Annotated in this window: 80 protein-coding genes and 4 pseudogenes; 53 read left to right on the forward strand and 31 right to left on the reverse strand. The window is 62.3% G+C overall.

All coding sequences use genetic code 11. The annotated features are described in order from the left end of the window. The first annotated feature begins 52 nt into the window (after positions 1-52). The 10 genes from BGI27_RS04135 (at position 53) to BGI27_RS04180 (ending at position 6,660) form a co-directional block, all read left to right on the forward strand. Positions 53-487 (forward strand): DUF1841 family protein, encoded by a 435-nt coding sequence (locus tag BGI27_RS04135; protein ID WP_095523641.1) that lies wholly within the window; start codon positions 53-55, stop codon positions 485-487. A 73-nt stretch (positions 488-560) separates the two neighbouring features. Then, entirely contained in the window at positions 561-812 is a 252-nt protein-coding gene (locus BGI27_RS04140; RefSeq protein ID WP_095523642.1) for a type II toxin-antitoxin system Phd/YefM family antitoxin, read from the forward strand. 391 nt (positions 813-1,203) lie between these two features. Next, positions 1,204-1,548 carry a type II toxin-antitoxin system TacA family antitoxin gene (locus BGI27_RS04145; RefSeq protein ID WP_170942956.1) on the forward strand — a complete coding sequence of 115 codons (345 nt, stop codon included), beginning with the start codon at positions 1,204-1,206 and terminating at the stop codon, positions 1,546-1,548. Further along, positions 1,499-2,020, forward strand: coding sequence for a GNAT family N-acetyltransferase (locus tag BGI27_RS04150; protein ID WP_095523644.1), 522 nt, complete (start codon positions 1,499-1,501; stop codon positions 2,018-2,020). The genes BGI27_RS04145 and BGI27_RS04150 overlap by 50 nt, the downstream gene beginning before the upstream one ends. A 41-nt stretch (positions 2,021-2,061) precedes the next feature. Beyond that, a complete protein-coding gene (locus tag BGI27_RS04155; RefSeq protein ID WP_095523645.1) occupies positions 2,062-2,622 on the forward strand; it encodes an HAD family hydrolase in 561 nt (186 codons plus the stop codon). A gap of 474 nt (positions 2,623-3,096) precedes the next feature. Next, complete coding sequence (locus BGI27_RS04160) at positions 3,097-3,528, forward strand: pilin (protein WP_095523646.1); 432 nt, start codon at positions 3,097-3,099, stop codon at positions 3,526-3,528. 109 nt (positions 3,529-3,637) lie between these two features. Next, the gene (locus BGI27_RS04165) at positions 3,638-5,008 is read left to right on the forward strand and encodes an O-antigen ligase family protein (RefSeq protein ID WP_095523647.1); all 1,371 of its coding nucleotides are present in this window, start codon (positions 3,638-3,640) and stop codon (positions 5,006-5,008) included. 202 nt (positions 5,009-5,210) lie between these two features. Next, positions 5,211-5,792: an REP-associated tyrosine transposase gene (locus BGI27_RS04170; RefSeq protein ID WP_223871594.1), complete on the forward strand. Its 582-nt coding sequence runs from the start codon at positions 5,211-5,213 to the stop codon at positions 5,790-5,792. 209 nt (positions 5,793-6,001) lie between these two features. Continuing rightward, positions 6,002-6,292, forward strand: a complete 291-nt coding sequence (locus tag BGI27_RS04175; RefSeq protein ID WP_095523648.1) for a nucleotidyltransferase family protein — start codon at positions 6,002-6,004, stop codon at positions 6,290-6,292. Continuing rightward, on the forward strand, positions 6,292-6,660 hold the full coding sequence (locus tag BGI27_RS04180) for a HepT-like ribonuclease domain-containing protein (protein ID WP_478210096.1): 369 nt from the start codon (positions 6,292-6,294) through the stop codon (positions 6,658-6,660). Before BGI27_RS04175 ends, BGI27_RS04180 begins: the two co-directional genes overlap by 1 nt. Positions 6,661-6,732: 72 nt before the next feature. On the opposite strand, the gene BGI27_RS04185 is transcribed toward BGI27_RS04180, so the two are convergent. The 11 genes from BGI27_RS04185 to BGI27_RS04235 form a co-directional block, all read right to left on the reverse strand. Next, positions 6,733-8,622: a potassium transporter Kup gene (locus BGI27_RS04185; RefSeq protein ID WP_095523650.1), complete on the reverse strand. Its 1,890-nt coding sequence runs from the start codon at positions 8,620-8,622 to the stop codon at positions 6,733-6,735. A gap of 286 nt (positions 8,623-8,908) precedes the next feature. After that, positions 8,909-10,000 carry a 3-deoxy-7-phosphoheptulonate synthase AroG gene (aroG, locus tag BGI27_RS04190; protein ID WP_095523651.1) on the reverse strand — a complete coding sequence of 364 codons (1,092 nt, stop codon included), beginning with the start codon at positions 9,998-10,000 and terminating at the stop codon, positions 8,909-8,911. 63 nt (positions 10,001-10,063) lie between these two features. After that, on the reverse strand, positions 10,064-11,029 hold the full coding sequence (locus BGI27_RS04195; RefSeq protein WP_095523652.1) for a transposase: 966 nt from the start codon (positions 11,027-11,029) through the stop codon (positions 10,064-10,066). A gap of 207 nt (positions 11,030-11,236) precedes the next feature. Then, positions 11,237-12,355: a zonular occludens toxin domain-containing protein gene (locus tag BGI27_RS04200; RefSeq protein ID WP_095523653.1), complete on the reverse strand. Its 1,119-nt coding sequence runs from the start codon at positions 12,353-12,355 to the stop codon at positions 11,237-11,239. Between the two features lie 7 nt (positions 12,356-12,362). Then, entirely contained in the window at positions 12,363-12,719 is a 357-nt protein-coding gene (locus BGI27_RS04205; RefSeq protein ID WP_095523654.1) for a DUF2523 family protein, read from the reverse strand. A gap of 1 nt (position 12,720) precedes the next feature. Further along, a complete protein-coding gene (locus tag BGI27_RS04210; RefSeq protein ID WP_095530344.1) occupies positions 12,721-13,119 on the reverse strand; it encodes a hypothetical protein in 399 nt (132 codons plus the stop codon). Further along, a complete protein-coding gene (locus BGI27_RS04215) occupies positions 13,116-14,657 on the reverse strand; it encodes a hypothetical protein (protein WP_143311229.1) in 1,542 nt (513 codons plus the stop codon). Before BGI27_RS04215 ends, BGI27_RS04210 begins: the two co-directional genes overlap by 4 nt. Positions 14,658-14,724: 67 nt before the next feature. Beyond that, positions 14,725-14,922 (reverse strand): major capsid protein, encoded by a 198-nt coding sequence (locus BGI27_RS04220; protein ID WP_095523657.1) that lies wholly within the window; start codon positions 14,920-14,922, stop codon positions 14,725-14,727. Continuing rightward, complete coding sequence (locus BGI27_RS04225; protein WP_095523658.1) at positions 14,919-15,158, reverse strand: hypothetical protein; 240 nt, start codon at positions 15,156-15,158, stop codon at positions 14,919-14,921. The genes BGI27_RS04220 and BGI27_RS04225 overlap by 4 nt, the downstream gene beginning before the upstream one ends. Further along, on the reverse strand, positions 15,158-15,490 hold the full coding sequence (locus BGI27_RS04230; protein WP_095523659.1) for a hypothetical protein: 333 nt from the start codon (positions 15,488-15,490) through the stop codon (positions 15,158-15,160). The genes BGI27_RS04225 and BGI27_RS04230 overlap by 1 nt, the downstream gene beginning before the upstream one ends. A gap of 365 nt (positions 15,491-15,855) precedes the next feature. Next, on the reverse strand, positions 15,856-16,527 hold the full coding sequence (locus BGI27_RS04235) for a replication initiation factor domain-containing protein (RefSeq protein ID WP_095523660.1): 672 nt from the start codon (positions 16,525-16,527) through the stop codon (positions 15,856-15,858). Positions 16,528-16,868: 341 nt separating this feature from the next. On the opposite strand from BGI27_RS04235, the gene BGI27_RS04240 reads away from it, so the two are divergent. After that, the gene (locus BGI27_RS04240; protein ID WP_095523661.1) at positions 16,869-17,171 is read left to right on the forward strand and encodes a DUF2726 domain-containing protein; all 303 of its coding nucleotides are present in this window, start codon (positions 16,869-16,871) and stop codon (positions 17,169-17,171) included. 245 nt (positions 17,172-17,416) lie between these two features. Here the strand turns inward: BGI27_RS04240 and BGI27_RS04245 are convergent, their stop codons facing one another. Then, on the reverse strand, positions 17,417-19,498 hold the full coding sequence (locus BGI27_RS04245; RefSeq protein WP_170942954.1) for a methyl-accepting chemotaxis protein: 2,082 nt from the start codon (positions 19,496-19,498) through the stop codon (positions 17,417-17,419). Between the two features lie 183 nt (positions 19,499-19,681). Here BGI27_RS04245 and BGI27_RS04250 point away from each other — a divergent pair, with 183 nt between their 5' ends. Both BGI27_RS04250 and BGI27_RS04255 read left to right on the forward strand, forming a co-directional pair. Then, on the forward strand, positions 19,682-20,794 hold the full coding sequence (locus BGI27_RS04250) for an ABC transporter substrate-binding protein (protein WP_170942953.1): 1,113 nt from the start codon (positions 19,682-19,684) through the stop codon (positions 20,792-20,794). Next, positions 20,794-22,740, forward strand: a complete 1,947-nt coding sequence (locus BGI27_RS04255; RefSeq protein WP_095523664.1) for a sensor histidine kinase — start codon at positions 20,794-20,796, stop codon at positions 22,738-22,740. Before BGI27_RS04250 ends, BGI27_RS04255 begins: the two co-directional genes overlap by 1 nt. A gap of 27 nt (positions 22,741-22,767) precedes the next feature. Here BGI27_RS04255 and dinB read toward each other — a convergent pair whose 3' ends face one another. From dinB to BGI27_RS04285, 6 genes are all read right to left on the reverse strand, one after another. Continuing rightward, positions 22,768-23,898 carry a DNA polymerase IV gene (gene dinB, locus BGI27_RS04260; RefSeq protein WP_095523665.1) on the reverse strand — a complete coding sequence of 377 codons (1,131 nt, stop codon included), beginning with the start codon at positions 23,896-23,898 and terminating at the stop codon, positions 22,768-22,770. Between the two features lie 12 nt (positions 23,899-23,910). After that, on the reverse strand, positions 23,911-24,648 hold the full coding sequence (locus BGI27_RS04265) for a zinc transporter ZupT (RefSeq protein ID WP_095523666.1): 738 nt from the start codon (positions 24,646-24,648) through the stop codon (positions 23,911-23,913). Next, positions 24,645-25,106, reverse strand: coding sequence for a Signal transduction histidine kinase (locus BGI27_RS04270; RefSeq protein ID WP_095523667.1), 462 nt, complete (start codon positions 25,104-25,106; stop codon positions 24,645-24,647). The genes BGI27_RS04265 and BGI27_RS04270 overlap by 4 nt, the downstream gene beginning before the upstream one ends. Positions 25,107-25,159: 53 nt before the next feature. Next, positions 25,160-26,296: a pectinesterase family protein gene (locus BGI27_RS04275; RefSeq protein ID WP_095523668.1), complete on the reverse strand. Its 1,137-nt coding sequence runs from the start codon at positions 26,294-26,296 to the stop codon at positions 25,160-25,162. An 83-nt stretch (positions 26,297-26,379) separates the two neighbouring features. Then, positions 26,380-27,573 carry an MFS transporter gene (locus BGI27_RS04280; RefSeq protein ID WP_170942952.1) on the reverse strand — a complete coding sequence of 398 codons (1,194 nt, stop codon included), beginning with the start codon at positions 27,571-27,573 and terminating at the stop codon, positions 26,380-26,382. A 109-nt stretch (positions 27,574-27,682) separates the two neighbouring features. Then, on the reverse strand, positions 27,683-28,378 hold the full coding sequence (locus BGI27_RS04285; RefSeq protein WP_095523670.1) for a Crp/Fnr family transcriptional regulator: 696 nt from the start codon (positions 28,376-28,378) through the stop codon (positions 27,683-27,685). Between the two features lie 147 nt (positions 28,379-28,525). Between BGI27_RS04285 and BGI27_RS04290 the strand changes: the two are divergent. The 4 genes and pseudogenes from BGI27_RS04290 (at position 28,526) to BGI27_RS04305 (ending at position 31,356) form a co-directional block, all read left to right on the forward strand. Then, positions 28,526-29,662, forward strand: a pseudogene (locus BGI27_RS04290) (MalY/PatB family protein). A 183-nt stretch (positions 29,663-29,845) separates the two neighbouring features. Then, on the forward strand, positions 29,846-30,400 hold the full coding sequence (locus tag BGI27_RS04295) for a PadR family transcriptional regulator (RefSeq protein WP_095523671.1): 555 nt from the start codon (positions 29,846-29,848) through the stop codon (positions 30,398-30,400). A gap of 28 nt (positions 30,401-30,428) precedes the next feature. Continuing rightward, positions 30,429-30,716 (forward strand): DUF3861 domain-containing protein, encoded by a 288-nt coding sequence (locus BGI27_RS04300; RefSeq protein WP_095523672.1) that lies wholly within the window; start codon positions 30,429-30,431, stop codon positions 30,714-30,716. 307 nt (positions 30,717-31,023) lie between these two features. Beyond that, positions 31,024-31,356, forward strand: a complete 333-nt coding sequence (locus BGI27_RS04305) for a PilZ domain-containing protein (RefSeq protein ID WP_095523673.1) — start codon at positions 31,024-31,026, stop codon at positions 31,354-31,356. A gap of 37 nt (positions 31,357-31,393) precedes the next feature. Here the strand turns inward: BGI27_RS04305 and BGI27_RS04310 are convergent, their stop codons facing one another. Both BGI27_RS04310 and BGI27_RS04315 read right to left on the reverse strand, forming a co-directional pair. Further along, positions 31,394-31,912 carry an SRPBCC family protein gene (locus tag BGI27_RS04310; RefSeq protein WP_095523674.1) on the reverse strand — a complete coding sequence of 173 codons (519 nt, stop codon included), beginning with the start codon at positions 31,910-31,912 and terminating at the stop codon, positions 31,394-31,396. Positions 31,913-32,078: 166 nt separating this feature from the next. Continuing rightward, the gene (locus BGI27_RS04315) at positions 32,079-32,969 is read right to left on the reverse strand and encodes a LysR family transcriptional regulator (RefSeq protein WP_095523675.1); all 891 of its coding nucleotides are present in this window, start codon (positions 32,967-32,969) and stop codon (positions 32,079-32,081) included. 135 nt (positions 32,970-33,104) lie between these two features. Between BGI27_RS04315 and BGI27_RS04320 the strand changes: the two genes are divergently transcribed. After that, the gene (locus BGI27_RS04320; RefSeq protein WP_095523676.1) at positions 33,105-33,818 is read left to right on the forward strand and encodes a type 1 glutamine amidotransferase domain-containing protein; all 714 of its coding nucleotides are present in this window, start codon (positions 33,105-33,107) and stop codon (positions 33,816-33,818) included. Positions 33,819-33,856: 38 nt separating this feature from the next. Then, positions 33,857-34,957 carry an NADH:flavin oxidoreductase/NADH oxidase gene (locus BGI27_RS04325; protein ID WP_095523677.1) on the forward strand — a complete coding sequence of 367 codons (1,101 nt, stop codon included), beginning with the start codon at positions 33,857-33,859 and terminating at the stop codon, positions 34,955-34,957. 52 nt (positions 34,958-35,009) lie between these two features. Here the strand turns inward: BGI27_RS04325 and BGI27_RS04330 are convergent, their stop codons facing one another. The 3 genes from BGI27_RS04330 to msrA are packed head-to-tail and all read right to left on the reverse strand — an operon-like array spanning position 35,010 to position 37,256. Continuing rightward, complete coding sequence (locus BGI27_RS04330; protein ID WP_095523678.1) at positions 35,010-35,912, reverse strand: LysR family transcriptional regulator; 903 nt, start codon at positions 35,910-35,912, stop codon at positions 35,010-35,012. Continuing rightward, positions 35,905-36,714 carry a tRNA threonylcarbamoyladenosine dehydratase gene (locus tag BGI27_RS04335; RefSeq protein WP_095523679.1) on the reverse strand — a complete coding sequence of 270 codons (810 nt, stop codon included), beginning with the start codon at positions 36,712-36,714 and terminating at the stop codon, positions 35,905-35,907. Before BGI27_RS04335 ends, BGI27_RS04330 begins: the two co-directional genes overlap by 8 nt. Beyond that, the gene (gene msrA, locus BGI27_RS04340) at positions 36,711-37,256 is read right to left on the reverse strand and encodes a peptide-methionine (S)-S-oxide reductase MsrA (protein WP_095523680.1); all 546 of its coding nucleotides are present in this window, start codon (positions 37,254-37,256) and stop codon (positions 36,711-36,713) included. Before msrA ends, BGI27_RS04335 begins: the two co-directional genes overlap by 4 nt. Positions 37,257-37,674: 418 nt before the next feature. Here msrA and BGI27_RS04345 point away from each other — a divergent pair, with 418 nt between their 5' ends. Next, entirely contained in the window at positions 37,675-38,235 is a 561-nt protein-coding gene (locus tag BGI27_RS04345) for a DMT family transporter (protein WP_170942951.1), read from the forward strand. A 3-nt stretch (positions 38,236-38,238) separates the two neighbouring features. Next, positions 38,239-38,613, forward strand: a complete 375-nt coding sequence (locus tag BGI27_RS04350) for an EamA family transporter (protein ID WP_095523682.1) — start codon at positions 38,239-38,241, stop codon at positions 38,611-38,613. Between the two features lie 40 nt (positions 38,614-38,653). On the opposite strand, the gene crcB is transcribed toward BGI27_RS04350, so the two are convergent. Next, on the reverse strand, positions 38,654-39,031 hold the full coding sequence (gene crcB / locus BGI27_RS04355) for a fluoride efflux transporter CrcB (protein WP_095523683.1): 378 nt from the start codon (positions 39,029-39,031) through the stop codon (positions 38,654-38,656). A gap of 156 nt (positions 39,032-39,187) precedes the next feature. Between crcB and BGI27_RS04360 the strand changes: the two genes are divergently transcribed. The 10 genes from BGI27_RS04360 to BGI27_RS04405 all read left to right on the forward strand — a co-directional run bounded on the left by BGI27_RS04360 (position 39,188) and on the right by BGI27_RS04405 (position 48,741). After that, the gene (locus BGI27_RS04360) at positions 39,188-40,093 is read left to right on the forward strand and encodes a LysE family transporter (RefSeq protein ID WP_095523684.1); all 906 of its coding nucleotides are present in this window, start codon (positions 39,188-39,190) and stop codon (positions 40,091-40,093) included. A gap of 49 nt (positions 40,094-40,142) precedes the next feature. Next, positions 40,143-40,400 carry a hypothetical protein gene (locus BGI27_RS04365; RefSeq protein ID WP_095523685.1) on the forward strand — a complete coding sequence of 86 codons (258 nt, stop codon included), beginning with the start codon at positions 40,143-40,145 and terminating at the stop codon, positions 40,398-40,400. 230 nt (positions 40,401-40,630) lie between these two features. Next, positions 40,631-42,625: a biofilm regulation protein phosphatase SiaA gene (siaA, locus tag BGI27_RS04370; protein ID WP_095523686.1), complete on the forward strand. Its 1,995-nt coding sequence runs from the start codon at positions 40,631-40,633 to the stop codon at positions 42,623-42,625. An 11-nt stretch (positions 42,626-42,636) separates the two neighbouring features. Next, complete coding sequence (gene siaB / locus BGI27_RS04375) at positions 42,637-43,179, forward strand: biofilm regulation protein kinase SiaB (RefSeq protein ID WP_095523687.1); 543 nt, start codon at positions 42,637-42,639, stop codon at positions 43,177-43,179. An 18-nt stretch (positions 43,180-43,197) separates the two neighbouring features. Beyond that, positions 43,198-43,581, forward strand: coding sequence for a biofilm regulation phosphoprotein SiaC (siaC, locus tag BGI27_RS04380; protein ID WP_095523688.1), 384 nt, complete (start codon positions 43,198-43,200; stop codon positions 43,579-43,581). Beyond that, positions 43,568-44,368 carry a biofilm regulation diguanylate cyclase SiaD gene (siaD, locus tag BGI27_RS04385; protein WP_095523689.1) on the forward strand — a complete coding sequence of 267 codons (801 nt, stop codon included), beginning with the start codon at positions 43,568-43,570 and terminating at the stop codon, positions 44,366-44,368. Before siaC ends, siaD begins: the two co-directional genes overlap by 14 nt. A gap of 324 nt (positions 44,369-44,692) precedes the next feature. Continuing rightward, positions 44,693-44,983, forward strand: coding sequence for a co-chaperone GroES (groES, locus tag BGI27_RS04390; protein ID WP_095523690.1), 291 nt, complete (start codon positions 44,693-44,695; stop codon positions 44,981-44,983). A gap of 156 nt (positions 44,984-45,139) precedes the next feature. Beyond that, positions 45,140-46,783 carry a chaperonin GroEL gene (gene groL / locus BGI27_RS04395; RefSeq protein WP_095523691.1) on the forward strand — a complete coding sequence of 548 codons (1,644 nt, stop codon included), beginning with the start codon at positions 45,140-45,142 and terminating at the stop codon, positions 46,781-46,783. A gap of 612 nt (positions 46,784-47,395) precedes the next feature. Beyond that, positions 47,396-47,806 carry a bacteriohemerythrin gene (locus BGI27_RS04400; protein ID WP_095523692.1) on the forward strand — a complete coding sequence of 137 codons (411 nt, stop codon included), beginning with the start codon at positions 47,396-47,398 and terminating at the stop codon, positions 47,804-47,806. A gap of 65 nt (positions 47,807-47,871) precedes the next feature. Continuing rightward, positions 47,872-48,741, forward strand: a complete 870-nt coding sequence (locus BGI27_RS04405; RefSeq protein WP_095523693.1) for a spermine/spermidine synthase domain-containing protein — start codon at positions 47,872-47,874, stop codon at positions 48,739-48,741. Here BGI27_RS04405 and hemL read toward each other — a convergent pair whose 3' ends face one another. The 3 genes from hemL to thiD are packed head-to-tail and all read right to left on the reverse strand — an operon-like array spanning position 48,742 to position 51,490. Then, positions 48,742-50,028, reverse strand: coding sequence for a glutamate-1-semialdehyde 2,1-aminomutase (gene hemL / locus BGI27_RS04410; protein ID WP_095523694.1), 1,287 nt, complete (start codon positions 50,026-50,028; stop codon positions 48,742-48,744). After that, positions 50,025-50,633 carry a thiamine phosphate synthase gene (thiE, locus tag BGI27_RS04415; protein ID WP_095523695.1) on the reverse strand — a complete coding sequence of 203 codons (609 nt, stop codon included), beginning with the start codon at positions 50,631-50,633 and terminating at the stop codon, positions 50,025-50,027. Before thiE ends, hemL begins: the two co-directional genes overlap by 4 nt. After that, positions 50,630-51,490, reverse strand: coding sequence for a bifunctional hydroxymethylpyrimidine kinase/phosphomethylpyrimidine kinase (gene thiD, locus BGI27_RS04420; RefSeq protein ID WP_223871595.1), 861 nt, complete (start codon positions 51,488-51,490; stop codon positions 50,630-50,632). Before thiD ends, thiE begins: the two co-directional genes overlap by 4 nt. A gap of 377 nt (positions 51,491-51,867) precedes the next feature. Between thiD and BGI27_RS04425 the strand changes: the two genes are divergently transcribed. From BGI27_RS04425 to BGI27_RS04485, 13 genes are all read left to right on the forward strand, one after another. Further along, positions 51,868-52,233, forward strand: coding sequence for a response regulator (locus BGI27_RS04425; RefSeq protein ID WP_223871599.1), 366 nt, complete (start codon positions 51,868-51,870; stop codon positions 52,231-52,233). 28 nt (positions 52,234-52,261) lie between these two features. Continuing rightward, a complete protein-coding gene (locus BGI27_RS04430; protein ID WP_095523697.1) occupies positions 52,262-52,627 on the forward strand; it encodes a response regulator transcription factor in 366 nt (121 codons plus the stop codon). A gap of 23 nt (positions 52,628-52,650) precedes the next feature. After that, on the forward strand, positions 52,651-53,172 hold the full coding sequence (locus BGI27_RS04435; protein ID WP_095523698.1) for a chemotaxis protein CheW: 522 nt from the start codon (positions 52,651-52,653) through the stop codon (positions 53,170-53,172). Between the two features lie 113 nt (positions 53,173-53,285). After that, on the forward strand, positions 53,286-55,430 hold the full coding sequence (locus BGI27_RS04440) for a methyl-accepting chemotaxis protein (protein ID WP_095523699.1): 2,145 nt from the start codon (positions 53,286-53,288) through the stop codon (positions 55,428-55,430). A gap of 89 nt (positions 55,431-55,519) precedes the next feature. Then, on the forward strand, positions 55,520-61,612 hold the full coding sequence (locus BGI27_RS04445; RefSeq protein ID WP_095523700.1) for a hybrid sensor histidine kinase/response regulator: 6,093 nt from the start codon (positions 55,520-55,522) through the stop codon (positions 61,610-61,612). Positions 61,613-61,773: 161 nt separating this feature from the next. Further along, positions 61,774-62,808, forward strand: coding sequence for a tRNA dihydrouridine synthase DusB (gene dusB / locus BGI27_RS04450; RefSeq protein ID WP_095523701.1), 1,035 nt, complete (start codon positions 61,774-61,776; stop codon positions 62,806-62,808). Then, positions 62,805-63,044, forward strand: coding sequence for a helix-turn-helix domain-containing protein (locus tag BGI27_RS04455; RefSeq protein ID WP_095523702.1), 240 nt, complete (start codon positions 62,805-62,807; stop codon positions 63,042-63,044). The genes dusB and BGI27_RS04455 overlap by 4 nt, the downstream gene beginning before the upstream one ends. Before the next feature lie 41 nt (positions 63,045-63,085). Continuing rightward, positions 63,086-64,681, forward strand: a complete 1,596-nt coding sequence (gene purH / locus BGI27_RS04460) for a bifunctional phosphoribosylaminoimidazolecarboxamide formyltransferase/IMP cyclohydrolase (protein WP_095523703.1) — start codon at positions 63,086-63,088, stop codon at positions 64,679-64,681. A 16-nt stretch (positions 64,682-64,697) separates the two neighbouring features. Continuing rightward, positions 64,698-65,249, forward strand: a complete 552-nt coding sequence (locus BGI27_RS04465; RefSeq protein ID WP_170942950.1) for a phospholipid:lipid A palmitoyltransferase — start codon at positions 64,698-64,700, stop codon at positions 65,247-65,249. Between the two features lie 13 nt (positions 65,250-65,262). Then, positions 65,263-66,531 (forward strand): phosphoribosylamine--glycine ligase, encoded by a 1,269-nt coding sequence (purD, locus tag BGI27_RS04470; protein WP_095523705.1) that lies wholly within the window; start codon positions 65,263-65,265, stop codon positions 66,529-66,531. A 47-nt stretch (positions 66,532-66,578) separates the two neighbouring features. Then, entirely contained in the window at positions 66,579-67,265 is a 687-nt protein-coding gene (locus BGI27_RS04475) for a hypothetical protein (RefSeq protein ID WP_095523706.1), read from the forward strand. A gap of 275 nt (positions 67,266-67,540) precedes the next feature. Beyond that, on the forward strand, positions 67,541-68,656 hold the full coding sequence (locus BGI27_RS04480) for an Eco57I restriction-modification methylase domain-containing protein (protein WP_095523717.1): 1,116 nt from the start codon (positions 67,541-67,543) through the stop codon (positions 68,654-68,656). Positions 68,657-68,720: 64 nt separating this feature from the next. Next, the gene (locus BGI27_RS04485; protein ID WP_095523707.1) at positions 68,721-69,194 is read left to right on the forward strand and encodes an acyl-CoA thioesterase; all 474 of its coding nucleotides are present in this window, start codon (positions 68,721-68,723) and stop codon (positions 69,192-69,194) included. Here BGI27_RS04485 and BGI27_RS04490 read toward each other — a convergent pair. Continuing rightward, positions 69,164-69,610 carry a CBS domain-containing protein gene (locus BGI27_RS04490; protein WP_095523708.1) on the reverse strand — a complete coding sequence of 149 codons (447 nt, stop codon included), beginning with the start codon at positions 69,608-69,610 and terminating at the stop codon, positions 69,164-69,166. The two genes, BGI27_RS04485 and BGI27_RS04490, sit on opposite strands and share 31 nt — an antisense overlap. Positions 69,611-69,784: 174 nt before the next feature. Between BGI27_RS04490 and BGI27_RS04495 the strand changes: the two genes are divergently transcribed. Next, entirely contained in the window at positions 69,785-70,420 is a 636-nt protein-coding gene (locus BGI27_RS04495; protein ID WP_095523709.1) for a PEP-CTERM sorting domain-containing protein, read from the forward strand. A gap of 31 nt (positions 70,421-70,451) precedes the next feature. Here the strand turns inward: BGI27_RS04495 and BGI27_RS04500 are convergent, their stop codons facing one another. Continuing rightward, on the reverse strand, positions 70,452-71,711 hold the full coding sequence (locus BGI27_RS04500; RefSeq protein ID WP_095523710.1) for a TIGR03862 family flavoprotein: 1,260 nt from the start codon (positions 71,709-71,711) through the stop codon (positions 70,452-70,454). A 186-nt stretch (positions 71,712-71,897) separates the two neighbouring features. On the opposite strand from BGI27_RS04500, the gene pta reads away from it, so the two are divergent. Next, entirely contained in the window at positions 71,898-73,943 is a 2,046-nt protein-coding gene (gene pta / locus BGI27_RS04505; protein WP_095523711.1) for a phosphate acetyltransferase, read from the forward strand. 52 nt (positions 73,944-73,995) lie between these two features. Here pta and ppsA read toward each other — a convergent pair. Continuing rightward, positions 73,996-76,246: pseudogene (ppsA, locus tag BGI27_RS04510) on the reverse strand (phosphoenolpyruvate synthase). A gap of 189 nt (positions 76,247-76,435) precedes the next feature. Here ppsA and ppsR point away from each other — a divergent pair. After that, a complete protein-coding gene (gene ppsR, locus BGI27_RS04515) occupies positions 76,436-77,314 on the forward strand; it encodes a posphoenolpyruvate synthetase regulatory kinase/phosphorylase PpsR (RefSeq protein WP_095523718.1) in 879 nt (292 codons plus the stop codon). Positions 77,315-77,396: 82 nt separating this feature from the next. Here the strand turns inward: ppsR and BGI27_RS04520 are convergent. Beyond that, positions 77,397-78,113 (reverse strand): annotated as a pseudogene (locus tag BGI27_RS04520) (LysR substrate-binding domain-containing protein); the annotation flags it as partial. Between the two features lie 107 nt (positions 78,114-78,220). Between BGI27_RS04520 and aroE the strand changes: the two are divergent. The 6 genes and pseudogenes from aroE to BGI27_RS04545 all read left to right on the forward strand — a co-directional run bounded on the left by aroE (position 78,221) and on the right by BGI27_RS04545 (position 81,701). Further along, a complete protein-coding gene (aroE, locus tag BGI27_RS04525) occupies positions 78,221-79,045 on the forward strand; it encodes a shikimate dehydrogenase (protein ID WP_095523712.1) in 825 nt (274 codons plus the stop codon). Between the two features lie 160 nt (positions 79,046-79,205). Next, a pseudogene (locus BGI27_RS18825) lies at positions 79,206-79,589 on the forward strand (sulfite exporter TauE/SafE family protein); the annotation flags it as partial. After that, on the forward strand, positions 79,490-79,924 hold the full coding sequence (locus BGI27_RS18830) for a TSUP family transporter (protein WP_420886916.1): 435 nt from the start codon (positions 79,490-79,492) through the stop codon (positions 79,922-79,924). The pseudogene BGI27_RS18825 and the gene BGI27_RS18830, both read left to right, overlap by 100 nt. Positions 79,925-80,066: 142 nt before the next feature. After that, positions 80,067-80,585 carry a GNAT family N-acetyltransferase gene (locus BGI27_RS18835; protein ID WP_095523713.1) on the forward strand — a complete coding sequence of 173 codons (519 nt, stop codon included), beginning with the start codon at positions 80,067-80,069 and terminating at the stop codon, positions 80,583-80,585. A gap of 39 nt (positions 80,586-80,624) precedes the next feature. Further along, a complete protein-coding gene (locus tag BGI27_RS04540) occupies positions 80,625-81,287 on the forward strand; it encodes a phage tail protein (RefSeq protein ID WP_095523714.1) in 663 nt (220 codons plus the stop codon). A 75-nt stretch (positions 81,288-81,362) separates the two neighbouring features. Then, on the forward strand, positions 81,363-81,701 hold the full coding sequence (locus tag BGI27_RS04545) for a hypothetical protein (protein WP_141239717.1): 339 nt from the start codon (positions 81,363-81,365) through the stop codon (positions 81,699-81,701). The last annotated feature ends 33 nt before the right edge of the window (positions 81,702-81,734 follow it).

The raw sequence follows: 81,734 nt of genomic DNA on the forward strand, positions 1-81,734 counted from the left end.
CCGACACCCGACACCCGACACCCGACACCCGACACCCGACACCCGACACCAAATGTTCAATCCCACCCGAGATCAAGCCCGCCTCTTCTTCATCGAAAGCTGGCGCAAACACCACGCCCGCGAACCCCTCACGGATATGGAGAGCGTGGCCGCAGAGCTGATCGCCCAACACCCGGAATACCACGCATTGCTGGAAAATCCAGAAGCCGTGCACAAGGATTTCCGCCCCGAGGATGGCCAGATCAACCCCTTCCTGCACCTCTCGCTGCACCTGGCCATCCACGAGCAGCTCTCCATCAACCAGCCGGCTGGCCTGCGCGACGCCTACGACGCCTGCCTCGCCCATCATGCCGGCAATCGCCACGCTGCCTTGCACGACATGCTCGAAGCCCTGGGCGAAACCCTGTTCAACTCCCAGCGCAATGGCCAACCGCCCGACGCCCAGGCCTACGTGGAAAATGTGATGCGGCGCGCCGGGCGGCCTTAGGGGACACGCCACCGAACGACCCGAATCGAACGACTCACCTAAAGTTCAGGCGTGCCCGCCTGGAGGAAACACCATGCAGACCTTCACCGCCAACGAAGCCAAGACCCGCTTTGGCGAATTCATCGATCTGGCCCCAAAGGAACCCGTCCGTGTGATGCGCCGGGATCGCGTGGCAGGCGTCATGGTCTCGGCCAACGATTACGAAGCCATGCGCGCTTTCTACGCTAATCGGCTGCAACACAGCCTCGTCAGCAGCGCCGAGCAGGCGCGCGCCCAGGGGCTGACGGCAGAATTGCTCACCGCGTTGCTTGCCGATGAGAGCTGAGCCGCTCGCCGTCATAGACACCAATTGCTGATCAGCGCGGCCCTAGCGGGCGACACGCCCCCGCTGAAGCCGTTACATGGCTTCTGGCCCGACAGGAACGGTTACCCGCCTGAGCGACCACTTCCGAACGGAGCGCAATGCGCACGCTACCCACCCGGGCTTGTCCCTCTTCGCACCAAGCCCGTAGCGTGCGCACTGCGCACCACGACCCGGCCCCATAGCAGACCGACAGACTGGAATCCAAACTTGCCAAGGAAGGAAAATGGTGCCAAATTGGCACCATGATTTTCAACCCCAGCAAGCCATCCGGAAAATGCGCCTGATCCGGCCATTTTCGACACGCGGGACGCATGGACGCTGCTGGCCCCATGCCCCCCTGGAGGTACCGACCATGTCCATTTCGCGCAGGAGTGCGAATCATCCCGAGAAGGGCCGGATTACGGCCAGGGTTCCTTTGAACGTACAGGAAACGATACAACGAGCAGCCGAACTGACGGGCGTCCCCGTGAACGCGTACATCGTTCAGGTGGTACATCAGCATGCGCAGGATTTCATCGACCGTCATGAGATGAAAAACATCGTCCTCTCCGAACGGGACTCGGAGTGGTTTCTGGAACAACTGGCCAAGCCGCGTTCGCCGAACGCAAAGCTGAAAAACGCCCTGGCCGCGTACCGCGAGGCTGTTGATGACGACGAAGATCCGCCCGCTCTCCCAACTGCCGAAGGCGTTGCTTGATGCGCGCGCAAGTTTCGATTGCGGCACGCCCGTGCTGAACCGGTATCTCGCCCAGAATGCCTCGCAGCACGAAGCAAGGAACATCAACCGCACGTTCTGCGGGATAAGGGACGGCGCACTGGCAGGGTTCTACTCGCTGACCAACGCAACAGTTGATGTCAGTGCGATATCGCCCGGTGTGATCAAAAAGTACAAACTGCCAACCCATCTGCTGCCCGCGGTTCGCCTGAGCCGCCTGGCAGTGGATGTGCGTTTCCAGCGCAAGGGCCTGGGGAAATGTCTGATGATCGATGCGATGTCACGAGTGATACGCGTGGCGGATCTGTCGGGCTGCATCGGCCTGGTCGTTGATGCGAAGGACGACAAAGCCGCGAAATTTTACGAAGGGTTCGGCTTTCGCCAGACGCCGGAACACGAACTGCTGCTGTTCATGCCGCTGCCGGAAATCCAGACTCTGTTTGCAACCGGCTGACCTGGGCGAATCCGACCACGCCCCCAACCCAAACACCCGCCATGCCACAGACCATCAACACCGTCATCTTCGATCTCGGCAACGTGCTCATCCCCTGGGACCCACGCTGGCTGTTCCGTCAGCTATTGCCGGACGAAGCCGCCATCGACCGCTTCCTGACCGAAGTCGACTTCCACGCCTGGAACCTCCAGCATGACGCCGGCCAGCCCTTTGCCGTCGGCATCGCCCAGGCCAGCGCCCGGCATCCGCACTACAGCCACCTCTTCCAGGCCTATTTCGACCGCTGGGACGACACCGTCGCCGAAGCCTTCCCGGAGTCCGTCGCCTGCCTGCATGCGCTGAAAGCGGCAGGGCTGCGCGTACTCGCACTCACCAACTTCTCGGCCGAAACCTTCGCCCGCGCCCGCCGCCGCTACGCCTTTCTCGCGGAGTTCGAAGGCATCGTCGTCTCCGGCGAGGAAGGCCTGATCAAACCCGACCCCGCCCTCTATCAATGCCTGTCACCCGCTACGCAGTCGACCCCGCCACAGCCCTGTTCATCGACGACAGCGCAGCCAATGTCGCCACCGCGCGCCAGCTCGATCTGCGCGCCATTCACCTGACAGACCCGGCACGCATCCGGGAGTGCTTCCGCGCGCACAACCTACCGGTATGACCAGGCTTCACCTGTAGATCCGGCTTCAGCCGGATGGGCAACAACCCGTAGGGTGCGCCGCGCGCACCATTCATCCGTCGCAGCCGTGCATCCCGGAGGATCAAGGCCCGCAAAAACGGTGCGCATGGCGCACCCTACTCACAGCACAAATCACCTCTCCACAAATCACTACGCCTCAAGGAATAAGGGTTACCCCTATTCCTTGGGCATGACCCAATCGGGCAGACACTGACCAAAATCGTCAGCCCAAAGGTCCACACTCAGGCAGTCAAGTCCGGGACAAAAGGGCTTGCAAACCGCAACAAACTGAAAAATAAGAATTTTTCGCCAACGACGAACGGCCCCCTCGCTTGGCACACCATTGGCTACATATGCAGCACACGGATTTCTTCCGTTTTTCGTATCCCCAAGGAGATTCACTATGAAGCGTGTTCAACAAGGTTTCACCCTCATCGAACTGATGATCGTCGTGGCGATCATCGGCATCCTGGCTGCCATCGCGCTGCCGGCGTATCAGGACTACACCGTACGCAGCCGCGTTTCTGAGCTGGCTGTTATGGCTTCCGGTGCCAAGACTACCGTTAGCGAAAACATTGCCAATAATGGTGGGGTACTTGCCACAGATAACTGCGTTGGGGTAAATGTATTCTCTACCCCGACAAAGAATACGGCGAGCCTCGCCTGCACAGCCGATTCAGGCGCCATCGTTGTTACTGGAACGGCCGCAGCCAAAGATGTGGTACTGACCTATACGCCCACAGCGTCAACTGAACGTGTATCTTGGACTTGTACCACTGCTCCAACGAACTTCAAGTACGTTCCTGCTGAATGCCGTAATGCTTCCGAAACCTAATGCTGCTTGAGGAAAGCACCTCGCGCACGCGACCACGCTTTCCTTTTGCTTCTGACGCCCTTCTTCGGAAGGGCGTTTGTTTTTATGTTTTCAGCAAAGCATCGTGACTATGCCTCCCCCTTTTCTTTGGATTAGCGGCCTATTGTTATTTGCCTGCGTGCACTGGAACCCTTGGGGTTGGCACTGGAATGATCTCCAGCGCTGGGCATTTATTCTTCTGACCATATTGGCATGGCTGCATCTGACCTACCTAGAAACGAAGCCTGTCGTATTCAAATTCTCTTTTTCCTCGAAAATCCTCCTGGCGCTGATCGGACTTACTGGAATAGCCAGCATCCTAAGCAGCCAATACCCTGCCTGGGCCTGGATCGAGGTTTCGGTTTTCGTGGGTATGGCCCTGATTGCGCTAGCGATACGCCAAGTCTTTTCAAACAATCCTGAAGTGATGCCTCAATATGTACTTGCACTGTGCGCATTCGTGGCTTTCATGATGGTACCTCGCCTAGGGATTTTCAGCTTCGCTCTTACCAAAGACCCGAAGAATGCGATGGATGTTTTACATAGTGGATTTTTCAATGTACGTTTTCTAGGCCAATTCCAAAGTGCAACGATTCCGATAGTCGCTGCGGGTTGCCTATTACTGACAGGCTGGAAAAAAGCGGCCTGCGCAATACTGTTATTGGGGTGGTGCTGGATCGCTGTTTATACGCACACACGAGGAACCCTATTGGCATGCTTGGCTATGTTATGTGTGGCAGCCCTTGCAAACACCTCAACAGCACGCCGCCTGGCCAGTTTTGTTTTGATTTCTTTCGCTGCAGCGTGGTTGCTTGACACTGTACTTTATGCACTTCCAAACAGCCCCTTTACGCTGGCTGGTGACACTTCAAGCCTTCGTCATCCCGCGGGGGTGACAAGCCTTGCAGGCCGGGAGATTATCTGGAGTCAAGCTTGGGCCATGTTCAAAGAAAACCCATTGCTCGGCGTCGGCCCAATGCACTTCGCCTCTCTTCATTCGAAAGCAGGGGCACACCCACACAATATCCTGTTGCAATTACTAGCAGAATGGGGGTTAATTTTCTCTTTGTGCACAATCTATTTTGGTTGGCTAATGACGCGCCAAATATTGAAAATCATACGCACCTATGATCTGTCTGCAGAAAAACTGGCTCCCATCCTTGCTCTGAGCAGCTTGCTTGCACAAGGACTGGTTGACGGGATATTCGTGGTCCCAAACACTCAAGTTTGGCTAGCTATCATGGCAGGTTGGACATGGGCCGTTTGCAATCAAACCGTCACAACAGTCACTCAGAATGCAACACAAACATGGAAACGTCATTTTGCGCTAGCCACTACGGCAATACTACTTATGTATATGGCTGTCTTCTCCTTCCTAGACTTTAATCAGGCATATAGCGCGCGTACCCAAACAAATGAGGTCTATTGGCCACGCTACTGGTCTATGGGATTCATCCCCTAAAAATCGTTTCACCATGTGGTAACCACCACCGCACATCCAACGCCCCTCCCCGCGAGGGGCGTTTTCTTTTCTACCCCCGCATTGTTCGCCCGCCCCGGCCTCAACGATCCAACGGTGCGCATGGCGCACCCTACAGCCGGTTTTCTTTGCCGGCATGGACGCTCGCTTCCCCTTCCGGACGCTGTGACGATTCCCGGATGGCATGGATGATCGTCGCTTTGGTTTCGATCCTCTCGCCATGCCCCGCTATCGCCGTTCACTCACACCTGGCGCAACTTTCTTTTTCACTGTGGTGACCCACCGCCGCCAACGGATTCTGACGGACGAGCCCGTGCGCATCGCCCTACGCGAGGCCATCGGCCATGCGCGCACACGCCTGCCGTTTCACATCGATGCCTGGGTGCTGCTGCCGGATCATCTGCACTGCATCTGGACGCTGCCGCCCGGCGATGCTGCTTTCGGCCACCGATGGGGCTGGATCAAACGTCGGGTGACACATGCATTGGCGGCACGATACGAGCGCGCGGAATGGCGCAATGCTTCCCGCATCGCACGGCGGGAATCCACGATCTGGCAACGCCGCTTCTGGGAGCACCAGATCCGTGATGATGCGGATTACGCCGCGCACATGGATTACCTGCATTTCAACCCTGTGAAGCATGGCCACGCCAAACGGGTGGCGGACTGGCCTTACTCGACCTTTCACCGCCTGGTCCTCAAAGGCGAGTACCCGGCGGACTGGGGCGGCGGCACGGATGTGGCCTTGTTCAGCGGGGATGATTGAGCCGGCTGGTGCGCGTGGCGCACCCTACGTGTGATCCAAACCCAAACCGTAGGGTGCGCCATGCGCACCGCCATTCCTCAAATCTCCACCTGCGTCCCGAACTCCACGACACGGTTCGGAATGCGGAAGAAGCCCCCTCGTTCGACGATGCTTGAAAGCAGATATCCGATTACCTACTATCTCAGCGAATCTTGAAAGGAAGGGCACGCATGCGGCCATCTGCTGTTCTCGACATGAAGCGAAATGCCGTGCGCGAAGTGGTAAGCCGCTTCCGCACCACGAATCCGCGCGTGTTCGGCTCGATACTGCGAGGTACCGATCAGGACGACAGCGACCTTGATCTGCTCGTCGATACCCTCCCGGGCGCTACGCTCCTGGATCTGGGTGATCTGCAATACGAGCTAGAATCATTGCTCGGGATTCAGGTGGATGTGTTGACGCCAGGTGATCTCCCGTCTGGATTCCGGGCAAAGGTCCTTGCCGAGGCGAAACCGGTCTGATGGAAAATCGTCTCCCTGATTACATCGATCATATCCAGCAGGCGGCAACCGATGCCCGCAGCTTTGTCGAAGGGCTGTCCAGAAACGATTTCCTGGCCGACAGGCGCACCCAGCAAGCCGTCCTCATGAGCTTGATAGTGATTGGTGAAGCCGCCACAAAAGTGATGGACGCCTACGGAGAGTTCTCCCGGATGCACACCAACGTTCCCTGGCGAAGCATGCGCAACATGCGTAACCGGATGGCTCACGGCTATTTCGATATCAACCTGGAGGTGGTGTGGGAGACCGTGCAGGAATGGTTGCCCGAGCTGCTTGAGCAACTGCCCGCCGTGCGCCAGAGCGCGGAGATGTCGCAGAAGACAGAATAGCGCTGGTGCGCACGGCGCACCTACGCGTGATCCAAACCCAAACCGTAGGGTGCGCCATGCGCACCGCCATTCTCAAATCTCCACCTGCGTCCCGAACTCCACGACACGGTTCGGCGGGATGTGGAAGAAATCCGCCGCGCTGCTGGCGTTGCGGAACATGAAGAAGAACAGGCGCTCGCGCCACATCGCCATGCCGGGCTTGCGGTGCGGCACCAGGCGTTCGCGGCCGAGGAAGAAGGTGGTCTCCATCAACGCGAAGGAAAATTTGCCCTCGCTGGAGAGCTGCTGCAGCGCAGCGGGGATGTCCGGCGCTTCCTTGAAACCGTAGCGCACCAGGATGCGGTGGAAACCGTAATCCAGCGATTCACACTCCACGCGGTCGATCTCCGGCACGGTGGGAACATCTTCGGTAACCACGGTCAGCAGCACGATGCGCTCGTGCAGCACCTTGTTGTGCAGCAGATTGTGCAGCAGGCGCGGCACGCCCTCCGGGTTGGAGGTCATGAATACGCCGGTACCGGCCACGCGATGGGGCGGCGAGTGAAACAAAGACTGGATGAAGAGATCCAGTGGCATGGTTTCGACGCGGGTGCGCTCACCGAGCAGATCCCGCCCGCGTCGCCATGTGGCCATCAGCGTGAAGATGGCCGCGCCCAAGCCGAGCGGAAACCAGCCGCCATCCAGGATCTTCACCGCACAGGCGATCACGAAGGCGAGATCGACCACGAGGAATCCCACCAGGAAAACGAAGCCTTTGCTCAGCGACCATCGCCACAGGTGACGCACCACTACGAAAGCCAGCAGCGTATCGATGAGCATGGTGAGCGTGACGGCAATGCCATAGGCCGACGCGAGGTTGCTCGATGAGCGGAAGCCCAGCACTACGGCCACCACAGCCACCAGCAGCGCCCAGTTCACGCCCGGCACATAGACCTGGCCGATCTCGTGACTGGAGGTATGGATGAAGGCGATGCGCGGGCAATAGCCCAGCTGCGTGGCCTGCCGTGTGAGCGAGAAAGCGCCCGAAATCACCGCTTGTGAGGCGATGATGGTCGCCGCCGTGGCCAGCCCGATCAGTGGATACAGCAGCCAGCCTGGTGCCAGAAGGTAGAAGGGGTTGCGCACGGCAGCCGGATCAGACAGCAGCAGCGCACCCTGCCCCAGATAATTGAGGTAGATGCAGGGCAGCACCAGGCCGAACCAGGCCAGCTTGATCGGGCGCCGGCCAAAGTGCCCCATGTCGGCATACAGGGCTTCCCCACCGGTAACGGCGAGCACCACGGAGCCCAGCGCGAGGAAGCCCAGAATGCGATGCTCGGCAAAGAAACTCAGCCCATACCAGGGATTCAGTGCCAGCAATACCCGAGGCTGTTCGACCACCTGCAGCACGCCCAGGGCGCCCAGCGTGAGGAACCAGAACACCATCACCGGGCCGAACAGCGTGCCCACCTGGCCAGTCCCCCGGCTCTGCATCCAGAACAGCGAAAGCAGCACGCCGATGGCGATGGGTACGACGAAACCATCGAACGCCGGTGTGGCGATGTGCAGCCCTTCGACGGCGGAGAGCACCGACATTGCCGGTGTGATCACGCCATCGCCGTAGAACAGCGCGGCACCGAAGAGCCCCAGGATGGTGAGCAGCCACATCTTGCGCGGCGAGCCCTGCACGGCACGGTTGGCCAGTGCGGTGAGCGCCATGATGCCGCCCTCGCCGCGGTTGTCCGCACGCATGATGAAGAGTACGTACTTGAGCGATACCACCAGCATCAGCGCCCAGAACACCAGCGAGAGGATGCCCAGCACATTGGGCATGTTCGGCGGAATGCCATGCCCGCCGAAGATTTCCTTCATCGTGTAGAGCGGGCTGGTTCCGATATCGCCATACACCACGCCCGTAGCGGCCAGCGTAAGCGCGGCCAGACGTTTACGCGAGGCTGACATGCCGCTTTCTGTGCTGCTCATGCGATCTTCCCCCGAAGGCCGCTGGCGGCGGGTTCTAAGAGTATCCGCCACGGCAAAGTGCGCGGAGCGTACGCGCCTTGATCATGTGCCGCAATAAGGGGAGAAGACCGATGGTGAGGCACAACCGGGCACGAACGGTAGGGTGCGCCGTACGCACGCGGGAGGAATGGTGCGCACGGCGCACCACCCTGCACAGGAATGCAAGCCCGTAGGTCAGGCTTCAGCCTGACTCCCATCACCCTATCCGGCTGAAGCCGGACCCACGGGCTTATACGCGTCTCCGCCCTTATTCCTCGGCGTGATTGCGCGCACGCGCAACACGCCGCTGGCGCACGCCTTCGGCGAGAAGATCGAGCAGTTGCACGCTGTCTTCCCAGCCGATGCAGGCATCAGTGATGCTCTTGCCGTATTCGAGCGGCTTGCCCGGCGCGAGATCCTGGCGGCCGGCGACGAGATGGGATTCGCACATCACGCCAAACAGGCGGTCATCACCCGCCGAGAGCTGTTCGGCCACATCGCGCGCCACATCCATCTGCAACTGATACTGCTTGCGGCTGTTCGAATGCGAGAAATCGACCATTACGCGCGAGGAAACGCTGGCCGCAGCCAGCTCCTTGCAGGCCTTGTCCACATTGGCGGCGTCATAGTTCGGCTCCTTGCCGCCACGCAGGATGAGGTGACAATCTTCATTGCCGCTGGTAGAGACGATGGCCGAATGGCCAGCCTTGGTCACCGAGAGGAAGTGGTGCGGCGAAGCTGCCGCCTTGATCGCGTCGATGGCGATGCGCACATTGCCATCGGTGCCGTTCTTGAAACCGACCGGACAGGAAAGACCGGAAGCCAGCTCGCGGTGCACCTGGCTCTCGGTGGTGCGTGCGCCAATGGCGCCCCAGGCGATCAGGTCCGCAATGTATTGCGGCGTGATCATGTCGAGGAATTCGGTGGCGGCCGGCAGCCCCATGCCATTGATCTCCCACAGCAGTTTGCGCGCGATGCGCAGGCCGTCGTTGATGCGGTAGGAGCCATCCAGCCCCGGATCGTTGATCAGCCCCTTCCAGCCGACAGTGGTGCGCGGCTTCTCGAAATACACCCGCATGACCACCAGCAGGTCGTCCTTCAGGCGATCCGCCTCCGGCTTCAGGCGGCGTGCGTATTCGAGTGCGGCGGCGGTGTCATGCACCGAACAGGGGCCGATCACCACCAGCAGGCGGTCATCCGCGCCATGCAGGATGCGGTGGATGCCATGGCGGGCAGTAAAGGCCGTCTGGGCAGAGGCTTCTGTGGCGGGAAACTCGCGCAGCACATGGGCCGGGGGGGAGAGTTCCTTGATTTCGCGGATACGGACGTCGTCGATATGCAGGTGGGTGGAGGCGGTCATGGCAGAAGACGTTTCAGCAACAAGGCCTGCATTCTAGATTCTATGTACAAGTACAAGGAAATTTTATGTCTGGGTGCGAGGTTGTCCGATGAGTGTGGGGTCAAAAGGAGTCTCGGAGTTCCACACGGCGAACGCGACGCGCAGGATCTTCCTCGCGATGATGCAGTAGATAGCGGTGCGTGGCAGTCCCCTGCTCAGCAAAGCGTCACGCATGGTACGCCAAGGCGTATTGCGGCAAGCACTGATTGCCGCCATGTATAGCAACCGCCGTTCTTCCGGATTGCCACGCTTCGATAGCTGCCGGGTGCCGACATATCTACCTGACTCCCGAGGTCGAGGGTCGAGCCCCACGGCAGCCACCAGCGCATCACTGTTCGCATAGTGGATGCGGCTCATGCGTAAGGCCAGAGTTGTGCTAACCAAGGGTCCCACACCGTGAATCCCCATCAGAAGCTTGCATTTGCGCTGCATGACGGCATCAGCAGCCATCAGATCCTGTAAGCGTTGATCGATCTGAGCAATCAGCGCTTCAAAGGCCTTCATGAGCGTAGAAAGCGCTGATAGACATGATGCGTCACCTTGAGAGAAGCTCATGGACAGACTGGCACGCTGCTTGACGACCTGATGTCTCCGCTGGATCAACGTCGTAAGCGCAAGGTGATCTTCACTCAAGGGTGCATAAGGATGGCACTGAGCGGATTCATTGTGCGTGTAACGTGCAATGCCAGCGGCATCAAAAAGGTCGGTTTTGCCTCGCACCCTCAGGCTCTTGAGATAAAACGCAACATCCTTGGGGTTGAACACATAAACCCGATGCCCTGCCGAAAAGGCCAGATCAGCCAAAGTTCGATGCAGCGTCCCCGTCGCTTCCATTCCCAATGTGCATTGCACCGGCAAATTCGCGAGCCAGCGCTTGATTGCAGCAGGTTTGTTCGGGATGCGAATGAGCGGCTGGATGTCATCAAAGGTAGCAATGACTAGTTCATCCATGCTGACATCGATTCCGATAGACAGGGGCTGAGTATTCACGCGTGCGAATCCTTATGAATAAGTTGATACAGGTATCGTTTTTTGCGTGAGCTTGCAGCTATCGGCGGTCATGCCATCCAGGCACGCCGCTGCATTCCTCATCGACGCTGACAAAAACGAAATGGGAGCATTTCTAGAATCGTCTGTCCGTTGAAACGGCAGATAGCCCGAACCGCCCTTGCCCTCGAAAATATCGCAACGTCACGTTTAAAGGCGGGGCTTGGCGGCCAAGCCACCAATGCCGAGCGCAGGCGCGGCAATGGCCAGGTCACCACTGGTGACGACGTTGCCCGAGGTCACTGGCTGATTGCTGACGGGAAAGGGCTGTTGTGTGCCCTGCCCTTGATCCCAGGCGACGAAGTAGCCACGTTCGACGATGGATTCGCAGAGGTTCTGCGGCACATCGATCCGCGTGGCCTGCTGGCTGTAGCAGCGGCATCCCTTTGACTTGAGCGTGACGCAGGCAGCGGGATACGGCGCAACGGTTGGCTTGGTCACGTCGTCGTAGATAGGCGCCGTATTGGGCAGGCCGGGAATGCGTGCCTGGTGCGCTTCGAGATACGCGAACGTCGTGAGCTTGCCCGTCACAGGGTTCTGGCCAGGTGTGGCCGGTGCGCCTGTGGCCTGGATGCTCGGGTTCTTGAACCGATCCACAGCCTGCTTTTCGTCCATCCGTGGTGCCAGCCAGCGCCAGACACCGAAGATCAGGACAGCGAGCAGAGCCGGCATCAGAAACAGGAACAGCAGCCGCCACGGCATGCGCCCTTTGACGACATGCAGCTCGGCGCTCTGGTAGAGGTCAAAGACGTTCTTCGGGTACGGAAATGGCGTCTTCTCGGAGTCATCACGGTTCTTGTCGCACTGCTCCTTGCACTTGTCCCAGGCATGCACCGTCGCGTAGTGCTTGCCGAAGGCGCGGACCATGTGGCGGTGCTTGGTCACCAGGCGCCGGATGTTGTTGTCGATCAGCATCGGGTGTTGCGTGATCAAGAAGATGCTGTAGCCGCGGTGCCGGTGCTTCTCCATCTGCGCGACGTGATCGGGCACCTGTGAGCCTGTGCCGCGAGGCCGGAAGATGTCCTGCGCTTCGTCGATCACGATGATCGCGCCGACCGGCAGCTCGAACCACTTGCGCGGGTCTTCCATCTCGATCCAGCCAGGCACCTTGCAGCCCCGGATATTGTGGAAATAGACCTGCCGTTCGTACGGTTTGCCTTGCCTCTCGGCTTCCTTCCGTTCGGCTTCGGTGAGGTCCATAACGTGATTGATGGTGTAGAGCGTCTTTGACGCGCCAGGCAGGCCAGTGTGCAGATTCAGTGTGCTCATCGCGGGCTCACTTGTTCAGTCGCTTGAGCGTGAAGGAGAGCGAGGAGAGCGAGGCGAACGCCATCCAGCCACTGATGAGGATGTTCAGCGCGTCGAACAGTCCGGCGTAGGCCGCAAACTGGATCATGACTGCGCCGAGACCTGCCGCGCTGCCACCGCCACTGCCGCCACCTGCGGACTGGACGTAGGCAACCATCTGCGTAAAGTCGGAGACGATGTAGCCGATGAGGATCTCGAAGCCCTTCACCATCGTGAAGGTGAGGCCGAGACCGACCAGGATCATGCCGATCCGCTTCGAGAAGAATTGCGTGAGTCCGGCAACGATGCCGCCCACAAGCGATGCTGCGATTACCGGGAGTGCCATGTCATGCCCTTTCTGTAACGTTGCGACTATTGCCGGAAGGCGTCAGCGCAATTCCTCTGGAATCTTCGATTCCTGCCGGAATTCTCCTGCCCCCTTCCTGACCGGTGTCCGTGTCTGTGTAGTACGTGTGAATCGTCGGCGGACGGAGCGCCAGGCGCCTGGCGCTCGCCGTGGTGAGGGCAGACCGGCAGGGCACTCGAAAAAAGGTGAACCTCTTTTTTTCGGTGTCCTGCACGTCCCCGTAAAGCCTGTCTTTCAATTCCTGATAAAGCGTCGGAATCGAAAGCCATTTACGGGGCGCCTGCGGCGTCTGCATGCGTTCCTGGACGGTTGTATGGTTCTGCTGCCAGGGTGAAGTGTTGTCTGGGCCTTGCTGGCCAGGCTGGCGGTTTTGGGTCATGTCGGCACCGTCCGCGACAGCAGATGGACCACGCCGATGTAGGCAATGATGTGCATGATCAGCCGCAGGAACTTGCCCAGTTCGCAGAGGATGGAGAGGTCGAACTTGTACTCACGGCCCTTGTAGGTGAAGCCTTTCTCCGCGATGCAGCTGCCGGAGAAGGTGAGGTAGTCCTTCCGCTTCTCCTGGAAGGTGGCCCATATATCGAGATCGCCGGAGCCATCCTTGTTGAGCGCAGCATCGATCTCGGCCTGAGTCGGCAGGTTCTGCGAGGTCTCGTCGTGAATCGCGCTCAGGTCGTTGGCTTCTTCGGCCCAGGCCCACTGGCATCTGATCTGCCAGAGCTGTGTCGCCTGGGCGCACTGGACGGCATCACCGTCACAGCTCGGCGCGGTCTGGCAGTAGGTGCCAGTGAAGCTGCCGTTCTTGCAGATCGAGAGCTGCGGCATCTGCTGGCAGAGGTTGAGCTGCTCGGAGTCGCCACGGCTGGCCCCAGTCGTGGTGGTACTGGTGCTGGAACCATCACTGCCAGTTGTGGTGGTGGTCGTGGTGCAGCTGCCGCCGCTGCAGGTGGTTTCCTGCGTTGTCGTGCCACCGCCGACGGAGTTGCCGTTGGAGTCCGTCGTGTTGCTGCCTGATCCGGTGTTGAACTCGACAGGGTCCGTGCTCTGTTCGGGAGGAACGCAGACCACAGATCCGTTGACGGTGCCGTAGCCCTGCCCGGCTTCCAGGCATTTACAGATCTCGCAGCTCGGCAGACTGGAGCCGCTGCCACTGGATGATCCGCTCGAAGAACTGGAGCCACTCGAGCTAGAGCTTCCGGAGCCAGAACTGGAACCGCTTGAAGAGCTAGAGCCACCGGAATCACCACCATTGAGATTGCCGGGAATCGGCGTTTCAGCGCCACCGCTGGAAGAGCCTTGTGGGCACGTGATCGACGATTCGGAAACCGTGCAGTATTCCAGGGCCGCGCCGGCGGAATTGACGACGCTTTTACCAGTCGTGCCCTGGCATGAGATTTTGGTCAGCAGGCAACCATTCGAGCAGAGGTAATAGTCGTTCGTGTCGCCGACGGTGCCAGAGCCGAATCGGTTGGCGGTTTTAGCGCCCTTCGGAAACCAGCCGCGAGAGGTGGCGTTGCTGACGGGGCAGGATTGTTGTGAGGACGAAGAGGAGGATGCCGCACCGCAGGACCACGCGCCCCACTGATTAGGGCCAACTGGAACCTGCCCATCAGCGCAAGACAACACAGAAAAAAGATTACCGCCAGCGCCAGCGCACGTAAAAGAAGAATCGCGATACGTGTCCGTGTATTTTTTATTTATTGAGCCACACGAACGGCCATACATGCTCTGACAAGCAGACTGACATGCCTGTTGCGCGTCGATAGTCCAAACAGCATTTTTACCAGAACCGCCAGAGCCATTAAGCCATTCAACTGCATTTGCAGGAGAGAAGAAAAATAAAATTATCAGGGCGCAAACAATATCCAGCCAGCGCCGAGCATTGCGATTAGCAGCCACAGTCCCATTTTTCATTCCCCCGCCCCCGTTAAATAAAAAGGGAGGCCGAAGCCTCCCCCGGCCTTTTTTAAATCACCGCGATTTACATCGCGCGGCGAACCCACTTGTAGGCCTTGATGGCGACCGCAACGAGCAGCACGGCGCCACCGATGAGACCGATCGGCGTCAAGGTGCCGTCGATCTCATCAACCACTGCGGACACATCGATGGCGGCTTGTGCACCGGTCGTGAGAGCCAGCGAGAACACGCCAGCCACAACTGCGAGGATTTGCTTCTTCATGCTTCAGGCTCCTTGTCTGGAGAGTTGAGAAAATTAGCGAGGGTGCGAAGCCCCCACGCCGCGCCCCAAACCAGCCAGATCACACCGCCGATCTGTGCTGCTTCAGAGATGGAGAGGTTCCACGGGCTGTTGGCCATGCTGACGGCTTCCGCGCCCGTGAAAACCACATAGGGACACTCCGCAACGCTCGCGGGCTCGCTTTGAATCGCCTGGAGGTCAGCGGAGAGGCAGAGCATCAGGCGGCAGCCTTGTTCTGTGCCGGATGCGGTTGGCCGGGCACCGGCTTGATCGGAACAATCTCGACCACGGTGATCTTCTGGTCACGCTTGCCGGTCACCAGCTCGAAATGCACCTCGGCCGAAATCGGGAATTGCATCTCCATCAGGTTCTTGACGATCTGCGAGGAAGCGCAGCGGTATTCGACGGTGCGCCAGCCTTTAGAGGTGCCACGGCTTTCGTCCAGCGGCTCTTCGATCCAGATGGCGCCGGAATCCATCTGCTTGCCGTCGATCTCGCCTGTAAAGAAGTTGGCGCCCTTGATGATGTCATTACGCTTGAAGCCACTCATGCTGCTACCTGCCTTTCTGGAGATGGTGGGCCGATCAACCGGCGACCCTCTGGAAACTCAGCCAGGGCGGACTTCTCCAGCCGGCGTGGCACACCTGGGCGAGTAATTTGGTCAAGAATTTCATCCGCGCTGATGCCTTTAAGCCGCATGACATTAACTGCCTGGCCATAGCTTTGGCGCTGGTAATAAACGAGCTGGCCGAGCGAGATTTCGCCCTCTACTTGATGGGTGCGGATACGCTCTGCGGCGGCCTCAAGAATTCGCTCAAGGCACTTGTAGGCACCGGTGAAGTACTGGTCGCGTTCGGTCAGAACCGAGAGCGGGATATCGCGATCGATGTTGCGAATCTCGACCTCGAAGCGAACTTATGGGCTGTCCGGGTCGCCCAACTGGCGGCCTTTCTCGTAGGCCCGCAGCATCTTGCCGTTGGTCCTCCGGCCAATTTCCAGTGTTCTGCCGTAGTGAGGGTTCAGCCAGTCACCGGGCGTGCTGTGGCGCGGGTTGCGGCCTCCGGCGTTGAACTCGCCGCCCTGATACCAGGCCACGGCATCTTCGATGCTGAACTCGCCCTGGAGACAATCGACGGCCAAGTCGACGCGCGTGATCACCGGCTGAATGAGGCTTTCCGCCCACTGCCTCACCGCGTGCCAGTCGGCCACCTTGGAGCAGCCCGTGCCGGACAGATCAAGGCGTGCCCTGCCCTTCTTAAAATCACCTCCCCAGTCGCAACGACCGATGAAGATCGGCGTGCCATTGACCGGGATGTAGTAGCGGACGCCGTGGTCATAACCGAGCATGCCCGCGCACTCTTCACCGAACACTGAACCGCCCAGCCAGGTCAGAAGCTGGTCATGACAGTTCAGGCCGGGATGCTCATCCGGTTCAGGAAGGAAGGTGACCGTGAGCCAATCGACCTTTGCGCCACCTTCCGGATGCTGAAAACTTTCCCCCCCTGTTAGCAGGGCGGCGGCGGCTGCGCCGCCGCTGGCGCGCTTCGCTTGCGCCGCGTACGTCGCCACCGCCGATGGCCTGCTCATGGCGGCGTAGCGCTTGCATGAAGGCAGACGGCTTGTAGGAGGTCATGGATGGACCTCCGCTGCTAACATAGCCAGTTCTACATGCGGAGCGGGTATGCCATGGTTGAATTGCTGGCCACGCTGGTTGTGTTTGGGGCCATCCTTGTAATCTTCCTGAAAGAAGAGAAACGGAAGAAGGCTGAGACTTGGAAGCCGATTCCATGGGGAACGACGACGAGACCAGCTTCTGCTAAGAAACCGGCCTACAGGGCAAAGCGGGTAATGACCGAGGTGGAGCAGAAGCTGTACCACCGGTTGCGACGCGCTCTGCCGAATCGCGTAGTCCTGGGGCACAGGTCGGGCTGTCGCGCATCATCGAATCCACCAGCGACGACATCGGAGAATTCCGTGCCATCTCGCAGAAAAGCGTGGATTACCTGGTGCTGGCGGCTGACAGTTCCGTGATCGCTGCCATCGAACTGGATGACTCCAGCCACAACAAGCGAGACCGGAAAAAGGCCGACGCCACAAAAGATGCTGCGCTGGCCAGCGCCGGTGTGCGGATGATTCGATGGCACGTCCGGAACATCCCAGACGTAGAGGCTATACAGATCGAAATCAACGGACCCGAAGAACAAACCTCTCCCCCAATCGATCAGAAATGAACAATCGAGGGGTTGTTTACGTAGGCGTGAGCTTGTATCTACCGGCGGTCATGCCATCTAAGCACGCCGCTGCATTCCTCATCGACGCTGACGCAAACGAAATGGGGATATTTCTAGAGATTGTCTGTCCGCTCAATCTTGAAGCAAGCAGATAGCCTGTATCGTCCCTCCACCTCGGCGTCCTATCTGATGAAGCCACAGGACGCGTCGAGAACATACAAGCCTGTATGGCCGGGAAGGCCGTGTCAGCTGATGCGGAAACGCTGCGCCAGCTGATGCATCTCCTCGGCAAGCGTGCTCAGCATGTTTGCCGCGTTCGAGGTCTGGCTGGCAGCGTGTGCGCCCTGTTCGGAGTCCTGGGCGATTTCTTCTACGCGCCGCGAGATCTCGTGCGTGGTGCTGGCCTGTTCGCGCAAGGCGTCGAAGATGGCCGCGACTGCTTCGGCCGAGGCGGCGACCGCCCCCTGGATCTCGGTGACCGCATCGCCTGCGCGGTGGGCCAGATCCACCCCCTCGGTGACGCGCGAGGTCGCGGCATCCATGCTGTCGGCCACGCTGCGCGTGCCTTGCTGGATCATCGCCACCATCTGCGTGATTTCCACGGTCGAGCGGCTGGTGCGTTCGGCGAGCCCGCGCACTTCGTCGGCGACCACCGCGAAGCCGCGCCCCGAATCGCCGGCGCGTGCGGCTTCGATGGCGGCATTCAACGCCAGCAGATTGGTCTGGTCTGCGATCTCGCGAATTACTTGGACGATGCTGCTGATGTGCGCGGAATGGTCTTGCAGTGAGGTGACGGCCTCCACTACCTGCTGCACGGCACTCGAGATCAGGCTGATCTCCTCTGCGGTCTGGCGGATGATCCGCCCGCCACTGTTCGCCAGTTGATCGGTCTGCTCCGACAGCGCTTTCGACTCGTTGGCACGATCCCGCATCTGGTCGACCGAAACCGACATCTGCTCAATCGCGGAGGCCATCGCGGCGGCGGCCTGCGATTGCCGCCGCGCGGCCAGCGACCCTTCACCCGACGTCTCGTTCAGTGCACGCGCCTGCGGGCCCATGGTGGCGATGCGGTCCACCAGGTCCGCCACTAGTTCGTGCAGTTTGTTGCGCATGATCGCGATCTGCGTGAGTACCTCACCGATCTCGTCATACATGCCGATCGGCAGCGGTGCGGAAAGATCGCCGCTTTCGGCAATGCCGCGCAATAGCTCGCGTGTCTTCGCCATGTTGCGCGCGAGATAGCTGATCATGGCCGCGAACATCGCGATGCCGGCCAGCAGCGACAGGGCGATGGCCACAAGCCCCAGCGTTCGCCGTTGCCTGGCTTCCGCCAGCGTTTCCAGGGCGGCGGCATCGGATTGCTGGCGCGAGGCTTCCTGCTGCGCCAGGATGAGCTGTTCCAGCGCCAGCCAGGCTGGCGTGCCGTCATGGTTCAGGGCGGCAATCGCTGCGTCGCGCTCCCCGGCCCGTGCCTGTGCCACGATGCCGGCCCGCAACTGGCGTTCAATCTCGTGCTGTGCGCGAATTTTCTCCAGCGCCTGACGTTCGCCATCGTCCTGCGTCAGTTGTCCGGCCCGGGTCAGCGCGGCCATGAACGCCGTGTCCGCCGTCTCCAGCCCGGTGGCGGACGTGGAGTTCTGCGGGTCCAGGATCACGTTGCGCAGCGCCTGCCCGGCTTGCAGCCCCTGCGCGTGCATGTCGGCATAAGCCTGCAGACGGATCTGATCGCGTTCGATGAGGTTGCGCAATTCCGTGCCGAGCACCTGCTGTCCGTATTGGGCGATGCCCGCGCCCAGCAGCATCAGCAGTGCGAATACCAGGAAGGTTGCCCAGAAACGCCAGGCCAGGCGGACGTGCCGGTTGAACGAGACCAGTCGGCCGAGACCCCCGGTGGGCAATGTCCGGCCGCCAAGCAGGTGAGGTGCCCGGCGGGCATGCAGTTGGGCGAACAAGGCCTCGGTGGTCTGGATCTCGCTGCGTGAGGCCTCCGTGCGGACCGACATGTAGCCCGAGCCATCGGGCAGGCCCGTCAGGTTGGCGCGTACCCAGTAGTGGTCGCCGTTCTTGCAACGGTTCTTGATTACGCCGGTCCAGGGACGGCCAGCCTGGATCGTGGCCCAGACGTCGCGGAACACTTCGGGAGGAACGTCCGGGTGACGCAGCAGGTTGTGCGGTTGCCCGACCAGCTCTTCCCGGGTGAAGCCGGAGATTCCGATGAAGGCATCATTGACGTGCGTGATGTGTCCCCGCGCGTCTGTCCGGCTGATGATCACCTTGCCTTTGGGGAACGGGCGTTCCTGCCCGGTCACGGGGTGGTTGATGCGCATCTTGCTCGACCATTCTTGACATCGTTTGCGTTCAAGATATGCAGCAGCCATTTGTCGGGATCACTCCGTGCCCGCAAGGACAGGCGGGGCAATAGAATGGAGTGGGCGCATGCCGCGCCGCGTGGAAGATGCCGGGGTATGTCGAGGACATGGCATGACGGAACTGATCGGATGCGGGTGGATATGCTGAAACTGTTGCGTACGTGGAGCGTTCCGGGCCTGGCGCTATGCCTTGCACTCATGGCTGGCTGCGGTCGTGAGCCGCCGTTGCGTGTCGGACTGCTGGCCGAGCTGTCGGGCAATTCGGCCGATTTGGGCGAGGCTGCGCGCAATGGCGCTGCACTCGCGCTGGATGAGGCCCAGGCCAGCAATCTGCTGGGCTCGCGCAAGGTGGTGCTGCGTGTGCGCGATACCGGCGAATACCCGGCTTCGGCGCGCGAGGCGCTGGGCGTCCTGCTGATGTCGGGTGTGGATTTCGTGGTCGGCCCCGGCACCAGCAGCATGACTGCCGCGGTGCTGCCGGCGGTGGATGAGTTCGGTGTGGTGATGATCTCGCCTTCGGCCTCGGCACTGGCGTTGTATGGCGTCGACGATTATCTGTTCCGCGTGAATTGGACTACGCGTGACAACGCTGGCCATTACGCGCGGTATTGCCACGCCCGGGGTTTCCGCCGCCTTGCCGTGGCGGTGAATGCCGACAACCGTACCTATTCGGAGAGCTGGCTGCAGGAGTTCCGCACGGCGTTCGAACCGCTGGGCGGCCGGCTGGATACGGTGCGTTTCTTCGATCTAAGGGCCGACAGCGTGTCGCCGCTGGTGGACGATCTGCTCGCTACGCCGAGCGACGCCTTGCTGTTCGTCGCCAGTGCGGCCGATACCACGCGTCTGGCGCAGCAGGTGCGCAAGCGGGATGCGCGGCGTCCGCTGATTGCTGCGGATTGGGCCGGCACGCAGCAGCTCATCGAACTGGGCGGGCGCGCCGTGGAGGGGTTGCACCTGGTGCAGAACTTCGACGTGGAGGATCGTTCCCCGCGCTTCCAGAAATTCGTCAATGCCTATCGGGACCGTTTCGGGCGGGAGCCCTCGTTCCAGAGCGTGATGGCGTATGACGCCATGTCGGTGGCTTTGCAGGCAGCGGCTCGGCAGCCGCGCGGCAGTACCTTCAAGCAGACGCTTCTGAGCATGGGGCCGTTTCATGGCTTGCAGCAGTCGCTGGATTTCGACGTCAATGGCGACATTCAGCGGGCGGCCTATTTCATGCGTGTACGTGATGGTCACTTCGTGCGGGAGCAGTGATGAAACGCGCTGACTGGCATCTGCACGGTGCCTTGATCGTGCTGCTGTGCGTGGCTTCGGCCACCAGCTTTCTGCTGGCGGGGGGGCTGCTGCTGCTCTGGCGCCTGCCCCAGATCAGTGCTGATACCCGGGCGGCACTCATCGCGGATGCACATGAAGTGGCCATGCGTGCCGAGGAGCAACTGCGCGCGCAGAACATCCAGCTTGAGCTGCTGGCCCGCATGCTGATCGAATCCCCGGCCGGGCTGCCCGACGCAGTGCTGAGCCAGGCCGTGACACGTGGCGGTTTTTCCGCGGTGTATCTCGTCAGTGCGGATGGCCGTGTGGGCCAGGCGGCGGTCTCCAGCACGCTCGGCGTGGCGCGTGCGCGCGAACTGGTCGGCAACGATCTGAGCGCCTCTCCGTTGTTTCTGCGCCTGCGCCGGGAGGCACGCTTGAGTTGGAGTGACAAATACGTCTCGCCGGTGAGCAATCGCGTGGCCGTGGGGATCGGCGTGCCGGCCGGCGATGCGGTGCTGATCGGCGAGGTGGCTCTGGCCGGCATCGCCCGCTGGGCTGAGGTCAGCGGGAGCGGCAAGCAACTGTGGATCGCCGATTCGCGTGGCGAACTGCTGGCCGACAGTGAGGATGCCGAGCGTGTCGGAGTGTTCAGCCTGGCCAACCAGCCGCTGTTCGTGCGCGTGCTGCAGCAGGGCGGGCCGCAGGTGGGGCATATGAGTCTGGAAAAGCAGGATTTCGATGCTGCCGTGGTGCGCTCATCGTTGCTCAACTGGTATTTCGTGGCACGCAGCGCGGGGGGCTGGCGCAACCCGCGCGCGCGCACCGCCTTCGAATACGCCTTCCTCGGGCTGGGGTTCTCGTTGGGGCTGGCCTTGTTGCTCGCCCCCTGGTGGGCCACCCAGATGGCGCGGCCAATTTGCCAGATCAGCGCGCGGGCCGGTGCCGTGGCGCGCGGCGACAAGGTTCAGCCCTGGCCACGCAGCGGCATCGCCGAGATTGACGAGCTTTCGAACCGGTTGGCGGCAATGGACGAGGCGATCCGCGCCCGCGAGCACGAATTGCGCGAACTCAATGCCGGGCTGGAGCTGCGCGTGCAGCAGCGCACGGAGGAGCTGGCGGGCGCCAATGCCGAGCTTTCCGGCAGTCTGCTGCGGCTGCACCAGGCCCAGGACGAGCTGGTTCGTGCCGAGAAGCTGGCCGCGCTGGGCGCGATGGTGGCCGGCCTGGCGCACGAGCTGAACACGCCGGTCGGCAACAGCTTGATGGCCACCTCGACGCTGCGCGATGCGCTGCTTGCTTTCCGCGAATGCGTGACGCGCGGCGTGCGCCGTTCCGAGCTGAATGAATTCCTCGCCGCGGCGGATACAGGTACCGACATCGCACTGCGCAATCTGCAGCGCGCGGCCGAGCTGGTCAGCAGCTTCAAGCAGGTGGCGGCGGATCAGGCCAGCTCGCAGCACCGTGCCTTCATGCTCGACGAAATGGTGGCCGAGGTCGCTCTCACGGTACGCCCGCTGCTGCGCAAGCATGGTGTGGTGCTGGAGATCGATGTGCCGGCGCAGATCCGCATGGAGAGCTATCCGGGGCCGCTCGGCCAGGTGCTCACGAATCTGCTGGTGAATACCACCATGCATGCCTTTGCCGGCCGGGAAGGCGGGCTGGTGGTGGTGAGCGCGCTTCCAGCCGAGGCCGGGAGGGTGTGCATCGAGGTTCGCGACGATGGCGTGGGCATTGCCGCCGAGTTGTTGCCACGCATCTTCGACCCCTTCGTCACCACGCGTCTGGGCAGTGGAGGTACCGGGCTGGGCTTGCACATCGTGCACAACATCGTGGTGCAGGTGCTGGGTGGCAGCGTTGGCGTACAGAGCACGCCGGGCGAGGGCACGGTCTTCGTGCTGGAGCTGCCGACCACCGTGCAGGCGTCACCGCAGGCCGACATGCCCTGATACGGCCGATTGCGTCGGCCGACCGTATCAGTCCAGCGCCAGTTCCGGTTGCATGGGCTCGGCCAGTGGGCTCAGGTGGCTGGCGCGCACGCCCAGCAGGCGAAGGCGCTGCTCGAGCGGTACGCGCTTGAGGCATTCGCCTGCGGCGCGCCGGATCATGCGCGCATCCGTGGTGGCTTCAGCCAGCGTGATGTCGCGCGTCACGCTGCTGAAATCCGCGTAGCGCAGCTTGATGCCGATGGTGCACGCCATCACCCCCTTGCGCACCAGGTCCGCCGCCACGCGCTCGCACAGCGCGGTAAACAGCTGGCCGAGTTCGGTGCGGTCGTTGCGGGCATGCAGGTCACGCGCGAAGGTGGTTTCGCGGCTCACGGACTTGGGCTCGCTGTGGGTGACCACCGGGTGCTCGTCCAGGCCGTGCGCGGCGGCATGCAGCCAGCGGCCGTAGTGCTGGCCGAAATGGCCGCACAGCCAGTGTTCGTCGGCCGCCGCCAGTTCGCCGATGCTGCGGATTCCCAGTGTGGCGAGCTTCTGGTCGGCCTTGGGGCCGATTCCGTTGATCTTGCGTACCGGCAGCGGCCAGATGCGTGTGGGCAGGTCGTCCATGCCCAGCAGCGTCAGTCCGTCAGGCTTGTCGAGGTCGGAGCCGATCTTGGCCAGCAACTTGTTGGGCGCGATGGCGATGGAACAGCGCAGCCCGGTGGCCGCCGCAACGGAGTCCTTCAGCCGGCGTGCGAGGCTGGCGCTGTCTTCTTCGTGCGTGCTGAGGTCGAGGTAGATCTCGTCGATGCCGCGATCCTCGATCTGGGGAACGATTTCCCGCACAGCTGCCTTGAACAGCCGCGAATAATGCCGGTAGGCGTCGAAGTCGACAGGCAGCAGCAAGGCATCAGGGGCGAGCTGGGCGGCTTTCATGAGACCCATCGCGGAGCCCACCCCGAGCGCGCGTGCTTCGTAGGTGGCGGTGGTGATCACGCCACGGCCGGCATAGTCGCGCAGGCGGGCGCAGCGCAGGCTGCCGTCCGCCTGGCGTTGCGGTGCCGGCACGCTGCGCCCGCCGATCACCAAGGGCTGGCCGCGCAGCTCCGGATAGCGCAGCAGTTCGACCGACGCGTAGAACGCGTCCATGTCGAGATGGGCTATGCGCCTGTCACTCATGTGCCGGAACGGTCAGACGAACAGCAGCAGGCTGACCGCCATGACCGCCATTCCCGCGATCAGGCCGCCGATGGCGATGTGGTGCTCGCCATATTCCTCGGCCGTGGGCAACAGTTCGTCGAGCGAGACGTAGACCATGATGCCGGCCACGGCAGCGAAGATGACGCCGAAGGTGGCGTCGCTGAACAAGGTGCGCAATACCAGATAGCCGATCAGCGCGCCCACGGGTTCGGCCAGTCCGGACAGGGCCGACAGCCAGAAGGCCTTGCGCCGGCTGCCGGTGGCGTAGTGGATGGGCACCGAGACCACCATGCCTTCCGGGATGTTGTGGATGGCGATCGCCAGTGCGGAAAACAGCCCCATGCGCATCAGCCGCCCTTGTGCATGCGGCGGCAGCTCGCGACCAGGCTGGTCCGCCCGCGGGATGTTGCCGATCTCGTGCGGATTCTCGTAGGAGGGAATCAGCCTGTCGATCAGGGCAATCAGGGCGATGCCCGCGAAGAAGGCCAGCACGGTGTAGCTGTAGCCGAGCTTGTCGCCGAAGGCGAGGCTCAGCGAGTCGCGCGCCTTGACGAGGATCTCGACGAAGGAGACGTAGATCATCACGCCGGCGGAGAAGCCCAGCGAGCCGGCCAGAAAGCGCGGATTGAAGTTGCGCGAGAGCAGCTCCATGGCGCTGCCGATGGCTGTCGACAGCCCAGCGAACAGCGTTAAGCCGAAGGCGATGAGGAAGTTGCCGTGCTCGATCATGGTGTCCGCTGAGCGGGCAGGCCGTTGCGTTCGATGCGGTCCTCCAGCTCGCCGATGGCCGCAGCCAGCGAATTGCCGGTTTCCTCGATGCGCTTGTGCAGCTCGGCCCGTGCCTCGGCATCGCGTTGCGCGAGCATCACGAGTTCGGAAGCCAGGTAGCTGCGCAGTTCGGTGAAGCGTGAGGCTTCGGCCTGGTCGGCCAGCTCGCGGCTCGCACGGGTGTCGCGGATCTGGCGGCGGGTTTCCAGCAACACGCCGGTCTGCAGGTAGAGGATGAACACCAGGAAGGCCGCCGAAACCAGCAGCAGCAAGCCCAGCATGATCAGGCCCAGTGGTGCGTTGATGGTGGCGACGGCGAGCGAGAGCGTGGTGGGCGCCATGATGGCGATCCAGTTCAGGACGACGAACAGGCCCGCGAAAAGCAGGACGACGAGCAGGACGGCTGAACGCAGGGTCATGGCTGAAGTCTCCGCAAAAGTGGAGCTCGCATCATACCCGCGCGCCCGGGCGTTCAGGCAGCGCCGGGGCCGTGGTTGGCGTACTCCCAGAGGCGGTTGCAGTGCGGATCCGCGTCGACCTGGGCCAGTGTGTCGCAGCCGCGGAAAGGGCGCGCGCTGGTGGCCGCTGGTGCCCAGGGCGCCTCACGCCGGAAATGCGCATCGATGAAGGATTCGCGGATCAGCAACTGACCGTTGGCCGTGATGCCGGGGCGGTAACCCTCGCGTGCGCCCTCATCCCAGGCCCGGCCGAGGCTGGCTCCGTCAGGCGTTACGCCGGCGTCGCAGCGGAAACGGCAGTCTTGCGCCAGGAAGCCCCAGGGATGGCTTGCCGGCGTGCTGGGTGCAAAGACGATGCCGGTCGGGCGGCGCGCGCTACGCATCAGGAATTCGCACTGCTCGAACACCGCGCTGGCCGCGCCGAAGAGGAAATCCACGTCACCGGCGATGCGGCAGTCACGTGCCAGCACGCGCACGATGCGTTCGCGCGCATTGAGGAAAAGCGTGTCGTGCAGGCTGTCCAGATCCAGCCCCAGCAACTGGGTACGGTCACCGTCGACGCGCAGGGCTACGGCCTGGGCCTGGCGTGCTTCGGGTGCGGGCGGGAAATCGTTGCAGAGGCTCAGGTTGGCGATCACCAGATCCGTTGCCTGGCTCCATACCGTGGCGGTGCCGAAGGTGCCCAGTGCGTCACCTTCCGGCCGATCCGCCTGAGACTGGTACATCGCCCAGGCCGGATCTCCCGGCTGGAAGCGGCCATCGGCATTGACCCGGGCGCGATACTCGCCGATCGACACTGTCGCCACCAGATCCAGGCACAGGCGAACCTCTCCGCGCTGCTGCCCGAGGCCGATGATGCTCAGTGGCGGCGTGCCGGCCGGGATGTAGACCGCGCCCCGGTATTCGCCCGGCAGCACATGGATGGTCTGCCGTTCGCGCCGGCCGCTGGCGATGGCCGCATTGACGGCCGCCTGCACGCTGGCGTGATGCCCGGCGCCGACCAGATGGTCCGCCACAGTATGTGGCTCAAGTATCTGCGGCAGCCAGGGCTCGGTGTCAGGGCTGGCGAAACTGCCGGCAAGACGGAAATAGGCTGCGGAGGTGAAGTGTTCTGCTTCGTGGGGAGGAAGCTGGGGGCGGTCGGAGGGCAAGATGCTGCACCCGTGATTGGTAGCGGTAACACTAGCATTCAGCCACAGCCGACTCAAGCCGGGCAATGCCTGCGGGCTTCTTTCTATTCGGAGCGCTGCCGCAGCGCGGCGTCACGGCGGAAGCCACGGTCGGCCTGCCAGCTGGCGATACCGGCGACGCTGCCGATGATCACGAATACTGGCACGGCGCCGAATAGTGCCGCTATCGCGCCATACGCCGAGGGCGCGGTCAGCCCTATAGCGTTGCCCATCATCGAGCGCAGGCCTTCGCCTTCACCGGCCTTGCTGGGCGGCATGGCGCGGTAGACCAGGCTGAGGATGTTGGGTTGCCCCACGCCGCCCGCCAGCCCGAAGCAGAAGCCCAGTACGGCATGGATCGCGCCATGGCTGGCGAAGGGCAGCAGCAGGAATACCGTGGCGGTGAGACCGAAGGCCATGGTCATCATGCGCCACTCGTTGAAGCGGCGGGACAGCCAGGGCATCAGTGCGCGTACGGCGAAGGTGCCCATGGCGAAGGCGGAGAGGATCATGCCGATGGTGGTGGCGGAGAAGCCGCGTTCATGGCCCAGCACCGGCGTCATGAAGGCAAAGCCGTCGTAGGCCATGGAAACCACCATGGCCAGTAGATAGATGCGCAGCAATCCCGGATCGGAAAACACCATGCGCACCACGCTTTCGCCCTTGGCCTTTTCCTCGCGCGGCGGGCGGTTGCCGCCGGGCAGGGGAACGAAGCGGGCCAGCACCAGGCTGGCGAGCACACACACCGCCAGCACGCCGTAGGCGGCGGAGAAGTCCCAGTGGTCCAGCACGAAACCGCTCATGGCCGGTGCGCTGACCGACGACACCGAGCCACCCATCGCCAGCCAGCCGAGCATGCCGACCCGCTCACCCTCGTGCTTCACCGGCATCAGGCTCACCGCGACGTTGGCTGCGAGCATGAAGCTGGCGAAGCCGAAACCGCAGACCACGGCGGACATCAGCACCGTCGGCGCCCAGGGAAGTGCGGCGGCCAGCACCAGGCCGCCGAGCATGATCAGTTGTGCGGTATGCATCACGCGCCGTGTACCGACGCGGTCTATCCAGCGCCCCATCAGCAGTGAGAGCAGCGCGGGCAGCAGGCTGTAGCCGCTGTAGGCGATGCCGGCCATGGCCTTCGAGCCGGTGTGTTCGAGCATGAACAGGGAAGCGGTCACCCGCCCCCCGCCCATGGTGACGTTGGCGAGGATGGAAACGGCGATCAGGGCGATCACCTGGATCTGGTTACGGCTGAGTGACATAGCCGATATTGTAACCAGTTCGCACAAAGTCATCCGTCAGGGGAAATGCGGCACGAGACGGGGCGGGGCGCCATCCCGGCCGTTGCCGCCGCACGACCCCGGAAGCTGTTCAGGCCTCGAAGTCGCGCAGGTGAGCCACGTCCGGGATATGGATGGTCTTGCCGTCCAGTTGCACCAGGCCTGCGTCGGCCAGGCCGTGCAGGATGCGCGATAAGGTTTCGGGAGTGACCGACAGCCGCGAGGCGAGCACCTGTTTGCTGGTGGGCAGGTCGACCGAGAGTGAGCCCTGTGCTTCATCGGCAGCGCCGCCGGCGCTGAGCAGGAAGCCGATCAGGCGCTGCGTGGAAGAACGCAGCGCATAGCCTTCCACGTCGCGCACCAGCGAGTGCAGGCGCAAGGACATGCCGGCGAGCAGGCGGCGCGCGAAATGCGGATCATTGTCCAGCACCGAGAGCACCGCTTCGCGCCGCACGCCAAGCACCAGCGATTCGGTCAGGGCCGAGGCTGTGACCGGGAAGGGGCGGTCGAGGAACATCATCGCTTCGCCGAAGCTCATGTGTGGCGGAATGATCTCCAGCACCTTCTCGTTGCCGTTCGGGGCGCTCACCGCCAGCTTGATTTGGCCGTGCGCCACCATGAAAAAGCCGGTGCAGGGCGAATGTTGGCGGAACAATACCTCGCCGCGCGCCAAGCGGTGTTCGGTGGTATCCGCGGCGATGCGGTCCAGTTCGTGCGGCGCCAGCGCGGAGAACAGCGGCAAGCGACCAAGCAGGCCGCGCACGTCGGCTTTGGGAGGAGTCTGCATCGGGGATACCTCGTGGGTGGCGTGTCCGCATGTTAGCCGGGCGGGCGCTGGCGTGAAACTGCGCCGCCTGCAGGGTTGTCCCAACCCCGTCTGTATAGAATGCGGTTTCCAGCGTTCACTATGGCGCTCATGACAACAAGGCCTGACATGCAATCTCTGTTCGACAATCCGCCCGACCGTCTCCAGTCCGACAGCATCAAGTGGCAGCGCTATGCCGGCCGTGAGGTGTTGCCGATGTGGGTCGCCGACATGGACTTCGCCGCACCCGAGCCGGTGCTTGCCGCGTTGCGCGCGCGCATCGACCACGGTGTGTTCGGCTACGCCCACCCTTCCGCACAACTGGCGCAGACCGTGGCCGAGGCCATCGCGCGTGACCATGACTGGCAGATCGAGCCGGACTAGATCGTCTGGCTGCCCGGCGTGGTCCCCGGCTTCAATCTCGCCTGCCGTCTGGCCGGTGAGCCCGGCGCCGGTGTACTCACCTTCCCGCCCATCTACCCGCCCATGCTCACGGCACCGGGCAATGCTTCGCGGGGGCTGTTGCGCAGCGCGCTCAAGCTCGTCGGCAGCCGCTGGGAATACGATTGGGACGGGCTGGACGCCCTGCACAAGGAGGATGCCCGCCTGCTGCTTCTGTGCAATCCGCACAACCCTGTCGGCCGTGCCTGGACGCGCGATGAACTCACGCGCATGGCCTGGCAGGCGGAAAAGCACGACTGGCTGATCTGTTCCGATGACATCCACTGCGGTCTGGTCATCGACCCCGCCGCGCGTTACACACCGATCGCCGCGTTGGATGAAGCCGTGGCCCAGCGCACCATCACGCTGATGGCGCCTTCCAAGACCTGGAACATCCCTGCCCTCGGCTGCGCCTTCGCGGTGATTCCCAACGCCCACCTGCGTCGGCAGTATCAGATCCTCGCGCGTGGCCTGATGGCCGATGTGAACGTGCTCGGCCTCACCGCCTGCGAGGCGGCCTATCGTGACGGTGGCCCCTGGCGTGCAGCGTTGCTCGACTACCTGCATGGCAACGCCCAGCGCCTGCATGCTGCAGTCAATGCCATTCCGGGTCTGCATATGACGCCGGTGGAAGCCACCTACCTCGCCTGGATCGACTGCCGTGCACTGGATCTGCCCAGTCCGCAGAAGCATTTCGAGGCCCACGGCCTGGGCCTTTCGGATGGCCGCGATTTCGGCCTGGAGGGCTTCGTGCGCCTGAATTTCGGCTGCAGCCGCGGCCTGCTGGACGAAGCCATCGTCAGGCTGCAGGCGGCATTGACCTGATACAGCCGGTGGCCCGTACGCGCACGGTGTGGCAGTACCTCGCCGCGCGCGAATGGATGCATGTGTCACCCATGAGGGATACGTAAAGATATATCTTTTCTCTTGGCTGTCACCAGTAAAAGATATATCTTTTTCGTGGGCCATCCATTCTGGATGAGCTCAAGACCCCCTTGGGAGATTGACATGCGAGACATGCACAAGGGCCATGGCGGCCCACACCACGACAGACACCATCACCACGGCAAGGCCGGCATCGAGAAGGAATTCCGGGGCGGCATGGGCCGGCGGATGTTCGAGCAAGGCCATCTCCGGCTGCTGATCCTGAGCCTGCTGGAAGAACGGGCACGCCATGGTTACGAAATCATCAAGGCCATCGAAGAGCTTGCCGGTGGCGATTACACCCCCAGCCCCGGCGTGATCTACCCGACGCTGACCTTGCTGGAGGAAACCGGCCTGGCGAGCGTGAGCGAACTTGCCGGCAAGAAGCAATACGCCATCACCCCGGATGGTGCGGCGCTGGTCGCCAGCGAAGCCGAAGCGCTTGCCCGTGTGCGTGCCCGCCTTGGCGCTGCGGAATCGGTGGCCGAGGCCCGTCGTTCCCCCGAACTGCAGCAGGCCATGCACAAGTTCAAGGCGGCGCTGCATCAACGCCTGAGCCAGGGCGAGGCGGATACAGAACTCACCCGGAAGATCGCGACCGTGATCGAACGCGCGGCACAGGACATCGGGCAGGCTTGAGCCCGGTCGCTTCACGAAAGGACAGAACATGCAGAAACATCATTACCGCGTCACCCTGGATGCCGTGGATGCCGAAGGTACAGTGCTGGCGGACAGTGCGCCGCTCCGTTTCGTGGCGCGCTGCCATGACGACATCTTCGCCATCGTCGAGCGTTCGCGTCAGCGCGGCCAACTGAGCGCTGACGATGCCGCAGCCATGGCCGTCGGCCTCAAGCTTTTCGGCGAGATCGCGCTGGAAAATCGCAAGGATCCTCTGTTCAGCCAGATCTCGCAGGATCTGGGCGCTTTCATCGGCAAGCTCAAAGGCACCCGTTGAGGAGGCGTCATGCGTTCCTTGCCTGCGGGTGTATCGACTCCCGTTCCTTCAGTCTCAGGCGGGGCGCATGCAGGCTGCCGCTCCGTGGCGATGCCGTGCATTAAGGAAAGGTGGAAATTCGTCGCCCTGTGAATGTCATGGGCCCATCCTTGATATTCCATCGTGCTGAATTCGCGCGCCGCCTGTTTTTGCCCGGATACGTGTTTGGTCAATGGCCTTCGATGTTCAGGGCACGCAGGGCTTGGCATGGAGGATAATTCCGTGTGCCTGAGCTTTCAGGCGATACATCGATGAGGCCGTGGGAGTGATGATGGAGGAGCGCGGACAATCTCTGCGCAAGGGATTTCGTACGCTGGCGACGGTGCGTGTGGCCCAGCATGTTTTTCAGGTGCGTACGCTGGAGATCAATCCGAGCGGCATAGCACTGGCCGTCGCCGCCAACCCGCCCGTTGGAATGCTGCTGGAGCTGGATCTGTCGATTCCCGTGCGCGGTGGCCCGGCCCGAGTCCACGCCAAGGGGCAGGTGACACACAGTGTGCTTTCAAGTGCAGAGGGCGGCTTTCGTGTCGGCGTGAAGTTCGTGGCGCTGGATGAAGCCGCCAGGAACGCAATCGACACCTATCTGCATCCTGCCGGCTGACCAGGCCGGCGGAATCCCTGAAAGCAGCCTTTTCTGTCTAACGGGCCCTCCTGGCCTTGCGCGCGGCGGCAATCATGCCCTTGAGCCACTGGTCGTGACCGTTGATCATCGGATTGGGCTCGGCCGAGGCCAGAGCCCGCGCCGGCTCGCCGCGCTGGGTTTCCTGTGTGAGGATGCGCAGCCTGCCGCCTGGCAGATCTTCCAGCAACCAGGCGTGATGAACATCCAGACGGTCTGCCGGCGTGCTGCCAGCCCACCCGTGCCATGCCACACGCGCCGGTTTTCCGCTGGCGGGGGCGACATGTTCGACCACTTCTGCCTCCACCGGGAAGCCAAAGGTTTCGAAGTGGAAACGTACGCCCTCCGCCAGTTCCGGGCCTTTGCCATCATGAAAGCGGACGTTGGCCGAGTTGGCGTAATAGGTCGGCCAGCGCGACGGGGTGTTCAGGAAAGGCCAGACGCCTGCCACGTCGAGACCTGCGACGATCATTTCGTTGGAGGCGAAGTTGTCGGTGAAGCCGGGGACATAGCCTTCCGGCCAGATGATTGTGTTCATTGAGTACTCCTTGTGATCCGAGGATGCCGTGGCGCTTCCGGCAGGAAGCACGTTGGCGCGTGATCACAGGATGCATATCGTCCGGATATGAATCCAATCGCGATTCCGTATTTGATGCATCACGTTTCGTGATATCTGGCATGTCGCTGCAGCGCCTGAGCGCCACTTACGGTCCGGTGCGTCGCTCTTTCAGTGCGTGCATTTTCTCGCGCAGATGCTCGGCCACGAATGCTGCGCGTGCGGAAAGGGGCCATTCCGCGCGGTGGACCAGCCACAGCGGATATGGGTCACCACTCAGCGCCACCTTGATTGCCGCAGCTTCAGCGAAGGATTGGCGGGCATGGCGGGGGATCACGGTGAAGCCGAATCCCCGGGCGACCGCATCGAGGATCAGGCCGACCTGATTGATGTAGCCGCGGCGCGGCAGGCGACGAACGCCGGGGTTGCCGGGAAAGGCGCGGCTGAACAGGCGGGTGGCCATGGCTGGGCCGTCAGGGTGCTCGATGAAGCCCAGGCGGGCGAGATCGTCCCAGGAGGTCACCATCTGCCCGGCGGGCACCACCAGTTCCAGCACTTCCTCGGCGAATTCGCTGGCCGAGAGGCGGGGGTCGTCCGGTCGCAGGGTGACGATGCCGAAGTCGTACTGCTTCTCCCGCAATGCGTCGATGATCTCCGGGTCGGGCGCGAAGCGGTGGCGGATCACCAGTCCGGGGTTTTCCGCCTGCAGCGCCAGCAATGGTGCGTGGATGGCCAGGCCGACGCTGCCGGGGGTGGTCAGGCCGACTTCGCCGCGATGCGCATCGGCATCGGCCAGGCGCACCTTCAGGCGGCGACCGGCCTGCTCCACTTCGTGGCAGTAGTCCAGGAAGGATTCACCGGCCGGCGTCAGCTCCAGCGCACGCGGATGCCGTACCAGCAGCGGGCCGAGCTGTGTCTCGAGCTCACGTACGTGCTGGCTGACCGCGGCCTGGGTGAGATTGAGGCGGATGGCTGCGCGGGTGAAGCTGCCTGTGTCGGCAAGTGCCAGGAATGTCTGGATCCATTGCGGGCTGAACACAATGAACTCTTATGGATTCGATAAGTTGCGATCAGTTTATCTTAATCGAAGCGCTCTCTAAGCTCCGTTGTCCGCACCGTTTCCCGGTGCCTGCCTTTCATTCCGCAGCACCCATTTTCCGGAAAGGATTTCCCCATGCCTCCCATGTTCAAGATTCTCGTGATACTCACCTCCCACGCCACGGCGGGTGGTAGCGGTCAGGCCACCGGATTGTGGCTGGAGGAGTTCACCACGCCCTATTACGCTTTCGTGGATGCCGGAGCACAGGTGGATGTCGCCTCGATTGCCGGGGGCAAGGTGCCTATCGATCCGAATTCGGTGGCGGCGGAAGGGAAAAATCCGGCCAGCGTTGAGCGTTTCCTGAAAGATGCTGCCACGCGTGCGAAGCTTGATGGCTCGCAAAAGATCGACACCTTGAAATCCGCAGGTTATGACGCCGTATTCATGCCGGGAGGCCACGGCACGATGTGGGATCTGCCGGCAAGCGACCGACTGGCAAAGCTGCTGACGGAAGCCTGGGGCGAGGGCAAGGTGATTGCTGCGGTCTGCCATGGACCTGCGGGGCTCGTGAATGCCAAGGATGAGAAAGGGCAGCCACTGGTGGCCGGCCGCCGTGCGGCTGCCTTCACCAATACAGAGGAAGTGGCCGCCGGCATGGACAAGACCGTGCCCTTTGCGTTGGAAACGCGCATCCGCGCGCTTGGCGCGCGTTACGAAAGCGGTCCGGACTTCCAGCCTTTCGCCGTGCGTGACGGACGTCTGGTCACCGGTCAGAATCCCGCTTCATCGGAGAAGGTTGCCGAACTGGTGCTGCAGGCTGTTCGCGAATCGGCTGCCGGCAGGCATTGAGGCGAGCATTCCGTCACCCATCACGCAAGGACTTCCGCATGTCATCCCTGTTTTCTCCCTTCACGCTCAAGGATGCCCGGCTGCGCAATCGCATCGCGGTGCCACCGATGTGCCAGTACAGCGCTACCGACGGCTTGGTGAACGACTGGCATCTTTCGCATTACGCCAGTCTGGCCCGTGGTGGTGCCGCATTGGTGATCGTCGAGGCAACCGCCGTCTCGCCCGAAGGGCGCATCACGCCCGCATGCCTGGGGCTGTGGTCGGATGAACAGGCCGCCGGCCTGGCGCGTATCGCGGCAGCCATCAGGGCTGCCGGCGCGGTTCCCGGCATCCAGATCGGCCATGCCGGCCGCAAAGCCAGTGCAAACAGTCCCTGGGAAGGTGACGATCATATCCCCGCGGATGACCCGCGCGGATGGGAAACCCTCTCTCCCTCGGCCATCGCCTTTGGTGCCAACCTGCCGCGCATGCCGACGGAAATGGGCACGGATGACATTGCCCGCGTTACCCGTGATTTCGCCGCCGCCACACGGCGCGCTCGCGAGGCCGGCTTTGAATGGCTGGAGCTGCATTTCGCACACGGTTATCTCGCCCAGAGCTTCTTCTCGCCGCATGCCAACCAGCGGTGCGACGGTTATGGCGGCGATCATGCAGGTCGTGCCCGCTTCCTGCTCGAAACGCTGGCGGCAGTACGCGCCGAATGGCCCGAGCGCCTGCCGCTCACGGCGCGTTTCGGTGTCATCGAGTATGACGGGCGAGACGAGGAAACCTTGGCCGACTCCATCGAGCTGGTACGCGAATTCAGGGCCGGTGGGCTGGATCTGCTCAACGTCAGCGTCAATTTCTGCATTCCCACGGCGAAGGTACCCTGGGGCCCGGCCTTCCTGGCGCCGATCGCCGAGCGGGTGAAGCGCGAGGCTGGTCTGCCGGTGGCATCCTCCTGGGGGATCGAACGCGCGGCCGACGCCGAGCGTGTGGTGGCCGACGGGCAGATGGATCTGGTCATGATCGGCCGTGCGATGCTGGCCAATCCGCACTATCCCTATGCGCTGGCCAAAAAGCTCGGCCTGGACCCTTCCTGGGTGCTGCCGGCGCCGTATGCGCATTGGTTGGAGCGTTATCGCCTGGAGGCGGACTGAGCGGCGATTCGCGCAGGTGCTCGGCCGTGTCTGCGCATGGCCGACGTGCCGGTCATGCGGTGCCGCAACTTGCCACCAGCAATTCACGCAGCCAACGTTGGCCGGGGCTGCCGTGATTGCGTTCATGCCAGACCAGCATCTTGGTGAAGCCTGGGATCTCGACGGGAGGATCGAACAGACGTAGCCCCGGCACGTCTGCCACCAGGCGTTCGGGCAGCACAGCCACCAGATCGCTCTGGCGCAGGATTTCCGGCAGCACCAGAAAACTCTGCACGGACAGGCTTACCCGCCGTGTACGGCCGGCTCTGGCCAGTGCCTCGTCGGTCACGCCGCTGAAGCTGCCGCCGTTGTAGGAAACGAGTGCATGTTCCAGCGCACAGAAGCGATCCAGGCTCAATGCCGGTTCGCCGGCAGCCGGATGATCCATGCGCATCACGCAGACGTAGCGCTCATCGAACAGGCGGCGCGCATGCAGATCGGCCGGCGTGCTTTCTGGCGTCAATAGCGCGAAATCCAGCTCGCCGTGCTCCAGTTGCGTCTGGACTTGCACTTCCCGTACCGGCAGCAATGCCACCCGTATCCCCGGCGCCCGTTGCTTGAGTGCTGAGAGGAAGGGTAAGGCCACCGCACTCAGGGCGTAGTCGGTCGCTGCGATGCGGAGCGTAAGGTCGGCGGTGAGTGGATCGAACTCCACCGGCTGCAGCAGCACATCGAGTTCGGCAAGGATCCGTCTGAGCGCGGGTGCCAGCGCCAACGCCCGTTGTGTCGGCACGATGCCGCGCTGGCTGCGGACGAAAAGCGGATCGTCGAAACCGTCGCGCAAGCGTGTGAGCATGCCGCTCATGGCGGGTTGGGTGACGTTCAGGCGTTCGGCCGCGCGCGTTACGCTGTGCGTGTCGAGCAGCGCATCCAGCGCCTTGAGCAGATTCAGGTTCAGCGTACGCAGGTCACGCATCCGGGTTGGCGAACTGGCGCAGGGCGACGGCAGCCGCGAAGAAGCCGAAGCTCGCGGTGACGCACACGCCCGAGCCGTAGCCTGCGCAGGAAAGCCCTTGCGGTGCGTCGTCCGTGGTGCAGGCGGCAGGGCGCTGCAGTGGTTCGGTGGAGTAGATCGTCGGAATGCCGAATTTGCGTTTCTTGTCCTTGGGAAAGCCGTGCGTCTTGCGCAACTGGGCGCGTACTTTGGCAAGCAGCGGGTCCTGCTCGGTCCGGGAGAGATCGTCGCAACGGATGCGTGTGGGGTCCTGCTTGCCGCCGGCGCCGCCTGCCATGACCAGCGGCATGCCGTGTGCCGCGCACCAGGCGGCCATGGCGATCTTCACGCGCACCTGGTCGATGGCGTCCACGATCAGATCATGACCAGGCAGCAGGGATGCGAGGTTTTCCGGTGTCGCGAAATCTTCCACCACGCGGACCTGACAGGCCGGATTGATGGCGAGGATGCGATCACGCATGGCGTCCACTTTGGCCATGCCCCAGGCCGGATCCAGCGCATGGATCTGCCGGTTGGCATTGGATTCGTTGACCATGTCCAGATCGATCAGCGTGAGCCGGCCGATGGCGCTGCGTGCCAACGCCTCGGCGACCCAGGATCCCACGCCGCCGATGCCGACCACGCAGATGTTGGCCGCGGCGAAGCGGGCGGCGGCAGGTTCGCCGTAAAGACGGCCGACACCGCCGAAGCGGCGGGTCAGATCCGGCTCGCTCGTGGCTGCCGAGGCTAAAGGTGTCGCCGCCGGGGGATTGGATGAATTCATGGAAACGTCTGGCGCAGGTGCACGAAGGTCTTGCGGAACTTGATGAGTTTTGGGGCGATCACATAGGCGCAATAGCCCTGGCCGGGATTGTGCCGGAAATAGTCCTGATGCTCCTCACCGGCATCGAAGAACGGACCCGCCGTTTCCAGAGTGGTGACGATGGGCCTGGGGAAGGATGAGGCCCGTTCGGTGAGCAGTGCCCGGGCGGCGGCATGTTGGCTATCGTCAAAGTAGAAGATCGCGGAGCGGTACTGGGTGCCGACATCGTTGCCCTGACGGTTGAGCTGAGTGGGGTCGTGGATCACGAAGAAGACTTCGAGCAGTTGGCGATAGCTGATCACGGCGGGGTCGAATTCGATCAATACGACTTCGGCATGGCCGGTATTCCCCTGGCAGACGGCTTCGTAGCTGACGTGGTCAGAGAACTTTCCTCCCATGAAGCCACTACGCACGGAATGTACGCCTCGTAGCTCGCGAAAGGCGGCGTCGAGACACCAGAAGCAGCCTCCTGCAAGGCTTGCACGTTGAATGGCGATCTCCATAAGAGGCTCCTCTGAGTATGCTGTTCAAATTTGCAAGAATCGTCCGGAAGTACGAATCCCGGCAAACAAAGGTCAAATTGCTGTTTTTGTAAGACAAGAGACCTTACAATTCAGTCAATTATTTTTCGTGGTCATGCCCACGAGAGCCGCTGACGGCGGCTGATGCAGCCAGGCGCCTGGCTCCTGCCTTCGTTACGATTTTCACAGAGGTCGTAACGGTTTTGTCTCCAATCTGTCCTCCGTTGTAGCCGTCGCCTACCAGGCGACGGCTCTTTTTTTGAGAGCGGTTTGGCTGCGACGGATTGCCTCTAGGCGCAGGTGTACCGGTGTACGGACCAGGCCAGCACGTCTGCGGTGGCTCTGCCCTTCCCTCATGCTGACGCGCCAAACTCTGGACTCCTTTTTCCCGGAGTCCGCCGTGCCCGCGCTTTCCAACAGGATGCTGTACGTCTGCATCTGCCTGATCTGGGGTTCGACCTGGATGGCCATCACCTTTCAGTTCGGCACGGTGGATCCTTCCGCCTCGGTAGCCTATCGTTTCTGTCTTGCCGGGTTGATCCTGCTGGCCTGGAGCGCGTGGCGCGGCGAGGGCTGGCGCCTGCCGGTGCAGGCGTTGCGTTGGGCTGCCCTGCAAGGTGTACTGCTGTTCGGCATCAGCTATAGCCTGACCTATGAGGCGGAGCGGCATATCGCGTCAGGGCTGATGGCAGTGCTTAATTCCAGCATGTTGCTGTTCAACCTGATCGGCATGCGCATTGCCTTTGGCCGCCGGCTGGATGCCAGATCTCTTACGGGCGCCGGTCTGGGCTGTCTGGGCATCGTGCTGGTGTTCTGGCCGGAACTGGGCAGTATCGATGATCCCTCTGCCTGGCTGGGCGTGGCATTCGGGCTGGCCGCCGGCTTGTTGGCCTCAATGGGCAATCTGGTGGCCCAGCGGAACCATGAGGCGCGTCTGCCGTTGCTGGTGACCACCGGCTGAGGCATGCTTTTCGGCGCGGGGGCCGCGGTCATTGCCGTGCTGTTGCAGGGCAAGCCCCTGGCTTTCGATTTTCGTCCGACCTACATCGCTTCGCTGCTGTATCTCGCCCTGTTCGGCTCAGTGATTGCCTTTGCGGCCTATTTCACGCTGCTGGGCCGCATCGGTGCCGGGCGGGCGGGTTATGTGGCTGTGGCGGTGCCGATCCTGGCGTTGCTGCTGTCCGGGTTCTTCGAGGGTTTCGTGTGGCGGATCTGGACGGTGCTGGGTATTGCCAGCGCGGTGCTCGGCAATCTGATCATGCTGGCCGAGCCGGCAGGGCTGTACCGGTGGCGGGTGTGGCGCCGCAGCGCCCGTGGGGTTTCATCTTCAAGCGCGTGAATTTGGGCCGCTTTGCCCAGCGTTCGCAGGCAGAACCGTGTCAGCCCATGTGCGCCAGCAACCGCCAGCTGGCCAGGCCGGCCAGCGTGGCGATCAGCGAACCACCCACATGCAGGCCGATCGCCACAATGGCCATGAGCATCTGCCCATGCTGCAGCAGTTGAGTCACTTCGGCGGAGAAGGTGGTCAGACCACCGAGGAAGCCAGTGATCACGAAGAGTTTCCAGGCCGGAGAGAGCCCCGTGTACTGTGTGAAGAACGCCAGCGACAGTCCGATCAGGTAGCCGCCGACTAGGTTGGCGACGAGGGTGCCGAGCGGGATGGCGGGAAACAGATTGTTGAATGCGCATCCCAGCAGCCAGCGCGCGATTGCGCCGAGTGCGGCACCGAGGCTGATGGCGATGACGGATTGAAGCATGATGGCGTGGGTGTTTTGGGGTGGAGAACGCAAGCATAGCGCTGGTCGGTTGGCTTGCGCACGCCCTGCGGCAGAGGCTATGCGCCGGTATGATGCCGTTTCGGGCGGAGCTGCCTGCCGGCGGTCCGTATGCACGGGTCACGAGGATTTCATCGCATGAGTTTCAATACCTGGCTGGCTTTCTTTGTCGCGGCATGGGTCATCAGTCTTTCGCCCGGGCCCGGCGCGCTGTCATGCATGGCTGCTGGGCAGCGTTTCGGTTTCCGCCGTGCGTTGTGGAATCTGCTCGGATTGCAGTTGGGGCTGGTGTTCCTGATCGCATTGGTCGCGACCGGTCTGGGGGCGCTGCTGGCAACCTCGCAGCACCTGTTCGAATTCGTGAAATGGGCCGGTGTGGGCTATCTGCTCTGGCTGGGTGTGCAGCAGTGGCGGGCGCCGGCGCGGCCGCTGGTGGCCAGCGAAGCCGGGCCGGGGGATGCCCGTGCGCTGGCGCTGCGTGCTTTTCTGATCAATACCAGTAATCCGAAGGGCATTGTTTTCATGCTGGCTGTGCTGCCCCAGTTCGTCGATCCCGGGGCGCCCCAGGCCCTGCAGTACATGATCTGCGGCGCCACTCTGGTCTTCACGGACGTGGTGGTGATGTGCGGTTACACCTTGCTGGCGGCACGTGTGTTGCGTTCGTTGAGCGATCCGCGTCATCTGCGCTGGCTGAATCGTGCCTTCGGCAGCCTGTTCGTGGGGGCCGGCATGTTGCAGCGGGTTTCCGGCGTTGAGCTCCATGGTGCGATGCCTGGCATGGATTGCCTGTGTCGGCCTGCTGTTCGCCTGTTCGGCTCGGCAATCCGCGCCCGAGATACCAAGCGAGGTTTCCGTGCCGCCCACCGGCAAGCCGGACGAGGCTGCTACGCCCAGGCCGCCCGTATCGGCGGGCGGAGAACCGCGTTCGCAGCAGCCTGCCGGGATGACGCCGCAAGGTTCCACGCGTGCCCGTGCTCTGGCCCATGCCCGTGCAGGTGCGAAGGCTGGCCCCATCGAGGCCCGCTACAGCTGCAGCTTCCGTAACGAGACGGGCTATAACGGTAGCAGTCGGGCACGCATCGAGGCAGGAGAGGTGCGCGAACTGAATACGCGGATCGAGATTCCCGGGCGAGGTGAGTGCGATCTTGCCTGGGGAGACTTCCGGCAGACGCAGAAGATGCCGTCCATCGAGCTGGTGGGGAAGACGGACCGTTGCACCGCACGGATCTGGCAGCAGGGGCAGCGGCTCACGGTGTCCTATTCGAATTGCGCAGCCCGGTGCAGCGGGCGCGATACTTTCCAGTACGTGTGGCCCGTGCTGGTGGATCTGCGCAACCAGCGGTGCGACTGAAGCTGCGTGCCGTCAAAAACTTTATTGCAATGTGTGTAAGTGCCACGTTGCTGTAGCCGTTAATCACTACAATCCTGCCGCCGGGCGTGCGCGTTCCGGCGTCGGTGCCATGCTCACCACTAGGTAGCCGAGGTACTTCCCGGGGTGTCCGGCCCGGATCCGAACCGTTCCATCTCGTCCGGCTGCGGTCATGTCGTCCGCAGCGCCAGTCCAAGAAAGAGAGCAGCCCGATGGCTACCTGGGGGTTTGGCCTGCGCGCCAAATCGATGTTCGCGCTGTGCATCGCCTGTCTGTTGACCCTGCTGCCGGCGAGCATCATCGGCTGGCAGGTGATCGAAGGTGTGCGCAATCACTTCGGCGAGGCCTATGCCCGCAACTACACCCAGCTCAAGCGGGAGCAGATCGTCAGCCTCGTCTCCCGCGAGCTGATGCTGGCCCGGCGGCTGGCTGGCTCCGAGCTCACCCGTCAGTGGTTGCGTGATGAAGAAAATCTCGACAAGAAAGCCCTGATGTTCAGGGAGGCGGAGGCCTATCGGGCAGATCTGCAGAACCACGCCTATTTTATCGCCAGCGCCGCCAGTGGTAATTACTACTTCAATGGCGACGACAAACCCTACAGCAGTGCGCCGCGCTACAGGCTGGAGCATGGCAAGGACAGCGATTCATGGTTCTTCGGCACGCTGGATCAGTCGGATGACTACAACATCAACGTCAATTTCGACGTGCCTCTGCAGCTCACCATGGTCTGGTTCAATGTCAGCATCCGCGACGAGGCACGGAAGATCGGCGTGGCCGGGGCCGGGCTGAACCTGAACGGATTCCTGCAGACATTCATCAATACCGACGAGCCGGGCGTTACGCCGCTGATCATCGCCAGCAACGGCGCCATTCAGGCGCATCGCGAGGCGGCGCTGATCGCTACCAATCAGGCGGGGAACGTTGCCAGGCCCGAGCAGACCCTGCCGGGGCAGTTGGCGGACAGCAAGGACAGGGAAGCACTGCAGCGGGCGATGGCGCTGGCGGCTGAGCGCCCCGGCGAGGTTTCGACGCTATGGGGCAACCTGGATGGACGTCAGCAATTGCTGGCGCTCTCCTACATTCCCGAGCTGAAGTGGTATGTGGTGACTGCGGTAGACCTGCAGATGGCCAAGGTGCTCGACGGCGGCTGGTTGAAGAACAGCCTGCTGTTGCTGCTGGTGCTGCTCGCCATCCTGCTGGTGTTGTTCAGCCTGGCGGTTAACCGGCTGGTGCTGCGGCCCCTGGAGAAACTCCACCACTCGGCTACGGCCATTTCTCATGGCAATTTCGACGTCAATCTGCCCGAGGACAGCCGCGACGAGATTGGTGATCTGAGCCGCGCTTTCGCGGTGATGGTGAACAAGGTCCGCACCTATACCGAGGATCTGGAAAGCGAAGTGCGGGAACGGACCGAGGCGCTGGAGGCTGCGAATCGCGAAATGCGTCTGGCGCACCAAAAGATCAATGACTCCATCGATTACGCCAGTCTGATCCAGAAGGCCATCCTGCCCAGCCAGCAGATGACGCAACAGCTCGGTGAGCACCACTTCGTGCTGTGGCGGCCACGCGATGTGGTCGGCGGGGATTTCTACGTTTTCCGCGCCGATGGATCGAGCTATCTGATCGGGGTGGTGGACTGTGCCGGTCACGGCGTCCCGGGCGCGCTGATGACCATGCTCGCGCGTGCCGCCATCGACCACGCCATGACCAAGACCGGCATCGCCTCCCCAGCCGCGATACTCACCCAGACGGACCAAGCCATGCGCGCGATGTTGCAGGATTGTCCGCTGCCCCGTGCCATCGCGACCAACATGGATGCCGGTCTGGCCTATGTTGATCTGGAAAACCGGCGCATGGTCTATGCCGGCGCGAAGATCCCGCTTTACTGGAGCGACGGCGACAAGGTCGGCCATATCCAGGGCGATCGCCGCGCGATCGGTGACCGTCGCCAGGGGATCTATACGGACAAGGAAGTCGAACTGCATGCCGGCTTCACTTATTACCTCGTGACCGATGGATATCTCGATCAGGCAGGCGGGGAGCTGGGTTTCGGATTCGGTAACAGCCGCTTCGCAGAATTGCTGCGCTATGTGGCACAACGCCCCATGCAGGCACAGGCTGCCGCCCTGGAAAAAGCCCTTGGTGAATACCAGGGAAACTATTCCCAGCGTGACGACATCACGATACTATCGTTTCGTTTTGACTGAGGCGGAATCTCATGGAAGCCATTGATTTATTTGGACTTCGGGAGCTTTTCAATCGCTGCCGGATATTGCTCTGTTTCAACGGTCCCATTTCTCGCAGCCTTATCGAGGAAATCGGCAACGCACTGAGAAATTACCTCCAGGCAGATCAGGCACACCCCTCTTCCGCCATGGATGTTTTCAGCGTCTATATTGAACTCACCCAAAATATCCGTCATTACTCGACGAGCAGGAATTACGACGAATTGGCCGGTTCCGCCACCGTGGTGGTGGCCCGCGATGAGCGTGGTTTCTATGTGGTTCAGGCCGGCAACCTGGTGGAGCAGGAAGACGGCGAGCTCCTGCTCGCCAAGGTGGGCGAGCTGGCGCGGCTGGACAAAACCCAGCTCAAAGCTGCCTACAAGGAGCAATTGCGCAAGCCTCGCAGCAGCGATGCCGTGTCTGGCGCCGGGCTGGGGTTGATCGACGTGGCCCGTAAATCAGCCGAGCCGCTGGTGGCCAATCTCTCGCCCGCGAGCGATGGCCGGGCATTCTTCAGCCTGCGGGCGGTCATTTAATCTGGAATACGCTTAAGCATGAAAGAACTGAATATAAAGGGTACGCAATCCACGCCGGAAATATCGGCCAGATGGGACGACGGCGTGCTCAGCATGAGTGGCGATTCCTATCCGGAGAATTCATTCGAATTCTTCGGCGAAGTGATCGGTTGGCTTGAAGAGTACCTGCAGAAAAGCGAACAGGCGCTGCATCTCGAATTGCGCCTGATCTACATAAATACCAGTTCCGTGAAGGCGATGATGGATATCTTCGATCTTTGCGAAGAGGCCTTCGGCAGGGGGCGGGCGGTGCGGGTGAACTGGTATTACGATCCACGCAACGAACGTGTGCTGGACCTGGCTGACGAATTCAAGGAAGACTGCAGCTTCCCGTTTGAAATCACGGAAGATGCCCAGCACTAACCTGACCGGCAGCGACAGGGAATTCCTTGCGGACCTGCAGACGCTGCTGGCGGATCCTGCGCAACAGGACAACCCGATGCGTGAGCCGCTTGTCCGGCTGCTGGAGCAGTTCCTGGGGCAGCGCGAGCGCCTGGAGCGCCTGGTGCGCATTTCCGACGGCTATCACCATCTTGCCCGCGATCAGCGCCTGAGTCTGGTTGAGCAATATGACAAGCAGGTTCGCCGCCTTGAAAAGCTGGCACGGATTTCAGATCGCTATCAGAACAGTTTGCGCGAATTGAGCCTGGCGCTACGTGATGCTGCCCTGCACGACCCACTCACCGGACTCGCCAACCGCCGCTTCCTGATGGAGCGCCTGCGCGAGGAGGCCGACCGCAGCAAGCGCCTGAAGCGAGGGTTTTCTCTCGCCATCATGAATGTGGATCACTTCAAGCACATCAACGATGAATATGGTCATGAAGCGGGAGATCTGGTCCTGCAGGCAATTGCGCGTGCCATCGAATCGCAGCTGCGTGAGTATGACCAGTGCGGCCGCTGGGGTGGCGAGGAGTTCCTGATCCTGTTGCCTGAAACCCCGTTGGACCAGGCACAGGCGGTGCTGGAGCGCATTCGCGTGGCGGTGGCAGAGATCAATCGGGTCGGCGGTGAAATCAGTACCCGGCTCTCGGCCAGTTTCGGCCTGGCCGAACATCTACATGAAGAGAATTTCTCCGCGACCATCAGCCGTGCGTATCAGGCGCTGTATGCAGCCAAGGCTGCCGGACGCAATCGTGTGGAGCAGGCCTGACGCTGATATCTGGAGCAAGGTATCGCTCCTGAGCCCGGGGGGGCTCTTCGGCAAGCGTTGTTTGTAGATGGCATGCTTCCGAACCGTTCCGTCCCGCGCCCCGAAGCGCGCCCAAGGGCTGCCCGTGGCGAGAGTAACTGCCCATATATGAGATATTGGACGGCTCCGTACAGGGCCCGCCTTGAAATCACCCACTCCCGCCCCTATCATTAGCACTCGCCGGGGTAGAGTGCTAACGGCTGCCGTGCTGGCAACGTGGCCCGCCCGCTTTTTCCGGATGCTCTGCATCCTTTGATTCCAGATCAATCCCTTACAGGAGTAAACATGAAGATTCGTCCGCTGCACGACCGCGTCGTCATCAAGCGTGTTGAAGCCGAAGAAAAGACCGCCTCCGGCATCGTCCTGCCTGGCGCTGCTGCTGAAAAGCCCGACATGGGCGAAGTGGTGTCCGTCGGCACCGGCAAGCTGCTCGACGACGGCTCTGTGCGTGCCCTGCAACTGAAGGCCGGCGATAAGGTCATTTTCGGCAAGTACAGCGGCCAGACCGTGAAGGTCGATGGCGAAGAGCTGCTGGTGCTGCGCGAAGAGGACATCTTCGGCGTAATCGAAGCCTAAGACCGGCTTCGCGCTACTGCGCGAGCTGGGCTGAAGGCTCCGGTGCTCAACGTACTCCAGTACGTCTGCGCTCCTCGCCTTCATCGCAGCCCGCTCGCGACGCGCGACTCCCGACCTTCCGCATTAACAAATTCCACTCAATTTCTGGAGTAAGAAATGGCTGCTAAGCAAGTTCTGTTCGGCGACGACGCACGCGCCAAGATCGTCAACGGCGTCAACATCCTGGCCAACGCCGTCAAGGTGACCCTGGGCCCGAAGGGCCGCAACGTGGTGCTGGAGCGCTCCTTCGGTGCTCCCACCGTAACCAAGGACGGCGTTTCTGTTGCCAAGGAAATCGAACTGAAGGACAAGTTCGAGAACATGGGCGCCCAACTGGTCAAGGAAGTTGCTTCCAAGACCTCCGACAACGCCGGTGACGGCACCACCACCGCGACCGTGCTGGCCCAGGCCATCGTGCGTGAAGGCTTCAAGTACGTGGCCGCCGGGTTCAACCCTACCGATCTGAAGCGCGGCATCGACAAGGCCGTTGCTGCCATCGTCGGCGAGATCAAGAAGAACGCCAAGCCCACCACCACCTCCAAGGAAATCGCCCAGGTCGGCTCCATCTCCGCCAACAGCGATGAATCCATCGGACAGATCATCGCCGAAGCCATAGACAAGGTCGGCAAGGCCGGCGTGATCACCGTGGAAGACGGCAAGAGCCTGGACAACGAGCTGGATGTCGTCGAAGGCATGCAGTTCGACCGTGGCTACCTGTCGCCTTACTTCATCAACAACCCGGACAAGCAGATCGCCGCGCTGGATAACCCCTTCGTGCTGCTGTACGACAAGAAGATCTCCAACATCCGTGATCTGCTGCCGGTGCTGGAGCAAGTCGCCAAGGCCGGCCGTCCGCTGCTGATCATCGCCGAAGACGTCGAAGGCGAAGCCCTGGCCACCCTGGTGGTGAACAACATCCGTGGCATCCTGAAGACCGTCGCCGTCAAGGCTCCGGGCTTTGGTGACCGCCGCAAGGCCATGCTGGAAGACATTGCCATCCTGACCGGTGGCCAGGTGATCGCCGAAGAAGTTGGCCTGACGCTGGAAAAGGCCACCCTGAACGACCTCGGCCAGGCCAAGCGCATCGAAGTCGAAAAGGAAAACACCACCATCATCGATGGCATCGGCAAGGCTGACGCGATCCAGGCCCGTGTTGCCCAGATCGAAACCCAGATCGAAGCCTCGACCTCCGACTACGACAAGGAAAAGCTGCAAGAGCGCAAGGCCAAGCTGGCCGGTGGCGTGGCCGTGATCCGCGTCGGCGCCGCGACCGAAGTCGAAATGAAGGAAAAGAAGGCCCGCGTTGAAGATGCACTGCACGCCACCCGCGCTGCCGTGGAAGAAGGCGTGGTCGCTGGCGGTGGTGTGGCCCTGCTGCGTGCCCGCGCTTCCATCGGCGAGCTGAAGGGGGACACCCCCGATCAGGACGCAGGCATCAAGATCGTGCTGCGCGCGGTCGAAGAGCCGCTGCGCCAGATCGTGGCCAACGCCGGTGACGAGCCCTCCGTGGTCATCAACAAGGTGCTGGAAGGCAAGGGTAACTATGGTTACAACGCCGCCAATGGCACCTACGGTGACCTGGTCGACCTGGGCGTGCTGGATCCGGCCAAGGTGACCCGCTCCGCGCTGCAGAACGCCGCCTCCGTGGCCGCGTTGATTCTCACCACCGATGCGCTGGTGGCCGAGCTGCCGGAAGACAAGCCTGCTGCCGGCATGCCCGACATGGGCGGTATGGGTGGCATGGGCGGCATGGGCATGTAACCGGCCTGCGGATAAACCTACTGCGCGGGCCGATCTCGAAGTTCCGGTGCTCGACGTACGTTTGTACGTCTCCGCTCCTCACTTCGACCTCGACCCGCTCGCTACGGTTTCTCCGCGACCGGTGCGTGTGTGGCACCAAAGTTTCAAAGGCAAAACCCCGCTGAAGCGGGGTTTTGCCTTTCGTGCAGCCTGCGATCCAGATCTTGCTGGAAGGCTTGCACGGATACTGCCAGCCCGCGTTCCTGCTTCGGCCCCCTCGGCACGAACGACGTTTTGGCCGTGGGCGCTCCGATACGAAATCTGTTCGCACTGAGGTGTCGAAATGCGGGCGGATGCGCTACCGATCTTTGTTACCTGCCTCTGAATACTCAGTTGTCGTGGCGGTCCGTCTTTTGACGCCTTCGTGACAGTGCGGCGTCAGGCCGTGTTCCGCTTGATCGTGGTCAAGCAGGTGTTGTGTTTCGCTCAAGCCAAAGACCTTTCTTTCGATATGGATTCTGCTCCGGAGTTTTCGTCTAGTCGTTTCCGATGGGCGTGGAGTGTTCGTGTCCCCGGCGGGTTGCTCGGTTGCAGACCCGCTCCCCGGAATTTCCTCAGAAAAGAAAGAATCAGATGGCCTTCTTTGTATGGAGTGACGATCTCGCCACTGGCGATGCCCGTATCGATAACGACCACCAGCAGCTCGTGCAACTGGTCAATGACCTGTATGACGCAATGAAGGGTGGCAAGGGAAACGACGTCCTGAAAAAGACGCTGGATGAGTTGATCCGTTACACCGCCTCACATTTCCGCCGCGAGGAAAGTCTGATGGCGCAGATCACCTACGCCGATACCGCTGTGCACAAGGCCGAGCATGAGCGTTTGGTAAAGGAGGTGCTGGACCTGCAGAAGCGTTTCGAGAGCGGTTCGGCGACGCTGTCGATCACCGTATTCAATTTTCTCAGCGACTGGCTGCGCAAACACATCAAGGAATGTGATGTGAAGCTGGGCCTGGCACTCAAGCAACGCGGTCGCGCTGCCTGAGCCGCTTTGCGCACAAACCGGGAGACGGCTTGGCGGATTGCCGCGTAGCGGCCAGAATTCCGTCCATGTCCATACCGCCTCCCGGCTGGATCAGCATTCCAGCCAGTTTTCTCGGTGAATCAGGCCAGATCTGGTTACGCGAAACCGAAGACAAGAATCGCCAGCTGTTGATCAAGCAATTGCTGGATGGCATCTATCCGCACCCCTTTGTGATGGACGACGGCAAGGTGCGGCGCCTGCATTTCAGTCTGCGCCTGACGCAGAGCGAGATGCGGCTGGATGCGCCCGATGAGCTGGCCGTGGCCTATACCCGCGCGATGCTGGGTTTCCTGCTGTTTCAGCCGACGCCGAAGCATGTGGTGATCGTGGGTTTGGGCGGCGGCTCCCTGACCAAGTACTGCTATCGCAAGCTGGCACGCAGCCGGGTGACGAGCGTGGAGCTGATGGAAGGGGTGATCGCTTGTCGCGACTGGTTTCTGATTCCGCCGGATGACGATCGTCTGCACATCGTGCAGGCGGATGCTGCGGAGTATTTCGCGCGCGAGCCCGAGGGGGCGGACGCCATTCTGCTCGATGCCTATGATGAGGAGGGTGTGGCGCCGCAGCTATGCACGTTGCGGTTCTATGCCAATCTGCGCGCTCATCTGAAGCCGCGTGGCATGCTGGTGGCCAATATCTCGGGCCACAGTCTGGTGGCTGAAACGCATGTCGATCTGATCCGCAAGGCTTTCGACGGACGTATGGCGGTTGTTGACGTAATGAGTGACGGCAATCGTATCGTGTATGCCTTCAACGATCCTGCCTTTCCGCCGGATTGGGGGCGCCTGCAGCGCAAGGCGCGTGAGTTGGAGGTACAACACCCGGCCGAGTTCCAGCGCCTGCTACGCGAGATGGAGCGTAGCGCTCAGCGCGAGAAGCGCCGGGGGCGGCGCTGATCAACCCGCCAGCTGCGCGAAGGCTGCGTCGGCAGCAGTCAGCGTTGCAACGATGTCGGCTTCGGTATGTGCGGCAGAAACGAAGCCGGCCTCGAAGGCTGATGGCGCCAGGTAATGCCCGGCGTCCAGCATCAGATGGAAGAAGCGGTTGAAGCGTTCGCGATCCGAGGCCATCACGTCCGTGAAGGACTGTGGCAGAGCCTCGCTGAAGTAGAAGCCGAACATGGCGCCGACGTGCTGGGCACAGAAATCGATGCCATGCTTCGCGGCTGCGGCCGTCATGCCGCTGGCGAACTGCGCGCTACGTGCGATTAGTGCATCGTAGAAGCCGGGCGCGCGGATCAGTTTCAGCGTCGCCAGCCCTGCGGCTACGGCTACGGGGCTGCCGGAGAGCGCGCCGGCCTGGTAGACGGGGCCGAGCGGCGCGATCTTTTCCATGATCTCGCGTTTTCCCCCGAAGGCACCAACGGGCATGCCACCACCGATGATCTTGCCCAGCGTGGTGAGGTCCGGCGTGATGCCGTAGAGACCTTGCGCGCAGCCGAGGCCGACGCGGAAGCCGGTCATCACTTCGTCGAAGATCAGTACCGCGCCATGCGATGTGCATAGTTCGCGCAGACGCTGCATGTATTCTTGCGACGGGCGCACGAGATTCATGTTGCCGGCCACCGGTTCGATGATCACGCAGGCGATTTCGTCACCTCGCGTGGCAAAGCATTCCTCCAGTGCAGGAAGACTGTTGAAATCGAGCACCAGTGTGTGTTTTGCAAAGTCGGCCGGAACACCGCCGGAGGATGGGTTTCCGAAGGTCAGCAGGCCCGAGCCGGCCTTCACCAGCAAGCTATCGGCGTGACCGTGGTAACAACCTTCGAATTTCACGATTGCATCACGCCCCGTGAAGCCGCGTGCCAGACGGATTGCGCTCATCGTGGCCTCGGTGCCGGAAGAGACCAGACGCACCATTTCGATGGCGGGCAGCATCTCGATGAGCAGTTCGGCCATTTCCACTTCACGCTCGGTGGGGGCGCCGAAGGAAAGTCCGTCCGCTGCCGCTTGTTGTACCGCTTCGATGACCTCGGGGTGTGCATGGCCTAGGATGGCAGGTCCCCAGGAGCCTACGTAGTCTGTGTAGCGGGTGCCATCGGCATCCCAGACGTAAGCGCCTTGAGCGCGCGCGAGAAAGCGTGGCGTGCCGCCGACGGACCGGAAGGCTCGGACGGGGGAGTTCACGCCGCCCGGAATGCTGCGTTGGGCACGCTCGAAGAGTTCTGCGTTTTTGCTCATCATTTATACAGGGCTGCGAATTTGGCTGCCTGAACCCGTGGGTCGGCAGCCTGATAGATGTCGGTGATCACGGCGACCCAGTCTGCACCGGCTTCGATCAGCGGGGCGACATTGCTGGCGGTGATGCCGCCGATGCAGGTGACGTGCGCGCCGAGTTCATGCCTGGCACGGGAGATCAGAGCGTGCGGGGCGGCCACGGCATGTGGCTTGGTTGGCGAAGGGTACATTGCGCCAAAGGCCACGTAGGCGGCACCTGCCATGTGGGCCAGACGCGCGAGCTCGAAATCGTCATAGCAGGAAACGCTGACGGCTAGGTCCGGCGCCGTGGCGCGGATTTCGGGCAGCGCACCATCGTCGCGTCCGATATGCAGGCCATCGGCACCAACGGCCAGCGCGAGCTCGAAGTCATCGTTGACGATGAAGCTGCAGGAGAACGCCTGCGTGAGTGCGCGCAAGGCTCTGGCCTGTTCCAGGCGCAAGACGGGCGAGGCCGTCTTGTGGCGGTATTGCAGTACGCAGGCACCGCCTTCAATGGCTGCACGGCTGACCGCGAGCAGGTGTGCGGTATCGTCCCAGTCTGGCGTCACCAGATAAAGGCCCCGCTTCATGCAGACTTCCAGTCGCAGAAGTGGTTGGGCACGATGCGGCCCATGCCCAGGCGCCAACCCTGTGCCTGGGCGTGCCAGGCGTAGCGCTGAGCCAGCCCGACGGCCTCTTCCAGCGAAGAGCCCTGTGCGATGAAGGCTGCCAAGGCCGCCGCAAGAAGGTCATTGCCGCCGAGATGACTGCCGGGGAGGCGTTCCCAGCTGTCGGTACGCAACATGCCTTGCTGTCCGAAGAGGGTATTCACGATCTGTGGCGACTGGGCATGGGCGCCAGTCAGCAGTACGTGGCCGGCACCATAGGCCAGCAGCAGGCGCGCACTGTCGGCATGCCCGGCAGGATAGGCCGGTGGGGCGTCCTCCGGCTCCGCTTCGCCTTCATCCACTGAATCATCATCGGGCGCCAGGCGCGCGGCGTCCTCCGGGCCACAGATCACGATCTGGCACAGTGGCAGGATCAGCTCGCAGATTGATCCCAGCATGTCTTCTTCTGTTTCCGCGTCGCTGCCGTGCAGTGTCAGGTCGGGCGCGTACACCACAGGGATATCCGGATAGTCGGCGAGAACGTCCGCCACTTCGGCCACGTTGTCCGTGCTGGCGAATTGGCCGAGTTTGAAGCAACTGACAGGAATGTCTTCCAGCAGGGCGCGGGCCTGATCGGCCACCCAATCGCCATCGGTCGCGAAAAATGACTCGGTCCGCGAAGTGTCCTGTACGAGCAGGCCCGTGCTCACGGACAATGGATAGACCCCAAGCGCGGAAAGGGTAAGGGCATCACCGCCAAGGCCGATGGCAGACGTTGGATCGTTGCAACCGAAGCTCAGGACGGTGGACGGAGTGGTGAGCAGCCGGGGTGGGAGCATGGCGAGGCGAGCGGCAGCGGAGAAATCTGCCCGGGATACTACGGGACATTGATTTTAACCGATAAGGCTTATCGTAAATCGGCATGAGACGGGGATATCCATAGTGGCTCAGGTAAACCCGATTGGCAAAATCGGGGCACAATGGCGTTTAATGCGTGAGCTAATTACGCATTAAAGCCCTTGGCCCGGTCTTGCTGCGGTCGGTGAAACACAAGTTTGGTATATTTGCCGCCACCTACCCATAAAAGAAGGCGCTTGACCATAGGGGCTGGCTTTGCCTAGCCGGACAACAATACCGCACGGAAGGCTGGCGCGCCGGGCGGATGGAGAGGAGTTCTACGTTGGCAGAACGATCTGATGCCTCTGGCACCAAGGTGATGGTGATTGACGACAGTAATACCATTCGCCGCAGTGCAGAGATATTCCTGGCCCAGGCGGGCTACCAGGTCCTGCTGGCCGAGGATGGTTTCGATGCATTGGCCAAGATTGCCGATCATCATCCCAGTCTGATTTTCGTCGACATCATGATGCCTCGTCTGGATGGTTATCAGACCTGTGCCCTGATCAAGAAGAATCCCAAGTTGTCTGCGACCCCCGTGATCATGTTGTCATCCAAGGATGGCCTGTTCGACCGTGCGCGTGGCCGCATGGTGGGCTCCGATGAATACCTGACCAAACCCTTTACCAAAGACAGTCTGCTCAAGGTCGTGTCCGCACACTTGGCCGCGCGCGGACAAAACTGATCCGTTGAATCCCGTTTGAGGCTCCACCATGGCAATCAAGAAAATCCTCGTCGTCGATGACTCCCCCACCGAACGTTTCGCGCTGGTCGAATTCCTTTCCAAGCAAGGTTATTCAGTGGTGACTGCGGATAATGGGGAAGAGGGCGTGCTGAAGGCGAAGGCTGAATTGCCGGATCTGATCCTGATGGATGTGGTGATGCCCGTCATCAACGGTTATCAGGCCACGCGCACCATCTCCCGCGAGGAGAGCACGCGCAACATCCCCATCATCATGACTACCAGTAAGGATGCCGAAACCGACAAGATCTGGGGCATGCGTCAAGGGGCCTTCGATTACATGACCAAGCCGCTCGACCTGCAGGAGCTGCTGCGCAAGATCCAATCGATCGGCTGAAGCCGGCAAAGGGGAGGTGTCGCATGGCAAAGCGCATCAGTCTGCGGGAGTTTCAGCAGGATCTGACCAAACGCCTGGCTGAAATGAGCAGCAGCGGGCGTCGTTCCGCGCTGCTGGCGGTCACCGCTGGCGCTGAGAACTGGCTGGTGGACCTTTCCGATGCCGGCGAGATCATCGCCGCACCGGCTCTGACCGAGGTGCCGCTGACCCGCAACTGGTTCCGCGGGCTTGCCAACGTTCGCGGCAATCTCTACAGCGTGGTCGATTTGGCTGCCTTCTGCGGCGACCCCTTGCCACAGCTCACCAATGACTCGCGCATGATGCTTATCGGTGCCAAGCATGGTCTGCACACCGCGTTGCTGGTGTCGCGTGCGCTGGGGCTGCGCAATCCCGATGATTTCGAGCTCGATGAAAGCTTTGCCGATGCGCGGCCGTGGATTGGCGCTGCATTACGGGACAATCAAAACCGGCTGTGGAAGCGTCTGATCGTGCGGCCCCTGCTGGCTGATCCGCGCTTTCTCGATGCCGGTGCCGACGCGCGCTGAAGCTGCGCAGCGCCGGCGGTGTTTGTAGCACGCTGTGTTGAAACCTATGCAAGGCGGCGCCCGGGGCTGCCGCTCATAACGAAACCAACGCCCGCATCATTCGGAGCACTCGTATGGCACTCAAACTTCCTGGCTTTCTGACTCGCAGCAAGGCAAGAACCGTTGGTTCGGACCATACCGTCATGGATAGCCGCGCCACGCTGCTTGAGTCCGCCGCTCCAGGCCGCGCCAGCATCCGGCGCAAGCTCCCGCTGCTCGGGGATCGGCCGCTGACCGAACAGATGCGGATCATCGGCAGCTTCTTCGGCGTGACGCTGATTGCCGTGATCGCGCTGACCTATCTGCAGATCAACTCCGCGCGCCAGGGTACGGCCTATGTGTCCGCCACCGGGCAGATGGGTACTCTTTCCCAGATGCTTGCCAAGGCCGCGCAGCTGGCCGTGACTGGCGGACGGACCGGCTTCTCCGAACTGAAGGAAAGTCGCGAACAGTTCTCCGTGCTGCTCGAAACGATTTCGAAGGGCGGGAGTGTGGATGGCATCTTCGTGCCGGCCTCGCCTGCGGCGGTGCGCCCCCAGCTTGATGAGGTGGCGACGATCTGGGCCAAGGTCAACAAGGAAGCGCAGGACGTTGCCAATCAGCAGGTGCAGATTACCCGCCTGGGTTCTGCGGTGACCAACATCAACAGCAACAACGCCCAGTTGCTGGACTTCGCCGAACAGGTTGCGCGTGCCAAGCTGAAACGTGGTGCCAATGCACGGGACATCGAAACCGCCAACCAGGTCGTGATGCTTTCGCAGCGCATGGCCAAGAATGCCAACGCGCTGCTGGCGGCGGAATCGGTGGATCCGGAAGTGATCTTCCTGCTGGGCCGTGACCAGAACACCTTCAGTGAACTGCTGGAGCAACTGGAAGGCTCCGCAGTCGATGCGGATGCGAAACAGAAACTGGAAGACCTGAAACTCGCAGCCACCAAGCACCAGGTGGCGGTGGGGGGCATTCTGGGCAACGTGCAGCCGTTGCTGACGGCCAAGCGCTCGGGCATCACCATCTTTGAGGAATCCACCAAGCTGCTGGATGCCATCAAGGTGTTGTCCAGCGCCTACAACCAGGCCTACACGGGTATCAGCTGGTTGCTGATCGGCATCATGATCCTTGGCCCGCTGGCCTTGCTGGCACTGGCCGGTCTGGTCTGGGCCTACAACAACGACCTTTCGCTGCGCCGCGACGAGGCCGATCGCCAGCGGCAACTGGCGGAAACCGAAAAGAACGCTACGCAGCAGGCCATTCTGCGGCTGATGAACGAAATGGGCGACCTCGCTGACGGTGACCTGACCATCCGCGCCACCGTGACCGAAGACGTGACCGGTGCCATCGCCGACTCTGTGAACTACACGATTGAAGAGCTCTCCGTGCTGGTTCGCCGCATCAACGACGCGGCAGGCCGTGTGACGATTGCGACCGAGACTGCACAGCGTATCTCCGGCGAACTGCTTGACGCTTCCGAACGCCAGTCGCGCGAGATCACCCAGGCGGGCTCGCAGATCCAGGAAATGGCGCGTTCGATGACCAGCATTTCCGGCTCTGCACTGCAGACAGCCCAGGTGGCCCGTCGTTCGCTGGAGGCAGCTCGCAAGGGGGCAGATGCCGTGCAGGCATCCATCCGCGGCATGAACGAAATCCGCGAGCAGATCCAGGAAACCTCCAAGCGGATCAAGCGCCTCGGTGAATCCTCACAGGAGATCGGCGAAATCGTGGAGCTGATTTCCGATATTACCGAGCAGACCAACGTGCTGGCTTTGAACGCAGCCATTCAGGCCGCTTCTGCGGGTGAAGCCGGGCGCGGTTTCACGGTGGTTGCCGAAGAAGTGCAGCGTCTTGCGGAACGCTCCGCCGAGGCCACCAAGCAGATCGCGGCCATCGTGAAGACGATTCAGACCGACACCGGCGATGCTGTGGCGGCCATGGAAAATTCCACGCGCGGTGTGGTCGATGGAGCCAAGCTTTCCGACGCGGCCGGCCAGGCCCTGTCCGAGATCGGCGATGTGTCGGTGGAAATGGCTACGCTCGTCGAAAAGATCTCGGCCGATACGCAGCGTCAGGCCAATGTGGCGACCGAGGTATCGGAAGCCATGCGGGGCATTCTCTCGATCAACGAAGCCACCACGCGCGGCACACAGCAATCGGCCGTGTCAATCGGCCAGCTGGCCGATCTTGCGGTCGAGCTCAAGGGCTCGGTATCCGGCTTCAAGGTTTGATGACGGTCGTCCCGCATGCCACGCGCTTCCTCCTCTGCTCCGCCGGGCGGACAGGGCCGGCAACGTTGCGTCTGCACACGAGGCAATAGATGAGTCAAAACAGCGATTTCGATGTGGGTCCGCTGACCTGGGTGAAGGCCGAGATTGATGCCGCGCTGGCATCTGCCCGCGAGCGTCTGCTGACGGTGCAGGAAAACCCGGACCAACGCGAGCCCTTGCGCTTTGCCCAGAGCTTTGTGCACCAGGCCAGCGGTGCGCTTTCCGTGGTCGGCCTTGATGGTGTGACGCAATTCGCGGAAAGCATCGACAAGCTGCTTTCCGCCCTGGCGGCGGGAGACTCCCCTGCAACGCCGGAGAATCTGGCGCTGACCCTGCGTGCCACCGGCGTGCTCGGCAACTACATCAACGAAGTGGCCGCCGGGGCCCCCAATCAGCCCTTGCGTCTGTTCCCCGTCTATCAGGAACTGGCGTCTGCTCGCGGTGGCGATGCACCCTTGCCGGCGAAGTTGTTCTTTCCCGATTTGAGCGCTCGCCCGCAACTGGAGCGCGTGGCCGCCATTGCGCCAGACCGTGCAGCCCACGAGTTGCGTGTGCTGCGTGGCCGCTTTGAGAAAGGCCTGCTTGGCTGGCTGCGCAAGCCACAGGAGGCCAAAGGGCCGCAGGACATGCTCAATGCCGTCGCACGCATCGAGCAGATCCAGTCGCAACCGGCTACCCGTACCTTCTGGTGGGCTGCCATCGCCTTCTTTGAAGGGCTGGTGGCGCAGGCAATTCCGGCGGACCGTGACACCCAGCGTCTGTGCCGTCGTATTGATGCGCAGATGCGCCGATTGCTCGAAGGTTCGCAGATCATCGCCGAGCGCCTGGTGCGCGATGTGCTCTACCACGTAGGTACTGCCCGGACTGAAACCCGCCATGCGCAAGCCGTGCGGCAGGCATTCCAGCTCGATCAGATAATCCCGGGCGTAGATGCGGAGCTGTCCGACACCTTGCGGCAGCCGCATGTGCTGCGTGTGCGCGAAACACTTGATCAGAGCAAGGAAGCCTGGAACCGGTTCAGTGCCGGTGCGGCCATCGCGTTGCCGCAGTTCCAGGAACAGCTCTCCGAGCTGGTGCGCCGGACCGAACCGATGCGGCTGTCGCAGGTCACGCGTCTGCTCGAAACGCTGGCGGGTACTGTGGCCTGGCTGCGAGCCGACCCCCTGCGCCAGTCCGACGACTTGTCGATGGAGATCGCAACCAGCCTGCTGGTGGTCGAACAGGCAGTCGAGTCGCCCAATGCCGACCAGGCCATGCTGCGTCGTCAGGTGGATCTGCTATGTGGTCAATTCGATGCCCGGCGGGAAGGACAGGTCGTCGTCGAGCTGGATCTCACGCCGTTCGGCGAGGTCTCGCGGCGTGCCCAGGAGCGTCTGTTCTTCAATCAGCTGGCACGGGAAATTCTCACCAATCTCGGACAGATCGAGCAGACCCTGGATGCTTTCTTCCGCAATCCGGACCTGCGTGAAACCCTGCCGGCACTGGCTGCACCACTCAAGCAGATCGAAGGTGCCTTCGCTGTGCTCGGCGAGACGCGTGCCGTCGCGCTGGTGCAGGAGAACACCGCTCGCATCCAGGCCTTTGCCACCGAAGAAAACCTGCCGGCACCTGAAGAGTTCGATACTCTGGCCCATCAGTTGTCCGCGCTGGGCTTCTATGTTGATGCGCTCAAGAATGGCCCGGCACGCCTCGAAGACTTCATCGAGCCACGCAAGCAACAGGAAGAGGAAGAGGAAGTTCCTGCAGGGGAAACGCTGGAGTTGCAACTGCAGCGCGAAGCGGAAGAAACCCGCAATCTGGCGGCTGCACTCAAGGATGCTCCCCAGGACGAAGCCCTGCGCCAGCAACTGGTCAGCAACCTCGAATCCTTGCGCGACGATGCCCAATTGGTGGCCGATGCCGCGCTTGAGCAGCGTGCTCGTGAGGCATTGAGCAGCCTCAAGGCTGGCGGTAGCGACGTCGGCGAATTGGTCACGCGTGATGGTGGTGCGGTCGTCGAAGCGCCCCAGCCCTCCGCCGAGACCACGCGTCTGATCAGTGCCAGCAGTGAGGAACTCGACGCCGAATTGCTGGCGATCTTTCTCGAAGAAGCGCATGAAGTGCTGGCTACCATCGCGGAACATCGCAATCTGGTGGCCGCCGGTGCGCACGATTTCGATGCACTGACCACGGTGCGTCGTGGTTTCCATACGCTCAAGGGGTCCAGCCGCATGGTGGGGTTGGGCGATTTCTCCGAGGCTGCACGCCACGTCGAGATGACCTTGAACCGCTGGTTGCAACTGGAGAAGGATGCCACGCCGGAACTGATCGCCCTGCTTGACTGCGGTGTGCTGACTTTCGGTGCTTGGGTGGAACAACTGGAGGGCGGCGGCAGCCCCTGGCGAGACGCAGCCGAACTCATTGCGCAGGCGCAGCGCCTGCTGTCTTCTCTGGATGGTCCTGGAGATGACGATGGCTCGGGGCAACCCAATCCGGCAGTGGTCCTGCCCGTGGGTGACAGCGGTATGCTGGATGCGTCTCTGACCGCCACCGCCCTGGCCCCCCTGCTGGATAATCCGACGCTAGAGACCAGTTCCGAACTGGATCTGACAAGTACGCTGCTGGAACTGGACCTGGCAGCGCTTCCCTCGGGGGAGCAAGGGCATACCGAGATCGATCTGTCGGTCACCGATTTCGAAGGCGACGTATTGCGTGCCTTTTCCGAGGAGTTCGGCGAAACGAAGGCAGCCGTTGCCAGCGCCGACAACGCGCAGCGTTTCCTGCCGCCGGGTGTGAGCGTCGATGGCGATTTCGACTTCGACCTAGGGGAACTTGCCGAGGATTCTCTACCCGAGAAAGAGGGGGCGATTCCCTCTGAGGCGGATCGAGACGATGTCGAATTGACCTTGCCTGAATTGGTGGAAGAAGTTCCGGAAGAGGCTGCCGCAGCCGAGCTGGATCTGACCGAATCGCAGATTGGCGGTGTGCTTGAGGGGCTGGTGGCAGAGCGTGAAGGCAATGCCGAGTTCGATCTGACTGCCACCGATCTCGCCATCGAGCTGCAACGCGAAGAGGAAAGTGTCGATTTCCCGCAGTCCCTGGGGCTCCCACTGATCGAAGATCTGTTGCTGGACGAGCAGGCCCCGGCCGAGCAATCTGCATTAGCCGATGAAGCGCGGGAGAATCCGCAGGACGGAGCCACTGCCGGGACGCAGGAGGTCAAGGCCGATGAAATCACTATCGGCGACCAAGTCCTGTCGCGTGGGCTCTACGATCTCTATGTTGCTGAATCGCGCCAGCTGCTGGATGTCCTTCTCGATGAACACGGCCGTCTGGCCGGCAATCCGCTGCGTTACCCCTCCGTCGACTCAATCCGCGCGGCACATACGCTGGCGGGGATCTCCGGCACCGCCCGCATCGAGCCGGCCTACGCCCTGGGCAAGGCGCTCGAGCATGCGCTGCATCGGTTTGCCGATCCACAGGTTGCACCCGAGCCGGTGCAGACCGATCTGCTTGGCACTGTCATCCTGACACTGGACGGGATGCTGGGCGAAGTTCTGCTGCTGCAGATGCCTGAGGACACGCCTGACCTGATCGAACAACTGCGTGCCTTGCAACCCTCGTTGGGTGAGCAGATCCCGGTGGCTGACTTGCCTGTCGTCACCGAGGTGCCGATTGCGGCCGTTCCGACCCATGAGGAGGGAGAGCAGCCCGCCGCTACCGATTCGGGCGACGAGCGTGCTCCGGTGGAAACGCCTGAAACGCTGGAGATCGTAACGGAAGTTTCCGCACTGAATGTGGAAACCATCGTGCTGCCCGAGGCGCCAACGCCTGACAACATGGAGGCTGCGCCGGCCGACGAACTCGATGAGCAATTGCTGCCCATCTTTTTCGAGGAGGCCAATGAACTGATTGAAACCATTGCGGCCACACTGCGTGAAATGCGTGCGGCGCCCACCGAGGCTGAGCCTGCATTGGCATTGGCGCGCAGTCTGCACACGCTGAAGGGCAGCGCACGGATGGCTGGTGCGATGCGCCTGGGGCAGTACGTCCACAATCTTGAAGGCTATCTTGAGATGGCCGATGCACGTGGACAGCCGCATGGCGTGCTGGTAGATGACTTGGAAAGCGGTCTCGATCACGTGGTGGCGATGATCGAGCGTCTCAGGCATCCAGAGCAGGTTGCTGCTGCCGAATCGGCGCAAACGCCCGTGGAGCTTGATGCCGAAACTGATTCCCGGTCTGCGGATATCCCGGCCCAGGATGTCACCGCGTCTCGACCGCAGGTCGCGCCGCAGTTCCCGCTGGACGAACTGGAGGCTGCCCAGCCTGCACAGCGTGCCCCGTTGCGCGTGCGTGCCGAGCTGATCGACCGGTTCGTCAACGAGGCGGGTGAAATCTCCATCGCGCGGACCCGGATCGAAGGCGAAATGCGTGTACTGCGCCGATCCCTGCTTGATCTGACGGAAAACGTGATCCGCTTGCGCAATCAACTGCGTGAGGTCGAGATCCAGGCTGAATCGCAGATGCAATCGCGCATCGCGGCTGCCGAAGCGCAACATGCGAATTTCGATCCACTGGAATTCGACCGTTTCACGCGCTTGCAGGAACTTACGCGCATGATGGCCGAGTCGGTTGGTGACGTGACCACCATCCAGCAGAATCTGTTGCGCAATCTGGATGCAGCGGATTCTGCACTGCATGCGCAGGGGCGGTTGTCGCGCGACCTGCAGCAGGCGCTGATGGGCGTACGTATGGAGCCCTTCGAGGAGCTCGCGGATCGCCTCTATCGCATCGTTCGCCAGACCGCGAAGGAGCTTGGCAAGCGCGCCAATCTGGATATCCAGGGGGGCGCGATCGAAATCGATCGTGGTGTGCTGGACAAGATGACCGCACCGATCGAACACTTGTTGCGCAACGCCGTGGCGCACGGCATCGAACTGCCGGAGCAGCGTGCGGGCGCGGGTAAGCCCGAGTTTGGTCAGATCACCCTCAAGCTCACCCAGTTGTCCAACGAAATCGCGCTGGAACTGGCCGACGATGGGCGCGGACTCGACTACCAGCGCATCCTGGCGCGCGGTCGTGAGGCGGGCCTGCTTGGTCCCAACGAGACGCCGGGTGAAAACCGCCTGACCCAGCTGATTTTCGAGCCCGGGTTCTCCACCGCACAGCAGGTTTCCGGCATTGCCGGCCGTGGCGTCGGCATGGATGTGGTGAAGAACGAAACCTTGTCGGTCGGTGGCCGCATCGAGGTCTTCTCCGAGGCAGGCAAGGGCTCGCGTTTCATGGTCCACCTGCCGCTCACGCTGGCGGTCACCCAGGCCTTGCTGGTGCGTTCGGGCGAACGGACCTACGCCGTGCCTTCGAACATGGTCGAGCAGGCGCTGGAGCTCAAGGAAGCCGCGCTGGCCGACATTCGTGCCAGGGGTTTCGTCGAATGGAAGGACACCCAGTATCCGCTAGCCTACATGCCCCGTCTGCTGGGCAATCCGTATGCCCAGCCGGCGCAGAGCCGTTTCCACTGGGTACTGCTGGTGCGCGCGGGCAGTCAGAGGCTGGCCGTGCTGATCGACGAGCTGCGTGGCAACCAGGAAATCGTGGTCAAGAACGCCGGGCCGCAGTTCGTGCGCCTGCAAGGCTATTCGGGTGCGACCGTGCTGGCTGATGGCGAGATCTCGCTGATCCTGAACCCTGTGGCCCTGGCCGCATGGCAGAGTACGGCCACGGCGCCGCTGGACGGGAAGGCGGCCGAGCTGGATGAGCAGCCTCTGGATGCCTCGCAGACCCGTATCCCCTCCGTGATGGTGGTCGACGATTCGCTGACCGTGCGCAAGATCACCAGCCGCTTGCTGGAGCGCGAGGGTTTCCACGTAGTGACGGCCAAGGATGGTGTCGATGCGTTGGAACAACTGACAGAGTACAAGCCGGACGTGATGCTGCTCGACATCGAGATGCCGCGCATGGATGGCTTTGACCTGGCACGCAACGTACGCGCGGACGCGCGCCTGAAGGATGTGCCGATCATCATGATCACTTCGCGCATGGCGGACAAGCACCGCAATTACGCGATGGAAATCGGCGTCAATCATTATCTCGGCAAACCCTATCAGGAAGAGCAGTTGCTGGAGCTGATCACCGGCTTCATCGCGGCACAGCGCGCCTGATACGAGGTTTCGCGACACAGCAAAGGCCTGCGCAAGCAGGCCTTTCTGCTCCAAGGGGCAGGCTTGTCGTGGCGCAAGGATTGGCAGGCGTTGCGCAAAAAATGCGCACTTCATGGCCCCCGTCTAGTAGAATCGCGCCCTTCGCGAGAGTCGCCCGGCCCATGCAGATCGCCTCAATTTCCTTGAAAAACAATCTGTTTGTCGCGCCCATGGCCGGTGTGACGGATCTGCCATACCGGCGCCTGTGCCGGGCCTTCGGCGCAGGTCTGGCTGTTTCGGAGATGATCACGGCCAATACCCAGCTGTACGCCAGCACCAAGACCCGGCGACGCAGCGACCATCGGGGCGAACCGGGGCCGATCTCCGTGCAGATTGCCGGCGCCGATCCGCAGCAGATGGCTCAAGCCGCACGGCACAACGTTGCCAACGGGGCGCAGATCATCGATATCAACATGGGCTGTCCGGCCAAGAAGGTCTGCAATGTGGCGGCGGGCTCCGCCCTGATGCGCGACGAAGCGCTGGTGGCGCGGATTCTTGAGGCGGTGGTCGAGGCTGTGCCGGAAGTGCCGGTCACGCTCAAATGCCGTACCGGGTGGGACCGCGAGCACCGCAACGTATTGCGCGTCGCGCATATTGCTGAGGCAGCGGGCATCCAGGCGATTGCCGTACACGGCCGTACCCGGGCAGACCTCTACATGGGAGAGGCGGAATACGAGCATATCGCCGCCGTCAAACAGGCCGTGAAGATCCCGGTGATTGCCAATGGCGACATCGACTCACCGCGCAAGGCAGCCCGGATCCTGCAGGCTACTGGTGCCGATGGTGTGATGATCGGGCGGGCGGCACAAGGGCGGCCCTGGTTGTTTCGCGAAATTGCGCACTTTCTGGCCACTGGCGAAGAAATGCTTCCGCCGACTCTGGCCGAGGCCCTGGCAACTGCCAGAAACCATTTGCAGGAACTGCATGCTTTTTATGGTGAGTTGGCCGGCGTGCGCGTGGCGCGCAAGCATCTTGCCTGGTATGCGCGCGGGCTGGTCGGTGCGCATGCCTTTCGCCAACAGATCAATCAGATCGAGACGGCTGCCGCACAGTTGCAGGCACTCGAACACTATTTCGCCGGATTGGGCGCACCCGATGAGCGTCTGACTCCGGCTTCCGTAAATCCACACTCCGACATGGAATCGCTCGCCGCATGAAACTCAAGGAAAACGATATTGCGCTGTGCGTGACGCAGTCGCTGGAGCGCTATTTTTCCGATCTCGACGGGGAGACTCCCGCGGATCTGTATGCCATGGTGATGCGTCAGGTGGAACGCCCGCTGCTCGAATCGGTGATGACCCGTGTGGGCGGCAACCAGACCCAGGCCGCCGAGATTCTCGGCATCACCCGCAACACCTTGCGTCGCAAGCTCACGGATCACGGTCTGCTCTGAGCCTGCCTTCGTTCATCCACTCTTCCGTTCAGGTTCCCATCATGAAAGTCACCCAGGCCCTTCTCAGTGTTTCCGACAAGCGTGGCGTCGTTGAATTCGCACGCGAACTCGCCAGGCTAGGCGTCGAGTTGTTGTCGACCGGTGGTACCGCTCGCGCGCTGCGCGACGCCGGGCTCGACGTGACCGACGTGGGTGACTACACCGGCTTTCCTGAAATGCTCGATGGCCGCGTGAAGACGCTGCATCCCAAGGTGCACGGTGGCATCCTCGCGCGCCGGGATCTGAAAGAGCATCTGGACACGCTGGAGGCACATCACATCCCGCGCATCGATCTGGTGGTGGTGAATCTCTATCCCTTTCAGGCCACCGTGGCCAATGCGGATTGCAGCCTCGATGATGCCATCGAGAATATAGACATCGGTGGCCCGACCATGGTCCGCGCGGCAGCCAAGAACCACGGCAACGAAGCCGGTGGCGTGGGTATCGTGACCGATCCCGAGGATTACGCCGCCGTGGTCGAAGAGCTTCAGGCGAATGCAGGCGCACTGAGCCACAAGACACGCTTCGAACTGGCGCGCAAGGCGTTCACGCATACCGCGCGGTATGACTCCGCGATCGCCAACTGGCTGACCTCGGTGGATGCAGATCAACTTTCAGGCGCTAAGGCGCCGGTGCGTGTGGAGTATCCGAGCCGCCTGCAACTGGCCTTCGACAAGGTGCAGGATCTGCGCTACGGCGAAAACCCGCATCAGACCGCCGCCTTCTATCGCGACCTGACGGCGCCTGCTGGCGGTATCGCCAGCTACGCCCAGCTGCAGGGCAAGGAACTGTCCTATAACAACATCGCCGATTCCGATGCGGCCTGGGAGTGCGTCAAGGCTTTCGACACTTCTGCGGTGGCCTGTGTCATCGTGAAGCACGCCAATCCCTGTGGCGTGGCGCTGGGCACTACCCCGGAAGAAGCCTATCGCAAGGCTTTCTCTACCGATCCGACTTCCGCCTTCGGCGGCATCATCGCCTTCAACGCCGAGGTCGACGCGGCGACCGCACAGGCTGTTTCCGGCCAGTTCATGGAGGTCTGCATCGCGCCGTCCTACACCGCCGAGGCGCTGGAGCTGCTGGCCGCCAAGAAGAACGTGCGCGTGCTGACCTGTCCGCTGGGCCGTATCTCGCAGACCGATTACAAGCGCGTGGCCGGTGGCCTGCTGGTGCAGACCTATGACGATGCCGTGCTGACAAACGCCGATCTGAAGATCGTCACCCAGCGTGCTCCGACCCCGAAAGAACTATCCGATCTGCTGTTCGCCTGGCGCGTGGCGAAGTATGTGAAGTCCAATGCCATCGTGTATTGCCGGGACAACATGACCGTCGGTGTCGGCGCGGGGCAGATGAGCCGCGTGGATTCCGCGCGGATCGCCAAGATCAAGGCCGAGAATGCCGGGCTGAAGATCGAAGGCTGCGTGGTGGCCTCGGACGCCTTCTTCCCGTTCCGTGATGGGCTCGACGTGCTGGCTCAGGCCGGAGCTACCGCCGTGATCCAGCCTGGCGGTTCGATGCGCGATGCCGAAGTGATCGCTGCGGCCGATGAGCAGGGCATGGCCATGGTATTCACCGGTTTCCGTCATTTCCGTCACTGATGCAAGGGTTCCATCGATGAAGTTTGTCGTAGTCGTGCTGCAGATGCTGTCCTGTCTGCTGCCATTGGCCGTTTCGGCCCAGACCAAGCCGTTCTATGAAGAACTCTGGGACGATACCGTGGGTCGTACGCGCGAAACCCTCGATGAGGGAGATTGGCACTTCCTGTTGTCTGCGCGTACCTATCACATGCCGTTCGCCTATTCCAAGGAGCAGCTGGACGACCAGAACAACAATCCGCTGCCAGGCTTCGGCTTTGCACGCGGGCGCTATCTGGAGAATGGCAACTGGTCCGGCATCTATGCCTTGGGTTTCCGTGACTCCTGGAGCAAGCCCTCCTATCTGCTTGGCTACAACTACAACTGGGTGACGCAGACAGAGTACGCGCGCTTCGGTTGGGGTGCATCGATGGGGCTGATGACACGCAACGACTACTTCAACTATTTTCCTTTCCCTTACGTCCTGCCGACCTTCTCCGTCGGCAAAGGCCGCGTCACGCTGGAAGCTTCGTATGTCCCGGCCTTAAAGAGGGGAACGGGGAATGTGGCATTTTTCTGGCTGAGATTTTAGTAAAGGTAGAAGTATGAAGATTCTGGTGATTGGTTCCGGTGGACGCGAACACGCCCTGGCCTGGAAGCTCGCGCAGTCGCCGCGCGTGCAGAAGGTCATCGTCGCGCCTGGCAATGCCGGTACGGCCACTGAGCCCGGGCTCGAGAACGATCCGGCCAGCACCGTCGCCGAATGGATCGAGCTGGTGCGTCGTGAGGATGTTGCACTGACCGTGGTCGGCCCCGAAGCGCCGCTGGCCGCGGGGGTGGTCGATGCTTTCCGTGCCGAAGGGCTGCCGATCTTTGGCCCGACCAGAGCCTGCGCCCAGCTCGAATCCTCCAAGGATTTCGCCAAGCAGTTCCTGGTTCGCCACAACATTCCCACCGCGAAGTACCAGACCTTTTCGGAAGCCGACGCAGCCCACACTTACGTGGATGCCGAGGGGGCTCCCATCGTCATCAAGGCCGACGGCCTGGCCGCCGGCAAGGGCGTAGTGGTCGCCATGACGCTGGAGGAAGCGCACGCAGCCATCGACATGATGTTGGTTGGCAACAAGATGGGCGACGCGGGTGCGCGCGTGGTGATCGAGGAATTCATGCAGGGCGAGGAAGCCAGTTTCATCGTCATGGCCGATGGCCGGCATGCGCTGGCGATGGCTACCAGTCAGGATCACAAGCGTCTTAAGGATAACGACCAGGGCCCCAACACTGGCGGCATGGGAGCCTATTCACCGGCGCCGGTGGTCACGCCGCAGGTGCATGCGCGCGTGATGCGCGAGATCATCAATCCGACGCTGGCCGGCATGGCCGCGGAGGGGCATGCCTATACCGGCTTCCTCTATGCAGGGTTGATGATCGATGAAAGCGGCGCGCCGCGCGTGGTCGAATTCAATTGCCGTTTCGGCGATCCGGAAACCCAGCCCATCATGATGCGGCTGAAGACCGACCTCGTCGAACTGGTCGAAGAGGCGCTGGCCGGCAAGCTGGATGTCGCCGAAGCCGAGTGGGACCGCCGCGTGGCACTCGGCGTCGTGCTGGCCGCGGGCGGCTATCCCGAAGAGCCTCGTAAGGGTGATGCCATCCACGGGCTGGATGCGAAGCTTGAAGACACGCATGTGTTCCACGCAGGCACTGCGCTGCGCGATGGCAAGGTGGTGGCGAGCGGTGGCCGTGTGCTGTGCGTGACGGCGCTTGGCGATTCGGTGAAGACTGCGCAGGCGCGAGCCTATGAGCTGATCGGCCAGGTCGGGTTTGAGGGCATGCAGTACCGGCGGGATATCGGATTCCGCGCGATCAAGCGCTGAGCGCACCGATCTTCCCGTCGCCGGTGTTGCCGAAGCGTGGAGCGGACATGAGTCTGGAGCACGAGATCCTGGACAGGCTGTGCGAATACCTGTCGCGCTCCCTGCGTGTGGGAGGCTTGAAGCTGGCTGCTGCCAGCGGCGATGGTCGGGTGGATTCACAGGCCAGCGAGCAGGAGATTTCGAAATCCCTGCTCAACTACGCACAGGCCAACGACTGGTTCAGCCAGACGCATGGCCTCTCCATCGAAATCGCCCCTGCGCGTCATTGGTACGACTTCTGTGTGCGCGGGCCGGGTTTCTTCCTGCCAGTCAATGTGAAGGTTTCCGTCTGCAAGAGTTCGGATAACCTGTCGAGCAAGGAAGGCGTCTTCTTCGCCCTCACCGGTGTCGATCCGAAGGCCGTGACCATCAATACCTGGGAGCGGTTCTGTGAACGTCTGGCCGAGTATCGTGGCCGGGACCCGCGTGCCGACTATTACTTCCTGGTGGTTCACAAGGAACGGCAGAACGAGGTGTTCTGGACCAGTCTGAAATCCATCGGCCAGCTGGATCCGAACGGCAACAATCCGCCTTTCCACTGCCATTGGGGCAAGAACCGCGAGCGCGTCAGCCGCAGCACGCAGGAGGCCGAGGGGTATATCCTCGGTGTGCTCGGCGAGACCTTCCGCCTGCGTGCCGAAGCCTGGCGCAGTTTCCGCAAGGCCTTTCATGCGCAGACCGTGGAGGATCAGTAATGGATCCGAGACTGCCGTTGCCACTTGCCGGACCGGAGGGAGAGAGCCCCTGGGGGCCGGTTTCAGACTGGCTGCCGCCTGACCCTGAATTCAGGCCGATCCGGCGTGGCTGGTACGACGTGGCATCCGATGGCGAGTTGCATCCCGTGCGGCTGTGGTGGTCGCTGGATTGCTGGCTGGAATCCCCGGTCGCGACCGAACCGTTTCCGCGCCAGGCGTGGTCCTGGCGAGGACTGCTGGCGTCCGCTTCGCGTCGTGCGCTGGATGCGGAGAAGATGGGGCAGGTATTCACGCCGGATGCCGTGGTAGAGCAGATGCTCGCGCTCAAGCGCAATGAAGGCTGCACGCTGGAGCCCTCCTGCGGCGATGGTGCTTTTTCGAGCCGTCTCCGCAATTGCGTGGCCATCGAGCTGGATGAACGCGTCGCGCCGCCGGATGCCCGACGCCAGGATTTTTTCACCTTTCCTGAAAGCGAGCAGTTCGACACCATCATCGGCAACCCGCCCTATGTGCGTTTCCAGGACATCCTGCCGGCCACACGGGCGCTGCTGCGCATGGATCTGTTCGACCGTCGCAGCAATCTGTATCTCTTCTTCATCGAGAAGTGCGTGCGCCATCTCAAGCCTGGGGGTGAGCTGATCTTCATCGTGCCGCGGGAGTTCATCAACCTGACGGCGGCGCGCAAGCTCAATGCCTGGCTGTTCGAGCAAGGCACGATCACGGACTTCATCGAGACCGGAGACAGCAACATCTTCGGAGCCTACGTGCCCAACTGCGCCATCTTCCGTTTCGAAAAAGGGCGGTTGGAGCGGCGCATGCACGACGGGCGACGTTTCGCCTGCGTGGGCGGCCAACTGCAGTTCCTGCGTGGCGAATATTCGGTGCCGCTGGCAGATCTGTTCATGGTGCGGGTGGGGGCCGTCTCTGGCGCTGACCCCATCTTCACGCACCCGCGCGGAAATCGGGCGTTCGTCTGCTCCAAGACTGTGGATACCGGCGAGACGCGGCGCATGTATTTCGGCGTGAAAAATGCGCATCTGACGGCACACAAGGAACAGCTGCTGGCGCGCCGGGTGACGAAATTCGACGAATCCAACTGGTGGCAATGGGGCCGGCTGCATCATGTGTCGGACTCGCCGCGTATTTATGTGAACGCCAAGACGCGACGGGCGCAGCCCTTTTTCACGCATCAATGCACGGACTACGATGGTTCCGTGCTGGCACTGTTCCCGCGCCATCCTGCAATGGACATCGCGCGTGCCATCCAGCTGTTGAACACCGTTGTGGACTGGGCCGAGCTGGGTTTCGTCTGCGATGGCCGTTTCCTTTTCGCCCAGCGCAGCCTGCAGACCTGCATGCTGCCGGAAGTCTTCCGCGAACTGCTGCCGTGACGGAGGCCCTCCGGCGCGCGGCGGGCAATGGACCCTGACACCTGGACTGGCGCAAAATACGGCCATGTCTGGAATTCATGTTCAACGTTTCGTCGTGCCGGCTTCGGCCATCGACCTCAATCGCCACGTCAACAATGTCGAGTACCTGCGCTGGATGCAGGACGTAGCTATCGAACACTCCACGCAGATGGGCTGGCCGATGGAGCGCTATCTGCGCAATCGCTGCTCCTGGGTGATCCGCTCGCATTTCATCGAATACCTGCGTCCGGCACTGCGCGACGATGAACTCATGCTTCTCACCTGGGTGACGGAGATGGGCGAGCGCAGCTCCGTGCGCAAGTACCGATTCTGGCGCCCGCGGGACCGGCAGATTCTGGCCCGTGCCGAAACCAACTGGGTCTTCGTCGATGCACGCGTGGGTTTGCCACGCGACATCCTGCCGGAAGTCCGCGCGGATTTCCGGTTGGTGGCCGACGAGACCGAGATCGAGACGCTGCTGGCGGAGCTTCAGCCCGCCGAGAGATCGCCTGCGATATAGCCTTCCAACTGGCGGATGGTTTGCTGCTGGGCGTCAATCACGGCCTTCACCGCATCGCCGATGGTGACGATCCCGATCAGCTGGCCGCGTTCGACCACCGGCAGATGGCGGATACGATTGCCGGTCATGATCTCCATCACGTCATCCACGGTTTGCGAGGGCGAGATGGTCAGCAGGTTCTGCGTCATCAGCTCGCCCACGTGGGTCGCTTTGGATGCCCGGCCTTTCAGCACCAGCTTTCGAGCGTAGTCGCGCTCGGTGAAGATGCCGACCATGCGGTCAGCTTCCAGCACCAGGACGGCGCTGACGTCCTTGGCAGCCATCAGCTCCAGCGCTTCATACACGCTGGTGTCAGGGCTGACCGAGATGACGGACGGAGTTCTCTTGCCTTCGAGGATCTGGCGAACGCTGGTCATTGCTGGTCTCTCTCTGGGTGGGGTGGGTAAGATAAGCATATGCCATTCTTTTGAGAAATTTCCTGTCAGCCGTGATATTGATCACGTACGCTTCTGTTCGGCTTGGTGCACCATAAGCTCGTGTACAAGTCACGCCACGTATCGCGGGTGTGGCGCGTGAGGGAAGGCCAGACCATGCAACAAGACAATCCGGACGACAAGCGCAAGCGCCGCCGCTGGCTGCTGCTTTTGCTGCTGCTACTCAGTTTCGGGTTGGGGGCAGGTTGGTGGCAGGTACGTCGCTCCTTGCCGGCCACTGAAGTGGCCGGAAACGGTGCGCCTGAGCCTTCGAGGTTGGCGACTGCCGATGGCATCGTGCCGGATGCTGTCAATCTCGGAGAGGTTCGCCCGGATGCCGACGCCGAGGCGCGCGACCGTGACGCCGCCAAGGGTGTGCAGCGCGCACGTACTGCCGCTCGCAATGGTAACAAGCGCTCAGGGCCCGGTGCCGACGCGCTGGCGGAGGCCTTGTTGGCAGCCGATCCGGCAGGGGCTGGTATCCCGGACGGCGCTTTGCCAGGGTCGTTTGCCGAGGGCGCGCCACTGCTGGCTGCAGCTGATCCAGCAACGCCGGGTGGTTTCGCGCCCGAAGCGACTCCCGGTGCACTGACCTCGCCATGCCGTGAACCCTGGCGCCGCCAACGGTGGCTTCATTCCGGGGGCCGTGACCCAGGTTACGCGCCGGTGCCCGAACCTTCCACCTATCTGATGCTGCTGGCGGGGCTAGGTTTGCTGACTGCCGTGGCCAAGCGTCGTCGCCAGCAAGCCTGATTCAGGACTTACGAGGATAGAAAGCCCGTGCTCAGGCGCGGGCTTTGTCTTTTTTGTCCAGCCACGCCAGCAGGCCGTGTGCGGCAGCCCTGCCACTGGCAAAGCAGGCGGTCAGCAGATAGCCCCCCGTGGGGGCTTCCCAGTCCAGCATCTCGCCCGCACAGAACACCCCTGGCAGCGCATGCAACATGAGCCCTTCGTCCAGCGCCTCGATGCGTATTCCGCCGGCACTGCTGATGGCTTCGTGCAATGGGCGTGGGGCTGCCAGGCGCAAAGGCAAAGCCTTGATCGCGATGGCAAGGCGTTCAGGATTACGGTAATCGTCCGCGCCCAGGCATTCGCGCAACAGCGCGGCTTTGACTCCTTTCAGTCCCAACCGGCTTTGCAGGTGCGAAGCCAGCGAACGGGCTCCACGCGGATGGGCTGCTTCGCGCGCCACCCAGGCGGCGTCGCGGGCTGGCATCAGATCAAGCTCCAGTACGGTATCGTGTCCGGCCTCCAGACTGTCGCGTAAAGGCGCGGACAGTGCGTAGACCAGTCCACCCTCAATACCGGTGGCCGATATCAGGCATTCCCCGCTACGTGTGTGTATCTGCCCCTGAGCGTCTGTGAAGCGGGCGTGTACGTTCTTCACGGGCTCCCCTGCGCAGCGCTCGATGAAATGTGGGCTCCAGTGAATGTCGAAGCCACAGTTCGCCGGGCGCAAAGGTGCGATCTCGATACCCAGCCCGGCCAGCCGGGGCAGCCAGGCCGCGTCCGACCCCAGCTGCGGCCAGCTGCCGCCGCCCAGGGCGAGCAGAGTGGCCTCCGCCTTGAGTTGCAACGGCCCGTCAGGCGTTTCGAAACAAAGATTGTCTCCTTGCCAGCCCTGCCAGCGGTGGCGTACATGGATGCGCACGCCAAGCTGTCGGAGTCGATGCAGCCAGGCGCGCAGCAAAGGTGCCGCTTTCATCTGGGCGGGGAATACCCGTCCGGAGCTGCCGACAAAGGATTCGATGCCCAGGCCGTGCATCCAGGCCCGAATCTGGTCCGGCCCGAACTGGCCCAGCTGTGGCGCCAGCCAGCCAGCGCGCGTGCCGTAGCGCTGCAGGAAACTCGTTGAGTCTTCGCTGTGGGTAATGTTCAGCCCGCCTTTGCCCGCCATCAGGAGTTTTCGTCCGAGCGAGGGCATGGCGTCGTAGAGGTCCACATCCAGCCCTGCGCCCGCCAGGATCTCGGCGGCCATCAGGCCGGCGGGGCCGCCGCCGATGATGGCGACGCGGTTTTGTGCAGAGGGGGGCTGGACGGTCATCGGAGGCTGTTCCAAGCGAGGCGGGCGGGCATTTTAACGGTCCGTACCCGTCTGGCGCAGATCAAACAATCCGTGATAACGGGTGGAAGGAGGGCAGCGCAAGGTCTAACATATTGGCCGATTTTGACGTGTTTTGTTGCGTTGCGACAAAGCGCAATTTGAGCCCCCATCCGGTAGAAAACAATCATGCAGACCTTTTTCCTCGCTCCTACCCGCCAGAATGTCGGCCTGACTTCCGTGGCGCTGGGCGTCGTCCGTGCCCTGCAACGTCAGGGCCTGCGCGTCGGCTTTGCCAAACCTGTAACCCAGGACGATACCGCCACCGAACGTTCGGTGCACTTCGCCCGTGAGATCTGTCAGGTCTCCGCACCGAACGCGCTGACCACCGCACAAGTAGTGGCCCGCATCTCTGCCGGCCAGATCGACGAACTGCTCGAAGACATCGTCAGCCTGTGCATGGGAGCCGCCGAGAACGTCGACGTGCTGGTGATTGAAGGTCTGCACACCGATCCGAGCTTCTCCTTCACCACTCGCCTGAATGCCGACATCGCCCGCAGCCTGCAGGCTAAGATGGTGCTCGTGGCCAGCGCCCAGGATGCAGGTGTGACCGGCGAGGTCAAGCTGACCGCCAGCCAGTTCCGCGCTGCGGGCTGCAAGGTGGCCGGCACCATCTTCAACAAGGTTGCCGCCGATTTCGACGCGACCGCCGCCGCCGCTGCGCTGGACAAGCTGCCGCTGTGGGGCGTGATCCGCAACAACCCGGCGCTGCTCGCGCCGCGTACGCTGGACGTGGCCCGTCACCTGAATGCCGACGTGGTCGTCGAGGGCGAGATCGCCCAGCGCCGCGTGCTGGAAACCGTGGTGGCCGCCCGCTCTGCCGCCGAGATGATCAACCGCCTGAATCCGTGCGCGCTGGTGGTTTCTGCCGGCGATCGCGACGACGTGATGCTGGCTACTGCACTGGCAGCCTCGCGTGGCGTGCAGCTGGCCGGTCTGCTGCTCACGCATGATTCGGGGATTGACCCGCGCATCATGGAGCTCTCCGCCAAGGCGCTGGACAATGGCCTGCCTATTCTGCGCGTGAAGGGCGATACGTTCTCCACCGCTGCCGCCATCAGCCGCATCTCGCCGGCCGTGGCCGCCGATGACACCGAACGCATGGGCCAGGTGCTCGACAGTGTGGCCGAGGCGCTCAATGCAGAGGCACTGCTGGCCTCCGTGAAGATGCCGTCTTCCACCCGCATGAGCCCGCCCGCCTTCCGTTACCAACTGATCCAGAAGGCCCGTTCTGCCAACAAGCGCATCGTGCTGCCCGAGGGTGATGAGCCGCGTACCATCAAGGCTGCCGTGATCTGTGAGGAAAAGGGCATCGCACGTTGCGTGCTGCTGGGCAAGCCGGACGCCATCAAGGCCGTGGCCGCAGCGCAGGGCGTGACCCTGCCGGATTCGCTGGAGATCCTGGATCCGGACAGCATCCGTGAGCAGTACGTGCCGCCGATGGTCGAACTGCGCAAGAGCAAGGGCCTCACCGAGGGTCAGGCACGCGATCAGCTGCAGGACACCGTGGTGCTGGGCACCATGATGCTGGCGCAGAACGATGTGGACGGCCTGGTTTCCGGTGCCGTGCACACCACCGCCAGCACCGTGCGCCCCGCACTGCAACTGATCAAGACCGCACCGGGTAACTCAATCGTTTCGTCCGTGTTCTTCATGCTGATGCCGGACCAGGTGCTGGTGTATGGCGACTGCGCCATCAACCCCGATCCGAACGCTCAGGAACTGGCCGAGATCGCGCTGCAGTCCGCCGCTTCCGCACAAGCCTTCGGCATCGATCCGAAGGTCGCGATGATTTCCTACTCCACCGGCACGTCCGGCCAGGGCGCAGATGTCGAGAAGGTCAAGGAAGCCACCGCGATCGCCAAGGAAAAGGCGCCCGAGCTGGCACTGGATGGCCCGCTGCAGTACGACGCGGCTTCCGTGGCGGACGTGGCCCGCTCCAAGGCTCCGAACTCGCAGGTCGCAGGTCAGGCTACGGTCTTCGTGTTCCCTGACCTGAACACCGGCAACACCACCTACAAGGCCGTGCAGCGCAGTGCCAACGTGGTGTCCGTTGGCCCGATGCTGCAAGGTCTGCGCAAGCCGGTGAACGACCTGTCGCGCGGCGCACTGGTGGATGACATCGTGTTCACCATTGCGTTGACCGCCATCCAGGCTGACGCTCCGGCCAAGTAAGCTGGAGTAAGTGTTCGAAAAAGACACCCCGCGATGCGGGGCGTTTTCATTTTCAGCGCCCCAGTTGGCGCGCAAGCCGTTGCCAGGTGGGGATCACCGAGTCCGGATTCAGCGACAGGGTCTGGATACCTTCTTCCATCAGCCACTGCGCGAAATCCGGATGGTCGGAGGGGCCCTGGCCGCAGATTCCTACGTATTTGCCCAGCCGGTTGCAGGCCTGGATCGCGCGGCTGATCAAGGCCTTGACGGCTGGATCCCGTTCGTCGAAGGCGTTGGCCACCAGGGCTGAATCGCGATCGACGCCCAGCGTGAGCTGGGTGAGATCGTTGGAACCGATGGAAAAACCATCACAGAGCGCGAGGAAATCCTCTGCCAGCAAGGCATTTGCCGGAATCTCGCACATCAGGATCAGACGCAGTTCGTCCTCGCCGCGATGCAGCCCCTGGCGTGCGAGCAACTCCACGACGGTGCGTGCTTCGCGCACGCTGCGTACGAAGGGCAACATCAGTTGTACGTTGCGCAGGCCCATTTCCAGCCGCACCTTGCGCAGTGCGGCACATTCGAGCGCGAAGCAGCACTGGTAGGACGGCGCGATGTAGCGCGCTGCGCCCCGGAAGCCCAGCATCGGATTTTCTTCCTCGGGTTCGTACAGTTCACCGCCCAGCAGCTTGCGGTATTCGTTGGACTTGAAATCCGACAGCCGCACGATCACCGGCTTGGGCCAGAAGGCCGCCGCGATGCTGCCAACCCCCTCGGCCAGGCGCTCGGTGAAAAAGGTCTCGGGCGAGGCATAACCGGCCGCACGCTGCTGAATCTCATCCTGCAGTAGCGTCGGTAGCGTGGCGAAATCGAGTACCGCCCGAGGGTGGATGCCGATCATGTTGTTGATCACGAACTCGATCCGCGCCAGACCGACGCCAGCATTCGGCGTCGCGGCGAAGGCCATTGCACGCTCCGGGTTGCCGACGTTGAGCATGATCTTCACCGGCAGTTCAGGCAGTGGTGTTTCCTGGCGCGTACGCAGCTCCCAGGCTTGCTTGCCGGCATAGACGTGGCCGGTGTCACCTTCGGCGCAGGAGACAGTAACAAGCTGCTCTTCTGTCAGCGTTCGCGCGGCATCGCCACATCCCACCAGCGCCGGAATGCCCAGCTCGCGCGCAATGATCGCGGCATGGCAGGTGCGTCCGCCGCGCCGGGTGACGATCGCCGCGGCGCGTTTCATCACGGGCTCCCAGTTCGGATCGGTCATGTCCGTAACGAGCACGTCGCCCGGGCGTACGCGTTCCATCTCATGCGCGCCGGCCACCAGGCGTACCGGGCCGCTGGCCACTTTCTGGCCAATGGCCCGTCCGGAAAAGAGCGGGGCCGAGTCGGGTGTGATGTGGAAATCCTGGAGGGCACTGCCCGTTTCCTGCGACCGTACGGTCTCCGGGCGGGCCTGCAGGATGTAGATCTGGCCATCCAGCCCGTCTCTGGCCCATTCGATGTCCATCGGCCGGCCGTAGTGGCGCTCGATGCTGCAGGCATCACGGGCGAGCGCCAGCACTTCCGTGTCTGTCAGCGAGAACTGTGCGCGCTGCTCCGGCGCCACTTCTTCGAGGCGTGTGGAGTGGCCTGCATCCCGTCCTTCGGCATACACCGCGCAGCGCCTTGGCGCCCAGCCGGCGGCGGATCACGGCTTGCCGGCCAGCGGCAAGCATGGGCTTGTGCACCAGGAACTCGTCGGGATTCACTTCGCCCTGCACCACGGTTTCTCCCAGCCCCCAGGCCGACGTGATGAACACCACGCCACGGAAGCCGGACTCCGTATCCAGCGTGAGCATCACGCCGGCGGCGCCACGGTCCGAGCGCACCATGCGCTGCACGGCGACACAGATCGCCACGCCGGCATGGGCGAATCCCTTGTGCATGCGGTAGGCGATGGCGCGGTCGTTGTAGAGCGAGGCGAATACAGCGCGCACCGCGCGCAGCAGTGCGGCGTCGCCACTGATGTTGAGGTAGCTTTCCTGTTGCCCGGCAAAAGATGCGTCGGGAAGGTCCTCGGCTGTGGCAGAAGAGCGTACGGCCACGCTGACATGCTCGCCCAGACGTTGGTATTGCGCCAGGATTGCCGCAGCCAGGCGCACCGGCAGCGGTGTTTCCTCCACCCAGGCGCGGATGCGCGCCCCTGTGGCAGCCAAGGCTGCGAGGTCTTCGGTATTCAGATCGGCAAGGGCTTCGTCTATGCGCTGGCCCAGCGCTTCCTGTTCCAGGAATTCGCGGAAAGCCTGCGCCGTGGTGGAAAATCCGCCTGGCACGCGCACGCCGGCATTGCCGAGCTGATTGATCAACTCCTCCAGGGAGGCGCTCTTGCCGCCGACACGCCCTACATCCTGCATGCCCAGGGACTCAAAGGGGAGGAGAACCAGTTCATTGCTCATGCTGCACCTCGGTCCGCTTGCCAGGAAACTGCCTGCGCAGCATTCTAGGGAAGGCGCCTGTTGCAATGCAGCATGCGCGCCCGTCCGGTCATCGTCGCTTTCCCCTACGCATCTTTCCGGAGGTCTGCCTTGTCAGGCATACGCAGCGTCTTCTTCATCTCGGACGGTACCGGCATCACCGCCGAAACCCTGGGCCACAGCCTGCTGGCCCAGTTCCAAGAATGCCGTTTCCGGCTCGAGCGCCTGCCGTTCGTGGATTCGCAGATGCGGGCCCAGGCCTGTGTGCGCCAGATTCGCGCCGCTGCCATGCGGGACGGTGTGCGACCCATCGTCGTCAGCACGATCGTGGATGCCGCCGTGGTGGCCGCGCTGCGCGAGGCCGATGCGTTGTTCCTGGATCTTTTCGAGCAGAGCATCGGTCCGCTGGAGGCCGAGCTGGGGGTGCGAGCCAGCCACTCGGTCGGCCGTTCGCATGGCATCACGGAGTCGGCCAGTTATTTCGCGCGCATCGAAGCGATCAATTTCACGCTGGCGCATGACGATGGTCAAAGCCATGAGCGGTTGAACGAGGCGGATGTGATCCTGATCGGCGTCTCCCGCTCGGGCAAGACCCCCACCAGTCTCTATCTTGCGCTGCAGTTCGGCATCAAGGCGGCAAACTATCCCCTGATCCCGGAGGATTTCGAGCGGGACTGCCTGCCCCCCGAATTGCTGCGCCATCGTGGCAAGCTCTTCGGCCTTTCCATCAGCCCGCTGCGGCTGGCGCAGATCCGTAGTGAACGCCGCCCCGGCAGTCGCTATGCCCAGCCTGACAACTGCAATTTCGAGGTCGAGGCCGCACTGCAACTGATGCAGCGTGAGGGGGTGGCGGTGATCGACTCCACCGCGCGTTCCATCGAAGAGCTGGCGGCCCTGATCCTGCAGGCCATCCAGCCGGCGGAGCAGGGCTGACGGGGGCGCAGTCGCCCTGTGGGAGGGCGATTTCCAGAAAGGCGTCCAGGCGTGCCGAGCGGGACTGGGCTCGCCAGGCGAGCACCAAGGGCAGGCTGGCGCCGGCGTCTGCGAGTGGCACGAATCTGACGCCATCCACGCGGATCGTGGCGAGGGACGCGGGCAGCACCGCGATGCCCTGTTCGGCGGCCACCAGGCCGATCTGCGTCAGTGCCTCGCGTGCTTCCTGTACCACGCGCGGCGAGAAGCCGGCGCGGCTGCACAGTTGCTGGATGTGGCTCACGAGACTGGCGCCGCTTTGCTCCGGATAGGCGATGAAAGCTTCGTCGCTGCATTCGTGCAGGTGTGCACATTCACGTGCGGCCAGGCGGTGCCCTTCAGGCAACACCAGGTACAGCGGGTCGTGTTGCAGCAGGGCGCATTCCAGGCCCGCAGGCGGTGCGCTGCGATTGCGTACGAAGCCGACATCCAGTTCCCCGGCCAGCAAGGCTGCGAACTGGTCGGAGGTATACATCTCGCGCAGTTCACCCTGCTCGCCACGCGCGATCCGCTGCAGTTCATCCCCCAGTGCCGTACTGGCGGCGAGAATCTCACGAGCGCGTTGCAGCAGATGTTCGCCGGCCTCCGTGAGGCGCACGTTGCGCTTCGTGCGCACGAACAGACGCAGGCCCAGCTCCGCCTCCAGCGCCTGGATCTGCTGGGAGAGTGGTGGCTGGCCGATGTGCAGCCGTGCAGCCGCACGCGTGAAGTGCAGTTCCTCGGCCACGGCGACGAAATAACGCAGATGGCGCAATTCCATAAATCTGTTTCAGATATTAGTTGGAGCGGAAATATATATTGAACGCTGGGTATGGCCAATCCTAAGATGAGCGCCTTTCCGTCCATCCAGATCTCGCCGGAGCCCGCATGACCGATCGCTACGCCATCATCGGCAACCCCATCGCCCAGGCTAAATCGCCTGCCTTGCAGACTGCATTTGCGCGCCAGTGCGGGCAGGATCTGGAGTACGGCGCAATCCTCGGCGAACCGGGCGCCTTCGCGGCCGCGGTGCGCGAGTTCCAGGCCGGTGGCGGGCTGGGCATGAACATCACCATGCCCTTCAAGCTGGACGCCTTTGAATTGGCCGATGAGCTCACGCCGCGTGGTCGTGCCGCTGGCGCGATCAATATGTTCACCTTCCGCGCCGATGGCACGATTCTCGGCGACAACACCGATGGCTTCGGCATCGTGCGTGACATCACCCACAATCTCGGCGTCAGCCTTACCGACAAGCGTGTGCTGTTGCTGGGGGCCGGCGGCGCGGTGCGTGGCACCCTGCTGCCGTTGTTCGAGGAAAAGCCCGGCGAGGTGTTCATCGCCAATCGCACCGGTAGCAAGGCGACCGACCTGGTTCGGGGTTTTGCGGACCAGGCAGGCGCGATCAAGCTTGCGGGTGGTGGTTTCGCCGATATCGCCGGGCATTTCGACGTAGTCATCAACGGCTCGGCTTCGTCCATGACCGATGATCTGCCACCCTTGCCCGAGGGCGTGCTGGATGCGGCCGAACTTGCCTACGACATGGCATACCGCAAGGAGCCCACGGCGTTCGTGCGCGCCGCGCAGGCTGCCGGCGCAAAACAGGCCGCCGATGGTTTGGGCATGGTGGTGGAGCAGGGGGCCGAGTGCTTCTTCCTGTGGCGTGGCATCCGGCCGGATACCGCGCCGGTGATCACGGCATTGCGTATCGCCTGAAGTTTTGCCCCGCGCTGATGCCAGGCACGGGTTCCCCTGATTCCTTGGCCGTCGTCAGGCGGCTACGCTGCCGTCTGCTTCGCCTTCCCACTGCATCGTGTCCCACGAATTACTGATTCTGCTGCCCGTTTCCTTCATCGCCGGAGCCATCAACGCGGCGGTGGGCGGCGGCGGGCTGATCGGCATCCCCGCGCTATACAACGTGCTCACCACCTACACGCCGGCACAGATCATGGGCGTGGACAAGTTTTCCTCGGTGATGGGGCATGCGATGTCGATCCGTCAGTACGCCACGCGTATTCCGCTGCCCTGGCGTCTGATCCTGCCGACTGCCGTCACTGCCTTCCTCGGCTCCTACCTTGGCGTGCGCATGCTGGATCTGATGCCCAGCCACTGGATGCGTCCGATCATCCTCATCGTGCTGGCGGCGATGCTGGTCTACACATGGCTCAGGCCGGAATTCGGCCGCCAGGACACAAGCCGCGCGCCCACCCGCGCGGATCTTTTCAAGGGCGCAGCGCTGGGGATGGCGCTGGGCTTCTACGATGGTTTCATCGGCCCGGGCACCGGCAGCTTCCTGCTGTTCCTGTTCGTGCGTTTCTTCCACTTCGACTTCCTGCGCGCCAGTGCCTGCGCCAAGGTCGGGTCGTCAATTGCGGCACCAACGCCGCCACGCTGGTCTTCCTGGTGCCGGCGGGCCTGGTCAATTACAAGCTTGCCGTGCCGCTGGGCGTGGCTGCGATCTTGGGGGCCATCGTCGGTTCGCAGCTGGCCATGCGCGGTGGCAACAAGTGGATCCGCTGCCTGTTCCTCACGCTGGCGATCATCCTGCTGGCCAAACTGGGCTGGGAGAGCCTGCGCCCGGCCCTGGGGCTTTAAGGCCACTCGGATGCCCTTTTTGCCGGCAATGCAATCAGCTTGCCGGACTAGACTCAGTGTCTGTTCATTTATGCCGTGTGACTTGCGCCGCCAGGCCGCATGAAACCGTGCGACTCTAGAGGCGCCAGCGCTGCTGCGCGCCATGCTCTGCCCGGCTCCTTGCCTTGATCCACAAATCCGCCTGCGTCCCGTTCGGGATGAGGACGGGGATTTCCTTTTGCGTGTCCATGCCAGTACCCGGGAAGCCGAACGTGCGCTTGGCGGTTGGACTGACGAGGCATGGATCGAATTTATCGCTGAGCAGCAGGCGCGACAGCAGGCCGGCTACCTCGCGCAGTGTGCGCGTCCGGCGTTCAATCTGATCCTGTTGGGGGATGAGCCCGTCGGCCGCTTCTATCGAGATGACGGCAAACAGGAAATTCGTCTTCTCGATCTTGCCTTGTTGCCCGGACACCGGGGGCTGGGAATCGGTACCTGCCTGATACGTGATGTGCTTGCCGAGGCGCAGGCTACGAAACGTTGCGTGGGGTTGCATGTGGGCATCACCAATCCGGCACTGGCGCTGTATCTGCGCCTGGGTCTTCGCGTGGTGGACGTGCTGGGCCCGCATCTGTATCTCCGCAGTCAAGCAGGTGCTCAGCCGGAAGGGCAGCCCGGCTAGGTGCCGATATCCAACCAGCTGCCTGGTTAAGGAGACGATATGGATCCGTTCATTGGTCAGATCATTCTGTGGCCCGTACCCTGGGTTCCTGAGGGTTGGCATCTGTGCGATGGTACCGAGCTACCCATTCAGCAATATCAGGCACTGTATTCATTGATCGGTACTCGCTATGGTGGCAACGGGCAAAGCACATTCAAGCTGCCTGATCTACGCAACAAATTTGCGCAGGGAACCATGGCGATGACTCAGCCAGGGCAGAGCGGGGGGAGTGCCAGTACGCCGGTCAACCTCACCGGGCAGACCTCGCTGAGCCTAGCCAATCTGCCGGCGCATACGCATGCCGCACATTTCACCGGTTCGGCGGGCGGGAGCGCCAGTCTCGAATTCGATGTCACCATCCCAGCCAGTACGAGCGCGGCGACGGCTTCTACGCCGGGGAGCACGCTCAATCTCGCGGCGACAGCGGGCCCGTCGAGCAAAATCTTCAACGACGTCACACCCAATGCGAGCCTGAAACCTTTCAAAGTGACGACTACTGCCAGTCTGCCCACACCGACCGGTACGATCACGGTGGATCCAGCAGGGCAGGTTTCACCAACGCCATTGCCGATCAGCGTACAGGGTAATGTGGCCACCCAGCCGCCCTTCCTGACGCTGAACTACATCATTGCCTTGCAGGGTATCTATCCACCTCGTCCCTGAGCGAGTTCACCTCCCGCAGCACACCCTGTGGGAGGTGTTGTTGATCATTTCTTGATTCGTTTGGAGAAAGGCACCATGTTTTTGCGAGTCTTACGCGCCTTTGCATTTCATCTGCTCATGCTGTTGTTGCTGTCTTGGGCCGCGGGTACATGGGCGCAGACGAGCGGGACCATGACTTTTTCTGCTTCTGACGCTGACCTCGATTACTCACAGACAACGATTAATCGAATCGTGGGAGGGCAGACATTTTCGGTAGGTGGAGGAATTCAGTCTGGAGGGCTGGGGTTTGATGCTCCTGGCATATATGCGAATGAATCAGGCAACAGCGTCAAACTGACCATCACCGCGCCAAGTGGCTACCTGTTCAATCTGGTTTCTTTGCAGGCAAAGGCTGAATCGCCCCCGGTTCACTAGACACTTCGAAGCCTTAAGCTGGCAACCAAGTGG

It is taken from the genome of Candidatus Dactylopiibacterium carminicum (assembly GCF_014736495.1).
GTDB lineage: Bacteria > Pseudomonadota > Gammaproteobacteria > Burkholderiales > Rhodocyclaceae > Uliginosibacterium > Uliginosibacterium carminicum.

Excerpts from the sequence above, each read along its gene's own strand:
- BGI27_RS04335 (WP_095523679.1), bottom strand. The coding sequence starts at position 36,714 with ATGAATTCATCCAATCCCCCGGCGGCGACACCTTTAGCCTCGGCAGCC.
- BGI27_RS04445 (WP_095523700.1), top strand. The coding sequence starts at position 55,520 with ATGAGTCAAAACAGCGATTTCGATGTGGGTCCGCTGACCTGGGTGAAG.
- BGI27_RS04230 (WP_095523659.1), bottom strand. The coding sequence starts at position 15,490 with ATGAGTGGCTTCAAGCGTAATGACATCATCAAGGGCGCCAACTTCTTT.
- BGI27_RS04455 (WP_095523702.1), top strand. The coding sequence starts at position 62,805 with ATGAAACTCAAGGAAAACGATATTGCGCTGTGCGTGACGCAGTCGCTG.
- BGI27_RS04175 (WP_095523648.1), top strand. The coding sequence starts at position 6,002 with ATGCGGCCATCTGCTGTTCTCGACATGAAGCGAAATGCCGTGCGCGAA.
- BGI27_RS04180 (WP_478210096.1), top strand. The coding sequence starts at position 6,292 with ATGGAAAATCGTCTCCCTGATTACATCGATCATATCCAGCAGGCGGCA.
- aroG (WP_095523651.1), bottom strand. The coding sequence starts at position 10,000 with ATGACCGCCTCCACCCACCTGCATATCGACGACGTCCGTATCCGCGAA.
- BGI27_RS04255 (WP_095523664.1), top strand. The coding sequence starts at position 20,794 with ATGAAACGCGCTGACTGGCATCTGCACGGTGCCTTGATCGTGCTGCTG.
- BGI27_RS04270 (WP_095523667.1), bottom strand. The coding sequence starts at position 25,106 with ATGACCCTGCGTTCAGCCGTCCTGCTCGTCGTCCTGCTTTTCGCGGGC.
- BGI27_RS04480 (WP_095523717.1), top strand. The coding sequence starts at position 67,541 with ATGGGGCAGGTATTCACGCCGGATGCCGTGGTAGAGCAGATGCTCGCG.
- ppsR (WP_095523718.1), top strand. The coding sequence starts at position 76,436 with ATGCGCGCCCGTCCGGTCATCGTCGCTTTCCCCTACGCATCTTTCCGG.
- BGI27_RS04295 (WP_095523671.1), top strand. The coding sequence starts at position 29,846 with ATGCGAGACATGCACAAGGGCCATGGCGGCCCACACCACGACAGACAC.
- siaD (WP_095523689.1), top strand. The coding sequence starts at position 43,568 with ATGCCCAGCACTAACCTGACCGGCAGCGACAGGGAATTCCTTGCGGAC.
- BGI27_RS04185 (WP_095523650.1), bottom strand. The coding sequence starts at position 8,622 with ATGAGCAGCACAGAAAGCGGCATGTCAGCCTCGCGTAAACGTCTGGCC.
- BGI27_RS04305 (WP_095523673.1), top strand. The coding sequence starts at position 31,024 with ATGATGGAGGAGCGCGGACAATCTCTGCGCAAGGGATTTCGTACGCTG.
- dinB (WP_095523665.1), bottom strand. The coding sequence starts at position 23,898 with ATGAGTGACAGGCGCATAGCCCATCTCGACATGGACGCGTTCTACGCG.
- BGI27_RS04330 (WP_095523678.1), bottom strand. The coding sequence starts at position 35,912 with ATGCGTGACCTGCGTACGCTGAACCTGAATCTGCTCAAGGCGCTGGAT.
- BGI27_RS04350 (WP_095523682.1), top strand. The coding sequence starts at position 38,239 with ATGCTTTTCGGCGCGGGGGCCGCGGTCATTGCCGTGCTGTTGCAGGGC.
- BGI27_RS04485 (WP_095523707.1), top strand. The coding sequence starts at position 68,721 with ATGTCTGGAATTCATGTTCAACGTTTCGTCGTGCCGGCTTCGGCCATC.
- BGI27_RS04140 (WP_095523642.1), top strand. The coding sequence starts at position 561 with ATGCAGACCTTCACCGCCAACGAAGCCAAGACCCGCTTTGGCGAATTC.
- BGI27_RS04210 (WP_095530344.1), bottom strand. The coding sequence starts at position 13,119 with ATGACCCAAAACCGCCAGCCTGGCCAGCAAGGCCCAGACAACACTTCA.
- groES (WP_095523690.1), top strand. The coding sequence starts at position 44,693 with ATGAAGATTCGTCCGCTGCACGACCGCGTCGTCATCAAGCGTGTTGAA.
- BGI27_RS04205 (WP_095523654.1), bottom strand. The coding sequence starts at position 12,719 with ATGGCACTCCCGGTAATCGCAGCATCGCTTGTGGGCGGCATCGTTGCC.
- BGI27_RS04475 (WP_095523706.1), top strand. The coding sequence starts at position 66,579 with ATGAGTCTGGAGCACGAGATCCTGGACAGGCTGTGCGAATACCTGTCG.
- BGI27_RS04160 (WP_095523646.1), top strand. The coding sequence starts at position 3,097 with ATGAAGCGTGTTCAACAAGGTTTCACCCTCATCGAACTGATGATCGTC.
- BGI27_RS04430 (WP_095523697.1), top strand. The coding sequence starts at position 52,262 with ATGGCAATCAAGAAAATCCTCGTCGTCGATGACTCCCCCACCGAACGT.
- BGI27_RS04400 (WP_095523692.1), top strand. The coding sequence starts at position 47,396 with ATGGCCTTCTTTGTATGGAGTGACGATCTCGCCACTGGCGATGCCCGT.
- BGI27_RS18835 (WP_095523713.1), top strand. The coding sequence starts at position 80,067 with ATGCTCTGCCCGGCTCCTTGCCTTGATCCACAAATCCGCCTGCGTCCC.
- BGI27_RS04165 (WP_095523647.1), top strand. The coding sequence starts at position 3,638 with ATGCCTCCCCCTTTTCTTTGGATTAGCGGCCTATTGTTATTTGCCTGC.
- BGI27_RS04325 (WP_095523677.1), top strand. The coding sequence starts at position 33,857 with ATGTCATCCCTGTTTTCTCCCTTCACGCTCAAGGATGCCCGGCTGCGC.
- BGI27_RS04235 (WP_095523660.1), bottom strand. The coding sequence starts at position 16,527 with ATGAGCAGGCCATCGGCGGTGGCGACGTACGCGGCGCAAGCGAAGCGC.
- BGI27_RS04220 (WP_095523657.1), bottom strand. The coding sequence starts at position 14,922 with ATGAAGAAGCAAATCCTCGCAGTTGTGGCTGGCGTGTTCTCGCTGGCT.
- BGI27_RS04405 (WP_095523693.1), top strand. The coding sequence starts at position 47,872 with ATGTCCATACCGCCTCCCGGCTGGATCAGCATTCCAGCCAGTTTTCTC.
- BGI27_RS04540 (WP_095523714.1), top strand. The coding sequence starts at position 80,625 with ATGGATCCGTTCATTGGTCAGATCATTCTGTGGCCCGTACCCTGGGTT.
- BGI27_RS04155 (WP_095523645.1), top strand. The coding sequence starts at position 2,062 with ATGCCACAGACCATCAACACCGTCATCTTCGATCTCGGCAACGTGCTC.
- BGI27_RS04245 (WP_170942954.1), bottom strand. The coding sequence starts at position 19,498 with ATGCGCATCAACCACCCCGTGACCGGGCAGGAACGCCCGTTCCCCAAA.
- BGI27_RS04500 (WP_095523710.1), bottom strand. The coding sequence starts at position 71,711 with ATGACCGTCCAGCCCCCCTCTGCACAAAACCGCGTCGCCATCATCGGC.
- BGI27_RS04225 (WP_095523658.1), bottom strand. The coding sequence starts at position 15,158 with ATGCTCTGCCTCTCCGCTGACCTCCAGGCGATTCAAAGCGAGCCCGCG.
- pta (WP_095523711.1), top strand. The coding sequence starts at position 71,898 with ATGCAGACCTTTTTCCTCGCTCCTACCCGCCAGAATGTCGGCCTGACT.
- BGI27_RS04425 (WP_223871599.1), top strand. The coding sequence starts at position 51,868 with ATGGTGATTGACGACAGTAATACCATTCGCCGCAGTGCAGAGATATTC.
- BGI27_RS04170 (WP_223871594.1), top strand. The coding sequence starts at position 5,211 with ATGGATGATCGTCGCTTTGGTTTCGATCCTCTCGCCATGCCCCGCTAT.
- groL (WP_095523691.1), top strand. The coding sequence starts at position 45,140 with ATGGCTGCTAAGCAAGTTCTGTTCGGCGACGACGCACGCGCCAAGATC.
- BGI27_RS04440 (WP_095523699.1), top strand. The coding sequence starts at position 53,286 with ATGGCACTCAAACTTCCTGGCTTTCTGACTCGCAGCAAGGCAAGAACC.
- hemL (WP_095523694.1), bottom strand. The coding sequence starts at position 50,028 with ATGATGAGCAAAAACGCAGAACTCTTCGAGCGTGCCCAACGCAGCATT.
- BGI27_RS04310 (WP_095523674.1), bottom strand. The coding sequence starts at position 31,912 with ATGAACACAATCATCTGGCCGGAAGGCTATGTCCCCGGCTTCACCGAC.
- BGI27_RS04300 (WP_095523672.1), top strand. The coding sequence starts at position 30,429 with ATGCAGAAACATCATTACCGCGTCACCCTGGATGCCGTGGATGCCGAA.
- BGI27_RS04360 (WP_095523684.1), top strand. The coding sequence starts at position 39,188 with ATGAGTTTCAATACCTGGCTGGCTTTCTTTGTCGCGGCATGGGTCATC.
- BGI27_RS04145 (WP_170942956.1), top strand. The coding sequence starts at position 1,204 with ATGTCCATTTCGCGCAGGAGTGCGAATCATCCCGAGAAGGGCCGGATT.
- BGI27_RS04150 (WP_095523644.1), top strand. The coding sequence starts at position 1,499 with ATGACGACGAAGATCCGCCCGCTCTCCCAACTGCCGAAGGCGTTGCTT.
- siaC (WP_095523688.1), top strand. The coding sequence starts at position 43,198 with ATGAAAGAACTGAATATAAAGGGTACGCAATCCACGCCGGAAATATCG.
- BGI27_RS04280 (WP_170942952.1), bottom strand. The coding sequence starts at position 27,573 with ATGTCACTCAGCCGTAACCAGATCCAGGTGATCGCCCTGATCGCCGTT.
- BGI27_RS04435 (WP_095523698.1), top strand. The coding sequence starts at position 52,651 with ATGGCAAAGCGCATCAGTCTGCGGGAGTTTCAGCAGGATCTGACCAAA.
- siaA (WP_095523686.1), top strand. The coding sequence starts at position 40,631 with ATGGCTACCTGGGGGTTTGGCCTGCGCGCCAAATCGATGTTCGCGCTG.
- BGI27_RS04215 (WP_143311229.1), bottom strand. The coding sequence starts at position 14,657 with ATGAAAAATGGGACTGTGGCTGCTAATCGCAATGCTCGGCGCTGGCTG.
- BGI27_RS04200 (WP_095523653.1), bottom strand. The coding sequence starts at position 12,355 with ATGAGCACACTGAATCTGCACACTGGCCTGCCTGGCGCGTCAAAGACG.
- BGI27_RS04250 (WP_170942953.1), top strand. The coding sequence starts at position 19,682 with ATGCTGAAACTGTTGCGTACGTGGAGCGTTCCGGGCCTGGCGCTATGC.
- BGI27_RS04465 (WP_170942950.1), top strand. The coding sequence starts at position 64,698 with ATGAAGTTTGTCGTAGTCGTGCTGCAGATGCTGTCCTGTCTGCTGCCA.
- BGI27_RS04495 (WP_095523709.1), top strand. The coding sequence starts at position 69,785 with ATGCAACAAGACAATCCGGACGACAAGCGCAAGCGCCGCCGCTGGCTG.
- BGI27_RS04135 (WP_095523641.1), top strand. The coding sequence starts at position 53 with ATGTTCAATCCCACCCGAGATCAAGCCCGCCTCTTCTTCATCGAAAGC.
- purD (WP_095523705.1), top strand. The coding sequence starts at position 65,263 with ATGAAGATTCTGGTGATTGGTTCCGGTGGACGCGAACACGCCCTGGCC.
- siaB (WP_095523687.1), top strand. The coding sequence starts at position 42,637 with ATGGAAGCCATTGATTTATTTGGACTTCGGGAGCTTTTCAATCGCTGC.
- BGI27_RS04285 (WP_095523670.1), bottom strand. The coding sequence starts at position 28,378 with ATGCAGACTCCTCCCAAAGCCGACGTGCGCGGCCTGCTTGGTCGCTTG.
- thiE (WP_095523695.1), bottom strand. The coding sequence starts at position 50,633 with ATGAAGCGGGGCCTTTATCTGGTGACGCCAGACTGGGACGATACCGCA.
- purH (WP_095523703.1), top strand. The coding sequence starts at position 63,086 with ATGAAAGTCACCCAGGCCCTTCTCAGTGTTTCCGACAAGCGTGGCGTC.
- crcB (WP_095523683.1), bottom strand. The coding sequence starts at position 39,031 with ATGCTTCAATCCGTCATCGCCATCAGCCTCGGTGCCGCACTCGGCGCA.
- BGI27_RS04490 (WP_095523708.1), bottom strand. The coding sequence starts at position 69,610 with ATGACCAGCGTTCGCCAGATCCTCGAAGGCAAGAGAACTCCGTCCGTC.
- BGI27_RS04320 (WP_095523676.1), top strand. The coding sequence starts at position 33,105 with ATGCCTCCCATGTTCAAGATTCTCGTGATACTCACCTCCCACGCCACG.
- msrA (WP_095523680.1), bottom strand. The coding sequence starts at position 37,256 with ATGGAGATCGCCATTCAACGTGCAAGCCTTGCAGGAGGCTGCTTCTGG.
- thiD (WP_223871595.1), bottom strand. The coding sequence starts at position 51,490 with ATGCTCCCACCCCGGCTGCTCACCACTCCGTCCACCGTCCTGAGCTTC.
- aroE (WP_095523712.1), top strand. The coding sequence starts at position 78,221 with ATGACCGATCGCTACGCCATCATCGGCAACCCCATCGCCCAGGCTAAA.
- BGI27_RS04265 (WP_095523666.1), bottom strand. The coding sequence starts at position 24,648 with ATGATCGAGCACGGCAACTTCCTCATCGCCTTCGGCTTAACGCTGTTC.
- BGI27_RS04545 (WP_141239717.1), top strand. The coding sequence starts at position 81,363 with ATGTTTTTGCGAGTCTTACGCGCCTTTGCATTTCATCTGCTCATGCTG.
- dusB (WP_095523701.1), top strand. The coding sequence starts at position 61,774 with ATGCAGATCGCCTCAATTTCCTTGAAAAACAATCTGTTTGTCGCGCCC.
- BGI27_RS18830 (WP_420886916.1), top strand. The coding sequence starts at position 79,490 with ATGGCTCAGGCCGGAATTCGGCCGCCAGGACACAAGCCGCGCGCCCAC.